Here is a 115343-nt window from a genome sequence, read left to right as displayed (position 1 = left end):
CGTTGGTGCCTGCTCCAGGCAGTTGCTGGAAGATTTCTCTCCAGCCAGCATCAACAGAATTGGGGTCAGTTAGATAATCTTCATAGAGTTGTTCTATGTAAGTCTGGTTCGCGCCTGCCAGAAAGCTCGAATCCAGCCAGTCCTTCATTACGCCGTTCTGCATTGTGATCCCTTAAGCTTTTACAGCTTTAGTTTTCGCCGTGGTTAACTAATTGCCGCGTTTAAGCGGCCTCGATAAAGGTTCTTCTGGACGTGCTTTATGCATGTTCTCACTTTGGGTTTCCCTTTATCACTCCGGGCTCCCCTTTTAAGGAACCTTTAAAAACTGACTGCAGTTTTTAAAGGTTCCTCGAGTTTGCTCGCGTCTTCATCATTTGCAGTTTGGCTTATTACTTTCACTTTTTTGCTTTTACTTTTTACTATTTAATAACCTACGGTACTTTCGTACCGCAGGTTAAATCGGTTTTATGCACTATGTTTTAGTAACATAGATTTAATATGCCCGATAGCTTTCGTTGGATTTAGTCCTTTAGGACATACATTGACACAATTCATGATGCTATGACAGCGGAAAACACTAAAAGCGTCGTTCAGATCATCTAATCGAGCATCTGTTTCAGTATCTCTACTATCAATTAGGAACCTGTATGCAGCTAAAAGACCTGCTGGACCAATAAATTTGTCCGGGTTCCACCAGAACGATGGGCAAGAAGTTGAGCAACATGCACATAAAATACACTCATATAATCCATCGAGTTTTTCACGCTGTGCCGGTGACTGTAAATTCTCACGCGCCGGTGGGTTCTTATTATCATTAATAAGATACGGACGAATTTTTTCGTATTGAGTATAGAACTGGCTCATGTCGATAATCAGGTCACGAATAACAGGCAGACCTGGTAATGGACGGATCACAATTTTCTTTCCGCTACGAGTCAACGCAGACAGCGGTGTGATACAAGCCAGACCATTTTTACCATTCATGTTAACGCCGTCAGAGCCACATACACCTTCACGGCAAGAACGACGGAATGACAATGTTGGATCTTTCTCTTTCAGTTGGATCAACGCATCCAGCAACATCATGTCACGCCCTTCAGGCACTTCGAGCGTGTAATCTTGCATACGTGGCGCGTTATCTACGTCCGGATTATAGCGATAAATCGAAAATTCAAGTTTCATAGTTCATTTCTCCGCAACTGGATTAACACCACGCATTAATAAGTACGTACTTTCGGCGGGAAGGGTTCACGCAACTTAGGTTGCATGTTCACTTCACGACGCGTCATCGTTTCAGATTGCGGTAAATACAATGAGTGACACAGCCAATTAACGTCATCACGATCTGGATAGTCGAAACGGCTATGCGCTCCGCGACTTTCAGTACGGAAGTTTGCAGCTTGTGCTGTTGCATAAGCTGTTTCCATCAAGTTATCCAGCTCTAAACATTCAATACGTTGAGTGTTGAACTCGGTCGATGTGTCATCAAGACGTGCATTTTTCAAACGCTCGCGGATGACTTTCAGCTCTTCTAAACCTTTCGCCATTGCATCACCTTCACGGAATACCGAGAAGTTATGTTGCATGCAGGTTTGCAGCGCTTTACGGATTTCAACAGGATCTTCACCCGTACGTGCATTTTCCCAGCGGTTAAAGCGAGCCATTGCAGCATCAATGTCAGATTCAGATGCTTCACGCATTGAACCTTGCTCCATCAGTGACTCTTTCAGGTGTAGACCCGCAGAACGACCAAATACCACTAAGTCGAGCAATGAGTTACCACCAAGGCGGTTAGCACCGTGTACAGATACACACGCAATTTCACCCACAGCGAACAGACCTGGAATGACTTCATCCTCGCCTTTTTCGTTATAACGAATCGCTTGACCTGTAACCTTAGTTGGGATACCGCCCATCATATAGTGACACGTTGGGATAACTGGGATTGGCTCTTTGATTGGGTCAACGTGAGCAAAGGTACGAGATAACTCAAGAATACCCGGTAGGCGTGATTCCAGAACTTCTTTACCCAAGTGGTCCAATTTCAATTTCGCGTGAGGTCCCCAAGGGCCATCACAGCCACGACCTTCACGGATTTCAATCATAATTGAACGAGCAACAACGTCACGACCAGCAAGGTCTTTCGCGTTAGGCGCATAACGCTCCATGAAACGCTCGCCGTCTTTATTCAATAGGTATCCACCTTCACCACGGCAGCCTTCTGTTACCAGAACCCCTGCACCTGCGATACCTGTTGGGTGGAATTGCCACATTTCCATATCTTGTAGTGGCACACCCGCACGGGCAGCCATACCAACACCGTCACCCGTATTGATGTGAGCGTTTGTTGTGGATTGATAGATGCGGCCTGCACCACCTGTTGCAAGGATCGTTGCTTTAGCTTTGAAGTAAACTAGCTCGCCAGTTTCCATACAAATTGCCGTACAACCAACGATATCGCCATCTTGGTTTTTAACTAAATCAAGGGCATACCACTCAGAAAAAATAGTGGTGTGGTTTTTCAGGTTTTGTTGATACAACGTATGCAACAGAGCATGACCAGTACGGTCAGCAGCAGCAGCGGTACGAGCCGCTTGCTCACCACCGAAGTTTTTAGACTGACCACCGAATGGACGCTGATAAATACGACCGTCGTCCAAACGAGAGAATGGTAAGCCCATATGTTCTAATTCAAGAATCGCTTCTGGACCCGTTTTACACATGTATTCGATGGCATCTTGGTCACCGATATAGTCAGACCCTTTTACGGTGTCATACATGTGCCACTCCCAGTTATCTGGGTGAGTGTTACCTAGTGCAACAGTGATACCACCTTGCGCTGATACCGTATGAGAACGGGTTGGAAAAACTTTTGACAACAAGGCGCAAGATAAGCCAAGTTGCGAAATTTGCAATGCAGCGCGCATACCTGCGCCACCTGCACCGATAACGATAGCGTCAAATTCTCTTATTGGCAGATTCATTTATGCACCCCACACCACAATTGTTCCGTAAATTAAGTAAGCCAGCAGCGCAACAACAATAACAAGCTGCAACACTAAACGTAGTGCCAATGGCTTAACATAGTCAGTGAGCACCTGCCATAAACCAATCCAGGCATGCACTAAAATCGAGAACAATGTGAGGATAGTAAATACTTTCGTCACAGAAGATGCGAAGAAACCACGCCATGTTTCATAAGTGATATCGTTGATGGCAATAAAGCCAACAAGATACAGTACATAGAGTACGATAACGATCGCTGAACCACGGATTAACAGCCAGTCCTGAATACCAGTGCGGCCTAAAGCTGAAGCATTACTTACCATACTAATATCCCCGCCAGAATTGCCAGAACGACAGTAATAACAAACGTGATTTTTGCAGATGAGTTACCTGCGGCTAGTGTTTCATCAACCCAGCCGAAGTCCATCAGCATATGACGAATACCACCACAAATGTGGTAAGCCAATGCTGTTAGAATTCCCCAAAGAATGAACTTAGCAAAAAAGCCGGTCATTATTTCGGATACGTATTGAAAGCCTTCTGGAGAGGAGAGAGATGTCCCTAACAACCAAAGCAGAATACCAACTGCGATGAAAGTAATGACGCCAGAGACACGGTGCAAGATCGAAGAGATTGCAGTGATCGGGAAGTGGATCGTCTGCAGATCAAGATTGACAGGTCTTTGTTTTTTCACAATTTTGCCCACACAGCTCTTTATTATTTTCCTTCCTCCGGACCTGGGGCGGAAATGGACAGCGACAGGGGTACAAAATGCAACTTAAACTAAACGTTAGTCCATCATGTTCAAGTAGAGTTGCATACTGATTACGCTGGAACTCCTACATCAGGGTAATCCGGAGACCTGCTGCCAGTATAAAGTCTTCACATTGCTATTACAATTCCCACACAAAATGTTTGGTGACATTTAGCCCGAACAGTGAGAGGGATCACGATTTAAACATTTTATATAAATGTGCTTATCTTATTTGACAATGATTCAACATTTATCTTACATATATGGCTGGTAGAATTATCTGAACGTCGCCAATATCTCAATCGGCGTGAAAGAAAACTGAAAAGTTATGAAACTAGTTTCCCTTACTAAAAATAATGATATTGTAGGGAAAACAACAAAAAGAACATAACATCTACACACTCGTAAACAACCTAAAAGACATTGTCATCGGTAGTCAGATTTCAGGATTTAATGTGATAGCTAGCTGATTTCCACAACACACCGGTAGAACAATGTGTAAAGACGCAGTATAACGCTGAGTTCTGGTTGTTGGGTGTTGATTATCAAGCGCTAAGGAGACCGTAAATGGCTGATAACAAAGCTAAGCTAACGACTGAGAGTGCAAGTACAATTGAACTAGACATTCTAACCCCAACTCTCGGTCAAGACGTTATCGATGTCCGAACTTTAGGTTCAAAAGGGTATTTCACCTACGACCCTGGATTTACCTCTACTGCTTCATGTGAATCAAAAATCACTTACATTGATGGTGATAAAGGCATTCTGCTGCACCGCGGTTTTCCAATTGACCAATTGGCAACCGAAGCCTCTTACTTAGAGGTTTGCTACATCCTGTTATACGGCGAAGCGCCAACGCAAGAACAATACAATACCTTTAAGAATACGGTAACTCGCCATACCATGATCCATGAGCAAATTACCCGTATGCTTACAGGCTTCCGCCGCGACTCACACCCTATGGCAGTATTGTGTGGTGTGACAGGTGCGCTAGCAGCCTTCTATCACGATGCGCTGGATGTTAACAACCCTCGCCACCGTGAAATCACTGCGTATCGTCTGCTGTCTAAGATGCCAACGGTTGCGGCGATGTGCTACAAGTACTCCATCGGTCAACCTTTCGTCTACCCTCGTAATGACCTGTCTTATGCAGGTAATTTCTTGTACATGATGTTCTCTACACCATGTGAAGAGTATGTGGTTAACCCAGTGCTTGAGCGCGCAATGGATCGTATTTTAATCCTACACGCCGACCACGAACAAAACGCTTCAACGTCAACCGTACGTACTGCTGGCTCTTCCGGTGCAAACCCATTTGCATGTATTGCTGCGGGTATCGCTTCGCTATGGGGACCTGCTCATGGTGGTGCTAACGAAGCTTGTCTACGTATGTTGGAAGAGATCCAAACTGTTGAACACATTCCAGCATTTATTGAGCGTGCGAAAGATAAAAATGACTCTTTCCGTCTGATGGGCTTTGGTCACCGTGTTTATAAAAACCATGACCCACGCGCGACTGTTATGCGTGAAACCTGCCATGAAGTTCTAAATGAGCTTGGCCTGAACGATAGCCTACTCGAAGTGGCGATGGAACTGGAGCGTATTGCACTAAACGACCCATACTTCATTGAGAAAAAACTGTATCCTAACGTTGACTTCTATTCAGGTATCATCCTGAAAGCAATGGGTATTCCATCATCTATGTTCACCGTGATCTTTGCTATTGCACGGACTATCGGCTGGATTGCACACTGGAACGAAATGCATGATGATGGTCTGAAAATCGCACGTCCTCGCCAGCTATATACTGGCTACGGGAAACGTGAGTTTAACTCTAACCTATCAAAAAAATAATATTCTCACTAAAACGATTCGATTCCCTACATACCAAAGCCCCGAAAATCGGGGCTTTTCTATCGCATGATTTAGCTAGTTGATTGGTATTCTTTTGGTGTAACACCACTCATTTTTTTAAAAAAACTAATAAATGCGCTATCACTCGTTAGCCCTAATTCTTGAGTGATAAAATGGTAGGGCTTCCCTTGAGCAAGAAGCTCTACAGCCTTTATAAAACGCCACTGTTGGCGCCAAACCTGATAACTCATGCCTGTTTCACGCAAAAAAATACGTGTAATCGTTTTTTCACTTGCTCCAACGGTTTGGGCCAGCGCGACTAATGGTGGAGGAAGCTGCTCCATATTGACATGTTTCAGTCTGCGATCTTGCGGTATAGCGATAAACATCGGCTCTTTACTCGCATTTTGCAATTCATCGATAAACACAGGTAATAAATTGGCTAACCGCCCTGTTTGCCACTGGCTATCAAAAGGTGCAATAGCAATACGTTCAAGAAGCTCTCTCAATAGCGGTGTTACCGTTAACACCATGACTTCACTACCAATTTGCTGAGCAAACTGTTGGCTTAGATAAACGGAGCGATAGCCAACAGACGCCCGCATTTGCGCACGATGAACAACCTGTGCGGGGATCCAAGCCACTCTGCCAGGAGGAAGTAATGATAAGCGGTTTTCCAATGAAATACGGATACAACCTTGCTGCGTAAACAGTAATTGCCCCATATCGTGAGCATGAAAGCCTGAGTCGTGTTGCCCCATCTCCGCTGCAATCCCTAATATCGGAGCTTGATACCAATGTGTCTCAAACTTATCTTGCTGATTAAGCCATGCCATAACATGTCCTATTTTTGATATTTATTGTCTTTATTATTGTAATAAGACAGTAAAAATACAACTAAACTGCTCGCCATCAGTGACAGATATAGGATTATTAATATGAAACGCCCTCTTTCATTATGGCTGGCTGTTGCCTTAATGATGTTTCCACAAATCGTTGAAACCATATACAGCCCAGCATTAACGGGGATTGCTATCGCTTTCCATGTTAATGCAGAACAAGCTTCACAGACGCTTTCACTCTATTTCTTTGCATTTGCATTCGGCGTCGTATTTTGGGGAAGAATGTGTGACACACTAGGCCGCCGTCCAACAATACTTGCAGGACTTTTATTGTATGGAGTTGCCTCGATTGGAGCCTTATTTGTAACGCATTTTTATTTATTATTGCTTATGCGCATGTTATCCGCTTTTGGTGCAGCTGTAGGCTCTATTGGCACCCAAACAGCCATGCGTGATTGTTATCAAGGCCATGAATTATCTAAAGTATTCTCTATTATGGGGATCGCTCTAGCCATTAGCCCAGCAATGGGTATGTTAGCAGGTTCATTATTAGTCAGTAGTGGCGGTTATCAAGCCGTTTTTATTGGCTTAGCGGTTTTAGCTATTGGGTTATTGTTGTGGTCTTGTTATCGACTTCCAGAAACTCGACCAGCAAATGTGATACACAGCCCATTTTTAACCACTTTATTCACCATGATTAGGGATAAAGAAATTGTCAGAAATGTGATATTGATAGCATTTTTCAACATTAATTTATTCAGTTATTACCAACTGGCGCCCTTTCATTTTGAACAATTAGGGCTATCTCAACAACAATTTGGCCTAACTGGGATCTTATTAGCGTTAGGTGTAGGAATTGGTTCGACGTTAAATCGCCATTTATTGGGTAAAAATTGGTCACCAGAAAAATTAGTTAAGCTATCAAGCTTTGTTTCACTAATAAGTGGTTGCCTAGTTTTTATCCTAATGCATTCAGTGTGGTTTATCGCGCCTGTAATAGGGGTCGTCATTGGCTATGGTATTGCAATCCCTAATATTCTAGCTCATGCACTTAGCCGCTATTCCGACAATAAAGGCACTGCGGGTGCCATTTTAGGGCTATTTTATTATATAGGGCTTGCGGTAGGTTTGATGGTGGCAGGCTGGAGCCAACATTTAGGTGGGGTTTTGGTAATAGGCAGCATTATTCTCAGCCTATCATCCCTTCGCTATCGCACACAGTAAATTCAACTCACTGTCTATGTGCAGCGCCAATATTGATTGGGCTGCACATGTTTATTTTAAATAACGCTTAAGCAGGATTATCAATATCAATGAATACCGCATCTAGCCCGTGGTTATCTACCAGCCACTGAGTAAGTGCTTTGATCCCATAACGCTCAGTCGCATGATGCCCCGCTGAGTAAAAATGGATCCCCATTTCTCTTGCAATGTGGATCGTCTGCTCAGATACTTCCCCTGTTACAAAAGCATCTACACCAAATTCCGCGGCTTGCAAAATAAAGCCTTGTCCACCCCCTGTGCACCATGCAATTTGGCGAATTTCTTGTTTCCCCGTATCACCACAATGGAGTGCTTTACGCCCAAGGTGCGTTTCCAGTCGTTCAGTTAATTCAGCAGGCGTAATCGGCTGATCAAAGTAACCAAATGGCATTAATGGCTCAATATGACCATCAATTTTAACCCCCATGATATGCGCCAACTGGGTATTATTTCCTAAGTGAGGATGTGCGTCTAAAGGCAAATGATAGCCATATAAGTTAATATCGTTTTCGAGGAGCGTTTTTAGACGCTTTCTTTTCATCCCTTTGATCACAACGGGTTCATTTTTCCAAAAGTAACCATGATGAACAATGACAGCATCCGCATTCATTTCAACGGCTTTATCAAGTAATGCTTGGCAGGCAGTGACTCCCGTTACAATCTTTTGTACATGTGAACGCCCTTCGACTTGTAAACCGTTCGGCGCATAGTCTTGGAATTCGCTGACTTTCAGCTCATTATTAATAAGTTCTTCCAACGCTAAGTTACGCATAATATTGTCCTTTTACTGCATCGGTTTTGCCTGTTCTAGCAAAAATGGTTGGTTTTGTGACAAGCTATCTAGAGTGTCTAGCTTTTGACATCCTCCCCACCCTAAAGGGTAAGATCCCTACTATATTCATAATGGTCGTGAGGATCAGCCATGAAGCCATTTTTGTATACAGGATATCGTTTTTCCTGCCTCATGGTTTTCATTTTGGAGCGCTAAGGAGGCGTGGTTGAAAAAAGCAACAAGCCCTGCAAAGTGCGCTATGTCATGCCATTACTGACTATTGAGTCTTAATTGAAATTTAAAGGCGCGCCATCGCTTCATAGTCGGCATTATACTTTGGTCCATGAAAAAGGAAAAGTGATGCGCTAATGAGCGCCTCATCGGCATAGAAAAAGAGGGAATGGTGGAGATAGGTCAGGTTAAATAATCTAGCATTTGAAATTAATATTCCCCCCACAACCTAGTGTTGCGGGGAGCAGGATCGCCAATTAGCGATGAGTATTCATGGTCATTTCTGAGCGCTCAAGCCAAACGGGTTTATCACTTGTTTTAGCCCACACTTTATAAAGGTAGCTATAAAACTTTGCGCGTTGTGGATGAAAAACCATAACCGGAAATGCAAGTATGCCAGCGGTTAACGCTGCTGTGCGGCGTAAAAGCACCTGATTCCGGGAGTATTCGTGATATGCGGACATCGATATCCTCCTGTCAGTAGCCACATTATTTGCCGATTTTAGTTTGCCCCTAACTTACACATAGTACCCATTCAAGAGTGACCAAAATCGTACAGATAGTATGAAAGATAAATTAACTGCCTTAATAATACTCTTCTATTGGTAATTTTACTACTGATCTGACCACTTAAAAGATAAAAAAATCGTCAATTTTGAGAAAAAATGTAGGTTTATTACAATAATTAACAGCAAAATGAATAAAAACAACAAAAAGACCACAATAAATTAACAACATCGATTAACAAAGCGTCGCACTGCCGCTTTTTATCGCGATTTTTATACTTTTTTTACACCCCTAACTGACTTTTTATCAGCTTCTTTACAACGTAATCCTTACCCTACTCCTATGGAAATAATAAGGAGAAACGACTGTGTCATTACTTTCCATTATTGGGGCAGTTTTCGTTGTTTTACTGCTGGTTTATCTCATTTATGCCCTGCTTAACGCGGAGGATTTCTAAGATGGCCACAAGTGCATTACTACTTATTGCCAGTTTTTTACTGGTGCTATTTGTACTCGCGAAACCACTCGGACTATTTATTGCCCGATTAATAGAAGGCGATATGCCACACTTTATCGCCAAAACTGAGACGATCATTTGGCGTTTCAGTGGGCTAAAACAGCCAGGTCGAGAAATGGCAGAGATGAATTGGTCACGTTACGCATTCGCCATTTTGCTGTTTAACGCATTGGGCTTTGCGTTACTTTTTATTCTGCTGCTATTTCAAGGCAACCTCCCTCTTAACCCACAAAAATTTCAAGGGATGAATTGGGATCTCGCTTTTAATACTGCAATTAGTTTTGTAACCAATACCAACTGGCAATCTTACAGTGGTGAAAGCAGCTTAAGTTACCTGAGCCAAATGGCTGGATTAACCGTACAAAACTTCTTATCCGCAGCAACAGGCATCGCAGTCGTGTTCGCTCTGATCCGTGCTTTTGCACGCCACAGCAGTAAGACGCTGGGTAATGCTTGGGTGGATCTCACGCGTATTACGCTCTATTTACTCTTACCGTTAGCAGTTATTTTTGCGCTCTTTTTTGTTAGCCAAGGTGTGATCCAGAATTTCTCGCCTTATGTCTTAAGCAATAATCTAGATAGTTCAGCTCAACTCATTCCAATGGGGCCTGTGGCATCTCAAGAAGCGATAAAACTCTTGGGCACAAATGGAGGCGGATTTTTCGCCGCAAACTCTTCTCATCCCTTTGAGAATCCAACGGCGTTGACTAACTTCGTACAGATGTTAGCGATCTTTTTGATCCCAACAGCCTTATGTTTTGCCTTTGGTCGCTCCGTGGGGGATAACAAACAAGGAAATGCCCTGTTATGGGTCATGGCGATTATTTTTGTCATCGCGGCTACAACGGTGATTTATGCCGAGTATGTTGGCAACCCTTTTTTAGCTGATTTTGCGGCAAATAGCCCAATCAATATGGAAGGAAAAGAGAGCCGATTTGGGATCCTTGGCTCAGCATTATACGCCGTTGTGACTACCGCAGCGTCATGCGGTGCCGTCAATGCCATGCATGACTCTTTTACTGCGTTAGGCGGTATGGTGCCAATGTGGCTAATGCAGATTGGTGAAGTGGTATTTGGTGGCGTCGGCTCCGGTCTGTATGGCATGTTGCTCTTTGTTTTACTTGCCGTATTTATTGCCGGTTTAATGATTGGCCGTACTCCCGAATATTTGGGTAAAAAAATTGAAGTGAGAGAAATGAAAATGGTGGCTATTGCTATTTTAGTTACACCGACATTAGTACTTTGCGGTACTACACTCGCTTTAATGACAGATGTGAGCCGCGCTGCCATTTTTAACCCTGGTGCTCATGGTTTTAGTGAAGTGCTATACGCTTTCTCTTCTGCTGCCAACAACAACGGAAGTGCTTTTGCAGGGCTTAGTGCAAACACACCGTTCTACAATGTTGCACTGGCAATCACCATGCTCTTAGGCCGCTTTGGTGTCATCTTCCCTGTTCTTGCTATCGCGGGTTCATTAGCAATGAAAAAACCTCAAATGGCAAGTACCGCCAGTTTACCGACGTATTGGCCTGTTTTTATTGGCTTATTAATTTTAACCATTTTACTCATCGGTGCTCTAACTTTCGTGCCCGCACTTGCGCTGGGTCCGATAGCAGAACATTTGCAAATTGGGTTAGCAGCATAATGAGGGAAATAAAATGAACAGTAAAAAAACTCAGCTTTTTGACCGTAAACTCGTTCGTCAATCGATTATTGATGCGATAAAAAAATGTACACCGCAAGCTCAATGGCGAAACCCCGTCATGTTTGTGGTCTATATCGGTAGTCTTATTACCACGCTGTTATGGCTAGCGATGCTCACCCATTATAGTACTGGGGATGCTTGGTTTAGTGGCATGATAACCTTATGGTTATGGTTTACTGTCTTATTTGCTAATTTTGCTGAAGCGCTCGCAGAAGGGCGCAGCAAAGCACAAGCGGCTAGTCTCAAAGGGGTTAAGAAACTCAGCAGTGCGGTACGTCTTGCTAACCCTAGCTTGGATGCCCCGCAAGAAACCGTCAATTCAGACCAGCTACGCAAAGGTGATATCGTTTTGATCCGTGCGGGTGAAACCATTCCTTGTGACGGTGAAGTGCTTGAAGGCGGTGCCTCCGTCGATGAAAGTGCAATTACGGGGGAATCAGCACCCGTGATCCGTGAATCTGGTGGGGATTTCTCCTCAGTGACGGGGGGCACCCGTGTATTGTCAGACTGGCTGATCGTTGAGTGTACCGTTAATCCCGGTGAAACTTTTCTTGACCGAATGATCTCCATGGTTGAGGGAGCGCAACGTCGCAAAACACCTAATGAAATCGCACTGACTATTCTATTGACCGCGCTTACCATTATTTTCTTGCTCGCCTGCGCAACCCTGTATCCCTTTACTCTCTTTGCAGCAGAATATGCAGGTGCTGGCAATGCAGTTTCTATTTTAGTGCTGATTGCGCTATTAATTTGTTTGATCCCAACCACCATTGGTGGATTACTCTCCTCTATTGGTGTTGCAGGGATGAGCCGCATGTTAGGTGCGAATGTCATCGCCACCAGCGGGCGTGCGGTTGAAGCTGCTGGGGATGTTGATGTGCTATTACTGGATAAAACAGGCACAATCACATTAGGTAATCGCCAAGCCTCTGCCTTTTTACCGTTATCAGGTGTCACTGAACAACAATTAGCTGACGCAGCTCAACTCTCATCGTTAGCCGATGAAACACCTGAAGGTCGCAGCATTGTAGTACTCGCGAAACAAAAATTTAATTTACGTGAAAGAGATATTCACGCCTTAAATGCCACTTTTGTTCCTTTTTCGGCAATGACCCGTATGAGCGGCGTCAATGTTGGTGACAGGATGATCCGCAAAGGTTCAGCCGATGCCATTCGCCGTTATGTTGAAGCTAATCATGGTAAATTCCCACTCGAAGCAGACAAGTTAGTCGAACAAGTTGCTCATCAAGGGGGAACTCCATTGGTCGTCGTAGATAACCAAACTGTTCTTGGTGTCGTCGCCTTAAAAGATATTGTAAAAGGTGGCATCAAAGAGCGTTTTGCTCAAATGCGTAGCATGGGGATCAAAACGGTAATGATCACTGGGGATAACCACCTAACGGCAGCCGCTATCGCTGCAGAAGCGGGTGTTGATGATTTCTTAGCAGAAGCGACGCCAGAAGCCAAATTAGCCTTAATTCGACAATATCAATCGGAAGGCCGTTTGGTTGCCATGACAGGCGACGGCACCAATGATGCCCCTGCCCTTGCCCAAGCCGATGTCGCCGTTGCCATGAACTCTGGTACACAGGCCGCGAAAGAAGCGGGTAACATGGTGGATTTAGATTCAAACCCAACCAAACTGATTGAAGTGGTGCACATAGGCAAACAGATGTTGATGACTCGGGGATCGCTCACCACATTTAGTATTGCAAACGACATTGCCAAATATTTTGCCATTATTCCAGCCGCCTTTGCGGTAACTTGGCCACAACTTAATGCCCTCAACGTCATGCAGCTCCATTCACCAGCTTCCGCATTATTATCGGCGGTGATCTTTAATGCCTTGATCATTGTGTTTCTGATCCCATTGGCATTAAAAGGGGTCAATTATCGCCCTATGAGTTCACAATCGTTATTACAACGCAACCTTGGTATTTACGGCCTTGGCGGTCTGATCGTTCCTTTTGTTGGCATCAAACTTATTGACATGGTCATTAGCCTCTTTGGTTTATAAGGAATCAATTATGAACACGATCCGTTCATCCATTGTGGTATTAATTTTATTGGCGATTATAACGGGTGTCGCTTATCCTCTATTGGTTACTGGACTCGCGAATGTTCTATTTCCTTGGCAAGCCCAAGGTTCGCTCATCCAGCAAGAAGAGCGTGTTATTGGATCTACTTTGATTGGTCAAAATTACCAATCTGACCGCTATTTTTTCGGCCGACCTTCAGCGACGGCTGATTATCCTTACAATGCGTTAGCCTCAAGTGGGAGTAATCTTGCAATAAGTAACCCACTTTTAAACGAAGATTTCGCACAGCGTAGTCAACAGTTGAGGATGCAAAACCCAGATGCGGGACAAGCTATCCCTGTCGATCTACTTACCGCCTCTGCCAGTGGTTTAGATCCACAAATTTCTGTTGCGGCAGCACTCTATCAAGCACCGCGTATCGCAAAGAACAGACAGATCCCACTAAAAGCAGTAGAATCATTGATAGAGGCACAAACAGAAAAGCCACTCCTTGCCTTTATGGGGGAACCCGTTGTGAACGTGTTGCAACTGAACGTGGCATTGGATGAGTTTAAGCAGCAGGCCAATCTCCCTACTTACTGAGGTTAGTTATGGACAATCAAGATCCTGTACGTCCAAATCCAGATGAATTGCTGGCAAAAGCCAATGAAAGTGGTCGTGGCAAACTCAAAATATTTTTCGGCGCCTGTGCAGGCGTCGGAAAAACTTATGCGATGCTACAAGAGGCACAGCGCCTGCGGGCGCAAGGCCTAGATGTCTTAGTGGGGGTCGTCGAAACCCATGAAAGGGAAGAAACCGCCGCGCTCCTTGATGGTTTATCTCAGTTACCGCCGCGCCGCTTAAATCATCGAGGCCGTCGTATGAGTGCTTTTGATATTGATGCTGCTATTGCAAGGCACCCTGCTATCATTTTGATGGATGAGTTGGCATTTAGTAACCCAGCAGGTAGCCGCCATCCGAAACGGTGGCAAGACGTTGAAGAGCTTCTTGATGCGGGTATTGATGTTTTAACGACTATCAATGTGCAACATATTGAAAGTTTGAATGATATTGTGGGTAGCATTACAGGGATCCACGTACGTGAAACGGTTCCCGATCACATATTCGATGCCGCCGATGAAATCGTTTTAGTCGACCTTCCCCCAGACGATCTCCGCCAGCGCCTAAAAGAAGGTAAAGTCTATATCCCCGCACAAGCCGAGCGTGCGATCGAACATTTTTTCCGTAAAGGTAATTTGATAGCCCTTAGAGAGTTGGCTTTACGCCGTACTGCCGACCGAGTCGATGACCAAATGCGAGAGTTTCGCGATGGTAAAGGGCACGTTCCTGTTTGGCATACTCGAGATGGTTTACTGTTATGTATTGGTCACCATAATGGCAACGAAAAACTGGTGCGAGCGGCGGCAAGGTTAGCGGCAAAACTAGGCTCTGTTTGGCACGCCATTTATGTCGAAACACCAAAGTTACATCGCCTTCCTGAAGGGCACCGTAGGGCTATCCTTAAAGCGCTCCGCTTGGCTCAGGACTTGGGAGCCGAGACAGCAACGTTATCCGATCCTTACGAAGAAAAAGCGGTTTTACGCTATGCGCGCGAACACAATCTAGGCAAAATATTGGTAGGTCGGCGCACGAAGCGTCGCCGCTGGCTAGACTTTGGTACTCATACAAACTTTGCTGAACGTTTAGGCGCATTAGGCCCAGATCTTGATTTAGTTATTGTTGCACTCGAGGAGAGAAATGATTGGGTCAAGGAGCCTGAACGTAAGCCTTTTTCTGAAAAATGGCGGAGTGATGTTAATGGGTTTTTAGTGGCTATCGCTATCTGTACGGTGATTACCCTGTTTTCACGTACTTTTTTGCTGGCCCTCGATAAAGCCAACCTTGTTACGCTGTATTTACTGGGTGTTGTATTAGTCGCGCTTTTTTATGGGCGTCGCCCATCCATCTTTGCTGCGCTAATCAATGTAATTAGCTTTGACCTCTTTTTTGTACAACCCCATTTTTCACTCGCCATTATGGATATGCAGTACTTGGTCACCTTTACCGTCATGCTAATTGTTGGTGTCGTGGTCGGGAATCTAACTGCGGGTATGCGATATCAAGCGAGGATCGCGCGCTACCGTGAGCAACGAACTCGTCATCTATATGAAATGACAAAAGAATTAAGCCGAGCACTCACAGAGCAAGATATTGGTAAAACTGGCTATCACTTTATCAATAACGCCTTTCAAGCAAAAACCTGTTTATTGTTACCAGATGAAAACAATCAGCTCTCCCCTTTGTTATGTGAAGGTCATAGCCCTATGCAAATTGATCAGGCTATTGCTAAATGGAGTTTCGAGAAGCGGCAACCTGCTGGTGCGGGGACAGATACCCTCCCAAGTGTACCTTATCAATTACAACCCATTACAACCGCCGATCAAACACTGGCTGTACTCGCCATTGAACCCAACAATCTCCGTCAGTTGCTGATCCCTGAACAGCAGCGCATGTTGCAAACTTTTACAGGGCTGATTGCTAGCGCTTTAGCGCGTTTGCAATTGTCAAAGCAAGCGGAAAGTGCAAAATTAGATATTGAGCGTGAGCAGTTACGAAATTCGTTATTAGCCGCATTATCTCATGATCTTAAAACCCCCTTGACGGTGTTGTTTGGCCAGGCGGAAATTTTGACCTTGAATCTGAGCGCTGAAAATTCTCCTTATACTGAGCAAGTGAATCAAATGCGCCAGCAGATACTGAGCACCTCACGTTTAGTTAACAATTTATTAGATATGGCACGGCTGCAATCCGGCAGTATTCAACCTAATTTTGAGTGGCAATCACTGCAAGAGATCACAGGCAGTGCGGTTAGAACCCTTGATTACACCTTGCATAGCCACCCTCTATCTATTGATATTCCTGCCAACTTATTGCTCTATTGCGATGGCAATTTAATCGAGCGCGTATTAATTAACTTACTGGAGAATGCGACTAAATACAGTGATAAAGATACCCCGATGGGAATTTGTGCTCAAATAGAGGATAATCAAGTACATATTGAAGTTTGGGATGCGAGCAACGCTATCCCTGATGGGCAGGAAAAAATCATTTTCGATAAATTTTCTCGCGCCCAAAAAGAGTCGGCTATTCCCGGTGTAGGCCTTGGGTTAGCAATTTGTCGAGCCATTATTCAATTGCATGATGGCAACATTTGGGCCGAAAATAATAAAAAAGGTGGAGCTAGCTTCCACTTTGTTCTACCTTTTAAACAACTTCCAGATATTGAAGAGCTAGATAATTATTGTGAATCCCCATCAAATACTGATCATTGAAGATGAAAAAGAGATCCGTCGCTTTGTCCGATTAGCTTTGGAGGGGGAAGGCTGGAAAGTTTTTGAGGCGGAAAACCGCCATCGGGGGTTAATTGAAGCGGGAACTCGCCAACCTGATCTGTTAATACTGGATCTTGGCTTACCGGATGGTGATGGCTTAGATCTGATCCGTGATCTGCGCCAATGGAGTAATATCCCGATCATCGTTCTCTCCGCTCGCGAGGAGGAGTCACAGAAAGTTGCGGCATTAGATGCCGGAGCAGATGATTACCTGACTAAACCTTTTGGTATTAGCGAATTACTTGCAAGGGTCAGAGCCGCTTTACGTCGCTTCGGTAAAGTCACTCAAGAAAACGCAATATTCCAATTTGGTGATGTCACAATTGATTTTATCAATCGTCTCGTCACCAAACAAAATGAAGAGTTACATCTCACCCCTATTGAGTTTCGCTTGCTCAGTGAACTCGTAGCAAACAGTGGCAAAGTTCTAACGCAACGCCACCTATTGTTACAAGTTTGGGGGCCTAATTATGTTGAACATAATCATTACTTACGTATTTATATGGGGCATTTACGCCAAAAACTGGAAAATGATCCCGCTCGCCCTATTCATTTATTAACGGAAACGGGGATTGGCTACCGATTTATGCCATAACCTCTTATTCTCAGATTATTTCCTCTAGCTGCTGTAAAGTGACTCGCTATAATCTTCCTTATATCAAATTAAGGAGAGCAAATTTTGCAATCAAACATGACTTATCTAGTCCGCCGTTTTTCTACTGTTTTCGTTTTATTATTAGGTCTGTTTGTGGCCACACAAGCACTGGCACTAAGCCCTGAAGAACGCACGCGCACAGAAGCACTGTTAACCGAACTAGGTAAACAGCAGAATTTAATCTTTACCCGTAATGGCTCTGAGCACAGTGCAACCGATGCGGAGTCTCATCTACGCTTAAAGTTAAGCAAAACACACAAACGCTTGAGCACCACTGAACAATTTATTGATAACGTCGCGTCCAAATCCTCTATCACAGGTGAAGAGTATCAGGTCAAAGACAGCGAAGGGAAAGTCACTTCCGCGAATCAATATTTACATCAATTACTAAAAGAAAAAGTGGATACCCAAAAGCCTTAGTCTTGGTGATATCGGCTATTCTCCCATAAAAAAAGCTTCAGTGGCTGAATATAGCCCTGAAGCTTTTTTATTATACCTAACGTGTGCATCGAGCCATAGGAAAACCCTATAGACTCGACACACACAAGGGGGCAATTATTGTTTCTCTATCTTCGCCCAAGTATCGCGCAAGCCTACCGTACGGTTAAACACCAGTTTATCCGCGCTGCTTAAACGGTTATCTGCACAGAAATAGCCTTCTCGTTCAAACTGATATGGCTTATCTGTTGCAGCTTCACGCAAGCTTGGCTCAACAAACCCGTGTCGAATAACCAATGATTCTGGGTTAATGACCGATAAGAAATCTTCTTCCGCCGCTGGGTTTGGTACGGTGAATAAACGGTCATATAAACGAATTTCAGCAGGTAGTGCGTGCGCTGCGCTAACCCAATGAATAACGCCTTTCACCTTACGACCATCGGCAGGGTCTTTATTTAGGGTTTGTGGATCATAGGTGCAGTAAATCGTTGTGATGTTCCCTTCTGCATCTTTTTCCACGCGCTCTGCTTTAATAATATAAGCATTACGTAGGCGAACTTCTTTACCTAATACTAAACGTTTGTATTGACGGTTAGCCTCTTCGCGAAAATCTGCGCGATCAATATACAACTCGTTGCTAAACGGCACTTCACGAGTTCCCATCTCAGGTTTATTTGGATGGTTAGGTGCGGTCAAGATCTCTTCGCCTTCTGGCATATTTTCAATGACTAGGCGTACAGGATCGATCACCGCCATCGCACGCGGCGCGTTTTCGTTAAGATCATCACGAATACATGATTCCAGCGACGCCATTTCCACGTTATTGTCTTGCTTAGTCACGCCAATACGCTGACAGAATTCGCGAATAGATGCAGCGGTGTAACCACGGCGACGCAAACCCGAAATTGTCGGCATACGCGGGTCATCCCAACCATCAACTAATTTATCTGTCACTAATTGGTTCAACTTACGCTTAGACATGACCGTATATTCAAGGTTTAAGCGTGAAAACTCATATTGACGTGGATGACAGTCAATCGTGATGTTATCAAGCACCCAATCATATAAACGGCGGTTGTCTTGGAATTCCAATGTACACAGTGAATGTGTAATGCCTTCTAATGCATCGGAAATACAATGCGTGAAGTCATACATTGGGTAAATACACCATTTATTACCTGACTGGTGGTGCTCTGCAAATTTAATACGATACAAAACGGGATCACGCATAACGATAAAAGGTGATGCCATATCGATTTTTGCACGTAAGCAAGCTTTACCTTCTTCAAAGCCACCCGCACGCATTTTTTCAAATAGCGCTAAGTTCTCTTCAATACTACGGTCACGATAAGGGCTATTTTTACCCGGCTCTTTTAGAGTGCCACGATATTCACGAATTTGCTCTGGGCTCAGTTCATCCACATACGCTAAGCCTTTGTTGATAAGCTCAATAGCGTATTGATATAGAATATCGAAATAATCAGAAGAGTAGTGAACCTTACCGCTCCATTGGAAACCTAGCCACTGAACGTCTTCTTGAATCGAGTTGACATATTCAACATCTTCTTTGACTGGGTTGGTGTCGTCAAAACGTAAGTTACACTGACCCTGATAATCCTGCGCTATACCAAAATTCAGGCAAATTGATTTTGCATGACCAATGTGTAAATAGCCATTCGGTTCAGGTGGGAAACGTGTATGCACCGAAGTGTGTTTCCCGCTCGCCAGATCTTCATCAATGATCTGACGGATAAAATTTGTTGGGCGAGTCTCTGCCTCATTCATTGTCATCATTCCTCAATGCCAAAAGCGCGTAATAGCAAAATATATTCTACCATAATCTGTCAAGAAACAACCGTTTGATCAACTATGTATTGATTAAACACATATTGCCTTGTATTTCGCACCTGAAACAATGATATTAAAGCAATACATTAGGTTAATAGCATAACACTTAACACAATAAGAAGGAGCAGTGGATAACTTTGAGCATGGCGCTTATCGCTCAAGTATGACATCAATAAACTGGCAAAACGAATTCCTAGCCATGATGTCACAATCAGAATTAATGCCCCCTTGATATAAACCATCCCAATAAAGCCAGCACCTAATTGAACATGTTCCGTTAACGCAAAATAAAAGTAGGTCAACGTTCCTGTTATCGCCATCGGTAATGTTAGTGGGTTCGCAAACGCAGCAGCTTGGATCATCGTCGCCCCACGACGTCGCATTAGTGGCACCGTCATCACACTCCCCCCCACACCGAGAAATGCAGCAACCGCCCCTATGACTAAACCAATAGGTATATCAGCAAAAACACCGCCGCCTGAAGGCGTTATGCCCTCAGTGTGTGTTTTCATAAACCCGGGTCTTATCAGGCAATCTAAAATCGTAATAACAAGATAGCCAATAAAGAGCCAACGGATCCATTCACTATCAACAGAGAGCGCAATAAAAGCCCCCAAAATACCGCCTAAAGAGATAGGAATAATAAACGGGCGAATAATGCTCCAATTTAAATGACCTTTCCGATAATGCGCCCTACTTGATAGTGAGGCAGAGAAAATCATCACGCAGGTTGAAGTTGCGACGGCAATTTGCATCGCAACTGCACTTGCTTCGCTCTCTGACCCCCACACCAAGGTAATGAGTGCATAGAGTAGAGGAACCGTAATAAAGCCCCCACCGAAACCAAAAAGTGCCGTCGTGATCCCAGAAATAAAACCAAAAAGACAAAGTAGTAGAGTCACCAATACATCTCCATTCAAGATAACGTTGTTATCTTATTGTGAAGAGCCGTGATTGACTTACGCATAACGGACAATGTGTTTTGAAATTTCGCCAAATTTAAGGGAATAAAAAAGGGAGGCTTACGCCTTAATGTTGATCAGTTAAGAACTAAATAATGGATTGAATGATCCTACAGTTCTGCAAAAATACGTAATCATCCGAGGATTACAGATTTTTTATGTTACTTAGCCAAGCTTTCGAGACTGTTCTGGCTTTCTCGCCAAAAGAATTTACAGCCCTTTCTGACCTCCTTTCCGCTGAACTCATTGACGAATGTCTCTTTTTCGTTCTCTTTCCATGGCTCAACTCGTTTTTCATCTCGATATTGTTTTACCGAGCAACCGACCTTACGTTGCACCAAGTGCCGTTGTTCAGGCTCGGCAACGGTTAGGGGAAGATGCCGTTCGCAAAGTATTTGAAAAAACAAGCCAGCTCTGGCTTGATAAACTGCCATTATCACACTGGAACGGATTAACCTTGATGGCTGTCGATGGCACATTATGGCGGATACCAGATCCCCGCTATGGGTATCTGATGCTGCATGGTTTGCTCAGAGGTGAAGGCCGAGTCCAGAACCGTAAACGTACATATCGCCTCTACATCGAGGAAGGCTTGCAGGTCAGGACGAAGAAGCGCAAGAAGCTAACCCAGTCAAAGCAGCCCATGGAAGTACCAACGGCTCCCAATTAACGTTGGTCTATGGCCTTTGTTTCAGACCAACTCAGCAATGGTCGGTGCTTTCGGGTACTGAATGTCGTGGATGATTATTCGCGGGAAATGGTCGGTCAATTAGTCTCTGTGGCCATCAGTGGCAGGCAGGTCGCCAGATCCTTGGACCAATTGATGGAAGAACGAAGCAAACCCAACAAGGTTACCTGCGATAATGGGACCGAATTTACCAGCAAAGCGATGTTTTTTTGGAGCAAGGAAACCGGTATAACATTGGGCTTTATCCAGCCAGAAAACCCCACGCAAAACGCCTTTGTGGAAAGCCTGAATGGTGAATTCAGAAATAAATGTCTGAACCCTCATGGGTTCAGAACTTTAGACGAAGCCAGATACGAAATCGAGCTATGGCGTGAACACTACAACCATGTTCGCCCACATAGTTCACTGAACGATATGCCGCCTGTTGCGTATGCCAAGCAAGTCACTTCACAAGCTTATTCGCGGTTGGGATATATTTATCAAGAAGGAATTGGCGTAAAGCGTAACCTCGGAATATCAGGACAATATTTTATTCAGGCAAATGTAGCGAATACGCTTAATTCATTAAAAGGAAATAAATTTGACTGTGATATTTAAAAAAATTGAGAATTCACAATAATTTGAATACTTCTAAATGTTTTTATGTGAGTCCAAAATCCTCAATGGTTTTAGATTCAGACTCACACTATTCACACTATGGCTTCGTTACATTGGTTTTCTGGTTTATATACATTTCCTTTTCTGAAAGAAAAATCAATACAATAAAATAAATGAATGAAATAACACCGATAACAATCGAAATCCAATTTAATCCAACTAGTGTATAAAAGTAATTAGATACTCTATTCAGTAAGAACATAATGAAACAGATAGCGATAGGATACCGATAGCCAATACTGCGCAATCGCTGGATTTCCAGTAATGAAAAAGTACAATAAGCGAGACCATAAATGATCAGAATAACCAAACCATAGGCAAATGAAATAGAAAACCCCAAATCCAAGTCAATACTTTTTGATAGGGCCTCATGAGTGTATCGATAATTAGCGCTTACAAATAAAGAATTAACCACCTTAATTGATAATGTCAATAAAATTGCAGTTAAAATATAATAACAAAAAAATGAAAGTGACTTTCTTTTAGTATATAAAAATGCGGTACCTATTTTTCCTTCAGTCATAACTTCCTTATAATATTGATTGAGTGTGAAATTTTAAAATTTAGGCCACCCAGTGAATATAAAATCATTACCAACATACAGTGGTGGCTCTGGAGGCGTATTTACTTCAGGTTCATCTGGCGGAAAATCCCCAGAGAGTGGTTCCATTAAACGAATATAAAAATAGTGATAATTTATTCCCTCTGCGCGCTGTATATCGTGGACAAACCAACTATAGAGCTCATTTGAAACAGGAACATATGATATCGGAAATGGCATATTATCATATCCCGCCGTGCCACAGTCGATATAGTATTGTGCCCGACGTTTAGCGGGCCAGTATATTTTATCAAAAATTTCAGGTGGAACAGGGCTAAGCTTTCGTGTTTTGACTTGCCATGCCATTTTTGCTACTTCAGATAACCACCCCCAATCTTTCTTCAATAACGCCATTTTTTCAGAAGCACCGAACGCAGCTTGTCTAGACTTAGCTGAAATATTAAAACCACCTTGATGTGAACCTGCGGATAATAATTCGGCTTTCTCTTGCTCCTCTAATTTTCGTAGCTCATTTTTATATTCATAATGCTTCTGGCCTAACCACGCAAAATAACTGTCGAGGTGAGCATTCAAGGCCGTAAATGTCAATTTTTTTAATGGAATGCCTGATTGATAATAATCTACCCATTCTGTTGCCTTTTTTCCTTCCACCTTTTGTTCATCTTGGAAATAGAGCCACGTATCAAAATCCATCTCGCGCAATGCATCGAGTTCAGGAAATGGAACTCCAGCATGAAATGCGGCTAAATGCATTTTATTTAAGGCGACTTTAGCGAGTTCTTCATTAGGTTTCTGTTCATTGGCTCTTAATCCCCCGCCGATATCCTCACTGCAACCGGGTAATAGCTCTTCCTGATGATGTTCCCCACTTCTGCCCGTTAAATAGAGACAACGCCATTTGCGTTTTTCATGGGCAGCTACCAAATGTAAAGACTTTTTAACTATTGTAGGCAGCGGTGTCATATGGTCAATATATTTACGCCCTGAAACCATAGTAATTAATGAGTCAATAGCAACTTCCGTTACCTTATTACTTTTTGCCGGAAGTGTTAGTATATTTAATCCATAATCTAATCCGTTATCCTCACTTTCAGGCGTGTCACGAGAGCAATCGAATAGTCCCACAAAAGGAATGTCAACCCAAGCACCACCGTGAACGCCCCCGTAAAAATAGAGACCCGTATCATAATCTTTTTGGCAAATTTGGTTAATTAAAACGCCAATAAAGTATCGCGCTAATGTCGCGCCCATATCAAAGCCAAACACAGAAACTGATATGCGATGAAGTGGAATGTCACCAGTATTTTTCGCTTCTTGGTAAGCCCTTTTTATGACCTCTTTTAAATCATTAATCCGCGTTTCAACACCAGTCACAAAATTATAAGCAATAAACTCGTTATCTCTTAAAAAAGGTGTTCCTCAATGCCTTTTTTGCTTATTTTGGCTGTATAATCGATAAGAGTCTCTCCCATCAATTTCATTTGACCTTTGGGAGACAATAATTCTTCAATATCTTTAACACCACCTTCCCCAAATAAAGAATCAATGCCAATATCTTTAAACGCATCAATCTCAGCATTGACAATTTCATCCAATGCCTCATCTTTAAAATCACTATAGATTTCCGATGCGATTTGACTGGCTTTTTTACCCGCTAGAGCTTGATAAGGAGTCCCTAGGCCGGAAATATAATATTTATGGAATATTTCAGTGTCAGTTTTATACGCGCTATCCTTAAAAGTCCGAAATAGTTTAGCAATATTACTCATTTTTTCTTTAGGCTGATCTTGATCTATATTTTTTCCAACACCATCAAAAAATAAAGCTATATGTAATGTTTTTGAGCAATTACCTAACTTCCCTTCTCTTTGCTGTTTCGCCCGACTGGTACCCGCTATGATAGCATCTGGGCTAGCTTGTTCCTTCTGATGATAACTTGAATTTTCGCTCATAATTTTATATTCCATATAAACATTTATATTTTATTTTTCAAAAGGTGATTTAAAAATGTAACTGCTCCATTTCAATGAAACTCTATTCTCTGGTAGAAAAAGAACGTGAAGGTTGTTTTCACCTTTTTTTCTTTCTGGTAATAATATTTCAACTTTTCTTTTTTCTGGGCGCATTCCAGCATCATATTGAGAGCCTTTTACGCTTAATGTCCATTTAACTACGGCTATATCACCTTTAATAATTCCGCAGCATGTGACAGCACCGCCACCATAAGCTGAAGCATTTCCTCCGTGAACACCATTTACACTAAATCCAGATATTGGCCTATCTATCTGACTATGAATAATTAATCGAACTTCTTCATCTTCAATAGATGTCTCTGCGCTAGCCGTTGAGTGAAATACGCTCCATATCCCAATCGCTATCACAAAGGGTAACCATAGAAACCATAATGATTTTTCATTATTTCGTTTAATCCACTGCATTAAATAACCGCCTTATTTTTGCGTTGAAATTCTTTTATTGCCTGGGCTAGAGAGTATTTCCCTTGCTGAATATTCTCGATATAGGGAGCATCTAACAATTGCATCAGCAAAGATTGGTATCCTTCCAAATACAGTAATGCATAGGTCGTTCTATCATCACTTTGGGTTAAACCTGCTTTCTCTGCTTTTTTGAGAGTTTGGATGACTTTCTGCCGCTGAATACAGGGCGGAAAATGCTGGCTCATTGGCATCTGTTGCCATTGGGCTAAAACACTTTTAACTTCTAGATCATCATCAATTTGCTGCCAAGTCGTCTCATCCAAATACACCGTTCTGTCGTGGGTTTTTGGCTGCGCTTTGGTGGTGATATCGGTCGGTTGCCAGCCTGACAATGTCTGGTGCCACCACGTCGTTGTGCCCGAAAACAGGTAGTAGTGCCAATCTTCTTTCTGACAACGGGCTAACACAGGCATCACCGCATGAATATAAAACCGGCTCACTATCGTTTCGAGATCGGGTTTTACCAAGGTGCATCCCCACGCCAATTGCATCGCCAGCGGTTTGAGCTCTAACGAGGAAAAAATGACGGTGACAACTTGCGGAAACTGCGCCATTTCAGCGGCTAACTCCGCGTTGTTTTTCACGTGATACAGCCACGGGCCCACCCATTTGGCTTCAATTAACTGAGGGTGCTGATAAAGGGAATACAGCGAACGGGGATTTTTTTGCTGAAAAGGCTCAATAGAATTATCAATAATTTTTTCAATTCCTTCCGATTCTCGTCCTCCTTGCTGAGATATATTCCATTCAGCATGCGATCGATAAGCCAAAAATTTTTCGGTGAGGGGTTATCTAACCGGCCACAGCGAATTTCTTTCCCATGCGCAGAAAATTGTATAATTAATATCAAATAAATTTTTTCATGACAATAAATATTACTTACAGCAACACCTGATTATTACTTTAATATAAATAAGTCGCAAACTAAAATAAGGTTCTAAATTTATATAAGAATTCACTTAACTATATGAAATTTATTATTAAAGAATGAGTAGTATGATTTTATTTTTTCATTATCATTAGATAAATCTCCCTCGATATATATTAAAGAGCTATTTACATTGAATTTTATTTTTAAATCATCGATGTGATTCGTTACTAAATACTCATCAGGAAGCATTGCTACAACTAAACCTGAACTAATATCTAAAACCTCACCACAAAGTGCTCCGCCGCCACAACCAAATGTATATATTCGATAATGCCCCGAGAAATTAGCGGGCAAAAAAGACTCCTTAGACCTAATAGAGTCTAAGAGTTCATTACCACTTGAAGGCTCTACTAATTTATGATTAGGTTGGGAATAAACATTTTTTACTGCAAAATTTTCATAATCAACATTAGCACTTGTTGTAAATGCTATACATAGCATGAGAAGTACACTATTTTTAGCGTTCATTGGAGGTAGCTTCAAATATCGCATCTGTAAATTGTTATGATTCCATTTTTTTCAAATTTTTGAACAAAATCAGGCTCTGCATTCCAAAAGAATGTATTTGTTTTTTTATCAAAAAATCCATACCATTTCATATACCCTGTATTTTCATTTAAAATAATGTTTGCAACTACTTTTGAGTTACTAACATTACCCCAGTCTAATTTCATTCCGCCAGCACCCAAATCAATGATATTATCATAATATACTTCTATATTATTATTAATTTTTTTAGAATGAATGGATATGATAATTTGATTGTTATTTATAACCAAAGGTGTATCGTTACCTTTCAATGTGATATGAAATGCATCATCGCTATTACATTCAACACCCCAAGTCCCATAGTTAGAATTTGCGAATGTTGATAATGAAATAAAGCATAAAAGTACAATTATTCTACTCACTAGTAATCCCCGCTAGCTATTTTTTCTATAATCCCTAGTGGAACGCTAACTATTTTTAGTGCATAATTAATTTTCCTTTCCATTATTAGATTTAGCAGTTCCTCTTTATTGTATTTTAATATAAGAACACAAAAAACATCTTGTGATTTCGGCATAAAATCATTAATATCATACTTATTCCTAATTGACATCATACTTGCGCCATCCCATGCATTAAACAAATATAAAAACATCAACAGATGCATATGTTACACAGATGGCCGGACATTCAGATCTTGTGCCATAACTGAATACAATGAATATCGATGCTATTACGGGGAAAACAGCCCTGTTCATTCGATTAGTTTCTAGGTAGTCTTTTCAGAGGATGCCAAATGTCATTGTAGAATAATGGGCTTTTTACAAAATATTTACCATTAGCCCTTTTAATGGTAAATTGTGGTGGGTTTTCGTCACACTCATCCTCATTATTTTTATTGTAAATCAATTCAATTTCATTTTTATTATGCTGGATATCATAATTTCCATCGCACCGAAAAGGGGCGTGCCAAGATATTATGGATAAATTCACAGTTTTATTATCAATAAAATTGAACGTCCAGTTAATAAATGACGTCGTACCATCTATAAGTTTTTCACCTCTGTGTTCATATGAATATGCACCGTGGACATATTGACTCTCATCGTTAATTGGTTGATAACCATTAATACCTAGCTGATCTTCTTTATATAATTGGTTATCTACTTTTGATATTTTAAAATTAAATAAAGTCACCGATATATTAGGATCCCCAGCACACGATTTATTTTTATTTTCAGTTCTGACTTTTATGTAATGAAAATCTTCATCCTCTTGATACAATTGATAGGAAACACAGGCCTCCATTTCAGGTAATTTATTTTTCATGTATTGATAGACTACAGATATAGCTTTACCGTCATTACTATAAGCATAAAAAGAATAAAATAAAAAAGTTAAAATTAAGAGGTGTATTTTCATGTAAATTTATACGAATCAGAATATAAACCGCCCATGGCAAGGTTAAATAATTGATATCTATAACCTTATATTCTTTTATTGTGAAAACTAGAGACTTGTCAAAATAAGTATAGGTTATCGCTGTACTATCAGAGCGTTGCTCTATAACACCGCAATGCCCATATTTTTGTATTACATCATTAAAATGGCTACCAATACCAGCGCCTCTAGAGGTAAACTGATTGGGTATATTAAAATTCATTTGAGTGATAGTTTCTTCATCAAGATTATACACATCACTATTCAATGTAGATAAGTAGATGAAAACCTGGTCATTATACTTATAATCTAAAGCAAACGACGTTATTCCGTTGTCATTCTGCCCAATATAGAATAGTGATGGCTCTTGACCTGTTGATGCTAATACATCACTCTTTACTGTACTGGTTGATTCATTCAATTTAAAATTTAAATTATGAACATTGACGGTAAAATCATTTTCATTGACACAAGATGATAATTCTACTTTTGACAAATTTTCATTCTTGATAAATCCATTTGTCATATTTGAATTTTTATCTAAATACACGACATAGCTAAACTCTTTACCTTTATCTAAAACGACTAGATTATCTTTAAATATAACAAAATCATTTCGACGACATTCATCACTAGGTGCGTTATAAAAATAGGCTCTACTTGGAGAAACGATTTTAGCTAGTTCTCAGTGATTAGAAGCTGTAGGAGTACTAAGTGCATAGTCACAACTTTACTGGGCGTAGGCTAAAGTGGGCCATAGGAGTGCAATACCAATAACTAAATTTTTCGCCTTGGAATTAATGATTAATTTATAGATATATAGTATGAAACTTGTTACTTGTTTTCATCAGAAGGCCCTATCCCTGTTCCTGTCGGAGTTAACCGATCAGAGATTATCCATCCCGTCAGAACATTACCTTTTTTATCCAAATAAATTATAGAGGTAAAATCATTGTAAATAACATAAGCATTAACGAGATCATCCTTGATTAAAAAAAGATCTTTTTCTTTACAGTTAACATTGGGGGAAGAATAAAATATACTCGACCATTTGATTGCACCTTTTCAGCGATTGGTTCCTGATTTGTATTGTAGGGATAATCTGAGATACTTGATGTACAACTTATTGCAGCTAGAGAATTTAATGTGAATAAAGATAGCGATAATAAAATTAGTATATTTATCCTGTACTTATCCATTAGCTCCTCCTTTGTAAATTAGAATGTCAGTAAAACTTGGCAGAAGAAGAATGACTAATAAATAGCCATAATCACATTGATTCCCATAAATACCTTAAATCATAATGGTAACTCTTCCATATCAATGCTAGTAATCACTCCATTTGATATATTAAATGTTAATTTATTATTTTTGTAACTATAACTACATGAATTACTATTTTTTTTATGACAATCACCATAGGCATTAACGATTTCATTTTCCTTCATACCAACATAAATACCACGATTTGTCATATATTTATCATTTAAAACATTAATTTCAGTAATGCGGTACCAATCGAAATCATTTTTTAATTCTTCACGATTAATATTTGATGTTTTAATATAAAGTCCATCCCAATAATGTTCAAAATATTTGTAATAGCCACCTTCGACCTCTTGGAGGTTTCCAGAGATACCAACATACTGATCCTGTTGTATATTTATTTCACACTTCCCCCAGTCTTTATAAAAATCTTGATAACCGATACCTAACTTTATTTTTTTAAATGACGTATAAAAAACAAAATCATTGAAATCTATAGCTTTATTTTTTATCTTATCATCTTAGGTAATTAAGTCTTCTTTTTTAATCCAACCAGAAAAAATAACACTATTACTATCCTCATAGTTTCCATAAACAAACTCATCATTTGTTAAGTATGATGTAAAAAGATCTCCTTTAATGATAAACAAACTATTTAGTTTAGCGTTAGCAATAGGGCTGGCATGAAAATTTGTTTTTCCTAAAGATTTTAATTCTCTAATATACTGTGAACAACTCGAATTACTGATTATATGAGCACAGTCAGCCATTGATTTAAAAGAAAAAAACAAAAAAAACAAAAAAAAACAAAAAAATAAAAAACAAATTCTTTTCATCGTGAAAGCCTTCTCATTTTAAATATACAGGAATCTCAAATGTCCAATTAGCATCTGGGAATAAATCAAACACTTTTTTCATGCTCTGTTTCTGATTTAACGCTCAGTTAATTGTGGTTGTATTGACAATAAAACGGATTTTTGTGAAAATTAAATAAATAGATAAACAATAATGCCAAATAACTATTAATATTTATTACCATGAGTCAACAAAATCTATTTTTCTTAATGCATCTGACTCAACCCAGCCTGTAACAACATCATCATTTCTTAGTTGGTAATGTATAAAACTATTATTCTCATTCATTTCCAAAACACTAACATAATCACCATTTATAATAAATATTTTTGTTTTTATAAAACTATTATTGTTTTTTTTCATCAGATATAATCTACCTGGCTTTTCTACTCGATATATTACCTCACCTTTTAAGCATTTATTTTGTGCTTTTAAATATTCATAATTAAATTTTAAATCAATTGGGTTATCAGGATCAAATGTAATATCATGCAATGTATTGTTTTTTTTATTAAAAAAAACCCAACCTATTGTTCCAGTCCCATCGGTATCAATTAAAAGTTTTGCTATGATATGATCATTATTATCTTCATCAATAATTAAATTGACACTTTTAGGTTTTAAATTCCATTGAGAAAAATCGAAGTTACTACTCCTAATCAACTCTGTAAAATAGGAATAGCACTGTTCAGGCGTTGCAGCCTTTATACTATAGCTGAATATTGTTAATATAAATATTATTATAGTTAAGAGAGTTATTTTCATTTATTTTCTTCCTGCATTTCTTTGACAAATGGATATCGCATTTTCATAATAGCATTTCTATAATTCTCTTGAGTTACAGGATCTCTAGTGTGCCACTGGGCCCAGTTCCCATTATGTCTGTTCATATAATCAACTTTATATTCCATAGCAGCCAGTACAGATGGAAAAATAATATAACCTTTTTTCCTATCTATAACTTGTGTATTCCCTCCCTTCCCACTCATACCTTGGTTTTCAAAAGACCACCAAACTCCAACTGGAGTATACTCAGGGTGTCGAGTGAACAGAGATTCATTCCAACCATATCCAGGAGGTTGGGGATTCTTACCTGAAACTTCCATTCCCCCAGCTCCGCACTTTTTATACTGCATAGACTTAAAATGTCTAGTTTCATCTCTATATAGCTGCTCAATTATTTTAGCTATCTCATATCCATATTTCTCGTATATTATCCTTAATGCATCCTTAGCGTCTTCAGACGTAAAGTTTTTATCCGTTGAAGTTAATTTTATTTTAAATGAATCCAAAAACACCAACGGATGCATATGCCACACTTCAGGACCTAATTTTTCACTAGTTACATCCTGCATCCAAACCATACCATCAAGAAACTCTTCGCTGTAAGAACGCCATAAGGGAGCCTCTTCACTCAGCATGTTTAGAAAATTTTGCCATACACTATCGTTTTTTTTGTAATACCAATCACTAGGGTGTTTGACAATAGTTTTATTCACGATATGGGAAAACATGGGGTTATGGAAAGCGCGACGGTATTCTTCTGGATTGTAGTGCTCCGTTGCACTGCCTTTGATTTTATTAATTAAACGTTGATAATTATGGGCAATAATCCCTTTTTCAGGGCGTGGTGACACTTTAGCTTCAGCCAAAATAGTATCAAATATCGCACTGATATAAGTGGCTTTGGGTTGAATGTACCCGTTTAAATAATCAAACGTTTTTGTTTCACTGGTTAAGGCCCTAAAGCCTATTTTCTCTAAATCATAACGCGACAGAAAAAGCGCAAGTCGGGTAATATTTTGGTATTCCGCTTGTTTTGTTTCATCGGCTTGAATTTCTTCAACACGCTTTATCAGTGAGCCGATTTTATCTTTATCTGTGTCACTGATATCAATCTGTTTTGGAAAATACCCTAGATGCTCGGGTAAAAAATAGTATTTTTGCTGTTGTTTGTCTGTTTCTATTTTTAATTCACTTAATTTATGCAGACTTTCCCATTTTGTTATCCGTTCTGTTTTAACAAATTCATTTTCACCTTTTTTTTCCCACAACATTAATCCAGGTAAGCATTTTAAATAGTATGGGTCATTAATACCAACGGCGTCAGGATTTTTTAAAAACTGCGGGAGATTGTCATCATGACTAATACATTCAATATGCACTTGATAGCGTGACTCAATCCCCTGCTCTTTGGGTGCTTGATAAAAGCCCATATGACCGATACTGTCCCCCGCTTTAATTGCTATCGGTGTGTTCAAACTGACGACTTTATCAAATTCCATCACATCCTGTGCGGGTGCCAAACGAAAACCCTTCCACCAAGACGGCGTAATATCATTTTCATCATGACGAGCAATGTTGTTGTTATCCACTAAAATCCAGACTTGCTGACGACTGCCTTCATTCGATTTAACGGTAACGAGTCCATACTCTCGTGATTGATTTTTTTTCGTAATGGTTAATTTGGTTTCACTTTTTTCTGGCGACCACTCTACCAGTGAGCCTTTCGCTAACGTAGTTGAACGCGGTGTTTTAGGTTGTTCTCGCCAGACAGCTGGGTAGGCATTAAGAGTATTTTGTAGCTTCCAAACTGGCGTTGTTTCTTCTTTTTGATACGCACTATGAGGCGCTAAGTGCATATACAACGTATAAAATCGCAATCGGCTACGTTCACTATCCCCTAACTGAAGCGTATGACGAACCAGTACAAACGAAGCAGATAATTGAAGTATAAAGTTTTTCCATGGGATTGTTTGATACTCTTTATTGATTCGATAAGCAATAATTTCACCGTCAGCCATACAACGTATCGATTGTTCTCCTGTATAGGCTCCCGCAAACACACTGCGTTCTTCAAACTTTTTAGCACTTAAGGCACACCAAGGGGTCGTCGCATTGGTAATATGGATACCGCTATGCCACATTCCATTACGGCCCAGTAAATAACTCCCCGTTGATTCACCATTGAGATGCGCCATAATGTCATCTAAATTTGAGAATTCTTGACCACGCTCATTTTTAGGAATGGGATACACAATTTTAATTAACTTGGCACCTGTTTTTTCTTCTTTTTTTTCGTCTGCGGGTTGATTGCCAGCGTAGCGATATAATACAAATGGAGTACTCTCATCTCGATACTCTTGGTTTGGATAAAAGCCTCTTTGTTGCACAAAATCAGAAACCCAATGTTTTCCATCAAACATAGCCATGTGTCCATGGATGCTTCTAGCATTTTTTGGGTTTTTAAGCCGCTCAATAATAACAACATCACCTTTTTGCTGACCTAAAACTGAATAACTTATGCCTTCTTTTTGTGCTTCAGCGCCGGGAACAGGGGTAAACCCATTTTCAATTAACCAAGAGCCGTAGTCTTTAGCTGAGTTTATACCTGAATTTTTTATTGATGCCCCTCCATGAATTAGTGCTTTTTTTTACATAAGATGCGCATTGGCCAAGGCTTGAGGGTTCTGCATTATTCTTGATGTACTCAACTGATTTATTTTGATCCCACATAGCAATTACTTATCCCCCTGATCATATGTATTTATTACTTTATTTATTTTCCATTCATTTTTATCCTTCTTTAGTTCAATAAGAAGGTATCTATTCTCATCTGAACCATCTCCTAAAATAGAGAAAACATAAGCTAGATTTTTATTTTCTGAAATAGGGAACACATTAATATTCTTCTGCCACGATAAAGAATCGTCCTGTGACTTTAAAAAATAGTTAACATCAGTTTCAATCCACGTTCCCTGCCAGTTACAAATAGTATTTCCATTATTCACCTTACATTCTCTGTCTTTTTTACATATTTTTTTTAATTCATCTTTAGATCTATCTGAATCATAATTACAATCAGTCGAATCCGTCAGTTTCATTTCCAACTCTGATGTCATATATTCTTTTTGTAGTTTGAATAGGCTACCACTATTACCTGCTAGATATTTAGAGTAAAACTCAAAAACTGTACTCTCTGGAGACGTACTGCTTTTTCCTTGCACGGTAGAAACAAAGAAAATAGAAATCATTATTATCAATAAGTTGCTGATATGTTTGTTCACATTAATATTCCTATCTTTAATCATGCAATGCACGATTAGACACTAACTTCTGTGTTTCAATATCCGTCACATCGAACTGCAACGTTTCGCATGCGATATCAGCCCCCGAGCCTGGCACGACATAATTCGCCGCTTTGATGATGTAATCCCCTGAAGAACCGTGTTCAACACCTTGTCCGCTCAGCTTTAGGTATGAGCCACCACCGTTAAGGGTCAGGGTTTGCGGTGTTGATATCACAATTTCGTCTTCGCTGCTGGTGATGGTGATTTGCTGCTGGGCAAACAACTCCATCATATTGTGTTGGGCACTGATTTCGACCGCACCTTGGTTTGCAATGATTTTCACTTCGTCTTTGTGTGCAAATAACCCTAAGGCTTTTTCAACAGCGACGGATAAGTTTTGCATCGCACCCATATCAAGATGCTGCCCTGCGTTAACCATCGTGTTACCTAAACTATTTAATTGAAGGTGTTCACCAGACGTTAATGCAATCCCTTGCGGCGCACTGGCAAGTAACACGGCAGATTGCAACTGCTGTAAGCGAGAATCTAAAAGGTCGATTTGCGATTGAATATCGGCTGTAAGTGCACTGGCTTTTTCCGCTGTTTGAGACAATGTTTGCATCTGTTGGTTAGCTTGCTGGATTTGCTGCACAGCTTGGGTCATGTCCAGCACTTCCCCCTGTGCTTTTGATTGTTCATCTGCACTGATAAACAACCCTTTTCCTGCACGAATAGCCCCATGCTCATCCGTCCGCAATTCAAACCCTGCGCCACGCTGTTCTCGTTGTGCGTTAACCAAGTGACCTAGATTGAGTTGAGTTTTGCCATACTCCGTCGCTAACTTGATGTGCTCTTCTTGACGCTTATCTTCCATGCGCAGCTTATTATTGGCAGGCGTACGCAACACATTTCGGGTATGGTTATCTCGTGTCACGTGATCGGGATGTTCAGAGTCATGCTGCGCATAAGCAATATATGGTCGGTCAAGGTCACCACCGTCAAATTGCACCGAAACTTCAGTTCCATCCAGCAGTGGTGCATGCCAACCGTAAGTCTCCCCGGCATAGGGCTTTGCTAAACGTAGCCATAAATAGGCGAAACCGGCCTCAGACGACTCTCTATCAAAATCCAACTTCACACGATAGCGTCCGAATTCATCGAGCCACGCATAGGTATCGCCTTTTTCACTGCTTTCCACTCGTGCGGGCAACGTACCGGCAATGATAGGTCGAGGGAGTAAAGGGGGTCTGAAACAGAAGGTTTCACGGTAGAGTTGCCCGGTAAATTGCACCTGAAGGCTAGAATCCCGAGCGCCACGATGGTGAACATGGGTGATTAACACACCGTCTTTCGCCAGCTGAGGAAAACCTCCGCTCATTTCTAAGACTTGCCCTGGACCCAGTATCGGGCAGGTCGATTGCCCAGATACCAAAGATTGGCTATTGAGTAGGCGTTCATGGCGTAGCTGGGCAAAAAAGGCCCCACTCTCTGGGGTATCAATATCACCGACATTCAAGAAAGGTTCCGCGTAGTGGTACACTTCCCCTGTAGTGACTCCTTCAAACCCTGAAATCGCTTCGGTACTGTCCTGTGGTGTTAATAGCCTGACGGTAGTTATAATCACGGGTTGCGACGCCCTTACTGACCACCTGATGCGAAATTTGCAATCCCCACACACTATCTTGACCACTGTCACTCATGCCAGACTCATGGCGATAAGGAAGTGAGACCCCAAACTGATAGTGCTCTTGTGCGTCATGGAATATCACTTTATCCAACTCTAATTGAGTGTCCATTTCCATTCGCCAATAGATACCAATTTCGGCGAGAAGCCGTTGAATAAAGGCTAAATCCGTTTCCCGCCACTGCGTAATCAGTTCTCTAACTGGATATTCACGAGAAAGCTGAAACTCAAAGTCGGCACCTTCCAAACCATGACGGCGCAGTACCTTTTCAACCACTTCTGTCACCGATTGATTTAAATACACTTCACTGCGTTTGGTGTACTGAAGTAAGGCAACACGCGGAACTAATATCAAGCTGTACCAAGTTTCATCCGCAGACGTTTTCAAGTGTTTGAATTCACAGATAACTCCATACACCGTTCGTATCGATTGATTAGGAAAACCGGGCAATAATGGCGTTTGATAGGTAAATGTTCCCGACTTCAGTAGCATCTGCTCGGGAGTAATATGCGCATTTATACACGTTAATGTCACTTCATATCGCCAAGGTTGGCTGAGGGCCTCTTCAGACTCAAAGCTGAGTACATCTAAGAAATCAGGACAGTCTTGAACCGTTAAGTGATAACGGGCATGAGAAACTGCGTTCTTCACAGTTTGTGTTAATGCATTGATGACTGAATTAGGCATATTCTATTCCCTCAGAAATGGATAAGAAGTGAAATCGATGGACGAAGCGGTTACATCACAGAAAGCAATTGATTGAGCCATGTTTGACCGCCCCAAGTGATGACGGCAATACCAATAAGCAACAACGCGCTCCAAAACCCGAAAGAGTGTATTAATTTCAGGCTGGATTTTTGCTGATGTTGGATAACTAATGGCAAAGTAGACTCCGGCGGTGAAATCTGTGCAAAGAGTTTATCCATCAATACTTTCTGCTCGGAACTTAGCGTTTCAGTTGTTGCCTCATGGGCGCTAAAACCGAGCATCAAGACGCGGTGAAAACAGGTTAATACGGTATCGTCCGGTTGAGACTGTCCCAACACTGACCGGATACGATCCCATAACGCTTCCCCTGCATCCAGCGATGAAAAATAGCGCGTTTGCAAGGGTGCAACTCGCCAAGCGTAGAATGCTTCCCCCTCTTCATCACCTTGAGCCAATAGTTCCATCGCCGTTTTATCCAATAATGCACATTGCGCGTAAATAATGTGTTCAACATCTTCGGGAGCCAACTTTGTTTGTCCCAATGCACTTTTTACGACCTCAATTTGTTGACAACACGTATCGTAAAGGGACTCTGAATCGTGGTCATACCGACCGTATTTTAGCTGGGTCACCATCAGCCAGATTTTTGCCATGAGTTTATCGATATCAATGTATTGGCTCATGAGCGTAATACCGCAAACAGTTCTAACTCTAAGAAACCAAATAAAGATGGCACATACAGCATACAGACGCCTTCTTCCAACATTTCACGCATCTCCGGCGCCTCCATATCCAGCGCAAAGTATTGGTTTTCCATGCGCACAGGCAGTGCCGCAGGCACGCGATCAACCGGGGTGAGTGGGATACCATTTAAGGCTTTGCTGTAAAGTGTGTTAACAGTATCGGGCGCACCAATTTTGCATAGCGTTGGGAATTTTTCGGCAATTTCCCACGCCGTTTTATCTGAACGGACAGACAGGTAAAAGTCCGCTTCCTCTCTGAGTCGGAGGTCATGCAATGAAGCTCGCCAAGTTTGTGGATCTGGGCGCGTCATTTCAAGTGCAATCACACGAGACGGCAAGCTGGTTTCTAACAAGGTGCTCAGCAAGTCAAACAACGGTGGAAACGTATTTTCGAGGTCGTCATGGACATAGGCAGGAATGGTCGCGAGATCATGCTCTAACGAAAAGGTTAATAAACTCCCCGCCAAACGGGTCAATTCAGCCCAAATGATTTCAGGGTGGCGCTGTGGGTAGCGTTCATAACTCATGAGGACATTAGCATGGGAGTTTAAGGCGTTTAACAACCAAAATAAGGAAACATCGGCGACGGCAAAATCAGCTAAACGTTCATTGCTCTCACGGCGCATGGACATCAGTCGTTGGCAACGGGAGCGTATTTGGCGATTCAGCAAGGCTAATCGCTCTTATAATTCTCGGCTTGCTGAAAATTGCGTCATGGAGGGGAATAAATGTTCTATCTATTGCCCAGCCACCTTGACCATCACGAGTTAGGCGTGCAATAGGACACGTTTGCCACGCATCATTATTTTCATGCTGAAAACGGACAGCAATATTAAAACGGGCAACTGCCATGGATTCATCATCCTGACCAAACACATCCGGCACATTCACCCACTCTTCCTGATAACGAAGGGAACGTTCAGAAAAGCCCCCTTTTTTCTGAACATTGATGATCCCTTGTTGAAGGAGTGGCAAGGCCAGCACCAGCACAATGCTGTCAGTTTGAGATAACGCGGTGGAATTTAACTCTCGGGGCTCTGGAGTGATATCACTGACTTGGGTATCTATTAACGCCCCATCCGGCAACCATGCCCTTAGTTGATGAACTTGTAAACGACCGGACGACAAAAATGACTCATCCAGTTCAACTTTTCACTCCCCAGTTAAAGGGAGAGAATAAACCGGAAACACCTTGGTTAGTGAAAGCCTCCCATTGCGCTTGCTGTTGAAATTGTTGCGGAGAGAGCAATGCGCCTTCATTCCATAATGGGCGGTAAATTTTCATTCGATGATCCTTTTATTTAAGCAAAAGCAATTGGCATTATGATTCATTTTCCCGAAACAATTCGGCGGCGAGGTGATATATTCACTCAAATTTGGAAAGTAAAGCATTTCTGATGTTTTGATACGCTACCGCCCTTAGCCGTCACCCAAGGCTCATAAGGTTAAAATACGCTAATACTGTCCTGACAAATCAATCCAAATTAATAAAAAATGGCACTTAAAAATAACCCGTGGCCCATCAAATGATGAATGCAATTGATGGACCGCTTGAATCTAAACGTCCATATCCTAAATATAGTGCTCAAATTATAGGAATTAAGGATTAAGTCAGCAATTATTTTCATCAATTTCTCTTATGTAGTCACAAATACGCATAATGAGCATTATTCACTAGCCGAATTAGACATAAAATGTATTGTAAGGTAACAGAATGAAATAATCTGGAGTGAAGACGGACTTAAGAAGCCATGTTGGCGCATTCAAGGCTGTGTTGTATGTTATCAATTAGAAAGGTAACATAAGGAAATTTAATGGTTGATACCTATTTTATGTGTGAAAAATGTTTCTTTCCGGTTTGTCACTGCGATGCTGACTGTCATGAGTAGTCTCATTGTCACGTGAAGAGCATAAGAATAGTTGGGATATTATTCTTATGCCAAATCAAGCCGCCAATTTGCAGTATGGTTTCGGCTATACTTTATTGTTATAGATAAATTAGTTGTTAATTATCCATAACTTAGTGATTTTATCTTGAATTAATGACCATAAGGCCACTTTGCGATGATGTTTTGCATGGAGCATTGAAAAATAGCTCAATGCTTCTGTTATCGATTCTTCTGTGTTTATTGCGATACTGTAATCAAAACTTTTCTTTAAATCCGAAATCGCATACGCATAATAGCGACTTTGCGCGGTGAGTATCGCCCCTTCAGTAAGACAACGACGAAGTATAGTGGCAGCCTTTATATAGCCCTGAGTATATAAATAAAAAAGGGAGGCTTACGCCTCCCTTTGACTCTGTCAATAACTGATTAGCAAACCACTATTTTAGCACGTTGTAGATCACGGTTTCACCCGCGGTCACATTTCCGTTAGCTAAAATTTCAACACCAGCAAAATCATCGATATTGCTGATAATAACAGGGCTGATCATCGATTTAGCGTTAGCTTCTAGGAAAGCGATATCCAACTTCAGAATTGGTGTACCGGCTTTCACTTCACTACCTTCTTCCACTAAACGCGCACAACCTTCACCTTTTAGAGCAACAGTATCGATACCCATGTGAACAATTAACTCAACACCATTTTCTGTTTCTAAACAGAACGCATGATTAGTTTCGAAAATTTTCACGACGGTTCCTGATGCTGGTGCAAGCACCTCATCACTGGTTGGTTTAATGGCAATACCATCGCCAACGATACGACTAGAAAAAGCTTCATCTGGCACATCATCAAGGGAGTACACTTCACCACTGACAGGTGCTACCAGTGAAAGAATTGTTTCACCTTTTGTTTTCACAGGCTCGGCTATCTTGGCTTTTTCAGTTTCTGTTGCTGAAGCAGAAGCTGCAATTGGGCCTTTCGCAATCACTTCTTTCATCGCCGATGCGACCAGTTCAGCACGTGTACCTACAATGACTTGCACGCTTTGTTTATTCAAACGAATAACCCCTGAGGCACCAAGGCGTTTAGCCATCGCATCATTAACAATACTGGAATCTTTCACATTCAAGCGAAGACGAGTAATACATGCGTCGATACCTGTAATATTGTCACTTCCGCCGACAGCTGCGACATATTGACGGGCTTCTTTCTGAATATCACTATCTGTGCTATCAGCTGAGCTCAAGTTTTCATCATAACCGTCAATTGTTTCATCACCTGCACTCACTTCACGACCTGGCGTTAACAGTTTGAACTTGGTGATCATAAAACGGAAAACAACATAGTAAATACAGAAGAAAACGAGACCTTGAACAATCAACATCCACCATTGTAGCGCAAGAGGGTTACGTGATTGCAGTAACATATCCACTAAACCTGCACTAAAGCCGAATCCTGAGATCCACTCCATTGTGGCAGAGATATAGATAGAAATACCGGTTAATAAGGCGTGGATCACATACAGTACAGGCGCCACAAACATGAATGAGAATTCAAGTGGCTCTGTAATACCTGTAAAGAAGGCAGCAAAAGCACCCGCAAGCATAATACCTGCAACTTTGGCTTTATTTTCAGGACGAGCGCAATGGTAGATAGCCAAAGCAGCGCCTGGTAGACCAAACATCATAATAGGGAAGAAACCAGCTTGATAACGTCCTGTGATGCCTGGCGTCGCTAAACCTTCTTCAATTGACTTCGCGCCACCGAGGAAGTTAGGAATATCGTTAATACCTGCAACGTCAAACCAGAATACAGAGTTCAAGGCATGGTGCAGACCAACTGGGATTAATAAACGGTTAAAGAAGGCATAGATACCTGCGCCCACTGAACCTAAATCTTTGATACTTTCACCGAATGAGACTAATGCATTATAAACGACTGGCCATACGTACATTAGAATGAAAGCAAGGATAATCATTAAGAAAGAAGTCAGGATTGGAACCAGACGACGTCCACTAAAGAATGATAACGCTTTAGGTAATTCCACCCCGCTATAACGGTTATACAGCTCAGCCGAGAGCACACCGACCAGAATACCCACAAACTGGTTATTAATCTTATTGAAGGCAGCAGGAACGTTTTCAAGCGGAACATTCATAATCATGGAGTAAGAAGCTGGTGAACACAGCGTTGTCACCACTAAGAACCCCACAAACCCTGTCAGCGCCGCTGCACCATCTTTATCTTTCGACATACCATAGGCAATACCAATGGCAAACAGCACAGACATATTATCAATAATAGCTGCGCCTGATTTAATAAGTAACGCTGCGATTGCACTATTGGCGCCCCACCCATCTGGGTCAATCCAATATCCAATCCCCATAAGGATTGCGGCGGCTGGCAGTACAGCCACAGGCACCATCAATGCCCTGCCGATCCGCTGTAAGTAGCTAAGAATATTCACGAACTCCCCCTTTAAAGCCCTATTATTGCCCCATTCACAGGATCTTATTGTTCATACACCATAATAATAATTTAGGTGTCTGAGTGTAGCAATTTCATAGTCTAGATGAATTTTTTCGCGATACAAAATAAATAGGTTCGATTTGTGATAAATGTCAATGATAATTTTCATTATCCACCTAAATTAGTGGCTATTATTGAAAGCTTATTTTATGATTAAAAATAACTTATCTACTGGATTTAGCTGTATAGCTAATAGAGAATCGATACTCCCTGAAATTTCCTATAGTTAGTTAATAAAAAGTCAGGGGCATAGCAACTCAAAATAGCAAAGTTACATGCTGGCGATTGAGTACAATCGCTGATTTGCAACAAATGTCATGTAACTTAAGCCATAAAGAGTATGGCGATCTTTCAGATTTCATAGAATTAACAGACTGTTACTAGAGGTAAAGTATCATGAGGCTTCTCCCACTAAAAACTGCTCACGACGTTGGGATTTGGTCTGCACAATATATTGCAGATAAAATCAACGCTTTTAACCCAACAGCCGAGCGCCCTTTTGTTTTAGGTTTGCCGACCGGTGGAACTCCGCTTGCGACATACAAAGCGCTTATCGCGTTGTATCAAGCAGGCAAAGTGAGCTTTAAACATGTTGTAACGTTCAACATGGACGAATATGTGGGTATCCCAGAAGATCATCCGCAAAGTTACCATACTTTTATGCATGAAAACTTCTTTAACCATATTGATATTCAAAAAGAAAATATCAATTTGCTAAATGGTAACGCATCGGATGTGGATGCTGAATGCCAACGCTACGAAGATAAAATTAAGTCTTATGGCAAAATTAATCTATTTATGGGTGGTGTCGGTAATGATGGTCATATTGCCTTTAATGAACCCGGCTCATCATTACGCTCTCGTACTCGTATCAAAACATTAACCCCCGAGACGCGCATCGCTAACTCACGTTTCTTTGATAATGATGTCAATCAAGTACCGAAGTTTGCCCTTACTGTAGGTGTCGCAACATTAATGGATGCGGAAGAGCTGATGGTATTGGCAACGGGTGCCAACAAAGCCAACGCCGTTCAAGCTGCGGTTGAAGGTTCAGTCAATCATTTATGGACTATCAGTTGTGTGCAAATGCACCAAAAAGCATTGATCGTCTGTGATGAACCCGCAACGCTTGAGCTAAAAGTAAAAACACTCAAATATTTTACGCAGCTAGAATCTGACATTATCGAAAAATTTAACTCATAATCATTCGATCACCCGACCTGTGGAAGCAGGTCGGTGACCCGATGTTTTATCTCTCCAGAAGTCAGGAGCCAAATACCATGTACGCATTAACCCATTGTATTATTTATACAGGTCATGAAAGATTAGATAACCATGCTGTCATCATAGATGGTGCTCTTATTAAAGATATCTGCCCATTAGATGAACTTCCCTCTGATATCGAGCAGCACGATTTACAAGGTGCTATTCTTTCTCCCGGCTTTATTGATTTACAAGTCAATGGCTGTGGTGGCGTCCAATTCAATGATAACAAAGAAAATGTGACATTGAAGCATCTGGAGATAATGCAAAAAGCCAATGAGCGTTCTGGGTGCACAAGTTTTCTACCAACCTTAATTACCTGTTCCGATGAACTGATGAAGCATGGTGTAGAAGTGATGACGGAGTACTTAAAAACACATCGTCATCAAGCGCTCGGCCTACACTTAGAAGGCCCTTATATCAACATCGTGAAAAAAGGCACGCATAATCCTGAATTCATTCGTCAGCCTTCTGCGCAAATGATTGATTATTTAGCCGCTCATGCAGATGCGATTACCAAGGTCACCTTAGCACCGGAAATCGTGGGTGAGTCTTATATTCGCCAATTGACCAATGCTGGCATTATCGTTTCTGCGGGCCATTCAAATTCAACTTACGAAGAAGCGCGCCTCGGCTTTAAAGCGGGTATCCGTTTCTCAACCCATCTCTTTAATGCCATGCCATATATTTCAGGTCGCGGACCTGGTTTAGTAGGGGCAATTTATGATACTCCAGAAGTGTACGCTGGCATTATCGCAGATGGTCTTCATGTACAATGGGCAAATATTCGTAACAGTAAACGGTTGAAAGGTGATAAATTAGTTTTAGTTACGGACGCTACCGCGCCTGCTGGTATTGATCCTCAAACTGGTGAAATGGATCATTTTATCTTTGCAGGCAAAACCATATACTACCGGAATGGATTATGTGTTGATGAGAACGGAACCCTCAGTGGATCGTCACTAACCATGATTGAAGCAGTTAAAAATACGGTAGAACATGTCGGTATCGCATTAGATGAAACATTAAGAATGGCAACACTTTACCCCGCTAGAGCGATTGGCGTCGAATCCCACTTAGGGTCTATCGCGCCGGGTAAAGTTGCGAACTTAACTGCGTTTAACCACGACTTCCAAATCCTTTCAACCTATGTCAACGGAGAGGAAGTCTACAAAAAATGAGTATATAGCTGATGAACCATAGTCACTCGCTAAAGCAAATTGGTAATATTGATCTGGTAAAACAACTCAACGGTGCCGTGGTATATAGCCTCATTGACCAACATGGTCCTATATCTCGCATCCAAATTGCAGAGCAGAGCCAACTTGCCCCCGCAAGTGTCACTAAAATTACTCGTCAGCTACTCGAGCGCGGCCTTATTAAAGAAGTCGACCAGCAAGCCTCTACAGGGGGGCGACGTGCCATATCTATCGTATCAGAGCATAAAAACTTTCATACGATAGGTGTGCGCTTAGGTCGTTATGATGCCACTATCGCCCTTTATGATTTAAGCGGCAAGCTACTTGTCGATGCCCACTATCCAATCTCAGCGCCTTCTCAGCAAGCGGTAGAGCAAAAACTGATTGAAGCGATAGAAGACTTTATTGCGCTCAATCAACGCCGTCTTAAAGAGCTTATAGCCATCTCAGTCATTTTACCCGGCCTCGTTAGCCCACACAGCGGCATTGTTCACTATATGCCACACATTAAAGTGGATAACTGGCACCTTATTGATAATTTGCAGGCTCATTTCAAAATTACCTGCTATGTTGGGCACGACATCCGTAGCCTTGCCTTAGCAGAAAGCTACTTTGGAGCCACAAAAGATTGCAAAGACTCGCTACTTGTTCGGATCCACCGCGGTGCAGGTGCCGGACTGGTCATTGATAATGAAATCTTACTAAATCACCGTGGTAACCTCGGTGAAATCGGTCATATCCAAGTGGACCCTCTAGGTGATTTGTGCCATTGCGGTAATTTTGGTTGCCTCGAAACTATCGCCTCAAATCAAGCTATTGAAAACCGTGTTCAACAGCGCTTAGAACAAGGTTTTACTAGCTCACTCACACTAGAACGTTGCTCTATACAGCATATCTGCCAAGCTGCAAATAAAAATGACCCTCTGGCGACAGAGGTGATACAGCATGTCGGCCGCCAAATCGGTAAAGCCATTGCTATCGCAATCAACCTGTTTAACCCTGAAAAGGTGGTTATTGCAGGTGATATTACGGAAGCCGAGCAAGTCCTACTGCCAGCTATCCAAAGTTGTATCGATACCCAAACACTCAAAGAGTTCCGTGAAAACTTACCGGTAGTTACCTCACAATTAGTGCATACCTCGGCAATCGGCGCCTTCGCCTTAACAAAACGCGCTATGCTCAATGGGGAATTGCTCCAAAAACTCCTTGATAACTGATCTCACAATCCCACCAGCAAAAACCAGAAACTGTTGCTCCATTTCTGGTTTTTGCTCTGGATTAGATTCTTTTTCCTTAACGCCAAAAACAGGCAAATCGTGCGTTGATAGATCTTTTGGATCACCATTTCACTGTTAGTTTGGCATCCCAACATATTAAGATGGATACAATTACTCTCATGTGACATGTCACAGTTTTTTCGATGAATGACTTGTTTTTTGCTGTCTTTATCGACAAAATGATTATTCATCAAACAAACGGACGCATTTTCACAAAAATAGTGAAAAAAGCAGTTGACTGTCTTAGCTGTAATTAGCATAATGCGCCCCGCAACGCCGATGAAGGTAATGCAAAAAAGATGGCTATGTAGCTCAGCTGGTTAGAGCACAACACTCATAATGTTGGGGTCACAGGTTCGAATCCCGTCATAGCCACCATGTTTGCGGGAGTGGCGAAATTGGTAGACGCACCAGATTTAGGTTCTGGCGCCGCGAGGTGTGCGAGTTCAAGTCTCGCCTCCCGCACCATTTCCTTCTCGGTTATTGAATTTAAGATTGGGGTATCGCCAAGCGGTAAGGCACCAGGTTTTGATCCTGGCATTCCCAGGTTCGAATCCTGGTACCCCAGCCATCTTAAATTAATGAATTTAGAAGACATCCTCGGATGGGGTATCGCCAAGCGGTAAGGCACCAGGTTTTGATCCTGGCATTCCCAGGTTCGAATCCTGGTACCCCAGCCATCTTCTCCTCTTCGTAGGTTGTCTTGAATCCCATGCAGTGAAGTTAAAAAAGCAGTTTTACTGTATGACATGGCTATGTAGCTCAGCTGGTTAGAGCACAACACTCATAATGTTGGGGTCACAGGTTCGAATCCCGTCATAGCCACCATGTTTTGCGGGAGTGGCGAAATTGGTAGACGCACCAGATTTAGGTTCTGGCGCCGCAAGGTGTGCGAGTTCAAGTCTCGCCTCCCGCACCATCCCTAACTAGGGATAAAAAATCTGATATATTGGGGTATCGCCAAGCGGTAAGGCACCAGGTTTTGATCCTGGCATTCCCAGGTTCGAATCCTGGTACCCCAGCCATCTCTCCCCCCTACTCCACTTCAAAGTAAAATTTTCACCTAATATACCTTTGGGCTATCCCTTATACTTTCTCAAAAGAGACAACTTCATTTATCACTCAAGCTCAGTTACAGGTTTGCATCATCTATTTTTCTGAGCCTTAAGTAGACCAATGTACAGCCATTTCAGATACTATTTTCGTTCCGTATACCCACTTAGTGTTCGTCAGCGGCAAAACGATGAACAGCACCTATCGTATAGATGACCTTGAGATATTTTCAGAGAAACAAAAATAATCAGACAGTGTATCCATTACAGTGTCATCCCTATAACCAAATCTTATTGCCTGATTTATTCTCCTGTTCATCTAGCTCAATAAACAGGTTTCAAACCTACCATAAACACATCGTAGTGTTTTAAGCGGCATAGTGCTTTGCTTGAGGATAGAGGCTATTTGATGCTTCAAGAAAGCCCATTAGCCCATCGACACGAGCAATAAGGAGATCGCTTACCCCGAGAATTTGCCGTTTAATCACCACAGAAAACCATAAATTTACCCCCCCACTTTCATAGAGGTAGAGCTGCTTACCTTTTAAATTTGAAACGAGAGCAGTTTAAGCAGCTTTCTTCACATCGCCGCTGTCTTCTTTCACTTTATATAGGATGGGGCGTATAAAGCGTTTCTTGTGGCTTCTGTTGCCACTGCTTTGGCGCACGCGGATAGTCGCGGCTGAGTCGCTTATTCTTAGAGCAAAAAGATGCTTAATTTTGTTTGATAGCCCTCAGCGCTTATTGGCTAGCTAAGCTAACTAGGGAGCCATTGATTCACCAGACTATTAGGTACAATAGTTTTGACTTACTCTAACGCCTTTTGCTGTATATCAAACACCAGAAAGAAATCATCTAACAGCAAAACCCTGTAGCCATTCCCTTTGGTATGTCAGCATTTTTCGCAGAAAACAAAAATATCTATATTTTATCCGCATACCTATCAGGTAATAACAAAGTAGCATTATTGACACGTTTTAATGAGAAATCATTGACTCATTACAAAATTGTTTCTCCCGTGATATCTCACGACCTTTGATTTATCTTAATAATTTTCCGTTAAGAATTAACACTGATGATATTAATACTTAGTTCGTTGGGCTAGCTCAAAACTGAGTTAGCCCAATTAACATTTCTATTAAAAATTTATTATTTTGTTATTAATGAATTATAATCCTTTATCAAGGATTCATAGTTTATAAAAATCGTATCAATATCATTCGACACATTCTTGCCTTCCTTAGCTTTTTTCTCTAACACTTTTAATTCGATAACAATTTGTTGATATTTTCTTAAATATTCTTTAACTGCATAATCTGAGCTTTTTATGTTTTCTTTATTGAGTAACACTTCATTGCCGAATAATTTTTCTAACTCGACTGACTCAGCTTCAATTTTAGCAATTTCATCAGAAAGTACTTTCAAATCAATTTTCTCTGGCTCCATTGACTCAATAGTATTAGACAGTAGATCCAATGAGTTCATAATTTGAAAACGAATAATTAAGCCTTTTTCCTTCACTAATTTAAGCTCTTCAACATGCATATCTTGATAATAATTTTCATATGCATTTTCTAATTTTTCTTTTTCATCAATAAGTTTGATGTAGGCTTTTTTAGCATCGTCGTATAACACTTGCATTTGCGCATAATCATCTAAACGATATGTTTTTTTGATAATGGCATAATCACCTAATTTTATCATTTTTTCATATAAATCAACATAACTTTTACCATAAGCAATACCTGCAGCATCTAATTCAGGGATCTCTGGGGAAAGCGTCGCCATATAATCAAATGCTTCTTTGATATTATTTAGTTCTGAATTATTGAAATGCATTGAAAAAGTAATGTCCAATGACAGTAAGCTTCCACTTATTTCTGCCCTATTTTTTAGATCCGTTTTGTTATCAATTGCTTTAAAAGCCGGAAGGTTAAGTGTCATATTTTTATCAGAACTGAATGAATCTAATACACTTTTTGTATTATTTAAAATATTAGGATTTAAACCACCTGATATCACTGATGTTTTTTTCCTTATTATATTGCCAAATTCCTCCTCAATGGCATATGTCCATAAATTACCTTTTTCAATCTTTTGGGCCAATTTAGCTTCATTGAAGTTAGTGTTTTTCTGTTTTGACTCAGATTGTTCTGCTTTATTTTTCTGAGATGGAGTGGTATTTGAGCTTTCATTAGAATCATTACACCCCGTAACTGATATTAATAAAAGGCTTAATATCGAAACTAATATTTTCTTTTTCATAATCCCTCTGCATATTATTAGTTTTTTACTTCCAAGTAATTATCATAACTCTTTTTTACGAGTAAAAAAACAATGAGCTTAACACTATCCTTCACACTCCTATTTTTTAATAACAAAGAAGATTAACATTTACGGTATTACATTTGACAATATTTCACAGTAATACATTAAAGATAAAAAAGAGCCGATCAGTATTCTCAATTTTTCAGTAACTATTTGAATGGCTTGTGCCGAAAATAAAAGAAGTGTGTGCTCGTAGTCAATTTTATTCAATATCTTAGTTTGGTGCTTTCTCACTTGTTGAGACTCGAAAGCAGCCTTATGTCACATGAGGTCTTTACTCCAACATTCCCCATATGAGCTTCACTAGGCTTGTTGTTCGACAGGTTCCGCAGATAATGTGGCGTCATTGCGTTATTTAATCAATGAAGTCAAAATACTATCCTCTTAAAATACTTTTAGGATTTTACCGAAAATGAAAGATTGTGCCATGCATCATTCCTTTTTAATGTGTTTACTGAAATGACACAAAATATCTATCACACCTGAAAAAAGTATATTATAAAAGATATTTCAAATTGCTCGAACGGTATGCCCGAGCAGCTCTACAACTTCTTAGTGATACCAATCCAGTTTCGCGCATAGGTAAACGAACAAATAGAAGAGAAAAACGAATATTACAATCTGGAAAAGTGCAATTAACTTTTATTTTACTCTCATTCTAATTAGCACTTTTCTCATTTTCATGTTTTCAATAAGAGATGTGAATTATGCCGTTAAATCGGGCTTATTACGCGATTAAGATAGCAGCCATTGCAAAACAACTGCGTCATGCTGGATTAATTAACCATACACTGAATTTGCCCATTATTTACCTACCAGGTATTTTAGGAAGTCAGTTATACGATAGGCAAAAAAAAACCTTAATTTGGGGAGACTATCGTAGCTTAATTCGACAGAATCATTATCAATATACGGACTCCGCTGCTCATATTGGTGTCCAACAACTACACAGCTTCTCAGTTATTCCTGGTTTAATCGAGAATTTAATCACCGCACCGTTAAAGCAGCTCTTAGAAAAAGCATTAGGCTATCGCGATGGTATTGACCTATTTTTCCTTGCATATGATTGGCGTGCAGATCACCGCCATTTAGCCGCTCAACTTGACGCCAAAATCCATCAAGTAAAACAACGTTATGGGGAGCAACAAAAAATATTACTGATTGCTCATTCATCATCAAACTGTGCGATCCGCTACTATCTACAACAATCGGCAACACAAAAAAATCGCGACAGCATTGCTAAATGGTATGCTTTTGGTCCTCCTTGGGTTGGAACATTTCAATCTTTAGCCTTGATTCAATCGGGGTATTACCCAGCAGGGAAACTCTTTCATGGATTTTCTGCTGATGATATTGCCAGTTGCCCTAGTGCCTACCAGCTGCTTCCTAGCTCTCCTCAAGTCATAGATAAAAAAGGTAATCTAGTCGAAGAATTTGATATTTATGATGAAGAATGCTGGAAAAGCTTCTCTCTCGGCCCTTATCGCTCGCCCACAGCCAATATCTCTGCCTCCACGGAACACCTACGTGAAGAGCTAGCAAATAACCTAATGAGTGCAAAAGCCTTTAGTCAATGTGTGTCTGTACGCCATGCCGCCGAACAGTCAGTTTCTCAAACCTGGTTTTTGAGTGATAACCATCAAACAGTCAAATGCGCCGTCTATGACCAAGGGCAACTATTTTTGAACGCAAAAGCGATACAAAAGCACTACCCTAATTTAGTTGAACAGGCGCTCACCAAAGGCGATGACCACCTTCCGATCGATGGTTTACTTAAAGGATGGGAGCACCCCATTTTATGTGAAACAGAAACACCGCCATTAGGTGAAAATTATGTGTTTATTAATCAAGCTCGTACTCACCGAGGATTAGTTGGACATATTCCTAATTTACGCACGCTCGCTTTTGATATTGCGACATTAAATCAAAAAGCGTGCTGATTAAGATGGCTTTCCGTTCGGACTTATCTCAAATATGTATTAAGTGAGCTCATATATAACTTTATCCGTAGATAAACATACATAATGATAAACAGCTAAACACTTATGATGTCGCAATTTAATGTGACACTGGCAAGATTGATTATTCGAATTTTATGTGTGTTTTTCAGGTATACACAAAGGTAAAAAAGTCTCATGGGTCAAAATAAAGAAGTACCTTTAGTTCTTGCAGGGAAGCCATTGCCCCTTTATTACCGCATAGTTTCATCAACTATTCGTCGCATATACTACCCAAATTGTTCCCTTGTCGGTCATGTGCCACTACAGCAAACTAATAAACCAACTCTCTTTTTGTGTAGTCATCGCAACAGTGCCTTTGATGGCTATTTAACCTTAAAAGTCTCTCCACTGGGGCAAGCACTCGCATCCATCCAACTGCTCAATAGCTTTATCATGCGCCTTTATTTCACGGGTATTCCCGTCGTACGCAAAAAAGATAAAGAACGTTTAGGGATCAGTGCAAGCAGCTTCGAAAACCCGGTTGATGCGGGTGTTGAGCATCTCAAAGCAGGAGGCTCACTGTTTCTCTTCCCAGAGGGAAGTAGTGAATGGGGCCACCGACCATTGCCTTATCAACGTGGTGCAGCACGGATCATTCGCACTTTACTCTCTCAACAGATTGAATTTAATATCGTGCCATTAGGGCTGTTTTATGCCATGCCCGACCGCTTTGCGAGTCATGCCGAAATCTATGTTGGCAAACCAATCCAGATTACTGCCCAAGAAAATGAAGAGTCCGATCGCGAATGGGAAAAACGCATCCATACTCAAATCTCACAATCTCTGGATGATGTTTCCGTTAATTGCCCTGATGAAGAAACCTTTAAACACGCTGAACAGTATGCTAGCCACGCTTTCATGCAAGGCGATTCCTATGCAGAGGCATTTTTACGTTACCAACACAACCCAACACCCCAATTACTTCCCGACGCTCGCCCCTCAACTCACAGTACAACTTGGCGTTGGCTTGGCTTCTTTTTAATGTTTATCTTTATTCCTATTTTACTGGCCTCTCGGTTTGCAGCGACTTATGCCGATGCACGTAACACCATCACTTTTTTTAAAATATTAGGAGGAGGATTAGCCAGTTTAGTTTGGTTACCCTTACTTGCTTGTTTTACCTTCATCTGGCCTACGGTACTTATTCCGAGTTTTATCAGTGCCTTTATTGGTTATAAAATTATTCAATACAAAGGCTCTGCTCCATGCTAAAAACACACTATCTACATTTATTTAATCGGCTATTTGCCATTCAATTATTTATTATCTGGCTTTTAGGGTGCATTGGGGTTTTTGGCTCAGATCTGACAGAGACTCTTTGGCCATCGGTACTCACTGGCGGCATCTTTTGGATCCTATTAGTCGCCTGTAGCAAACTTCCCAAATGGCAATCCCCGCGTTTCTATTGGGTAGGTTTATTACAACTTATCGCTTGCTGGTCCATCTTCCCACTGTTTAAAGCCATTCGAATTCATTTTTATTCATGGAGCGCGGATCATCTCTTATACACCATAGACTGTTATCTTTGGCTTAATAAAAGCCTTCCAGAGCATATGATCGCTCTTCAAGCCCCATGGTTCAGTGAGTTAATTGCTTTTTGTTATTTCAGCTTTTACTTTTTAGTTATTGGTAGTGCTCTATTTTTCTTTTTACAACGCCAAAAAAACACCTCTGAGCATTACTTTTTGGGCTTAATGTTGATGTATTTTTTTGGATTTATTGGCTATTTCATTTTGCCTGCTGTCGGGCCATACGGTGCTTTCCCGACATTATTTACTTACCCTGTCCACAATGGTGCAATGACCCTTTTTCTGACGGGTATGGTGGAAAAAGGGATCACTGGAATGGATGTTTTCCCAAGCTTACACACAGGGATCACCCTGTATATCGTTGGTTTTTTATTCAAAACAGGCTACCGAAAAATCGCATGGTGTCTAACCCCTTTAGCAGCAGGTCTCATTGTTGCAACGGTTTATCTTCACTACCATTACGGTATCGACGTCATTGTTGGTGCTTTGTTGGCATTACTTGTACTGCATTTCCTATTTAAGAAAAAGAAGGTGGAAAATGGAACTCATCTATAGTCTAAATGATACTCAAGCGGCAGATATTGCTATCAGTGGTGGTAAAGGGGCTAGTTTGGCAAAAACAATCCAAGCCCTCCCTGTTCCTGACGGCTTAATCCTCTCTTGCGAAGCCTACAAGCAATTCATTTCCCCTTTATTTGGACAAATTAGTTCACTCCTTGCTCAACACCCTGACAATGAACAAAATGCCAGCGAATCTATCCGACAACTCATACTCTCGGCGCCATTACCTGATAGCCTGACCACCCTGTTATCAACCCGCTTACATGATAGTCAATTAACTCATGTTCCTCTGGCTGTGCGCTCTTCAGGGACACTAGAGGATATGCCAAGAGCCGCATTTGCAGGCCAACACGATACTATTTTAGGCGTACGCGATCTCCCGTCGCTTCATGATGCGATCCGCCAATGCTATGCTTCCCTTTGGCATACCCATGTCATGCTTTATCGACAACATTTACAGTTACCCCATCAACATGCCGCGATGGCGGTTGTATTACAGCGTATGGTAGACGTACGTGAAAATGAAGCCGCCGGGGTTGCCTTCTCAATTGATCCTGTACGGGGTAATTTATCATCTGTACTGATTAACGCTGCCTTTGGATTAGGAGAAACCGTTGTTGGTGGTGAAGAGCCTATTGATGAATACCAAGTTGATCGCGATTCCTTGCAAATCGTTCACCAAGAAATCGCCGAGAAGCAGCGTGCAATTGTTATGACTGATAAGGGAACGGACATACTCCCTTTAGTGAGCCCTGCCAAAAATCAAACAACACTAACTTCTGAACAGTGCCAAGCAGTCGCCGAGCTCGCCATTCGTGCAGAGCAATATTTTCAGTTCCCTCAAGATATTGAGTGGGCATTTCATGACCAACAATTATGGTTATTACAATCACGTAATGTGACTCAAATTGCCCCAATTTGGACACGCGACGAGTCGGCAGAACGTTTCCCTAATCCAATCACACCTTTGACATGGGATATGTGTGAGGCGGGTTTCCATGCCTCTTTGAACTACAGTTTAAATTTAATGGGGCTACCTTCCTTTAATGGTAAATGGTTCACGATGAAAGATTATTATATTTATGGTAACCAAAACGCCGTTGCGCTTTACCATAACCGTCTTCCTACATCAATGATGAATGATTTACCCACTCTCTTATCTTCATTGCCTGAAATTGCCCGTAAATTTGCATGGGTACAAGAGCTACCTATTACTTGGATGCGAGACCTCGACCGATATTTGATTGGAATTGGCGCCCTTAACCAAGAGCCTCTCCAAGAGAAAAAATTGAGTGAACTGTGGGATTACATACAAAGGATCAATAAATTAGGCTCTGATTACTTTTTACCGAACATTGCGATTTCACTTACTCAACGCTCATTATACGCAGCCTTAATCGCCTTACTGAAAATGCTTTATCAAGGGGATGAACAGTTAGCTCATAAGACACTTGATAGTCTAATTGCAATGTCAGAGACCAAAACAGGGCAAGTGAATAACGAATTATGGAGCTTATCACGCCTTGTTCGCCATGATGCGAAATTATTTGCGCTATTAAAAGCTATCGATGCAGGTTCAATTATGGATACATTGAAGCAAGCGCATCCCGACTTTTTCACTGAATTTACCGCATTTTTAACTAACCATGGTCATCGTGAAATGGACTTTGATGCCTACCACCCTACATGGCTAGATGCCCCTCATATTGTTCTTACACAAATAAGCGCAATGGCGGATTTAGAAAATGATGGACAAACCAGCGATGCGTTAAGTAAAAAAATTGCTCAGTCAAAAACCGAATTTGAGATCATTTCGCAAACGCCAGAAGAGTTGCGTTATTTTATGCAAGAGTTAATTAGGTTGGCACGGGTATACACTGCATTAGATGATTTAGAGCATTACCAAACCACTCGCCTGGCTTTACCTATGCGCCGGGGCTTACATGCCCTAGGTGAGCGCTTGGTGATCCGCGGTGTCATTGATCAAGCCTCGGATATCTATTTTGCGAAAGAACAGCAGTTAGCAGACGCTATTAACGCTGAAACTACTCAAGCATTTAGCGAATTACGCCAACATATAAGCAGCAACAAAGCAGGCTATGAACAGGCTAGAAGTACAACACCACAATGGGTTTATGGCGAAATATCAGAAGAAACCGAAGACGATGGGTCATCCCTAAAAGGGTTAGCTGGCAGCGCAGGCACCGTTGAAGGTGAAGTCTTTTTAGTTCATGGGCCTGAAGATTTTGCCCAATTCCCTCAAGGCGCGATTTTGGTTGCTCGTACCACCAATCCTGCATGGACAGCACTTTTTTATCGAGCAAATGGCGTTATCACCGAAAGTGGTGGCCCGCTTTCTCACGGCGCAGTAACCGCTCGCGAATTAGGATTACCGGCGGTTATGGGTATCCGTCGTGTGATGAATACGCTTAAAAATGGTCAGCGTGTTAAAGTCGACGGTCAAAAAGGTATTGTTGAGCTGCTATAATCACGTATTCAATTCACTGGATAAGCTATGTTTATGATAACCTTATAGACGATGGCTTTATTCAGTGAATTGAACTTTTTGTTATAACTAATAACTACAAAGAATAATGAGCCAAATGGCCTAAATGGATATCTTTTCTCTTTTCCGCTTATCAGTACAGAAAAGTATCTCAAGATTAGGCTACGCCTGCTCTGGACGCTTGCTACTCCCTGTTTGACCTCTTTGTATCATCTCATCTTACTTCTCTATTTTTGACTTTCGAATAGTCATCTACACTTATCACTTAGCTTCGAAAAGTAACACTTAGTTAATTTTATTTACCTTTAGATAACTTCATTATCGAATATGTGACTTTAATCATTTTATCGTAACTAATAATAGTGATAATCTCCGCGTGAATTTTGGTTAGACTCGGTTAATGGCGTCAGGAGCACTCTGCCTTCTGCCATGACTCAAATTTCATCCAACCTATCATTCCCAAAATAAAAACGTTCTCAAATCCTAATAATTATAATTTGCAGTGATGCAATATTTTACAGAGAAGATTTATGCAAAACATTATAAAACAACCACTCTATAAGATCCTTTATGTCCAAGTTATTGTTGCCATTTTATTTGGTATCGCACTTGGTCACTTTTTCCCTGATATTGGAGAATCCTTAAAACCACTCGGTGATGCTTTCATTAAAATTGTTAAGATGATCATCGCACCTGTTATTTTCTTAACCGTTGTTACTGGTATAGCCGGTATGAGCAATATGAAGGCGGTTGGTAGCGTTGCAGGGAAAGCGATGCTTTATTTCATCACTTTCTCGACTATCGCACTGATTATCGGCCTAATTGTCGCGAATATCATTCGTCCCGGTGCGGGGCTTAACATTGACCCAGCAACACTCGATAGCAGTAAAGTGGCAGGATATGTAGAAAAAGCCCATGAATCCTCAATTGTTGGCTTTTTAATGAATATCATTCCTGATACCGTTATTAGCCCGCTCGTTAACGGTAATATTCTGCAAGTACTGTTTATTGCCGTCATTTTTGGTTTGGCTCTTGCTGCAACGGGTAAGCATGGCGAGCCTATCGTTAAATTACTGCAAAACTTCTCAGAGCCTGTCTTTAAGATGGTTGCCATGCTGATGAAACTTGCTCCTATTGGTGCATTCGGAGCTATGGCATTTACTATAGGTAAGTACGGTATTTCTTCAATCGGCAACTTAATGATGCTGATTATGACCTTCTATATCACATCATTACTGTTCGTTCTGATAGTGCTTGGTGCTGTCGCTAAATATAATGGCTTTTCGATCATTCAACTGATCAAATACATTAAAGATGAACTATGGCTAGTATTAGGTACCTCATCGTCTGAAGCCGCATTGCCTAGCTTAATGAGAAAAATGGAACATGCTGGATGTGAAAAATCCGTAGTTGGCTTGGTTATCCCAACAGGTTACTCATTTAACCTTGATGGAACCAACATCTACATGACCATGGCCGCACTGTTTATTGCTCAAGCGACAAATATTGATCTGACTATTTGGGAACAAATCTCACTGTTACTGGTTGCAATGATCAGTTCTAAAGGCGCAGCAGGTGTGACAGGCGCTGGCTTTATTACCTTGGCAGCGACTCTAATGGTGGTGCCAAGCATTCCTGTTGCAGGTATGGCTTTGATTCTAGGTATCGACCGTTTCATGTCTGAGTGTCGTGCACTAACTAACTTAGTGGGTAATGCTTGTGCTTGTATCGTCGTTGCCCGTTGGGAAAAAGAGTTAGATACTGAAAAATTAGCCAATGCGTTTGCCGCAAAAGGCGAAAGCATTGATTCAATTATTACTGAAGAAAATTTTGATGTTGTAGCTGACCAACCAAAACCGGTGGATATTAGCAAAAAATAAGCAGCGTATTTGTTAACTGCAAATAAGTTGGTTACTGCTCAAGTCATTACAGCGCATATCATCTGCGCTGTAATCATCCATACGACTTTGAGTCGGTGTGTATTTTTTCAACATTAATCATTGCCCAAGTTTTTGCGATTATTGAGGTTCTCGTCAAACTTTCTAATCGCAACTTGGGCATTAATGCAATTTCTATCCGCAACTTAGGTTATTTAGGATGAAATTTATAATCCTAATGCGTATTTTAATGCGATTTTCTTCGCTTCACCGGCACGTTGAGCAGCCATAAGACCAAGGTTTCTTAACATTTTCAAGCCGGGTAGCGTTTCACTAAATGCCATATAAAATGCATCCATCCCCGCTTGCATGACTAAGTTATCTGGCAAGCGTCGACGTTGATAGCGTTTTAATACCTCTACGGAAGACCAAGGTTCAAGGTACTCTTTTGCCTGTGTAACCACTTTCAGCAAAACATCAACATCTCGATAGCCTAGGTTAACCCCCTGTCCTGCCAGTGGGTTTATGGTATGTGCGGCGTCGCCAACCAACGCAAGCCCCTCAATCACATAACGATTCGCATGGTGGCGTGTCAACGGAAATGCGCCGGAAGCATATGCGGTGACTTTCCCTAAACGCTCAGGAAAAGCTTCCGTAATCGCCCCAGTCAGTTGCTCCATCGACATTGATTGTAATCGGCGGATTTTGGCTGGGCTGTCATACCACACCAGCGAGGCCCAATGATCATAAAGCGGTAAAAATGCCCGAGGGCCTGACGGGAAAAATTGCTGCCATGTCTTATCTTGCTGCGGCCCTGCTGTTTGGACGGTGATCAACATGCAAGACTGGCGATATTGCCAACCACGGCTGCCAATTCCTGCTAATTTACGTACTTGGGAGTTTGCGCCATCCGCACCGATGACTAATTTCGCTTGTAGCTCACGCCCATCATCCAGAGAGACTACCCACTCTTTTTGGCCTTTAGGTTGATAAAGATACAGTAATTGAGCGGGGCAAATACGTTCAAGATTGGCGTATTTTTCACACTCCTGCCACAGAGCCAGCTGCAATATTCGGTTTTCTACCATAAAACCAAGTTCAGGCAACCCTAAGTCATGGGCGTCAAAAACAACGTTGCTCCCTTCTTCTTCCCATGTTTCAAGTTGTCGATAAGGCGCACTGCGCATTGCTTCAACATGTTGCCAAGCACCTAACTGTTTAAGTAAATCGACAGAGGAACGGCTAATGGCAGAAATACGGACATCAGGAGCACTATTGGCGTCAAAAGCGGTTGGCTCTGCTTTTTCCAGTAATGCAACACGCATCCCTTCTTGAGCAAACCCAAGAGCCGCGGCGGCACCAGTCATACCCGCACCAACGACGACAACATCATAATATTCTGTTAATTTATTCATTACATTAGCTACTATTAACTATTTGATTTACGTAGTGTACCGAAAAATTGTTACGCTGACAGGGAATATCTCTTTCAGAGACTCTGGTCACTGATGCTGCAAATGAATACAATACAGGTTAATCTTGAAAAAAATAGGCGATAACCTGTCTTTGAGACCGCGTATTACATAGCCTTTGGGTACTAACTCAGGCTATTTTGGCATTTTTCATATCATAGAGTGATGTTTATGATCAAAAATGCGTGCGCCTTCCCAAAACGGGACAGGACTTTGGATTTATATCCATTATATTTCGAGCAGCTACGCATAAAGGCTCTATGCTCAAAGTATAACGGGTATACAACGCGTTTCGGAGTCCATTATACTAAGCCACTTCGAAAACACCGGATATAGACATGTCGACGAATAAAAAGTTATATATTAAAACATGGGGCTGCCAAATGAATGAGTATGACTCATCAAAAATGGCTTCATTATTAGAAAGCACCCATGGTTATCAGATCACTGAGATTCCAGAAGAAGCAGATTTACTGCTGCTGAACACGTGTTCAATCCGTGAAAAAGCACAGGAAAAAGTTTTCCATCAGCTTGGTCGCTGGAAATCGTTCAAAGATAGCAACCCTGATATCATTATTGGTGTCGGCGGCTGTGTTGCGTCTCAAGAAGGTGATTTTATCCGCCAGCGCGCACCAAGCGTCGATATTGTTTTCGGTCCACAAACGCTACACCGTCTCCCTGAAATGATTAATCAGGTTAAAGGAAGCCGTAGCCCTGTTATCGATATCAGTTTCCCTGAAATTGAGAAATTTGACCGTCTGCCAGAACCACGCGCGGAAGGCCCTACCGCTTTTGTCTCCATCATGGAAGGCTGCAATAAATATTGCACATTCTGTGTTGTTCCTTATACACGCGGTGAAGAAGTTAGCCGTCCTTGTGATGATATCCTGTTTGAAATTGCTCAATTAGCGGCGCAGGGTGTACGTGAAGTAAACCTATTGGGTCAAAACGTTAACGCTTATCGTGGCGCAACATTTGATGGTGAAATCTGTACTTTTGCTGAATTAATTCGTTTGGTTGCCGCGATTGATGGTATCGACAGAATTCGTTTCACGACTAGCCATCCAATTGAATTTACTGATGACATCATTGAAGTCTATGAAGATACGCCTGAGCTAGTTAGCTTCCTACATTTGCCAGTGCAAAGCGGTTCAGATCGTATTTTGACATTAATGAAACGCGCACACACCGCGCTTGAATACAAGGCTATCATCCGTAAATTACGTAAAGCACGTCCGGATATTCTCATTAGCTCTGACTTTATTGTTGGCTTCCCTGGTGAAACCAATGATGATTTTGAAAAAACCATGAAACTGATCGCTGATGTGAACTTCGATATGAGCTTTAGCTTTATCTACTCACCACGCCCAGGTACACCAGCCGCTGATCTACCCGATGACGTGAGCGAAGATGAGAAGAAACAGCGTCTCTATCTCCTTCAACAGCGCATAAACCAACAAGCAATGAGCTACAGCCGTGCTATGTTAGGTACGGTACAACGTATTTTAGTCGAAGGCCCTTCACGTAAAAACGTTATGGAGCTTTCAGGTCGTACAGAGAGCAACCGTGTTGTGAACTTTGAAGGTTCACCTGATATGATTGGCAAGTTTGTTGATGTAGAGATCGTTGACGTTTATGCCAATTCACTACGCGGTAAAGTGATCCGCACAGAAGACCAAATGGGCTTGCGCGTTCACGAATCACCCGCTTCTGTCATCGCACGTACTCGTAAAGAAGATGAGCTTGGTGTTGGTAGTTACCAACCCTAACGATAGGATACTCAGTGACCGATAAAAAACCGTTGCAAATCGCAACACAAGAAATCTTTCTAGAGCCCGCAGATAACCAACGCTTAATGAGCCTTTGCGGGCCATTTGATGATAATATCAAGCAACTTGAGCGTAGACTTGCGATTGAAATTAATCGTCGTGATAACCGTTTCAAGCTATCAGGCAAACCACTCAATATCCAAGCGGCCAGTAAAATCTTACGCCAATTGTATGTTGATACCGCTCCAATACGCGGTGTGATCCCCGATATTGACCCTGAGCAAATCCACCTTGCTATCTCTGAAAGCCGCGTATTAGAGCAGGCTGCCGATAGTATTCCAGATTATGGTAAAGCCGTTAATATCAAGACCAAACGTGGTGTTATCAAGCCTCGCACACCAAACCAAGCGCAATATATAGCGAATATTTTAGATCACGATATTACGTTTGGCATTGGCCCCGCGGGTACAGGTAAAACATACCTTGCCGTTGCAGCCGCCGTAGATGCTTTAGAGCGCCAAGAAGTACGGCGTATTTTGCTGACTCGCCCTGCTGTTGAAGCGGGGGAAAAACTTGGCTTTTTACCCGGTGACCTCAGTCAAAAAGTAGATCCTTATTTGCGCCCACTGTATGACGCATTATTTGAAATGCTAGGGTTCGAAAAAGTTGAAAAACTGATTGAACGTAATGTTATTGAGGTAGCACCACTGGCTTATATGCGCGGTCGCACCCTCAATGATGCTTTCATTATTTTAGATGAAAGCCAGAACACCACCATTGAGCAGATGAAAATGTTCCTGACCCGTATCGGTTTTAATTCAAAAGCCGTCATCACGGGGGATATTACTCAGGTCGACTTGCCTCGCGGTAATAAATCAGGCCTACGTCATGCCATTGAAGTGCTTTCTGATGTTGATGAACTTAGCTTTAATTTCTTCCACAGCGAAGACGTTGTTCGTCACCCTGTTGTCGCAAAAGTTGTTATTGCCTATGAAAAATGGGAAGAACAAGACAACAAACGCCGTCAACAAATTAGAGAAGAAAAAGAACAGCAAAAAGCGTTAGAAAAGCAGGAAATAATTAAATGAGTGAAGTCATTCTTGATTTACAGCTCGCTTGCGAAGAAACAACAGGGCTACCTGATGAAGCACTGTTTCAACGTTGGTTAGAAGCCGTACTCCCTAAGTTTCAACCACAAAGTGAAGTGACAATCCGCATCGTTGATGAAGAAGAAAGTCACCATTTAAACCTGACTTATCGGGGGAAAGATAAACCAACAAATGTGTTATCTTTTCCTTTTGAAGCGCCACCAGAGGTAGAATTACCTCTACTTGGCGATCTGATTATTTGTCGTCAAGTGGTTGAACAGGAAGCCATCGAACAGCAAAAAAGTGCCGAGGAGCATTGGGCGCACATGGTTGTACATGGCTGTCTGCATCTGCTTGGTTATGATCATATCGAAGACGATGAAGCAGAAGAAATGGAGAGCCTAGAAACGGAAATTTTAGCTGAATTGGGCTATGCTGATCCTTATCTTGCAGAAAAAGAATGACCCACGGTCTATTTTTATGTTAAATATTAGCTGAATAAGTCTAATCGCGTTTTTTGGGAGTAAATACCATAGTTATCTCACGCCGTTGAATATATATTTGGCAGAGTTAAAAACCTAAGCAATTGACTTATTTAGCTAAATTAACCATTATCATCAATTGAGGAATAATTAATAAAACGCCATGAGCGACGATAACTCTTCGAGTAGTGACAACCCTGGTCCTAAGAAAGGGTTCTTTGCACTATTAAACCAACTCTTCCACGCTGAACCTAAAAACCGTGGTGACTTGGTCGAGCTGATCCGTGATTCCGAGCAGAACGACCTTATCGATCCTGATACCCGTGACATGTTAGAAGGCGTCATGGATATTGCCGATCAGCGGGTACGTGACATTATGATCCCGCGCTCCCAGATTGTAACCTTAAAACGTAATCAAACTCTGGATGAGTGCCTTGATGTTATTATCGAATCCGCACACTCACGTTTCCCTGTCATCAGCGAAGATAAAGATCACATTGAAGGGCTACTAATGGCAAAAGATTTGCTGCCATTTATGCGTACAGACGCTGAGCCATTCAGTATTGATAAAGTGTTGCGCCAAGCGGTTGTTGTACCTGAAAGCAAACGGGTCGACCGGTTGTTAAAAGAGTTCCGTTCACTACGCTATCATATGGCTATTGTCATTGATGAGTTTGGCGGTGTCTCTGGTCTTGTTACCATTGAAGATATTTTAGAGCTTATTGTTGGCGAAATTGAAGATGAGTACGATGATGAAGATGATGTCGATATTCGTCAGCTAAGTCAGCACTCCTACTCAGTTAGAGCCTTAACCCAAATTGAAGACTTCAATGATGCGTTTGAGACTCACTTTAGCGACGAAGAAGTGGATACTGTCGGTGGCCTTGTTATGCAAGCCTTTGGTCATCTACCCTCTCGAGGTGAATCCATCACTATAGATGGCTATCAATTTAAAGTTGCCATGTCGGATAGCCGCCGAATTATTTTACTTCACGTAAAAATTCCAGATGGCGCGCCTGCACCAAACTTAGATGAAGAAAAGAGTTAATGAACTTAACGTTATACTATCAAAGTCAGTGGTTAAGACTACTACTGGCTTTCATTTTCGGAGCCAGTGGTACACTGGCTTTTTCGCCATTTGACCTCTGGCCTGCAGCTCTCCTTTCCATCCTATTTCTCCAACTACTGACCCTACAACGCTCCCCTAAACAAGCTTTTTCGATTGCTTTTGCATGGGGCTTTGGGCTATTTGGCTCGGGCGTTAATTGGGTGTATGTCAGCATTGCTGACTTTGGTGGAATGCCAGAGGTTGTTAATGTCCTATTGGTGATCCTGCTTGCAGCTTACCTTTCCCTCTACACTGGGTTATTTGGTTATCTACTCAGCAAATTCTTTCCCCAATCAACAATATGGCGATTAGTCTTTGCCGCTCCAGCCATTTGGCAGCTCACCGAGTTTTTACGAGGTTGGGTTCTTACAGGCTTCCCATGGCTTCAATTCGGTTACAGCCAAATTGATGGCCCAATGAAAGGCCTTGCCCCCATCTTTGGTGTAGAACTGATAACTCTAATATTATTTAGTATTAGTGGGTTACTCGTGCTTGCGTTGGTACGTCGCCGTATTACGCCGTTAGTCGCCGCTGCCGTACTACTTTTCGCCCCTTTAATCATCAAGAGCTATCAGTGGTATACCCCTCTGGAGTCAAAAACTACGGAAGTGGCGCTTGTACAAGGCAATATTCCCCAATCCATGAAGTGGGAAACAAGCTACTTACAAAAAATCAAAGATACTTATATCAAGCTTTCTAGCCCTTATATTGGCAAAGCTTCCTTAATTGTTTGGCCTGAATCCGCAGTGCCGTCAGTCGAATTAGATAACCAAGCATGGCTAAAATCACTGGACAAAATATTAGCTGAATCCCAGACCAAACTGATCACGGGTATTGTTGATGCCCGTCCTATTGACGGTGACTATCAGTTTTATAACACCATCATTGTATTAGGGGATACAACTCCCTATCTGTACCCATCAAAAAATCGCTATAACAAGCACCATTTAGTGCCTTTTGGTGAGTTTGTACCGCTAGAGGATATTTTACGCCCTATCGCACCATTATTTAATTTGCCAATGTCAGGATTTAGCCGGGGCGATTATCAACAAGCTCAGCTTGCTGTAGGCAACATGCATCTAACAGCCGCCATCTGCTATGAAATTATCCTTGGAACACAGGTTCGCGATAATTTCCAACCTAATAGCGATTACCTCTTAACCATTTCTAACGATGCGTGGTTTGGTAAGTCGATTGGGCCATGGCAACATTTCCAAATGGCGCGCATGAGAGCGCTGGAGCTTGGTCGCCCACTACTTAGAGCTACCAACAATGGCGTCACCGCAATTATTCGAGCAGATGGTACCGTCCAAGCTAAGTTGCCTCAATTTACCGCTGCTACACTATCTGCATCTATTACCCCAACAACGGGGTTAACACCTTATGCACGCTGGAGTAATTGGCCAATGTGGGGCGTTGTTATCATATTTATGCTGATAGCCATATCACGAGGCCGCAGGTCAAAAACAAGTTCAGATAAATAACAAAAATCCCAGTCTTTGCATTAATTGCACACGACTGGGATTTTATTTTACATCGCCTAAATTTTATCATTTAACCAATCAATTGCCCTTGTACATCCGCAACGCTAATAGAAGCGATGCAACCTGCATTAAAATTTAAATAATCATCTTCAATGCCATCGGAAAAAATCACGCCATTTTCTGGCATCAATGATTCAAGTTGCAGCGGTGAATTCTCCTCAATCGCACCGAAAACAAATGAAGTTCCTGTTGTCTTACTAGGAAAAGGCTCCCTAACACTAAATTGAAGTCGCCTTTCTTGCCAAGAAAATCCTTGTGACAACGGGTGATGAGCTCCCCCCATAACGGCTTGAGCACCCGCTAAAATCGATTGAAACCACCCTGTCGACCCTAAGCCTGTTGAAATAATGATCCCCGAGGAGGATTGAAATTCTTGTTCCCCATTCCATCTCATAATATAGCGTGCCGATGTGTGGGTTTTAGGGCCAATAAATAGATCATTAACCGCAAGTAATGTTTGCCCATCATTAGTTGTCGCCTGAGCAAAAGTCACCGTTCTACTTGGCATCTTTTCCTTTAACGTATTCAAAACGACTTCACGCAGTTGGCCTATTTCAAAAGGTAATAATTTGCCATCCCATCTTGCAGGATCAGGATTAATTGCGATAACAGGCTGACCATTTAAATATTTCAATGTATTTGCCACTAAGCCGTCTTGTCCTATCACAATCACAATATCACGAGCCGTAAATTGGTAGCTAGGCAGTAAAGAACGTTCTAACAATTGAAATCGCCCCATTGATTTCAGAACCGCCTCTGCTTGTACTAATTGTTTTTGATAGTGATCGTGCTCTTCAAGATAATCGTTTACCTCAACATGATTATGCTCTAAATAAAATTTGGCTTGCGGCCAAGTATTAAAACGTTCAATCAGTGCCTGTAACCGCGTTTTACGCATAATTAAAACAAAACGGACATCCTCTCCTCTTTTCATGCTTTAGCTCCTTTTTTAAATATTTGGCTAAAGAGATCGGGGGATATATTCAACTCACCAATTTTCCCTGCATTTAGCGCTAATGATTCAAACGCCATAGCCATTAACTGCTCCGGTGCCATTTTTGCCAATGCCATCGCTTTTAAATTCTCGACAGGCAGTTCTCGATAAGCACGCATTTTCACCTCAATAGCGTAAGCATCCGCATCCGATTGAATTCGTTGGTTTTCAACGCTTAATGCCACAAGCTCATTACGTTTAGCTTCGGCATTGACTTGAGCGGCTAACTTTTCCTGCTCAATTTCAGCCTGTTCACGCAATAAATGACGTTCATTTTCTAAACGTGCTTCTTCAATTTGTTGCTGCTTATTTTGAACGGATAAATCGGTTTCCAGCTCGGCTTCCTTAAGCATACGCTCTTGTTCGACAGAAAACTTACGTCTCGCATAAATCGCATCATCGGCCTCTTTTAGAATCGATTCTCTCGCTTCTGCTTCAAGAGCTTTCAATGTTTCAGGTGATGGTGTAATGGCTGCAATCGAAACATCAAGAATATCGATGCCTAATGCTTGTAGCGCCGAATGTATCGATAACTGATTGGCGACCTCTGTGATCAATGTTTGACTTATCAACAATGCATCACGCATCGCAGTGCGTTGGATTTTTGCCTGAATTAAAGTCTGTGCACTACGCACAACCCTATCGCTTAATTTTAATGGGTCCTCAGACGCATACGAGCTGCCATCTTGAGTCAGGTTATAATTCAATACCTCTGCTGTTTTTTCCGGTTGGCTAATTCGAAATGAGATTTGCCCTTGAATACGCAAGCTTTGAAAGTCCGCCGTTTGTAAATTAAAAATAAACGGCGCTTCAAGCGCATTTAATGGTAGTGCCGCAATAGATGTTGTTGCTGAGTTATACCAAAAACTTAATCCCTTCCCTTGCTTAATCACTTTTCCGTTGACGGATTTAATAATGAAAGTCGAAGAGTCTGCTTTGAAATAATTAATATTAAACATAGTTAACCTCATTAGTGTCCTTGTGACAATAATTAATTATTGTCTTATAGACACCAAGGTGTCAAGCATTAAGTGTCTTAATGACACAAATATTTTTTTAACGTATCATCGCCCTATTAACCATAAAATAGCTTAGTGGGTTGTCATCTCATGAATGAACAAGAATATTTATCTAAATACGATAGGAATGCATATCTTTCGCCACTAGTGACGGTAGATGCGGTGCTATTTACTTACCATGAAGAGACGTTAAAGGTTCTCCTTGTTGAGCGTGCAAATCATCCAGATAAAGGGATGTGGGGGCTACCTGGCGGGTTTATCGATGAAGAGCAAGATAGCACTCTTGAGCAAGCTATCTTGAGAAAGCTAAAAGAAAAAACGGGCGTCATTCCCCCCTACATTGAACAGCTTTGTACTGTCGGTAACCATTTTCGTGATAAACGAGGTTGGTCTGTCACCGTTTGTTATACAGCCCTTATCGCCTATCAGGCATGTCAGCACTACATTGATAGTGTCGGATCAGCAAAATGGGTCGCTATCAGCGACATTGAAAACATGTCATTAGCCTTTGACCACTCGATGCTTTATCAGCAAGCACGAGAGCGATTAAAACAAAAATCACTCTATTCTATTGTTCCCGGCTTTGCCTTACCTGAAGTCTTTACTTTGACAGAGCTGCAACATGTGCATGAAGTATTAATCGGCAAAACATTGCAAAAAAAATCTTTTCGCCGTCGCTTAGAGCAGGCTGATTTACTGATTGATACCGGGGAAAAACGGCAAGAAACAGGCCGTCCAGCTAATTTATATCGTCTGAAACCTGAGTCAGCTGATTACCGTTTTATTCGTAATTTAGAATTTTAACCCTGATGGGTAAAACAAAGGCCCCCTTGAAACATATCTTCAAGAGGGCCTGAAATAGCCTAGCGAGAAATTAACTAAAAAGAAGCCATCCACATACGTGTTTTTATTCCCCAATAGCTTGTATAACCACTGGTAAAACTGACCATTTTACCGTTATCGATGATCATAAAGGTCGGTGTGGCACTAATGCCAACCTGATTCGCAAGCGAGCCTTGTGTATCATTGATTACTGGGAAATTTAGCTCTTTTTTCTCCATCCCTGATAACAGACGTTCACTATTGCCAGAACGTATTGCCACAGAAACAACGGGAACACTGGCCTTAGCTAAGTCGGCTACCGTTGGAGAGGTTATTTTGCAAACCCCACACCATGTCGCCCAAAAATAGACTAAAACAGGTTGTTCTTTACTCAACTCTGCTAATGATACGGTTTCACCCGTCGCAAGTAATTGCGGCTCAAGCAAAATAGGTGCTAGGCTTTCAGGTTTACGCCAAAAATCCATTACGGTAAAGACGACGAACAAGATCACCACCAACCCAATAATTTCTTTTGACCACTTTTTCAGTCTAGCCATATTTACCTTATTTCACTTTTGCTAATTGCTCTTTAACAATCATTTCTAATTGTTGAGCATCTACAGCCCCTGGGATCATTTCTTCACCAATGAGTGTTGCAGGTGTACCATTAACCCCTAATTTTTCAGCTAACATCATGTTAGTGCGAATAGTTTCTTCGCTCTTATCGTTAGCGACTAATTTTTCATTACCTGTCGCTTTCAACGCCTGTTTGATGTTTTCCTCAGTTAACATCCCTTGCTTTTGCATAAATTTTTGATGCAGTGCTTGGAATGCTTTTGGATCTTTTTCCCACAATGTCAGAACCAGTTGAGAAGACTCCAGCGATGTTTTGCCTTTAAATGGCAGAGGTTTTATCACCACAGCAACATCAGGGTATTTCTTCACAATCTCTTCAAGCTGTGGATCAAAACGCTTACAGAATGGGCAGTTATAATCGGTGAAGTTAACCAACACCAGTTTTGCATCTTTGGCACCCAGTCGTGGGCTTGCTGGATCATTAAACAGCTTATCGTGCTCGGCTTTAATCGTTGCCTTCATTTGAGCTTGCTGTTTTTCACCTTGCTTAGCCTGTAATGCAACAATCGCTTCTTCTAAAATTTCAGGGTTTTCAACCAAGGTATCACGTACCAACTTACGCACTTGTGCTTCTTGGTCAGACGTTAATGGAGCCGCATGAGCAGTTGCACCTAGCATTAGCGACGAGAACAGAACAGCTACAATTGTTTTTTTCATTTTTCGGCTCCTTTGGCCTCATTCATAATTGATAATAAAACTTCACGATCAAGTATCGTTGACAGTATTTCACCCTCAGCCAACCTAGGGCCATAAATTTGATTAAATGGCACAGCCACCTGCCCACGTTTTTGTAAAAATGCGGTAATTTCTGGTGATGGCTTAGTCCAGTCACCTCTTAATGCGACCACATCTGGTTCATTCAAGAGTTGCTGAACATCATCTCTTAGCAATACATTATATTTATTTGCTTTACAGGTTACACACCAATCTGCCGTAACATCAATAAACACTCGCTTATTTTCTGACAGAGCCTGTGTAATCGCTTCCTCACTCAGAGGTTGCCAATCCACATTATCCTGAACAAGGGTTCGACTTCCTGTCGTTTGCTCCATCGTTGCCCAAACAAAGCCACCTGTTAATAATGCAAACAGGACAAACGAAATTGCCGCAGTGCGTAAACTGAATTTTTTGCCAATGAAAACCACCAGCAAAAGCAAAAAGACGATCACAATAGCTAAGGCAGCCATTTCACCAAAATGAGGGATCAGTAAGCTAATTAACCATAGACATGACAATAGCATCATCACACCTAAAACCACTCTCAGTTTACTCATCCAAGCCCCAGGTTTTGGTAACAGCCGAGAAATAGCAGGGAAAGCGGCGATTAATAGCCACGGTAAACTCATTCCGATACCCAGTGCCGTAAAGACTAACCAGAGTTCTCCTATCGGAGCCGCTAGTGCAAACGCCACTGCTGTGCCCAAAAATGGTGCAGAACAAGGGGTTGCCAATAAGGTTGCAAACACACCTTGCCAGAAATGCCCACTGTTACCTTGGCCACCCGCAGTCGCTAAACGAGTGCTCGCTTTACTTCCTAGATGGATCTCAAACAAACCAAATAGGTTAGCCGTAAATAATGCCGTCACTAATACCATAAACCCAATAAACCATGGGTTTTGGAACTGGATCCCCCATCCAACAGCTTGTTGCCCAACGCGCAACAGGGTCATTAATAACGCTAATAGCCAGAAAGAGACTAAGATCCCTGAAGAAGAAAGCAAAAATTGCCGACGGATGGTTTTCTGCTCCCCTTGCGGTACCATCAAGACCGAGCCTAACTTCATCGCGAGAACCGGCAAAACACAAGGCATAAGGTTTAAAATCAAACCACCTAGTAACGCAAAGGCCAAAATCTGCCAAAGAGGTATCGCACCACCAGCATTATCCTGCTGGATAGCGCCAGTAAAAGGTGTGATTTGCGCTGTTACCTGTTGTGAAAGCGCGCCATCCGTCACCACAAAAGAGAACGGTTTTCCTGTCAGGTCTGGCGCTTTATCTCCCCAATCATCACTCACCGCAACGGTCGCCGTTAGCTTGTCACCCGATAAACGAATAATTGGCACACCTAGCGTGGTTCCTTCTGGTGTATCAGTAAAAATCCCTGCTTTTTGGCTCCACGGCTCGCCAGCCACTTTTTGTAATTCAAGAACGAGTTTGTCACCATCAAACCCGACATTATGGTTTTGCACTAGCCCCGCTGTAGGAGGAATACGCCCCATCGCTTGATTAAATGCCCACTCAAAATTCTCAGGCTTAGGTTCAGTCAAATCGAGCTCGAAAGGATAATCCGTTAAAATACAGACATTGCTACAGGTGGAAAGTGTTAAAACTCCCGAAAGTTTATCTAGTTTTTCATCGGCATTAACGACGATAGGAAAAACAACGTCTCCCATATAACCTTGAGTTGAAATACCTGCAACATCAAAACGACCAGGGGCTGGCCACTGCCAATCCATATCTGTTACTGGTGATTTCCAATTGATTTCCGGCGCAATACCGCCTTCTCCTGGAGAACGCCAATAGGTTTTCCAACCATCTTGTAGTTGTACATCCAACAATAAAGCAACCTTCCCATCTTTTTGGGAAGCACTTAACAATCTTACTTGAGCATGGTCATTATGTTTATCTGTTAGCCAGCCAGTATCAGCTGCCTGTAGCATTCCCGAAAATAAGGCAGATAAAATAATTAACGCATTAATTAAAAAACGCATAATTCCTCCAGAATAAAATACACCAACAAGCTGAACGTGATGGTGTTCTAATCTCGAAGATTGCAATATTGTAAATGGAGCCTAACTCTTGGTGGGGGATGTTTATCCTCACGCTTAGCTCTGCGTGAAAATAAATGAGAGTAAAAAATACCTAACGCAGTGATAGAAAGGAAAACAAAAAAGAGAGGTTCAATAGCAGCAGGACTTAATGTCAGTAGTGATTTAGCACTCAATTCACAAGAAGACAATTGCGCGCTTTTTTCACTCGAAACAGCCGTTTTAAACACCATAGACTGACCATTGGATTGCATTTGCACGACAGGGTCTTGAGGCGAAAAATGGGCGAAAAGACGCTCTCCAACGGCTCTTTGATTAATACAAAGTAAAACCATCAGACAGGCGAGTACTACTAATCCTTTGCCTAATTTGAGTTGCCTGTTCATGCGTGTCTCTATTTCTTCGTCCTGAAATCACACTGTTAAATAATGATAAGTTAATTCAATATTTAAATTTAACCAATTTAATCAAGGTTACATCTTACACAGCAAACGACTCGGTACAAGTAGCATGAGCTAACTTTACAAACCCAATCCTATTTACACCCCTAAAGATAAAAATTGGCATACAAGATGCATTATACCCACTAGCAACAGGAAAATGAGATTATTTTTCACACTAGTGGTGCATAAATACCCTTTTTAGGAAAGTTTTCCCAGTAATAGTGCAACAAATTAGGAACTGCCCAAATAATATGCGAGATAGCTCCCGATTTTGAAACAATTCATTTTCATTGTTTAACATTTTTCTTTAATTTTTAACAATATTAAAACATACAGCAGGTGATCGTGGTATTGATAGCATCCACGAAACATCAGCAAGCACAACAAACGAGATAAATCTCCGATCTTAGAAAGGAGCTGTAAATATGCGTATGAGCAAGATTGTATTATCGATGATGGTGCTAGGAGCAACTTGTGCCGTTCAAGCAGAAGAACTAACAGGTACTCTAAAAAAAATTAACGACAATGGTGTGATTGTTGTTGGCCACCGTGAGTCATCCGTTCCATTTTCTTACTATGACAACAACCAAAAAGTGGTCGGCTACTCTCAAGACTACTCCAATGAAATCGTTGATGCGGTTAAAAAGAAACTCAACAAACCTAATCTCGAAGTTAAGCTTATCCCTATTACATCACAAAACCGTATACCGCTATTACAAAATGGTACCTATGATTTTGAGTGTGGTTCAACGACCAATAACTTAGAAAGACAAAAACAAGCTGCGTTTTCAAATACGATTTTCGTAGTAGGTACTCGTCTACTTACTAAAAATGACTCTGGAGTCAAAGACTTCGCCGACCTCGCGGGTAAAAACGTCGTTGTTACCTCTGGAACAACGTCTGAAATTTTGCTCAATAAACTTAACGACGAAAAAAATATGAAAATGCGCATTATCAGTGCAAAAGATCATGGTGACTCATTCCGTACCCTTGAATCTGGCCGCGCTGTCGCCTTTATGATGGATGATGCGTTGTTAGCAGGTGAACGTGCAAAAGCGAAAAAACCAGATATTTGGGAGATTGTAGGCAAACCGCAAACAGAAGAAGCTTATGGCTGTATGCTACGCAAAGATGATCCTCAGTTTAAGGCGTTAGTCGATGAAACTATCGCGAAGGCACAAACTTCTGGTACGGCTGAGAAATCATTTGACCGTTGGTTTAACCAACCTATCCCACCAAAAAATCTTAACTTGAAATTCACGTTATCAGATGAAATGAAAGAGTTGTTCAAATCACCTAATGACAAAGCACTTAACTAAATAAAAAGACAAACAGGGTGTTACTGAAGTGGGATTTGCAAGGCGGTCGTTCCCCGCCTTGCACTTTCTCACCAGTAGTAGGGTCAATCTAAATTGCCCACAGGAAGTAGAATTATGTCAATCAATTGGAATTGGGGGATTTTCCTACAGGAAGCCCCATTTGGGAATACCACCTATTTAGGTTGGTTATTATCTGGCTTAGAAGTCACTGTCGCACTTTCTATCTGTGCTTGGATCATTGCTTTTCTGGTCGGCTCGTTCTTTGGTATTTTACGTACCGTGCCTAATCGCTTTTTAGCGATGATAGGAACCGTTTATGTCGAGCTATTTCGTAATGTCCCTTTAATTGTTCAATTTTTTACTTGGTATTTAGTGATCCCAGAGCTGTTACCCCGTTCTATCGGCGACTGGTTCAAAATGGACTTAGATCCTAACTATCAATTTTTTATCTCTTCAACACTGTGCCTTGGTTTATTTACCGCCGCCCGTATGACTGAACAGGTAAGAGCGGCAATACAATCATTACCAAGAGGGCAAAAAAACGCTGGTCTCGCTATGGGGCTGACCTTGCCACAAACTTATCGCTATGTGCTTTTACCCAATGCGTATCGTGTCATTTTGCCACCAATGACATCCGAGATGCTTAACTTAGTGAAAAACTCGGCGATAGCTTCCACTATCGGCCTCGTTGATATGGCAGCCCAAGCAGGTAAGTTGCTTGATTATTCTGCCCATGCTTGGGAATCATTCACTGCGATCACGCTTGCCTATGTCGGCATCAATTTGATCATTATGCTGTTAATGAATTTGTTAGAACGTAAAGTTCGCTTACCCGGCACATTAGGAGGGCGATAATATGTTCTATGAATTTGATTGGAGCTCCATCGCCCCAAGTTGGCCATTTCTTCTTGATGGGTTAGTCGTCACCGCTAAAATTACCATTACGGCTATTGTCGTGGGGATATTGTGGGGAACGGTTCTCGCCGTGATGCGTCTATCTACTTTTAAACCTATCAGTTGGTTCGCTGCACTGTACGTAAATACGTTCCGCTCTATCCCATTAGTCATGGTATTGTTGTGGTTCTATCTGATTGTGCCTAACTTAGTCCAAAATGTTCTAGGCATATCACCAAAAAGTGATATCCGTTTAATTTCAGCAATGGTAGCCTTCTCGCTTTTTGAAGCCGCCTACTACTCTGAGATTATTCGAGCAGGTATTCAGAGTATTTCACGAGGCCAAGCATCTGCCGCACTTGCACTGGGCATGACGCATATGCAAACAATGAGGTTAGTCATCTTGCCTCAAGCCTTTAAAGCGATGATCCCTCTGTTATTAACACAAGGCATTGTGCTATTTCAGGATTCATCATTAGTTTATGTACTGAGTTTGACGGATTTCTTCCGTACGGCAACCAATATTGGTGAGCGTGATGGTACACAAGTAGAAATGATATTGTTTGCAGGTTTCGTGTACTTTATTATCAGTTTCGGCGCTTCAATGCTGGTGAATTATCTTAAGAAAAGGACTGTTACATGATTACCCTGAAAAATATCTCTAAATGGTATGGCCAGTTTCAGGTACTCACAGACTGTACAACTGAAGTCAAAAAAGGCGAAGTCGTGGTTGTCTGTGGACCATCAGGCTCTGGTAAATCCACATTAATAAAAACAGTGAATGGCCTTGAGCCAGTTCAACAGGGTGAAATTTTTGTAAATGGTATCCAAGTCAATGATAAAAAAACTGATTTGGCAAAACTTCGCTCTAAAGTTGGCATGGTATTCCAACACTTTGAGCTATTCCCGCATCTTTCTATTATAGAAAATTTAACACTGGCCCAAGTAAAGGTGCTAAATAGAAATAAAAAAGAGGCTGAAGCAAAAGGGTTGAAATTACTCGAACGCGTTGGGCTAGCAAGCCATGCAAATAAGTTTCCTTCCCAGCTTTCGGGTGGGCAGCAGCAGCGTGTGGCAATTGCTCGAGCCTTGTGTATGGATCCCGTTGCAATGTTATTTGACGAGCCAACATCAGCACTTGACCCTGAAATGATCAATGAAGTGCTTGATGTTATGGTCGAATTAGCAAACGAGGGTATGACTATGATGGTCGTTACCCACGAAATGGGTTTCGCTAAGAAAGTCGCTAACCGTGTGATTTTTATGGATGAAGGAAAGATTGTTGAAGACAGTAAAAAAGAAGACTTTTTTGCTAATCCGCAATCTGATAGAGCTAAAGATTTCCTCGCGAAAATACTGCATTAATTATTGCAAGCCATAGGGAGAGACTACCTCTCTATGGCTTCCCCCCTGCACGACACTCTTATACCTTTCTATTTTGTTTTATCTAAATATTTGTTGCCCGACAATACATACAGATATAGATTAAAAACCTAATTAATATCAATCTAATAATCTAAGCCTCATGATGAAAAATGATCAACAAATAACAATTATCCCTTTACAAGACGATACTATTCTGGATGTTTCTGCCTGTAATTTTAATGTGATGATAACCGATGAGTTACTCCATCCCTATGACGATATAAACAGGAAAAAAGCGATTAAGCCCTACCTAAAGGATTATCATTTCTCTCCAGAGCAGTGGTTGAATGAACAAGAAAGTTTAGGTGTTTTATATGTTGCGAAATTGGGGGATAAAACGGTTGGCTATGCCTGTGCAAGTCTTTGCTGGAATGGAATGGCTCAACTTGATGAATTGGCCATCGATGAGCCATATAGAGGTAAAGGTATCGCCAAACAATTACTAGAAAAAATTGAAGCTTGGGCAACCGACAATGGTTTACATCACATCAGATTAGAATCTCAATCTACGAATACCACAGCCGCTAAGTTCTATCACAAACACGGTTTTCGCATTCATGGTTATGATAAAGCGCTCTATTTATGCACGGAAAATGCCCATGAAGTCGCATTATTTTGGTATAAAACATTATAAACATTAGCGTTCAATGTTTACTTTTATAAATAAGTTGACCAACAACACCTCCCTCTCTTTCGGAAGATGTCTTCCATCCATCACATTGACCGATGCAAAATCAAAGGGAGAGACACCTTCAATGCAAGCAACCTTTACTCCATACTCTTGTGGGGTTGAGCGTCTTTGATGAAAAGTATAAATTCCGCAGATTGAATAAAAAGAGGGCGGCTTGCTTTGTGTTAAAACGATATTCCGTTAGTTTATCTTTTCCTTCTAAAATAGTGTCTCTGACAAGGGCGCAAAGATTACGATTGCCCCACGCATTCGGCAAAAAGGGCAGTGACATCTTCTTGCTGTGTTATATCTATCAGTCAACGCAACCTTAAATTTCACTGTACCACAATGGCTCTGAACTTGTTTTTCAATCACAACGCCCTCCCTAATAGCATAGGCAAAAATGAAATCAGTGGATTAAGGTACTCAAACAACTCAAATAGGTTTTGTTAATTGATATAATTTATTGATGCTTTTTTATGTTTCTAGGGGATCTTTGCACTTTAGTGCTAATAAAATAGAGTGAATAAATACCCCTCCCTATGTATTGCCCAATATTTGCTGGCTTTTTGAGTTTTTTTGCGTGAAACACTACCAATCTTACTGTTTTTTAGTTAAGTTTGATGCTCATCGGAATAAAATATTCTGACACCGCCCCCCAAAAACAATATCCAGCTTTCCCCGTCGGTTCAGCTAATCAACTATTGTTGTTTTAGGGTAGGATCCGCTATGCTATGCGGATCTAACTTATAGAAAGACATTAACGCTACTGAGTAGCATTTATTCACCATAGGATTATCGGTGCCATGCAAGAACAATATCGTCCAGAAGATATAGAGCCAAAAGTACAGCGTCACTGGGATGAAAAAGCCACATTTAAAGTGACAGAAGACAACAGCAAAGAGAAATACTACTGCCTGTCCATGCTACCTTACCCTTCTGGTCGACTACACATGGGCCATGTGCGCAACTACACTATGGGTGATGTGATCTCCCGTTATCAACGCCTATTAGGTAAAAACGTTTTACAACCAATCGGTTGGGATGCGTTTGGCTTACCTGCTGAAGGCGCGGCTGTCAAAAATAAAACAGCACCTGCACCATGGACCTATGCCAATATCGATTACATGAAAGGCCAGTTAAAAATGCTGGGCTTTGGCTACGATTGGGATCGCGAAGTTACCACTTGTACGCCTGAATACTATCGTTGGGAACAATGGTTCTTTACTAAGCTCTATGAAAAAGGCTTAGTCTACAAAAAAACCTCTGCTGTAAACTGGTGTCCACATGATTTAACCGTACTCGCCAATGAACAGGTTATCGATGGCTGCTGCTGGCGCTGTGATACGCCCGTCGAGCGTAAAGAAATTCCTCAATGGTTTATTAAAATCACCGATTATGCTGAAGAGTTGCTAAACGATCTTGATAAGCTTGATGATTGGCCTGAGCAAGTCAAAACCATGCAACGTAACTGGATTGGGCGCTCTGAGGGTGTCGAAATCACCTTTAACGTTGCCGATCGTGATGACAAATTAACCGTATATACCACTCGCCCTGATACTTTCATGGGTGCAACTTATGTGGCGGTTGCTGCGGGTCACCCATTAGCACTCGAAGCCGCAGAAAAAAATGCCGAATTAGCCAACTTTATCGATGAATGCCGTAATACCAAAACAGCCGAAGCTGATATGGCGACCATGGATAAAAAAGGGATGCCAACTGGCCTTTATGTTATTCATCCACTCACCCAAGAAAAATTACCTATCTGGGTAGCCAACTTTGTGTTGATGGAATATGGCACCGGTGCGGTGATGGCTGTACCTGCTCACGACCAACGTGACTGGGAGTTTGCCCATAAATATAACCTGCCACTAAAAGTGGTTATTGCCGACGCTGAAGGCAATGAGCCTGATATTTCTCAAGAAGCGATGACTGAAAAATTTGCACTGATCAACTCAGGCGAATTTAGCGGCTTAGATAATACCGCTGGCTTCAATGCTATCGCAGACAAATTAGTCGCTATCGGCGTGGGTCAACGTAAAGTGAACTACCGTTTACGTGACTGGGGTGTTTCTCGCCAACGCTACTGGGGCGCACCAATTCCAATGGCAACATTAGAAGATGGCACAGTTGTTCCTGTTCCTGAAGATCAACTGCCAGTGATTTTGCCAGAAGATGTCGAAATGGACGGTATCACCAGCCCAATTAAAGCGGATCCAGAATGGGCGAAAACCACCATCAATGGTCAGCCAGCTTTACGTGAAACCGATACCTTTGACACCTTTATGGAGTCATCTTGGTACTATGCTCGTTACACTTGCCCACAATTTGATGAAGGCATGTTGGATCCGGCTGCTGCGAATTACTGGTTACCAGTGGACCAATACATTGGTGGTATTGAACACGCCATCATGCACTTAATGTATTTCCGTTTCTTCCACAAATTGATGCGTGATGCAGGCCTAGTCAACTCAGATGAACCAGCAAAACGCCTATTATGTCAAGGTATGGTACTGGCAGATGCCTTCTACTATACCGGCAGTGATGGTCAGCGTGTTTGGGTTTCGCCAAGTGATGTCACTGTAGAGCGCGACGACAAAAACCGTATTATCAAAGCCGTTGATACCGAAGGACATGAGCTGGTTTATACTGGCATGAGCAAAATGTCTAAGTCGAAAAACAATGGTATTGACCCACAATTGATGGTTGAAAAATACGGTGCCGATACCGTGCGCCTATTTATGATGTTTGCGGCACCACCAGAGCTAACCCTTGAATGGCAAGAGTCTAGCGTCGAAGGGGCAAACCGTTTTGTCCGTCGTGTATGGCGTATCGTTCATGAGCACTCACAAAAAGGGGCAACTCAGCCGCTTGATGTCAGCACATTAACGACAGAGCAGAAAGACTTACGTCGCGACTTACATAAAACCATTGCTAAAGTGACCGATGATTTTGACCGTCGCTATGCGTTTAACACTGCGATTGCCGCTATCATGGAGTTCATGAACAAATTAGTTCGTGCACCACAAGAGACCGAACAAGATCGTGCATTGATGCAAGAGTCACTTGAAGCGATCACCTTGATGCTGTCACCTATTATTCCACATGCATGTTTCGAAATGTGGAAAGCATTAGGTCACACCGATGATGTCGATTTTGCAAGCTGGCCTGTCGCTGACGAAAAAGCCATGGTTGATGACACTAAATTAGTCGTTATCCAAGTTAATGGTAAAGTGCGTGGTCGTATCACTGTACCTGCTGATGCAGTGCAAGACTTTGTGTTAGATATGGCAACAAAAGAGTATAGCGTCTCGAAATACCTCGAAGGCGTTACTATTCGTAAAGTAATTTATGTACCAGGTAAATTACTAAACTTGGTTGTTGGCTGATAAGGAGGCCAGGTGCGCTATCTGATAACTTTATTACTGAGCCTGTCGGTGCTAGTCACCGCAGGTTGCGGTTTTCGCCTTCAAGGAACGACACAGATCCCTGAGGAACTGAAGACGTTACAGTTAAGTTCTAATGCACCTTATAGCTCTCTAACCAGAGCCGTTAGGGAGCAACTCAGACTCAATAATGTGACGCTTGTTGAAAATGGCAGCGCTGATATCCCAATTTTAAAAATTACGGGATCGTCAGAAAAAACAGAAACCGTATCGATTTACCAAGATGGTAAAGCGGCAGAGAAACAATTGACCTTTGTGCTCAATGCTCAAGTCATGATGCCAAATGGTTCGGTTTACCCGTTACAAAGCCAAGTTGAGCGTACTTTCTTTGATAACCCATTAGAAGCTCTTGCAAAAGATGCTGAAAATGAATTGGTTAAACAAGAGATGCGGGAACAAGCAGCGCGGATATTAGTCCGTAAACTGTTAATTGTTCATACTGCCGAACTTGAGAAAGCTAACGCTAAAGCTGTTGTTCCTGTTGTTGAACCATAATGATCCGTATCTATCCTGAACAGTTGACCTCTCAGTTACAAGAGTCTCTGAGAGGCCGCTATTTAATCTGGGGCAATGAGCCCCTATTAATTCAAGAAAGCCAAGATGCCATCCGAAAAACGGCTCAAACTCAAGGGTTTGAAGAGCATTTCACCTTTTCACTTGAACAGCACACTGATTGGGACGAAATATTCAGCCTCTGCCAAGCCCTGAGCCTATTTACAAGCCGTCAATCACTGACGTTGATCCTGCCAGAAAATGGCCCTAGTGCTGCCATGGCGGAAAAGCTGATTCAATTATCTCAACTTCTTCACCCAGATATCCTGCTATTGCTTCGCGGGCAAAAACTCACCAAAGCACAAGAAAACAGTGCTTGGTTTAAAGCTATCAGCCATGAAGCTGTCTATATCAGTTGTCTAACGCCTGAATATCAGCGCCTACCTCAATGGGTTGCAAAACGGGCGCACAATATGCAGCTCTCTTTAGAAACAGAGGCCAACCAACTCCTTTGCTACTGTTATGAAGGGAATTTACTCGCGTTGGCACAAGCACTTGAGCGATTATCGCTACTCTACCCCGATGGTAAATTAACCTTGCCACGTGTCGAAACTGCCGTGAATGATGCTGCACATTTTACGCCGTATCATTGGGTTGATGCCTTATTAGCCGGCAAATCACGGCGCGCTTGGCATATTCTCGAACAGCTTCAACGTGAAGATACTGAAACAGTCATCCTCTTACGGGCTATCCAACGTGAATTAATGCTACTACTGACATTAAAACGCCAATCGGTTACCACGCCATTAAAAACCTTGTTTGATCAGCATAAGATTTGGCAAAGCCGCCGACCATTATTGAGCGCAGCATTACAACGTCTAAGCTTACATCAATTACAATCCGCACTTTTGTTGCTAACACAAGCAGAGCTACATGCCAAACAAGACTTTAGCCACTCGGTGTGGCCTGACCTACAATCCTTGTCTATGTTAGTATGTACCAAAGCCTTACCAGAGAGTTTTATCCATGACCTTTAAGACCAAAGGCCTTCAAGCGTTATTTGGTGGGACATTTGACCCGATACATTATGGCCATCTACGCCCAGTAGAAGCATTAGCCAAGCAAGTTGGCTTACAAAAAGTGATTTTGTTGCCAAATCATGTGCCGCCGCACCGACCTCAACCAGAAGCTAGCCCAGCTCAACGATTAGACATGGTACGTCTAGCGATACAAGATAACCCGCTGTTTACCATCGATACCAGAGAGCTTGAGCGTAATAGCCCATCCTACACGATAGAAACCTTAACCTCATTACGTACTGAGATGGGGCCAGAGCAGCCGTTAGCATTCATTATTGGTCAAGATTCGTTATTGTCGATCCATACATGGAATGGTTGGGAACAGCTGTTGGATAAATGCCATTTATTAGTTTGCTCACGCCCCGGTTATGCGACCAATTTCAGTGAGCCGCAAATGCAAGCATGGTTAAAAAAACACAGAACAGAGGATACCAATAAGCTGAGCCAAGCACCGAACGGTTATATTTTCCTTGGTGATACGCCACTCATTGATATTTCAGCCACCGAAATCCGTCATAGCTTAAGTGCCGGCCATCTAAATGATGATTTGATCCCCGCTTCTGTCATGGCTTATATCAAACAGCAGCACCTCTATCAAAATTGAAGTAATGCTCTGATTTTTTCACATCCCGGATATGGTGATAAGTAAAGTTGCTCACTGATATAACTATCAGGGTATTGAGTGAGCAACTGCAATATCATCGATAACGGATTATTAATAGAAAGATAACCCGCTTGATAATCATTGATTAGCCACCCCAAACGGACTTTTTCATCTCTTGTCGCTTTATATTTAAAATAGCCTTGTATATGTTGAAGCGCATTGACTTGTAACTTGCGAGCTGGTGTTGTGGCTAAAATATCCAGTAGTTGATGACGATATTGGGTGTAAACCTCAGTGAGTTCGCTATTTTTTTGAATACCCGCCACAAATTTACCTGTTGCTTTATATCCCTTCGGGGAATAAGCCATCAATAAATATTTATGACGACTGTGAAAACAAATAATTTGGTGGTGCGTTAAATTCTTAGCTAATTGCGTTAATCGATATCCGGTATACAGTTGAATAAGAAACCGATCGAGATGCTCTGGACATGACCATTCCTGCGTGGTTAACAGTGGTGTTTTTTCAGGAAGTTGTTCAAGGAGTTGCTGACGAGCTCCCTCATCACAAATTACCCCTTGATATGCAAACTTTATCTCTGTCAGGGCCGTAATGGGAATCAACTTAATATGTGACTCCGTTAATGAGGTGATATCCTCGGCAGGAAATTCAACATCCCCAAACAGAACAACATTAAACATTATTGATTCCACGCATGGCTCCTTTGCTTTGCGAGATAAAACTCACGATGGCTGATTATTGATTTATCACTTTGTAAAGTTTGTACAAATTTCTTGCCCTGAACGCCAGTTATTCATATAAATCACACACCTTAAGGAATATAAAATAATTTAGCCGATTTTTCTGAAAATCTAGGGTAAAATGTCCCTGCCTTAACAGGTATATTACAAACAGTGTTTAACGTTATACCCGTCATACTTCGAGTTGTCTCCTAATTAGTGGCGCCAATAACTTCTAAGGGATAGCTACTGGCATTATGTATTGGCTGAGTATAATTAGAATAAAAGGTGAACCTTTTGCAAGGAACTGAACTCCAACAATTTATTATCAATCAGCTTGACGATGCAAAAGCTGAAGATATCATCTCGATCGATGTTCATGGTAAATCAAGCATTACTGATCAAATGATCATCTGCACTGGGACATCAAGTCGTCACTTAATGTCTGTTGCAGACCGGTTAATTGAAGCTTGCCGTAAAAATGGCTTGCACCCACTCGGTGTTGAAGGCCAAGGGGTTTCTGACTGGATTGTGGTTGATCTTGGTGAAGCTATTGTTCATATCATGCAAGACGAAAGCCGTCGTATGTATGAACTTGAGAAACTCTGGAGCTGAGTTTGAAATTACAACTCATTGCTGTAGGTACAAAAATGCCGGACTGGGTTCAGACCGGCTTTATGGATTATCTCCATCGTTTCCCTAAAGATATGCCTTTCGAACTGATTGAGATCCCAGCAGGGAAACGCGGGAAAAACGCAGATATTAAACGCATTCTCGAGAAAGAAGGTGAACTGATGCTGGCAGCCGTCGGCAAAGGTAATCGGATTGTCACATTGGATATACCCGGTGAGAAGTGGGATACCCCAAAACTTGCTAACCAACTTGAAAATTGGAAACAAGATGGTCGCAATGTTAGCCTGCTCATCGGTGGCCCTGAAGGACTTGCACCTGCTTGTAAAGAAGCCGCCATGCAAAGTTGGTCATTATCTCCACTGACACTGCCCCACCCTCTTGTTAGAGTACTTGTTGCAGAAAGTCTTTATCGTGCGTGGAGTATTACGACTAACCACCCTTATCATCGGGAATAGTCAGTTTTTAATATGTTCAATATGGCAGTGGGATGAAAAATCAACGCACCCCTTTTCGCGACCATACAGCAGAATCAATGTTATTTATTCGCCGAGCATTAATTGCATTCGGCGTCATTGTGCTATTAACTGCTGTTCTTGTTACTAATCTCTATCATATACAAGTTGTTCGCCACGAGGATTATCAAACAAGATCGAATGATAACCGGATAAAACTCGTTCCCATTGCCCCTAGCCGCGGGATTATTTATGACCGCAATGGCAGACAATTAGCCTTAAATAGCACCTTTTACCAATTAGAAATTGTGCCTGAAAAAGTGGCCGATCTCCAAGACACGCTGGATAAACTGCGTGATGTCATCGGTCTAACCGATGAGGATATTGCTAACTTTGAAAAAGAGCGTAAACGCTCCCGCCGTTTTACCTCTATCCCCCTAAAAACACAGCTAAACGAAGTACAAGTAGCGCGCTTTGCCGTTAACCAATACCGTTTCCCTGGGCTTGAAGTAAAAAGCTACCAACGTCGCTCCTATCCTTATGGCTCAGCATTAACCCATGTTATTGGTTATGTTGCTAAGATCAACGATAAAGACGTAGAGCGCCTTGATAAAGAAGGAAAACTGCCTAACTATGCCGCCAGCCATGATATCGGTAAATTAGGCATCGAGCGCTACTATGAAGATGTGTTGCATGGGAAAACAGGCTATGAAGAGGTTGAAGTGAATAGCCGCGGGCGTGTTATCCGCCAGCTACATGAGCAACCGCCGCAAGCAGGCCGAGATATCTACTTAACTATCGATCTTGAACTGCAAATTTATATTGAAAAACTGCTGACAACGAGTCGTGCCGCGGTGGTTGTCACTGACCCGCGCAATGGTGAAATATTGGCATTGGTCTCTAACCCAAGCTATGACCCGAACTTATTTGTTAACGGTATATCAAACAAAGACTATCAAGCACTCTTAAACAACCCTGATAGGCCGTTAATTAACCGAACAACTCAAGGCCTTTATCCTCCCGCTTCAACCGTAAAACCTTTTATTTCGGTTGCGGCGTTAAGCGAAAAGGTGATCACCCCTTCAACGACTATCTTTGACCCAGGTTGGTGGCAGCTTCCAGGCTCTGAAAAACGCTATCGTGACTGGAAGCGTTGGGGGCATGGCAAATTAAATGTGGTGAAGTCAATCATTGAGTCTGCGGATACGTTCTTCTATCAAGTCGCCTATGATATGGGGATTGATAGAATATCCGATTGGATGAAGAAATTTGGCTTTGGCGATTATACTGGTATCGACCTTGCCGAAGAGCGAGCAGGTATTATGCCGACTCGAGAGTGGAAGCAAAAACGCTATAAAAAACCTTGGTATCAAGGGGATACTATACCTGTCGGCATTGGACAAGGCTACTGGACCGCAACGCCAATTCAAATGTCAAAAGCCTTGATGACACTCATCAATGACGGTCAAGTGAAAACCCCTCATTTATTGTATGGCACCAAGCTCGGCAATGCGATGGTGCCTTACGAAGATAAAGAGACGGCTCAGATTGGTGATATCCATTCAGGTTATTGGGAGCTCGCGAAGCAAGGAATGTACGGTGTCGCCAATGCACCAAACGGTACAGGAAGACGTAGTTTTATCGGCACGCCATATAAGGCAGCAGCGAAATCAGGAACTGCTCAGGTGTTTAGTTACGAAACCTATAACGCCAGCAAGTTAGCCGAGCATTTACGCGATCATAAACTAATGATTGCCTATGCCCCCTACGATAAACCAACCGTTGCGGTCGCCATTATTTTAGAAAATGGTGGCGCTGGCCCTTCTGTTGGCGATATCGTTAGGCAAATATTTGACCATGTTTTATTAGGTGATAATAAAATAGAGGTTAATAGCGTACCAACAGGCACTGAGGAAGACCGTTAACACTATGACAGACGATAAGAAAAAATTATCACTCTCAGCGCGCCTGCACATCGATGTGCCTATGCTGTTAATTATTTTAGCGTTACTTGCTTACAGTGCGTTTATTATGTGGAGTGCTAGCGGGCAAGACCCTGAAATGATGGAAAGAAAATTGGGGCAAATCGCTTCAGGATTTATCGTCATGATCATCATGGCACAAATTCCTCCGCGCCTATATGAAAACCTTGCCCCTCATTTATATATCTTTTGCGTTATTTTGCTAATTTTTGTCGATGTTTTCGGGCAAATCAGTAAAGGGGCACAACGGTGGCTCGATCTGGGGATTATCCGCTTCCAGCCTTCCGAAATTGCTAAAATAGCGGTTCCTTTGATGGTGGCACGCTTTATGAACCGAGACCTCTGTCCGCCATCACTAAAAAATACCATGATAGCGCTCGTGCTTATTTTTACGCCTACCTTGTTAGTTGCCGCCCAACCCGACCTTGGTACCTCTATCTTAGTTGCCGCATCGGGGATATTTGTGCTCTTTTTAGCAGGAATGAGCTGGCGTTTAATCACTATCGCCGCAACCGCCCTTGCCGCTTTTATTCCGCTATTGTGGTTTTTCTTGATGCATGATTACCAACGAACCCGCGTCATGATGCTACTCGACCCTGAAACCGACCCATTAGGCGCTGGCTATCATATTATCCAATCAAAAATCGCGATTGGTTCTGGGGGGCTGATGGGTAAAGGCTGGCTACATGGAACACAATCACAGCTTGAGTTTCTACCTGAGCGCCATACTGACTTTATTTTTGCCGTATTAGCGGAGGAGCTTGGCTTAATTGGTGTATTGGTCTTACTCGGCTTATATCTGTTACTGATCATGCGTGGGCTTTATATCGCAGCAAACGCACAAAACACCTTTGGTCGCGTCATGGCTGGTGGCTTAATGTTGATCCTCTTTGTTTATGTATTCGTTAATATTGGCATGGTTAGTGGTATCTTACCTGTGGTTGGAGTACCTCTACCGCTCGTCAGTTATGGGGGATCGGCACTGATTGTTTTAATGGCCGGATTCGGTATTATCATGTCTATTCATACACACAGAAAATTTCTTTCCAAGAGTTTATAAAAGAGGCTTAGTATGCGTTTTCAATGGATTATGCTTGGCATTACGACTGCATTGCTTAGTGGTTGTGTCACAGAAGAGAACATTAAGCAGCCTAGTAATGTACCGGCTGTACCTGCTCAAGACGTGCTTGGCGCAGAGCCTCATTATGAGCCTTTTCACCCAACAGCCAACAGTGACTATCAGCGTAACGGCCAGCAATACCAAATTGTTCGCGACGCATCGCAATTTTCACAAGTAGGTTATGCCTCTATCTTTGGTTCAGAGTCAGCAGGGAATATGACAGCAATTGGTGAGCGAGTTAACCCTATTGAATTAACAGCAGCCCACCCGACTTTACCTATTCCAAGCTATGTGCGTATCACTAACATGATGAATGGCCGAATGATGGTTGTTCGTGTGAATGATAGAGGCCCTTATACACAAGGCAAAAGCATCGCTGTTTCTCGCGCCGTTGCTGATCGCCTCAATTTAATGCCAACCACACGCATCAAAATTGATGCTATCCAAGTCGCTCAAGATGGCTCTCTATCAGGACCAGGTACGATTGGCTCAAACTTTGTTAAACAAAGTTATGCCCTGCCAGGGCGCCCTCAGCTAGGCTCCGGCCCAATGGGAACGCCTGTAATGGAAAATTTACCAACCCCTGAAAATGTGCTCCCCGTGAAACAGCCAACAGCCCCAATGGAGCCCGTTGTGCCTGAAAGCAGCTTAAAAACCCCTGAGCCAGAAGCCCCTCAAGCGACGCCAAGTACTCCTGCCGTTCCTGAAAGAGGTTATTTAGTTCAAGTTGGTGCTATCGGAAATCAAAGCAACGCCAAAACTATGTTGGAAAAATTGAAAAGTCAGTTTGGTGTTCCCGGCCGCTTACAGCCCTACAACAATATTTATCGTGTTCAATTAGGGCCATTTGCAGATAGGCAACAGGCTGTGGATCTACAAGGCCGAATTCAGGCTGAACTAAATCAAACGTCGATGGTTGTCGCTCCATAAGGTAGGTATTCATCACTATTCAAATTATCAGTACCAACAATAATGACGCCTCTTAACCTAAACATATCAAGGGGCTTTTTTATTTGCTCGATAACCGACTAGTAACTTGAAGTGTGATCTGTATAAAATATTGTAAAAACATTGGCGCAAGCATTAATCAATCCTTGTACTTTTGCTAAACTGCGCCTCCTTGTGTTAACCGAATTCCGGATGTAACAATACAAACATGAAAAATTTTGCCCCATCACGCACCCTTCGTCATACCTTGCTAGGTGCATCGCTACTTTTCACTATGACACAGGCAAATGCTAACGAGCCATTCCCAAATAGCCCTGTTCCAGCAGTACCTGAAATTGATGCAGAAGCCTATATCTTGATTGATTACAACTCAGGTAAAGTGCTTGCTGAAAAGAATGCGGATCAACGCCGTGACCCTGCGAGTTTGACTAAAATGATGACCAGCTATGTTATTGGTCAAGCGATCAAGTCAGGCAAAATCGGTGCAGAGGATATTGTCACTGTCAACGAAGATGCATGGGCAACAGGTAACCCAATATTTAAGGGTTCCTCATTAATGTTCCTGAAACCCGGCGACCGCGTGAGTGTTTCTCAATTAACTCGTGGAATTAACTTACAATCAGGTAACGATGCTTGTGTTGCCATGGCGGACTATGTCGCGGGTGACCAAGCGAATTTCATCCAATTGATGAATGGCTACGTCAGCAAACTGGGCTTACAAAATACCCATTTTCAAACCGTTCATGGTTTAGATGCTGAAGGCCAATATAGCTCAGCACGTGACATGGCATTACTCGGACAGGCTCTGATACGTGATGTTCCCGATGAATATGCTATCTACAAAGAAAAAGAGTTCACTTTTAACAATATTCGCCAAACTAACCGTAATGGTTTGTTATGGGATAAAAGTCTCTCAGTTGATGGCATTAAAACAGGCCACACTAATGCTGCGGGGTATAATTTAGTTGCCTCCGCAACAGAGGGCCAAATGCGCCTTATTTCCGTCGTAATGGGCGGTAAAAGTATGAAAGGCCGTGATGCAGAAAGTAAAAAACTGCTCACGTATGGCTTCCGCTTTTATGAAACCGTCAAGCCGCTACAAGCGGGGGTTGAGTTTGCCTCCGAGCCTGTTTGGTTTGGTGATGAAAATAACGTTAAACTTGGGGTAACAGAAGATCTGTTCTTAACTATCCCTCGTGGACGTTTAAAAGATCTTAAAGCAAGCTATGATATCTCAACATCCGAGCTAGAAGCACCACTGAAAAAAGGGCAAGCAGTTGGAACTATTAATTTCCAACTTGATGGTAAAACCATCGAACAACGCCCTCTGGTCGTGCTGAAAGATGTGGAAGAAGGTGGCTTTTTCAGTCGTTTAATTGACTATATTAAGTTACTGTTCCATCGCTGGTTTGGCTAACCCTTGAATCAGATATATATCATCCCCATATAGTGTATATCTGAAAGTTTGAAGGGGGGAATCCCCCTTCAAACACTATTATTGTTATTAGGAGCGCCCATGAAAACGAAATTAAACGAACTACTTGAGTTCCCCTGCTCATTCACTTACAAAGTGATGGGATTAGCGGAGCCGGAGCTGGTTGATCAGGTCGTTGAAGTGGTTCAGCGCCATGCTCCGGGCGACTATTCTCCAGAAGTGAAGCCGAGTAGCAAAGGCAATTACCACTCCGTTTCGATTACCATTAATGCAACGCATATTGAGCAAATCGAAAAATTATATGAAGAGCTTGGTGCATTAGAGCGCGTTAGAATGGTTCTGTAATTCACTTTGTGTCTTATCAAAAATCGGGTGGCTTAAACCCACTCGGTTTTTTCCTAACATCTTTTATATTACTCCCCCTATATAAAAACTTTCACCGTTTCTGGGTCCAAATACCTGCCTTTTTTCCCGCTAGATAGCGTTACAGGTTACTTTGCATAACACAAATAGATTGCGTCAACCCTCAATATAACATTTTCATAACATGACAAAACTGGCGATAACCCGCTACCAGCGTTATACTACTGGCACATTTCTAATGTGGATGTTAAAACATTGTCAGCACGAACCATTATTGTACGTCAATTAGGGCTTGCCCCTTATCAACGCGTTTCTGATGCGATGCACCAGTTCACTGAAAACCGCGACAAAGAGACCGCCGATGAGCTATGGCTTGTCGAACATCCTCGCGTCTTTACCCAAGGCCAAGCAGGTAAGGCTGAACATCTGCTCGCTCCCGGAGAGATCCCCGTGATCCAAAGTGATAGGGGCGGCCAAGTCACTTATCATGGCCCTGGTCAGCAAGTGATGTATGTCATGCTTGATCTCAAACGTAACAAGTTAGGCGTTCGCGATTTAGTCACGGCTCTTGAAACGACGGTTGTGAAGACACTTGCACATTACCAAATTGAAGCTTATCCACGCCCTGATGCCCCCGGCGTGTATATCAATGGTGATAAAGTTTGTTCGCTAGGTCTACGCATTCGAAAAGGTTGCTCTTTCCATGGATTAGCGCTCAATATCAATATGGATCTAGAACCTTTCAACCGCATCAACCCTTGTGGTTATTCGCAATTAAAGATGACACAGATGTGTCATTTCATTCCCAACCTGACATTACCAGATGTTCAACCCGTGCTAATTGAACAGTTCTGTGACACACTGGGATTTCATATTGTTCAATAATGATGCTATAATTTTTTAACATTTTTAAAAAAAATTTTAATGGATAAGTCACGGCTCCCATACTTTTATTCCTAGTATCAACTTATCCAATAACTCAAAAAGATAACTGGAACCGGTATAATTATGAGTAAACCAATTCAGATAGAACGCGGAATTAAATATCGTGACGCCGATAAAATGGCGCTGATCCCTGTTAAAAACGTTGTTACAGAACGTGAAGAGATTCTACGTAAGCCTGATTGGATGAAAATTAGGTTACCGGCTGACTCGACCCGTATTCAGGGGATCAAAGCCGCTATGCGCAAAAATGGCCTGCACTCTGTTTGTGAAGAGGCCTCTTGCCCTAACCTATCTGAATGTTTTAATCACGGTACAGCCACTTTTATGATCCTCGGTGCTATCTGTACACGCCGTTGCCCATTCTGTGATGTTGCCCATGGCCGCCCAAATGCACCCGATGCTAACGAGCCAGTTAAACTTGCTCAAACCATTAAAGATATGGGGCTTCGCTATGTCGTGATCACCTCGGTGGATCGTGACGATTTACGAGACGGCGGAGCACAGCACTTTGCAGATTGTATTAGCGCTATTCGTGAAAAAAGCCCCTCGATTAAAATCGAAACATTAGTGCCAGATTTTAGAGGCAGAATGGATCGTGCTTTAGAGATCTTGACCGAAACACCACCGGATGTATTTAACCATAACCTTGAGAATGTGCCGCGTCTTTATCGTCAAGTACGTCCCGGCGCAAATTATGATTGGTCATTAAAGCTACTTGAAAGGTTCAAAGAAGCGCATCCAGACATCCCAACCAAATCAGGTTTGATGGTTGGCTTAGGTGAAACTAACGAAGAAATTATTGAAGTAATGCGCGATTTGCGCCGTCATGGCGTTACCATGCTAACGCTTGGTCAGTACCTCCAACCAAGCCGCCATCACCTTCCGGTTAAGCGCTATGTTAGCCCTGCTGAATTTGATGAAATGAAAGAAGAGGCTATGGCGATGGGCTTTACCCACGCGGCTTGTGGTCCGTTCGTACGCTCATCTTACCATGCAGACCTACAAGCCAAAGGCGAAGAAGTTAAATAGTCACGACGTTTATCACCCTGTCTATCAAGCCTCGAAAATTCGAGGCTTTTTTGTTTGTGCCCCAAAATCTAAGAGGCAAATAAAACTCGCCCCAGATGAACTGGGGCGAGTTTAGAGGCTGTTCGTTTCTATTTGTTTAAATTACAGAGAGACAACGTTTACAGCAGATGGGCCTTTAGCACCTTCAGTGATTTCAAATTCAACTTTCTGACCTTCTGCTAGGGTTTTGAAACCTTCGCTCGCAATAGCAGAAAAGTGAACAAACACATCTTTGCTGCCATCTTCTGGAGTGATAAAACCGAAACCTTTAGACTCGTTGAACCACTTAACGTTACCTTTAACTTTAGACATCAAATTATTACCTTTAAATAAAAATAGACACACCATCAGTGTCAGGTTCAGTACAACAGATATACAAGTAACTTGTCTACAACCTAGATCACGAAAATTGACAAAATATATAAAAAAATATTATTTATTGGGATAAATTTCTCATTTAACATGAATTATTCTTTATAATAGTAATTAATCCCAATAATAATATTAAACTCACTGAACTAATTAGCATATTCCTTTTCATGCGCTAATAACCAATCCTTGATATCTAACCCTCCGGTATAGCCGACCAGCTTGCCGTCATGACCTAATACGCGATGGCAAGGAACAATCAACGAAATCGGATTACGTGAGTTTGCCATCCCCACCGCGCGGCAATAATTCACAGAACCGAGTTTTAAAGCCAGATCCTTATAGCTCCAACGCTCACCAAAAGGAATACTACAAAGGTGCCCCCATACTTTCTTTTGAAATTCAGTGCCTTGTGGATTTAACTTTACCGTGAATTCTTTACGTTGATGGTTAAAATATTCTGTCAGTTGTTTAACACACAACTCAGAATGCGTATTTTTCTGTTCTGGATAACTCTTTTGCTCAACAAAATAGATACTGGTTACCCCCTCGTCATCCGCCGTGATTTGTACCCACGGTTTAGGAAATTTTTCCGGTGCAGCCAAATATTGACAATACATAATATCCCCTTAAGAGAGTGCGATTATCTGATCGTATATACAGTTATAAACTGTATTATTTCTACTTGGCAATAATATTTTTTCTCAGACTTGATAACAGAACTATTCAAATCCTCAAAATTTAATTTTCCAATATAAATAACTACCTAGCCATTAATTAGAATAATTATCATTCAATATTTCCATACCACTATATATTGTGTGGTTGAAAAAAATTAGATCTATATATAGTCTTTAAATACCAATCATCACACTACTGATAGTATTCAGTACACCTAAAGGTACTTAATATGGCCATTATTACGATTTACAGTAAACCCGACTGCGTTCAATGTCATGCCACTTACCAAGCCCTAGAACGTAAAAGCATTCCATATCAGGTCATCGACCTCACTCAAGATGATGAAGCTCTACAGTTTGTTCGCAAATTGGGTTACCAGCAAGTTCCTGTTGTCGTTGCTGATCAAGAACATTGGTCCGGCTTTCGCCCTGATATGATCAGCCGCCTTTCAGCTTAGGAGCGGATTATGCAAACGGAATCACTCATCTATTTTTCGAGCCGTTCTGGCAACTGTCACCGTTTTGTTGAAAAGGTTGGGCTGCCAGCAACGCGTTTGCCTATCGGTGAACAACAAAGCAGCATCATTGCCACCACGCCATTTGTCCTGCTCCTTCCGACCTATGGGGGAGGTGGCAGCCGAGGTGCAGTTCCGAAAGAAGTGATCCGTTTTTTGAATATTGAATCAAATCGACGATTAATTCGTGGGGTTATTGCCGCTGGTAACACTAATTTTGGCGAAGCTTATGCGATTGCGGGCGATATCATCGCCACAAAGTGCCAAGTTCCCTACTTATATCGATTTGAATTATTAGGCACGGAGCGCGATGTGCAACGTGTCCGTGATGGACTAAATGCCTTTTGGCAACAAAGACATAATTAGAGCTAATTCAATGGAAAACACCAAAAACAAGACCACTGTTGATTATCATGCACTTAATGCCATGTTGAATTTGTACAACAGTGCGGGCGAGATCCAGTTTGAGAAAGATAAAGAAGCGGCTCACCACTATTTTCGCCAACATGTAAATCAAAATACTGTCTTTTTTCATGACTTAAAAGAGAAGCTCGATTTCTTAGTTAATGAAAATTATTATGAACCACAAGTCATTGAGCAATATGATTTTGCCTTTATCAAGAAGCTTTTTAAGCAAGCCTATGCACATAAATTCCGTTTTCAAACTTTTTTAGGTGCATTCAAATACTACACCAGCTACACCTTAAAAACCTTTGATGGCAAACGTTACCTTGAACGCTATGAAGATCGTGTTTGCATGGTTGCGCTAACACTCGCTCAAGGTAATCAAGCACTTGCTAGCTATTTAGTCGACGAAATTATCAGTGGACGCTTTCAACCGGCCACCCCTACTTTCCTTAACTGTGGGAAAAAACAACGCGGAGAGCTGGTTTCCTGCTTCTTACTGCGTATTGAAGACAACATGGAATCAATTGGTCGTTCCGTCAATTCAGCGCTACAGCTATCAAAACGTGGTGGTGGTGTTGCTTTTCTGATGACCAACCTGCGGGAACAAGGCGCGCCGATCAAGCTGATCGAAAACCAATCCTCTGGCGTCGTTCCGGTCATGAAAATGTTAGAGGATGCCTTTTCCTACGCAAATCAATTAGGGGCGCGACAAGGTGCAGGCGCTGTCTATCTGCATGCTCACCACCCTGACATCATGCGTTTTCTGGATACTAAGCGGGAAAATGCCGATGAAAAAATTCGCATTAAAACATTATCACTTGGTGTAGTGATCCCTGATATTACTTTCCAATTGGCGAAAGAAAATAAAGAGATGTATCTGTTTTCACCTTATGATATTGAACGTGAATATGGCGTTCCCATGTCAGAAATCAGCGTGACAGAAAAATATCATGAGATGGTCAATAATAAGGCCATAAAAAAATACAAAATCAACGCACGCGAATTCTTCCAAACCCTCGCCGAAATCCAATTTGAGTCTGGTTATCCTTATATTTTATTTGAAGATACGGCGAATCGTGCGAACCCAATAGCGGGACGCATTAATATGAGTAACTTGTGCTCAGAAATTCTGCAAGTTAATCGCCCTAGCTTCTATGAAGACGATTTAAGTTACCGCGAAGTCGGGAAAGATATCAGTTGTAACTTAGGCTCCATGAATATAGCCAAAATGATGGATGCTCCCGATTTTGCCCAATCCGTTGCCATTGCGATCAGAGCGCTAACGGCGGTCTCCGATATGAGCCATATTCGCTCAGTGCCTTCTATCGAACAAGGTAACCATCAATCCCACGCCATTGGGCTTGGGCAAATGAACTTACATGGCTATCTTGCAAGAGAGCGTATCCACTATGGTTCAGAAGAAGCGCTTGATTTCACTAATATCTATTTTTATACCATCACTTATCATGCTTTAAAAACTTCAAATCAATTGGCAATTGAACGCAAAGCCACTTTTAAAGGTTTCGAGCATTCTGAGTATGCCAATGGTCGTTATTTTGATAAATATATCAACCAAAGCTGGCTACCAAAAACACAAACCGTTCAGGAATTATTCCGACGTTCGGGCATCGAAATTCCAACTCAGGCGGATTGGCTATCATTGAAACAATCAGTGATGGAGCACGGTATTTATAACCAAAACTTACAGGCAATTCCGCCTACTGGTTCAATATCTTATATCAATAACTCAACATCGAGTATTCACCCGATAGTTGCCCGGATAGAGATCCGTAAAGAGGGGAAAATAGGTCGCGTCTACTACCCTGCCCCATTTATGAATAATGATAACCTTGAATATTATCAAGATGCTTATCAAATTGGCCCTGAAAAAATCATCGATACCTATGCCGTTGCCACACAACATGTCGACCAAGGGCTATCTCTAACCTTGTTCTTCAAAGACGATGCAACAACTCGCGATATCAACCGCGCTCAGATCTACGCGTGGCGTAAAGGTATAAAAACCTTGTATTACATTAGGCTTCGCCAAACCGCCCTAGAAGGCACAGAAATTGACGGTTGTGTTTCATGTACGCTTTAAAAGGAAAATCAGTATGACAACGCACATTTCATCTGCACCAGTTAAAGCGATCAACTGGAATCGAATCGAAGATGATAAAGATTTGGAGGTCTGGAACCGCTTAACCACCAACTTTTGGTTACCAGAGAAAATACCTCTATCAAACGATATCTCTTCATGGAATACATTAACGGCTGCCGAGCAACAGTTAACTATCCGAGTCTTTACTGGGTTAACGCTGCTCGACACAATTCAAAATACCGTTGGCGCACCGAGCCTCATGTCCGATGCCCTTACACCACATGAAGAAGCGGTATTATCAAATATCAGTTTTATGGAAGCAGTACACGCTCGCTCTTATAGTTCTATATTTTCAACGCTTTGCTCAACTAGCGATGTTGATGATGCTTATCGTTGGAGTGAAGAAAATTCTGCGCTACAAAATAAGGCAAAAATCATTATGTCTTATTACTGTGATTCACATCCATTAAAGAAAAAAGTCGCAAGTGTTTTTTTAGAATCATTTTTATTTTATTCGGGATTCTATTTACCTATGTATTGGTCCAGTCGAGGCAAGTTAACCAATACTGCCGATCTCATTCGTTTAATTATTCGTGATGAGGCAATTCACGGCTATTATATTGGTTATAAATTTCAGAAATCCTTATTAAAATATGATGAAAAAACACAGAAGGAAATTAAAGATTTTACTTTCAGTTTACTTTTTGATTTATATGAAAATGAAGTGAATTATACACAAGAATTATATGACACTGTTGGTTGGACAGAGGATGTTAAAAAGTTCCTTCATTATAATGCCAATAAGGCATTAATGAATTTAGGTTATGAAGCCCTATTTCCCGATGTGGTTACTGATGTTAGCCCAGCAATATTATCGGCACTTTCACCGGATGCAAATGAGAATCATGACTTCTTTTCGGGTTCAGGATCTTCATATGTCATTGGCAAAGCAGTAAGCACCGAAGATGATGATTGGGATTTTTAATCAATCAATTTAGTTAACCGATTGTTTTAAACATCCTAAATAAGCATATCCCGCTGAATAATAATAACTTTATTTTGCGGGATATCTTTTAGTATAAAAAACCATCATGATAACTCGAAATTTACATGTTTTACTGTTAAATAATTCATTTTTAATATGCATATCAGGCAATAATTTTTAAGAATAAGTATTTTCGATTAAAAATTAATTAATATAACTAATCAATAAGGCCTTATATTGAAATTATTTTCAATTTTATTTGCTAATTGACCTAACCGTTATAATCTCTATTCTTTTTAATTTGTTATGGTTAGTTTTCAAATGCACAATAGTAAAATAAATGTATATACAACAAAACGTTAACCTATTTATTTTGAAAATAAATCACCTTAATGTTGAATCCCATAAAAACAACACTTTCCTAATTTGTATTCTATTTTTACTCGCTATTTTTTTGATTAATACTCCTTAACCAAGGGTTGTCAGCTCAATTTATTATGCTAGGTTATATTACTTGTTTATTTTTCTAATAATTTTAAGTGGAGCCGTTGAATTCAAATCATAATTATTAAATTCACCTTAAGCGAAATAGGAATATCTACCCTAAATATTTTCAACCAATAGTCTAAAGCTGATAATCGAGTTTTGGCCAATTGATAAAAAGACCAGTTTCATTCGATAAGTGCTTTGAACAATTTATTAATTGAAAAATGGGTAATTACTGTATGCCAATAAAATTAGAAGTTAAAAATTTATATAAAATTTTTGGGGAACACCCTGATCAAGCCTTCAAACTTTTAGAATCAGGAATGAGCAAAGATGATATCTTTGAAAAAACAGGCCAAACGGTTGGTGTTCAAGATGCAAATTTAGCCATTAATGAGGGTGAAATCTTTGTTGTGATGGGGCTTTCGGGATCTGGGAAATCAACATTGGTACGGCTTCTCAATCGCCTAATTGAACCCACCAGCGGACAAGTGCTGATTGATGGTGAAGATATCTCGAATATTTCAGAAAAAGCGCTACGTCAGGTCAGACGCACAAAAATCAGTATGGTGTTCCAATCCTTTGCGCTCATGCCACATATGAATGTTCTCGATAACACCGCTTTTGGTATGGAACTCTCGGGGATCTCAAAAGAGCAACGTCATCAAAAAGCAATGGATGCCCTTCGACAAGTTAACCTTGAAAAATGGGCTTACTCTTATCCTGATGAATTATCCGGCGGTATGAGGCAGCGTATTGGTCTTGCACGAGCCTTGGCAAATGATCCCGATATCTTGTTAATGGATGAAGCCTTTTCTGCGTTAGATCCCTTGATCCGAACCGAAATGCAAGATGAGTTGCTCTCTCTTCAAGGTGATAAACAACGCACCATTGTGTTTATCTCCCACGACCTTGATGAAGCCATGCGCATAGGAGACCGAATTGCCATCATGCAAGGTGGTGTCGTTGTGCAAATAGGCACTCCCGATGAGATACTCAATAATCCCGCGAATGATTACGTCAAAACCTTCTTCCGTGGTGTTGATATTAGTCAGGTCTTTAGTGCCAAAGATATTGCGCGACGAAGAGCCGATGCCTTATTGCATATTGCGCCTGGTTTTGGCCCACGTTCCGCATTGAAAGTGCTTAATGATGATGACCGATACTATGGTTATCTCATCTCTCGAGGACACACATTTGCAGGTGTCGTATCTGTTGAATCACTCGAAAAAGCGCTACAAAACAACCAAGGCATTGAATCAGCGGTGATTTCTAGCATAGAACCAATTCAGGGAGAAACCCCACTCAATGAGGTCATCTCAACCGTTGCACAAGCTCCCTGCGCCGTTCCCGTTATTAATGAAAAAAATCGCTATCTTGGTGTGATATCGAAGGGAATGCTACTACAGGCGCTGGATAAGGAGACTTCTAATGAGCAATAACACGAATGAGCGTAAAGCTGACTATCAGGATCCGTGGGCAGAAACCCAAGCAGATGAGACATCGCAACAAAATAATGCGACGGATACCACTTCAGGCAGCGACCCTTGGTCAACAAGTTCCGAAAGCCAAACATCAACAGAGAGTGATCCGTGGGGAAGTACAGCAGATACTTCAACACCGTCAGATACAGGCGGAAGCGATTGGCTGGATGCGGCTCCCACTGAGGGAATAAATACAGAACATTTTGATATTATGGATCCTTTTCAACATACTCTGATCCCACTTGACTCTTGGGTCACTCAGGCTATTGATTGGATCGTGTTGCATTTCCGTCCTGTTTTTCAGGGGATCCGTATTCCTATTGATTTTATCCTTAGCGGCTTTGAGCAGCTTTTAACCTCACTACCGTCACCGATTGCGATTATTTTATTTGCGTTGATAGCATGGCAACTGGCAGGCCGTGTCATGGGCATTGCAACATTTGTGTCGATGATTGTGATTGGTGCTATCGGGGCTTGGTCAGAAGCGATGGTAACACTCTCCCTGGTGCTAACCTCGTTACTCTTTTGCTTAATTATTGGCTTACCACTCGGCATATGGCTAGCCCGTAGTGATAAAGCCGCCAGCATTGTTAGGCCGATCCTTGATGCGATGCAAACAACACCAGCATTCGTGTATTTAGTACCGATTGTTATGCTTTTTGGTATTGGTAATGTGCCCGGTGTTGTCGTCACCATCATCTTTGCGCTACCACCTATTATCCGTTTGACTATTTTAGGTATCAAACAAGTTCCCGCAGACTTGATTGAAGCAGCAGAATCCTTCGGCGCCAGCCCTCGTCAGCTACTCTTTAAAGTCCAACTGCCTTTGGCGATGCCAACCATTATGGCTGGTGTTAACCAAACCTTGATGTTAGCACTTTCCATGGTCGTTATCGCCTCCATGATTGCCGTCGGTGGCTTAGGTCAAATGGTATTACGTGGTATCGGTCGTCTCGATATGGGACTCGCGTCCGTTGGTGGTGTGGGCATTGTTATCCTCGCGATTGTGCTTGACCGATTAACGCAGTCACTTGGCAAAAATTCGCGTAGTAAAGCCTCAACTCGCTGGTATCAACAAGGCCCCATCGGCCTTATCACGCGCCCATTTAGCCGAAAATCACATTAAGTTTTTGCTCTTCTATTCACGATAGAGCCGACAATCGGCTCTTCGCTTGCCAAGGCAAGCCAAAACGACAAACAGAGGTATCAATAATGAAAAAACCAATGATATTGGCAACTGCCCTGACAGCCTTACTTGCCGTTCCATTTGCTCATGCAGAAGATCTTCCCGGTAAAGGGGTAAAAATCACCCCGGTACAAAGTACCATCAGCGAAGAAACGTTCCAAACGCTGTTAGTGGCAAAAGCCCTTGAGAAACTCGGTTATGAAGTCGAGCCGATTAAAGAGGTCGACTACAATGTGGCTTATGCTTCCATTGCCAATGGGGATGCAACCTATTTGGCGGTAAGCTGGGTGCCATTACATGATGCACAATATAACGCGGCAGGGGGGGATAAGGTCTTTTACCGCCAAGGTGATTATGTCGTGAATGCGGCACAAGGTTATCTCATCGATAAGAAAACCGCCGAAAAATACAAAATCACCAATATTGATCAGTTAAAAGATCCAAAAATAGCCAAATTATTCGATACCGATGGTAATGGTAAAGCAGACCTAACGGGTTGTAACCCAGGCTGGGGCTGTGAAGCGGCGATTAACAACCATCTAAAAGCTTATGGTTTAGAAAAAACCGTTGAGCACAATCAAGGCAACTACGCCGCTATGATGGCAGACACCATCACTCGTTACAAAGAAGGTAAACCTATCCTGTACTACACATGGACGCCTTACTGGATCAGTGATGTGCTCAAACCAGGTCGTGATGTGGTTTGGTTAGAAGTACCGTTCTCATCAATGCCAAATGGTGACAAAACCGACACCGCATTACCGAACGGTAAAAATTACGGCTTCCCACCAAACACAATGCATATCGTCGCCAATAAAAAATGGGCCGAAAAGAACCCTGCGGCAGCTAAGTTATTCGAGATCATGAAACTCCCTATTGCAGATATCAACGCACAAAACTTGAGAATGCATAATGGAGAAGCTTCGCAATCGGATATTCGCCGTCACACCGATGCGTGGATCAAAGCCCACCAATCCACTTTTGATGGTTGGGTAGAGCAAGCACGCAAAGCTGCTGAAAAATAATATCTGCCAGTGATGAGTCTTCTAAGCCGCCTTTTTAGGTGGCTTTTTTGCACGCTTCCCAACTTATAGAATTATTTTATTAATAGATAAAATGTTCCCATTCATAACTCAAAATTGTTTTATAGTAGAGGCCTTATGAATGATGAGTAGATATTGAATGAATAAGGCACCACAAGCAGAACTCACTCCGGGTTTAGTCATATTAATGGCCATCGCAACAGGCCTCGTCGTTGCTAGTAACTACTACGCGCAACCCCTTCTAGACACTATCGCCACTCAATTTAACCTGACCACAAATATGGCGGGATTTATTGTGACTGTCGCCCAATTAGGCTATGCAGTAGGTCTACTTTTTTTAGTTCCCCTAGGTGATATCTTTGAGCGTAAAGGCCTGATATTAACAATGACATCCTTGTCAGCTATCGGCTTACTTATCACCGCGCTCTCAAATAATATCTGGCAAATTCTTGTTGGAACGGCACTCACAGGGCTATTTTCAGTTGTTGCTCAAGTGCTCATCCCAATGGCAGCCTCGCTGGCAAAACCTCATCAAAGGGGAAAATCTGTCGGTATCATCATGAGTGGATTGCTATTAGGGATCTTACTTGCTAGAACAATTTCCGGCGCCGTCGCTATGGTAGGAGGATGGCGAACCATTTATTGGGTCGCTTTTGCCCTACTTATTATCTTAATTATTGTGCTTGCGATTAAACTGCCTCGTTATCATCAAAAAGCAAACCTAAATTACTTCCAGTTGCTGTTTTCAATAGGTCGACTCTTTTTTGGAACCCCTGTGTTGGCCGTTCGTGCGCTATTGGGCGCCCTATCCTTCGCCAATTTCGCATTACTTTGGACTGCCATGGCTTTTCTACTTGCCAGCCCACCTTTTAGTTTTTCAGAAGGAACTATCGGCCTTTTTGGCTTAGTTGGTGCTGCCGGAGCATTCATGGCTTCCCAAGCCGGTCATCTCGTCGATAAAGGTAAAGGAAAACGAGTGACAACCATCGGCTTAATTTTATTGCTTCTGTCATGGATCCCAATTGGATTTGCAAAGGATTCACTGATTGCTTTTATTATTGGCGTCTTAATACTTGACCTGGCTATTCAAGCTGTCCATGTCACTAACCAAAGTACTCTATACCGTATTTTACCTGATGCGCGTAATCGTATTACCGCAGGCTATATGACGAGCTATTTTATTGGTGGTGCACTTGGCTCTTTATTATCTGGCTATGCTTACGAAAAAGCAGGTTGGGAAGGCGTTGCTATCGCTGGCGGCATATTATGTGTGATCAGTTTGATTATTTGGGCAATAGGTATTCGCTTTGACCCCACCATATACCCATCCGATGAATAAAATATACTCGCAAGGAGTGTCTTTTTTTAGGCACTCTTTATAAACCCTGCCATAAATCTATCAGAAAATATAATACATCGGTAAAAATACTTAATTTATACTTAATATCTCATTCTCCGCTTCCTCTCTTTATAATCACAAATTTTTGCCAATGATTTTATTTTGCAATAATTACATAGGCAAAAATCATCAAATGACACAGTTAAACAAAAAATATACCTTTCTATAAAGTTATAATGTAATTTATATAAATTACTATTTCTTGTAGTTATTGTAATCAATATGTTAGTTGTCACCTAACAATACTAAGTAACAGAGGAAAGGTTTACAAATGTCATGAAATCATGACAGTAAGGAGAGTGCATCAGTATAATTACGTGATTTTATTTTGTTTTACTCGGTTATTATCATGATGAAAAATAAAGCAAAATGATGATTTTATTATACGTAAATAATTTAAAAGGCAGAAGAGTATAATTAAGCTATACTAAATTTAGCAAATTACATTCATAAAATTTATGAATTATGTATCATTATCAAAATAAATTTGATGGTATCAATTAACTACAATTGCTAATTTTAGCTTTTGATATACCATTTAGATGGTTGATGACAGTTGTAATCTTACCAACTGAAACTAATAAGGTATCTAAATAATGGAAAGTTCATTTACTCCGACTGAAGAGTTACTTAATGCTCGCGTCGCACAGCAAAGTTCACACAGCAATCCCATTCCCTATCAGGAGATCCTCCTAACACGCCTTTGTATGCATGTTCATGGCAAGCTCCTTGAGTCTCGTAATAATATGCTCAAAGCTCAAGGGATTAATGAAACACTGTTTATGGCGTTAATGATCCTAGATACAAAAGATTCCCGCAGTATTCAACCTTCTGAGCTAAGCGCTGCTTTGGGATCCTCACGCACTAATGCAACCCGTATTGCCGATGAACTGGAAAAAAATGGTTGGATTGAACGTAAAGAAAGTCACAATGACCGTCGTTGTTTGCATCTTCACCTAACTGAAAAAGGCTCTGAATTTTTAGCAGGGTTATTGCCTCCTCAGCATGCAGCCTTAAAAGATATCTGGTCAGTATTAGATGCTGAAGAACAACAACAACTGAATAAGTTGATGCGTAAGTTGCTAATAAAGCTAGATACTGTTAAAGATTATAGTAAATAATTAACCATTGTATTTTTGTGGGTAATGTATTTGAGGCATTTATAAGCAAAAAGGCGAAAAAAGACTTTTCTGTCTGAAAGATTTCGTTATCCTTTCTAACTTGTGCTTACGATATCCCATCAAGCAAATATTTCAATTGTTGTCTTAGTTTCCAGTGGTTAATGTTAACTGCTGGGAACATTCGTGATCTAAAATGCCGATGAGCGGAGAAACACCCAATGAGTGCCCATGAGGAAATGCAACCAACCCAAAATCCACAACCAAATAAAAAAAGAAAACGCAGAAATGCTTTAATGTTTCTCACATTCCTTTTTATTGCTATTGGCGTTGGCTGGGCAATATACTGGTTCCTTGTTTTACGCCATTATGAAACGACTGATAACGCTTACGTTGCGGGTAACCAAGTTCAAATTCAATCTCAAATTTCTGGCAGTGTTATGACGGTGAATGTCGATAACACCGATTTCGTCAAAAGCGGTACAGTATTAGTAGAGCTTGACCCTCGAGATGCTCAACTTGCATTAGAAAAAGCCAAAACCACTTTAGCAAACAGCGTTCGTCAAACCCACCAGCAGATAGTGAATAGCCGCCAATATCAAGCGAATATTGATATGAAGCGCTCTGAGCTAATTAGTCTACAAAACGATTTAAAACGCCGTGAAGTCCTTGGCAGCAGTAACCTAATCGGGAAAGAAGAACTGCAACACGCTCGCGAAGCCGTTGTCAGCGCTAAAGCAGCGCTCGAAGTGGCTATTGAGCAACTCAATGCAAACAAAGCGATCATTCTAGATACTCCACTCGAAAAACAGCCGGCTGTCGAAGCTGCCGCAACAGAAGTTAGGAACACATGGTTAGCATTGCAGAGAACTAAAATTGTCAGCCCTGTGGATGGTTATGTCTCACGCCGTAGCGTACAAGTCGGCTCACAAATTACGACTTCAACACCGTTGATGGCTATCGTTCCTTCTGAAGGTATGTGGATTGATGCCAATTTCAAAGAAACCCAACTTGCCGATATGCGCATTGGACAGCCCGTTAAAGTAACGACTGATTTTTATGGTAAAAATATTGTCTTCAATGGCACCGTAGCAGGGTTAGATATGGGAACAGGTAGCGCATTTTCATTACTGCCTGCTCAAAACGCTACAGGGAATTGGATCAAAGTAGTTCAACGCTTACCCGTCCGTATCGTATTAGACCCGGCCCAATTGGAGCAATATCCATTACGTATTGGCTTATCGACAGAAGTGACGGTAGACACGCTTAATAAAGATGGCAAAGTGCTATCAAAAGGTATGCGTGAAGCGCCTGCATATCACACCTCTGCACTTGCCATAGATATGTCTCCTGCAGACAAAATAGTTACTGAGATTATTAACAATAACTCAGGCAACAAATAATCCGAGGTGTAATTGTGACAAATACACCGTTAACAGGATCAAAACTCGCGTGGATGACCATTGCTCTGTCATTGGCCACATTTATGCAAGTACTTGATTCAACAATTGCTAACGTTGCCATTCCAACGATTGCAGGTAATCTTGGCGCCTCTAACTCGCAGGGAACGTGGGTAATTACCTCTTTTGGTGTGGCAAATGCGATTTCAATTCCTATTACTGGATGGTTAGCCCGCAGGATTGGTGAAGTTAGGCTATTTTTATGGTCGACAGGCCTATTTGCACTAACTTCATGGTTATGTGGTATCTCTGGCAGCCTTGAAATGCTGATTTTATTCCGTGTGTTACAAGGGCTGGTTGCAGGGCCATTAATTCCCCTATCCCAAAGTTTATTGCTCAATAACTACCCCCCTGCCAAACGGAATATGGCCTTGGCGCTTTGGTCAATGACCATCGTTATCGCGCCAATTTGTGGGCCAATATTGGGTGGCTACATCAGTGATAATTATCATTGGGGTTGGATATTCTTTATCAACGTTCCATTTAGTATCGCAATTATCTTTGCCATTATGCAGACACTAAAAGGGCGTGAAACCAAAATTTCTATTCAACCCATTGATACTATCGGGCTAGTACTGCTAGTTATCGGTATTGGTGCCCTGCAAATCATGCTAGACCAAGGGAAAGAGCTAGATTGGTTTAATTCCACTGAAATTATTGTGCTGACCGTCATTGCTGTTGTTGCGATATCGTTCTTAATTGTTTGGGAACTCACTGACGATCACCCTGTCATTGATCTTTCGTTATTTAAGGAGCGCAACTTCACCATCGGTTGTTTATCGCTTAGTCTTGCATATATGCTCTACTTCGGAACAATCGTACTACTTCCCCAACTCCTACAGGAAGTTTATGGTTATACAGCAACCTGGGCGGGTCTTGCTTCCGCCCCAGTAGGCTTATTGCCCTTGTTGATCACACCAATTATTGGACGTTTCGGTAATCGCATTGATATGCGTTATATCGTAACCTTTAGCTTTATTGTTTATGCTGTTTGTTACTATTGGCGTGCTTATACATTTGAGCCGGATATGGGATTTGCCGCCGCAGCATGGCCACAATTTGTGCAGGGGCTAGCGATTGCCTGTTTCTTTATGCCATTGACGACCATTACTTTATCAGGGCTTCCTCCTGAAAAAATGGCCTCAGCATCAAGTTTATCTAACTTCACACGGACATTAGCGGGTGCGATTGGTACATCCATTACAACCACAATGTGGACACAACGCGAAGCGATGCACCATGAGAATCTGACGGAGTTTATTAACCCGTACAATCCAAATTCTCAACATATGTACAGTGAATTAGCCCAAATTGGTATGAATGAGCAGCAAAGTGCCGCCTATTTAGCGAAAACAATTACCGACCAAGGGCTGATCTTATCTGCAAATGAAATTTTCTGGTTATCTGCAGGGATCTTTATTTTGCTCATGGTCATTGTTTGGTTCGCCAAACCACCTTTTGGCGCAGGCTCTAAAGGTGGCGGAGCACACTAAACTCTAATTAATAAGGTCTCATAGATTCAATATGAGACCTTATTTTATTCACCAACATGACAGTATTTATACACTATAACGAGGAAAAAAATGTTGAAATCATGGATTGAAAATAGCGAGTTACTTGCCCTAATTAACTCAATCAGCGAAGGAGAAGCAGAGCAATATCGCCGTAAACTTATTACCTATGTTAATCGCTATCAAGAAGAACATTCCTTTGATATTCTTGAAGATGTTTTCACTTATATGCAGCTAAAACTTGAAGAAGATGATCTCGATTTTACTACTTTACCCCAACAAATTAGCGACGCCATTCAGGTAGGCTACTATGAATATTGTCTAAGTTTAAATGAGATTTCAGCTGCTTATAAAATTATCAGCAAGCCCACGCCTCTCATGCGTTTAGATATCAAATCTTTTATCAATCATATATTGGAAGCATTTTCCTGCAATTACCCTAAAGAAGAGTTTTTAGACCATGAACTAAATTATCTCACTGAATTATTAAGCGAGTTCTAAATTCACAATTTCATGCTCTATACCTTGCGTATCAATCACAGAAAGTGCAAAGGCATCAAAACCGTCACATTTGACTTGCTCCCATGGCATACTCAGCCCATTCAATAGCATAACATTTCCCATCGCATCAAACTCATAGCTCTCTTTTTCATCTTCATAATCAATATTATAAAAAAAGGAGAGCTTCAAAATCGCTGGGGGAAAGTCATATTTTATTGGTGATAACTGCTCAAGAGGCTCATCATAAGGTTGATCACAAAACATCGCATCATACCCATGAATTGTGCCATCAAACAGCAAGAATGTTTGACCTGATACAGAGTGTTTAGCAATTATTATTAGGGGATGACTATCAGTTTCCATGATATAAGGGTGTGTTTCCCCATCGACAGAAATCACCTCACCCGTGAACCAAATTTCAAACGTATCCTCTGTCGATTGTGAGCCAAAATAAACCTCGGTCAATTCTCCGTTACCCTGTATTGAGGGGAAATCATGGGTTAAGTACGACGGAATTTTCATTCCTATCTCTCCATCAAATAATGTTGTACGCACATTGCTTAGAGCCTAATAATAAAAAAACTGCATATTAATTGGCGATAATTTCACCTTTCATATGCAGTTTTATTTATTAATTAAAATAACTAGTTAGCTTTATTCTGTTGCCACCATTGTGCCAACATAATCCCCGTCGCAACGGAAACATTGAGGCTCTCAACTTTACCTGTACCACCAATATACAGGCTCATATCCCCCTCGTTCCATACGCTGTCGCTCAAGCCATCACGCTCTTGGCCTAAGACTAACACCATTTTTGCTGGCAACTTAGCCTTCGCAATATCTTGGCTACCTTTATGGCTTGATGTCGTTACAATCGTATAACCAGCTTGGCGGAATTGGCTTAACGTGTTACTCAGACCATCAGCATCAATCGCTTTGATATGTTCAGCGCCACCTTCAGCCGTTCGAATCGCAGCACCAGACTCCACAACGCCCGCATCTTGTAAAATCACACCTTGCACGCCAAAGTGCGCACAACTACGCATGATGCCACCTAAGTTATGTGGATTACCGACATCTTCTAACGCCAAAACACAATCTTTTGCGGGTGCTTGTTGCAGATAAGTTTCCACACTCATACCACCGCGTTTTTTAATCAGAAAACAGACGCCGCCGTGGTGCTCTGTTCCAGATGCTTTCGTTAATTCTTCATCATCAACCACATGGTATGCTTTACGGTTAGCAGCCATCCACTTTAGCGCATCACGAAAACGAGGTGTGACTGATTGTAGGAACCATGCACGAACAATCGCTTCTGGGCGATTTTTAAACATCGCCTGACACGCATTTTCACCATAAATACGCGTTTCTTCTAAACGCTGTTTACGCAATTGCTCAGGGTCAATCTGGCTTTTACCGGCAATCCCACCATGATCATGGATTAACTCATCACTATTTGGCTTCGATACGGTGCGCCAAGCGGAGTGCTCACGAGGTGGTTGGCTTTTTCTATCATCAAAACGACCTGAACGCTCATTGCGACGTCCGCCGCCACCTCTTCTATCATTCGTGCGCTTATTATCTTGTTGACGCTTGCCTTTGCTATGACCATCATCTTGGCCTTCGCTACGGACATACATCACTTTTACTTTACCATTCTTACCATTAAAATCATTCGAGTCGTTCATTGCTATCCCCTACAAAGCTATGGCGCGAAGGTTACATGATGTTGCCGAGCTACGCCACTGATTCACGCTATTATTGCATCTAAAAGATGCCGAATATACTTCTATCGTCATTTAACGGATTTACGTACAATACGCGCTTTGTTTTATCAAAACCGTACAATATCAAAAGCTGCACCCAACATGACTAAAAATGCCGTTTATACATTACGCCAAGAACGCCTGACCGCCTCAACGAAACCCTTTAAAGCACGAGGGTGTCGCGTTAAACGCTGTCATTATTGCCTACTTCCCGTTCCACAATGCCTGTGCCAAGAAATTGTCCCAGTCCACGCTAAGAGCCAATTCTGTTTAATCATGTATGAGGGAGAGGTCTTTAAACCAAGTAATACAGGAAAACTGATCGCAGATATTTTACCGAATACGCTGGCTTTCCAGTGGTCAAGAACCGATCCAGACCCACAACTCCTTGCTGCGATTCAAGACCCAACACGGCAGCCTTATATTATTTTCCCTGAAAGTTATGCTCAAAGTGGAAGAACGGTAGTCAACCAGCCAACCGTTTCAGATAAACCTGCATTATTTATTTTATTAGACGGTACATGGCCAGAAGCACGCAAAATGTTCCGTAAAAGCCCTTATCTTGACCAGATCCCTGTATTATCAATCAATACAAAAGCACGAACAGATTATTTATTGCGTACCCCTTCAAAAGAGGATCAACACTGCACAGCAGAAGTTGCAGCAACACTCCTTGAGCTAGCAGGAGATACTTCCGCTTCTAAACAGCTCTTCAACCATTTTAACCTATTTAGAGACAAATACTTGGAAGGCAAGCCGCATCATCCACTCGCACAAATGCGCCAAGCAGAAAAGCAGCTAACTCAAAGTGAGTAGAAAAAATAAGCGATTGTTTATCTACAAAGATGAACGTCATGCAACTTTAGGATAGTTAGCAGTTTAAAACGTGAACATCATTAGATAATTCCATTAAATAAACAGGATAAACTAGCACTAATTATCAGATACGGCATAGTATTACTTGGCTTCTCAATATTCTTTGAACGGTGTTTTCGCTCACTAAAGCAAAAGGTTATCTGCCATGGGTTTACTGAGTCAGTTAGAATCGTTATTTAGACCAAAATCGATCGCTGTGATTGGTGCTTCTGAAAATCCGAATCGTGCAGGTTCGGTAATGATGAAAAACTTATTAACTAATGGTTTTAAGGGGCCTATTCTCCCTGTCAACCCTAACCGAAGCTCTATTCTTGGCGTGCTAGCTTACCCATCCATCGATAAATTGCCTTTAAAACCAGATCTTGCGGTCATCTGTACTCACCATTCGAAAAACCCTGAATGTTTAAAACAGCTCGGTGAATATGGCTGTAATGTGGTTATTATTTTATCATCTCCTTCAATTCAATTCGCTGAACTCAAGAAAATCGCCCAGCAATATCAAATAAGGCTACTCGGTCCAAATAGCCTCGGTATACTGGCTCCATGGCAAGGGCTTAATGCGAGTTTTTCACCGATCCCAATCCTAAAAGGGAAATTAGCCTTTATCTCTCAATCCGCTGCCGTTTCTAATACCGTACTGGATTGGGCGCGTCACCGAGATATTGGCTTTTCTTACTTTATCGCCTTGGGTGATAGCATTGATATCGATATTGATGATTTACTGGATTATCTGGCTCGCGACAGTAAAACGAGTGCTATTTTGCTCTATCTTGAAAATATTAGCGATGCACGTCGTTTTCTTTCCGCCTCACGTAGCGCATCACGGAATAAGCCAATTCTAGTAATAAAAAGCGGTCGTACCCGAAAAGCTCAACAACTACTCGGTGAAAAACCAAGTCTTGATGCGGCATACGATGCTGCCATCCAGCGTGCAGGGCTGCTTCGAGTACAAGATACTCATGAAATGTTTTCTGCGGTTGAAACCCTAAGCTATATGACGCCTCTACGAGGGGAGCGCCTATCTATCATTAGTAATGGCGCCGCCCCTGCGGCGATGGCTTTAGATGAGCTACTGCAACGAAACGGTAAGCTCGCTACCTTAAGTCAAGAAACAGAAAATGAACTTAGTTCACTCCTTCCCCTTGACCTCTCAACCCAAAATCCTATCGACCTAGGTGATGATGCCACCGTTGATCGCTATATTAACGTATTGAACAAAATGCTCGATAGCCATGACCATGATGCACTGTTATTGATCTATACACCTAGTGCCATAACAGAAAGCAAGACAATGGCAGAAAAAGTCATCAAAACCATTAAGCAGCATCCAAGAGGTAAGTGGTTAACCATACTAACTAACTGGTGTGGCGAATACTCATCACAAACCTCACGTCGGCTCTTTAGTGAAGCAGGGATACCAACATATCGTACACCTGAAGGCGCGATAACCGCATACATGCATATGGTCGAGTACCGACGCAACCAAAAACAGTTAAAAGAAACGCCAGCGCTCCCAATTGGTATCACAGCCAACACTCAGCAAGCACATGAATATATTCAACAGGCTCTACAAAATAACAACTTACACTTAGACACACATGAAGTTCAGCCTATTTTACAGGCTTATGGTTTAAACAGCCTACCAACTTGGATAGCTCATTCTAGTGATGAGGCAATTGAAATTGCAGAGAAAATTGGCTACCCCGTCGCATTAAAGTTACGTTCACCAGATATTGTGCATAAATCAGAAGTACAAGGGGTAATGCTCTACTTACGTAATGCTAAAGAAGTGGGAGATGCTGCTAAAGCCATTATGGAGCGTGTATCCACCAATTTCCCCAATGCACGTATCGAAGGTTTACTGGTGCAAAGTATGGCGAACCGTGCTGGCGCCCAAGAGTTGCGTATTGCCGTTGAACTTGATCCCGTCTTCGGCCCATTAATTATGCTAGGGGAAGGCGGTATTGAATGGCAACAAGAGAGCCAAGCTGCGGTCGCTTTACCACCATTGAATTTGGCCCTAGCGCGATACCTAGTTATTCAAGCCATTAAAGGCTATAAAATCAAAGCGCGCAGTGCACTGGCACCACTCAATATCCCAGGGCTGGCGAGTTTGCTGGTGAGGGTTTCAAACCTAATTATTGATTGCCCAAATATTGCACGACTAGATATTCATCCGTTACTCGCCTCTGGAGATGAATTCACTTTACTTGATGTCTCAATGACATTAATTCCAGAGCAAGAGAACCAAAAATCAAGGTTAGCGATCCGCCCTTATCCAAGCGAACTAGAAGAAACTATCTCACTCAAAGATGATCTCACTTGTTTGCTAAGACCAATATTGCCGGAAGATGAACCACTATTAAAATCATTTATTGAGCAAGTGACTAAAGAGGATCTTTATTATCGTTATTTTAGTGAAATCAGTGAGTTTACGCATGATGATCTCGCCAATATGACGCAAATTGATTATGACCGCGAAATGGCATTCGTGGCTGTTAGGGATCCTGATTCAAACCCTGAAATTATAGGGGTGACTCGCGCAATGGCAGATCCTGATAACCAAGAGGCAGAATTTGCGGTTCTCGTCAGATCGGATATGAAAGGGCTAACTCTTGGCTATCAATTAATGACTAAATTACTGAGCTATACCCGTTCACATGGTATAAAAAAATTGACAGCAATCACGATGCCCGAAAACCGTAATATGATCAGCCTAGCGAAAAAGTTAGGTTTCGAGATTGACGTTCAATTTGAAGATGGGGTTGTAAACTTAACATTACATTTATAACCCGATAGCCTAAATAAACCTGTACAACAATTAAACAGGTTTTTAATTTATTCTAAATGGTTTGGCTAAGTATGCTATCATCGACAGATCATTCGCTTACCAATACCTGAGAGTATATTTATACAAGCGATTTGCTATTAGACTAATTAAGAGAAAATTTACACTGTGATGTTGTCAAAATTAAAACAAGCAAAACATCAACAATATTTAGCGAGTTTACCTAAACTGGCTCAGTCTATTGCTGATGTTAAAACGCTATATAAGACAGAAGATTTTCGTGATGCTCTACTTGAACAAATATCTATTGCTCAACATTGCATCTACATCACTGCGTTATATTTAGAGCAAGATGATGCAGGTAAAGATATTCTTCATGCACTGTATGCCGCTAAGCAAGCGAATCCATCATTAGAGATTAAAATACTTGTTGATTGGCACCGTGCGCAACGAGGAAGAATTGGTGCAGCCGCTAATTCAACGAATGCAGACTGGTACTATGATGTTTCGCAACAATACCCGGACATTGATATCCCTATTTATGGTATTCCTGTGAATACACGGGAAGCCTTAGGTGTCTTGCATCTAAAAGGTTTTATCTTTGATGATACTTTATTGTACAGTGGCGCTAGTATTAATGATGTCTATCTACAGCGCCATGAAAGATATCGCTACGACCGGTATCAGCTGATCAAAAATAAGGCATTAACGACATCAATGAAGACTTATATTGATGATGCCTTACTAAAATCGGATGCGATTCAGCTATTGAATAAGGCAAACAGACCCAAAACCGCCGAATTCAAAAATATCATCAAACAATTCCGTCTTTCACTTAGAGGAAGCTCATATCAATTTAAGGGTAATGCAACTAATGGTGAATTAGCCGTCACGCCTCTAGTTGGTTTAGGCAAAAAAAATGACCTAAACCGAACAATTACCCATCTAATGAGTTCAACACAAAATAAACTCACAATCTGTACCCCTTATTTCAATCTTCCAGCCGTATTAGTTAGGATTATTAGCCGACTATTACGTGAAGGTAAGCAGGTGGAAATTATTATTGGTGATAAAACTGCTAATGATTTCTATATTCCCCCTGAAGAGCCATTTAAAATTATTGGGGCTTTGCCGTACCTCTATGAGATTAATCTACGGCGGTTTGTTAGCCGCTTACAAAAATTTGTTGATAGTAAGCAATTAACAATTCGTCTGTGGAAAGATGGTGATAATACTTATCACTTAAAAGGGATGTGGGTTGATAGCCAATGGCAACTTATTACAGGCAATAATCTTAACCCACGAGCGTGGGGATTGGATCTTGAAAATGCGGTTTTAATTCACGACCCAAATCAAGAGATGCAAGAGCAGCGTCAGCATGAACTTGACTGTATTCGCACTCATACAAAAATTGTGAGTCATTATCGTGAATTAGATAGTATCCAAACCTATCCAATCAAAGTGAAAAAACTCATTCGCCGCTTAAGACGAATTAGAGTAGACCGCTTAATCAGTCGTATTTTGTAATTTATCCGTATCTTGTATCTATAAAAAGCGCCACGACAGTGGTGCTTTTTATATTAGACCCGTTGATAAACAAATGAATCTGCTAAAAACATTATTATCTTATTTACTTGTTGGCTTAATTTTTACGATAACAGGCTGTTCAGGGGCTCACTGGGCAAATGATAATTGGCAAGGTAAGGATAAGGCACAGCATTTTGCTTTTTCAGCCGCAATGGCGATGGCCGGCAATGCTTATGCTGATAGGCAAAATTGGCAACATCGAGATGCTGCGCAATTTGGCGTTTTATTTTCCATTACCCTAGGAGCGGCAAAAGAGCTGTATGACAGTCGACCTAATGGTACGGGATGGAGCTGGCATGACTTTGCTTATGATGTCGCTGGAGCCGTTGCTGGGTATAGTTTATATCAAAGTTTAAAATAAGAACCAGTAATGATTTAGCAAATTTATTTGCTCCCTACTTTTTATTCGCATATAGCGCGTATTCTTCACGAGTCATACCGCCGAATTGCCGATTAAAATCATCAAATGTTATATCTTCAGATATACCAAAATGAGCAAAAGCCAGTTTTTCCAACGGTGTTTTACGACTTTCTACTGTTTTTATTTCTGAAAAACTGACACCAAAATTAACACCATGTCTCAACAATTCCATATCTTGAATACCACTAGGTAGCATTGATGCGTGTTCATTTGGATGGCTTTTTATTCCAACTCCCCAACATAATCGAGTAAAAGAGTCATTAGATAGTGATCTTCCCGCTTGAATGGGAAAATCAATATCATCGGCAGTTAAAAGTTTATTTCCAATAATCTCGTATACACCTCTCATAACATGGTCATCCATCATGAAAAATGAATCCGATAAGCTGTGCTGTATAATTTCTTCAATAGGCATATTTTTTTCTTGGCTTTTGAACTGATACGTTCGAACAATTAAGGGAACCGTCATGAGATCATTCCAAATATGCTCTTGCTTCAGCACGCCTGCTTTTTTTATCTTAGTGATCTGACCTATAATCAGAGCAAATCCATAATATTCTAGGTCTATTTCATAACAAAAAATATCGCCATTCTTATATTTAACATTTTTTCGTGGGGCATTTTTCATACGTTCCACTTTAGAGAAATAACGTTCATCTCTTGAAGACACAAATGTGGCTAACCATTGGCGAAACGCATCAACAGTTCCAATTTGCTGAGGAAATGGAATAGGTAAACGAAGGCTATTTTGGCTATTCGTCACATTTAACGTCGCACCAATTCCTGAAGTGCTTAAAGTTAAACTAAAACGACAACCCGTACTTTTCATTCCATTAATCGATGTATAATTTAATTTTTTCTCTTTGCCTTTTGCTGTTCTAGTCAAAACAAACTCTCTATTTCTCGTTTTAATCAAATTATCTTCTTCAATATATAGGGTATTGATAAAACCCTCACCACTATGCTCATAGTTATAGATAATTTTACAGATAGCATCACCATCAAAATAAACAACCATCCCTTTTTTGATTTCAACTCTATCCCATTTAGCGGATATCAATTCCAAGCCAAAAAGCTCTCTTTCATCATTGGTGAGGATGATATTTTCCATGTATTGACTACCCATAACCTATACCTCTATAAATCTGAATATTTGAACTGTAAAAATACCTAAAATGTAGGTAATCAACATCATCCATTCCCTCTATCAATACCAGAAAGTTTTTTTATTTTTGCTAGTTATTTACCTATAAGTAGATAAAATTGATATCGAGTACTCTGTATGATAAAGCGATCTAAACCATTATGTTATTTAGATACAGATTGCCATCCATAAAAAATAAATACCAGTCATTCCATATAAAATGGTATCAAACATTAAAATAATGTCTAATGGTGAGTCATTCCTTTATCTCTACTCAATATATTTGCTACCAATATGCAGTTCGCTGGCACAGGATTGGCGAGAAAGAGCCATCAATGGGGTTAGTGGTGACAGTGGAGGTAAAAGGATTACAGTATGACTGTGCTCCAAA

General features: G+C 41.5%; 98 protein-coding genes, 7 tRNA genes and 5 pseudogenes (1 of these 110 running past the window's edge). 66 read left to right on the top strand and 44 right to left on the bottom strand.

Translation table 11 applies throughout. The features are described from left to right. The 5 genes from sucA to sdhC all read right to left on the bottom strand — a co-directional run. A protein-coding gene (gene sucA / locus PSF11_RS00540; protein ID WP_004917756.1) for a 2-oxoglutarate dehydrogenase E1 component crosses the window boundary here: on the bottom strand, positions 1–163 show its beginning. It extends 2645 nt beyond the left edge of the window; only the first 163 of its 2808 coding nucleotides appear in the window; it begins with the start codon at positions 161–163; its stop codon lies beyond the left edge, outside the window. 302 nt (positions 164–465) lie between these two features. Continuing rightward, positions 466–1182 (bottom strand): succinate dehydrogenase iron-sulfur subunit, encoded by a 717-nt coding sequence (locus tag PSF11_RS00535; RefSeq protein WP_004917754.1) that lies wholly within the window; start codon positions 1180–1182, stop codon positions 466–468. Between the two features lie 35 nt (positions 1183–1217). Beyond that, a complete protein-coding gene (gene sdhA, locus PSF11_RS00530; protein WP_004917753.1) occupies positions 1218–2984 on the bottom strand; it encodes a succinate dehydrogenase flavoprotein subunit in 1767 nt (588 codons plus the stop codon). Further along, positions 2985–3329, bottom strand: a complete 345-nt coding sequence (gene sdhD, locus PSF11_RS00525; RefSeq protein WP_004917752.1) for a succinate dehydrogenase membrane anchor subunit — start codon at positions 3327–3329, stop codon at positions 2985–2987. It lies immediately after the preceding gene. Further along, complete coding sequence (gene sdhC / locus PSF11_RS00520) at positions 3323–3712, bottom strand: succinate dehydrogenase cytochrome b556 subunit (RefSeq protein ID WP_004917750.1); 390 nt, start codon at positions 3710–3712, stop codon at positions 3323–3325. The genes sdhD and sdhC overlap by 7 nt, the downstream gene beginning before the upstream one ends. Positions 3713–4327: 615 nt before the next feature. Between sdhC and PSF11_RS00515 the strand changes: the two genes are divergently transcribed. Next, complete coding sequence (locus tag PSF11_RS00515; RefSeq protein WP_004917748.1) at positions 4328–5614, top strand: citrate synthase; 1287 nt, start codon at positions 4328–4330, stop codon at positions 5612–5614. Between the two features lie 71 nt (positions 5615–5685). Here the strand turns inward: PSF11_RS00515 and PSF11_RS00510 are convergent, their stop codons facing one another. Next, a complete protein-coding gene (locus PSF11_RS00510; RefSeq protein ID WP_004917746.1) occupies positions 5686–6450 on the bottom strand; it encodes an AraC family transcriptional regulator in 765 nt (254 codons plus the stop codon). A 102-nt stretch (positions 6451–6552) separates the two neighbouring features. Between PSF11_RS00510 and PSF11_RS00505 the strand changes: the two genes are divergently transcribed. After that, positions 6553–7680, top strand: a complete 1128-nt coding sequence (locus tag PSF11_RS00505; RefSeq protein WP_014657759.1) for a multidrug effflux MFS transporter — start codon at positions 6553–6555, stop codon at positions 7678–7680. A 67-nt stretch (positions 7681–7747) separates the two neighbouring features. Here the strand turns inward: PSF11_RS00505 and PSF11_RS00500 are convergent, their stop codons facing one another. After that, complete coding sequence (locus PSF11_RS00500; RefSeq protein WP_004917742.1) at positions 7748–8491, bottom strand: type 2 GTP cyclohydrolase I; 744 nt, start codon at positions 8489–8491, stop codon at positions 7748–7750. Positions 8492–8979: 488 nt separating this feature from the next. Further along, a complete protein-coding gene (locus PSF11_RS00495; protein ID WP_014657758.1) occupies positions 8980–9186 on the bottom strand; it encodes a YbfA family protein in 207 nt (68 codons plus the stop codon). Between the two features lie 410 nt (positions 9187–9596). Between PSF11_RS00495 and kdpF the strand changes: the two genes are divergently transcribed. The 7 genes from kdpF (at position 9597) to PSF11_RS00465 (ending at position 17936) form a co-directional block, all read left to right on the top strand. Further along, entirely contained in the window at positions 9597–9686 is a 90-nt protein-coding gene (gene kdpF / locus PSF11_RS21210) for a K(+)-transporting ATPase subunit F (protein ID WP_071243399.1), read from the top strand. Position 9687: 1 nt separating this feature from the next. Further along, positions 9688–11391, top strand: coding sequence for a potassium-transporting ATPase subunit KdpA (kdpA, locus tag PSF11_RS00490; protein ID WP_072502918.1), 1704 nt, complete (start codon positions 9688–9690; stop codon positions 11389–11391). Between the two features lie 13 nt (positions 11392–11404). After that, positions 11405–13468, top strand: coding sequence for a potassium-transporting ATPase subunit KdpB (kdpB, locus tag PSF11_RS00485; RefSeq protein WP_004917733.1), 2064 nt, complete (start codon positions 11405–11407; stop codon positions 13466–13468). 10 nt (positions 13469–13478) lie between these two features. Further along, the gene (gene kdpC / locus PSF11_RS00480; protein ID WP_272682723.1) at positions 13479–14072 is read left to right on the top strand and encodes a potassium-transporting ATPase subunit KdpC; all 594 of its coding nucleotides are present in this window, start codon (positions 13479–13481) and stop codon (positions 14070–14072) included. An 8-nt stretch (positions 14073–14080) separates the two neighbouring features. Next, positions 14081–16801 carry a two-component system sensor histidine kinase KdpD gene (gene kdpD / locus PSF11_RS00475; RefSeq protein WP_036943513.1) on the top strand — a complete coding sequence of 907 codons (2721 nt, stop codon included), beginning with the start codon at positions 14081–14083 and terminating at the stop codon, positions 16799–16801. Continuing rightward, a complete protein-coding gene (gene kdpE, locus PSF11_RS00470) occupies positions 16773–17456 on the top strand; it encodes a two-component system response regulator KdpE (protein ID WP_272682722.1) in 684 nt (227 codons plus the stop codon). Before kdpD ends, kdpE begins: the two co-directional genes overlap by 29 nt. 84 nt (positions 17457–17540) lie before the next feature. Then, positions 17541–17936: a DUF5329 family protein gene (locus PSF11_RS00465; RefSeq protein WP_225829592.1), complete on the top strand. Its 396-nt coding sequence runs from the start codon at positions 17541–17543 to the stop codon at positions 17934–17936. 135 nt (positions 17937–18071) lie between these two features. Here the strand turns inward: PSF11_RS00465 and glnS are convergent, their stop codons facing one another. After that, complete coding sequence (glnS, locus tag PSF11_RS00460) at positions 18072–19739, bottom strand: glutamine--tRNA ligase (RefSeq protein ID WP_014657755.1); 1668 nt, start codon at positions 19737–19739, stop codon at positions 18072–18074. 149 nt (positions 19740–19888) lie between these two features. Beyond that, complete coding sequence (locus tag PSF11_RS00455; RefSeq protein WP_072502915.1) at positions 19889–20704, bottom strand: sulfite exporter TauE/SafE family protein; 816 nt, start codon at positions 20702–20704, stop codon at positions 19889–19891. 218 nt (positions 20705–20922) lie between these two features. Here PSF11_RS00455 and PSF11_RS00450 point away from each other — a divergent pair. Continuing rightward, positions 20923–21138: pseudogene (locus PSF11_RS00450) on the top strand (transposase domain-containing protein); the annotation flags it as partial. A 122-nt stretch (positions 21139–21260) separates the two neighbouring features. After that, a pseudogene (locus tag PSF11_RS00445) lies at positions 21261–21896 on the top strand (IS3 family transposase); the annotation flags it as partial. A gap of 250 nt (positions 21897–22146) precedes the next feature. Here PSF11_RS00445 and PSF11_RS00440 read toward each other — a convergent pair. The 18 genes and pseudogenes from PSF11_RS00440 to nagE all read right to left on the bottom strand — a co-directional run bounded on the left by PSF11_RS00440 (position 22147) and on the right by nagE (position 41710). Beyond that, positions 22147–22632, bottom strand: a complete 486-nt coding sequence (locus PSF11_RS00440) for a hypothetical protein (RefSeq protein ID WP_004917717.1) — start codon at positions 22630–22632, stop codon at positions 22147–22149. A gap of 33 nt (positions 22633–22665) precedes the next feature. Then, positions 22666–24045, bottom strand: a complete 1380-nt coding sequence (locus tag PSF11_RS00435; RefSeq protein ID WP_081368648.1) for a DUF2235 domain-containing protein — start codon at positions 24043–24045, stop codon at positions 22666–22668. A 29-nt stretch (positions 24046–24074) separates the two neighbouring features. After that, a complete protein-coding gene (locus tag PSF11_RS00430) occupies positions 24075–24623 on the bottom strand; it encodes a phospholipase effector Tle1 domain-containing protein (protein ID WP_072502914.1) in 549 nt (182 codons plus the stop codon). 30 nt (positions 24624–24653) lie between these two features. Beyond that, on the bottom strand, positions 24654–25109 hold the full coding sequence (locus tag PSF11_RS00425) for a DUF3304 domain-containing protein (protein ID WP_061064311.1): 456 nt from the start codon (positions 25107–25109) through the stop codon (positions 24654–24656). Then, complete coding sequence (locus PSF11_RS00420) at positions 25109–25939, bottom strand: DUF4123 domain-containing protein (RefSeq protein ID WP_225829593.1); 831 nt, start codon at positions 25937–25939, stop codon at positions 25109–25111. The genes PSF11_RS00425 and PSF11_RS00420 overlap by 1 nt, the downstream gene beginning before the upstream one ends. Before the next feature lie 185 nt (positions 25940–26124). Next, positions 26125–26568 carry a hypothetical protein gene (locus PSF11_RS00415; RefSeq protein ID WP_145928235.1) on the bottom strand — a complete coding sequence of 148 codons (444 nt, stop codon included), beginning with the start codon at positions 26566–26568 and terminating at the stop codon, positions 26125–26127. A gap of 11 nt (positions 26569–26579) precedes the next feature. Beyond that, positions 26580–27011, bottom strand: a complete 432-nt coding sequence (locus PSF11_RS00410; protein ID WP_072502912.1) for a hypothetical protein — start codon at positions 27009–27011, stop codon at positions 26580–26582. A gap of 340 nt (positions 27012–27351) precedes the next feature. Next, positions 27352–27918 (bottom strand): hypothetical protein, encoded by a 567-nt coding sequence (locus tag PSF11_RS00405; RefSeq protein WP_072502910.1) that lies wholly within the window; start codon positions 27916–27918, stop codon positions 27352–27354. Between the two features lie 37 nt (positions 27919–27955). Continuing rightward, positions 27956–28579 carry a hypothetical protein gene (locus PSF11_RS00400; RefSeq protein ID WP_072502909.1) on the bottom strand — a complete coding sequence of 208 codons (624 nt, stop codon included), beginning with the start codon at positions 28577–28579 and terminating at the stop codon, positions 27956–27958. Positions 28580–29327: 748 nt separating this feature from the next. Continuing rightward, positions 29328–29504, bottom strand: a complete 177-nt coding sequence (locus tag PSF11_RS00395; RefSeq protein WP_158514055.1) for a hypothetical protein — start codon at positions 29502–29504, stop codon at positions 29328–29330. 312 nt (positions 29505–29816) lie between these two features. Continuing rightward, positions 29817–30131 carry a hypothetical protein gene (locus PSF11_RS00390; RefSeq protein ID WP_272682721.1) on the bottom strand — a complete coding sequence of 105 codons (315 nt, stop codon included), beginning with the start codon at positions 30129–30131 and terminating at the stop codon, positions 29817–29819. Between the two features lie 196 nt (positions 30132–30327). After that, entirely contained in the window at positions 30328–30915 is a 588-nt protein-coding gene (locus tag PSF11_RS00385; RefSeq protein ID WP_072502907.1) for a hypothetical protein, read from the bottom strand. Beyond that, a complete protein-coding gene (locus tag PSF11_RS00380) occupies positions 30912–33356 on the bottom strand; it encodes a hypothetical protein (RefSeq protein ID WP_225829594.1) in 2445 nt (814 codons plus the stop codon). The genes PSF11_RS00385 and PSF11_RS00380 overlap by 4 nt, the downstream gene beginning before the upstream one ends. Positions 33357–33671: 315 nt before the next feature. After that, positions 33672–34217: a DUF3828 domain-containing protein gene (locus PSF11_RS00375; protein WP_158514054.1), complete on the bottom strand. Its 546-nt coding sequence runs from the start codon at positions 34215–34217 to the stop codon at positions 33672–33674. 16 nt (positions 34218–34233) lie between these two features. Then, a pseudogene (locus tag PSF11_RS00370) lies at positions 34234–36592 on the bottom strand (type VI secretion system Vgr family protein). Positions 36593–36642: 50 nt separating this feature from the next. After that, a complete protein-coding gene (tssL, locus tag PSF11_RS00365; RefSeq protein WP_072502905.1) occupies positions 36643–37296 on the bottom strand; it encodes a type VI secretion system protein TssL, short form in 654 nt (217 codons plus the stop codon). Continuing rightward, a pseudogene (gene tssK / locus PSF11_RS00360) lies at positions 37293–38641 on the bottom strand (type VI secretion system baseplate subunit TssK). Before tssK ends, tssL begins: the two are co-directional and overlap by 4 nt. Positions 38642–39682: 1041 nt before the next feature. After that, positions 39683–41710 carry an N-acetylglucosamine-specific PTS transporter subunit IIBC gene (gene nagE, locus PSF11_RS00355; protein ID WP_014657737.1) on the bottom strand — a complete coding sequence of 676 codons (2028 nt, stop codon included), beginning with the start codon at positions 41708–41710 and terminating at the stop codon, positions 39683–39685. 458 nt (positions 41711–42168) lie between these two features. Between nagE and nagB the strand changes: the two genes are divergently transcribed. The 10 genes from nagB (at position 42169) to PSF11_RS00305 (ending at position 46536) form a co-directional block, all read left to right on the top strand. Beyond that, positions 42169–42975, top strand: a complete 807-nt coding sequence (gene nagB, locus PSF11_RS00350) for a glucosamine-6-phosphate deaminase (RefSeq protein ID WP_004917685.1) — start codon at positions 42169–42171, stop codon at positions 42973–42975. Positions 42976–43052: 77 nt separating this feature from the next. Continuing rightward, positions 43053–44216 carry an N-acetylglucosamine-6-phosphate deacetylase gene (gene nagA / locus PSF11_RS00345; protein WP_036943497.1) on the top strand — a complete coding sequence of 388 codons (1164 nt, stop codon included), beginning with the start codon at positions 43053–43055 and terminating at the stop codon, positions 44214–44216. Positions 44217–44227: 11 nt separating this feature from the next. Then, positions 44228–45451, top strand: coding sequence for a DNA-binding transcriptional regulator NagC (gene nagC, locus PSF11_RS00340; protein WP_004917681.1), 1224 nt, complete (start codon positions 44228–44230; stop codon positions 45449–45451). A gap of 361 nt (positions 45452–45812) precedes the next feature. After that, positions 45813–45889 (top strand) — tRNA-Met (locus PSF11_RS00335). 5 nt (positions 45890–45894) lie between these two features. Then, a tRNA-Leu gene (locus PSF11_RS00330) sits at positions 45895–45979 on the top strand. A 28-nt stretch (positions 45980–46007) separates the two neighbouring features. Next, positions 46008–46082 (top strand) — tRNA-Gln (locus tag PSF11_RS00325). A 34-nt stretch (positions 46083–46116) separates the two neighbouring features. Continuing rightward, positions 46117–46191 (top strand) — tRNA-Gln (locus PSF11_RS00320). 71 nt (positions 46192–46262) lie between these two features. Continuing rightward, a tRNA-Met gene (locus tag PSF11_RS00315) sits at positions 46263–46339 on the top strand. A gap of 6 nt (positions 46340–46345) precedes the next feature. Then, positions 46346–46430: transfer RNA gene (locus PSF11_RS00310), tRNA-Leu, on the top strand. A gap of 31 nt (positions 46431–46461) precedes the next feature. Further along, positions 46462–46536, top strand: a tRNA-Gln gene (locus PSF11_RS00305). Positions 46537–47712: 1176 nt separating this feature from the next. On the opposite strand, the gene PSF11_RS00300 is transcribed toward PSF11_RS00305, so the two are convergent. Next, a complete protein-coding gene (locus PSF11_RS00300; protein ID WP_004917671.1) occupies positions 47713–48828 on the bottom strand; it encodes a DUF3829 domain-containing protein in 1116 nt (371 codons plus the stop codon). 770 nt (positions 48829–49598) lie between these two features. Here PSF11_RS00300 and PSF11_RS00295 point away from each other — a divergent pair. The 5 genes from PSF11_RS00295 (at position 49599) to PSF11_RS00275 (ending at position 57367) form a co-directional block, all read left to right on the top strand. Continuing rightward, complete coding sequence (locus tag PSF11_RS00295) at positions 49599–50831, top strand: lipase/acyltransferase domain-containing protein (protein ID WP_072502904.1); 1233 nt, start codon at positions 49599–49601, stop codon at positions 50829–50831. A 195-nt stretch (positions 50832–51026) separates the two neighbouring features. Next, a complete protein-coding gene (locus PSF11_RS00290; RefSeq protein ID WP_004917668.1) occupies positions 51027–52103 on the top strand; it encodes a lysophospholipid acyltransferase family protein in 1077 nt (358 codons plus the stop codon). Beyond that, positions 52097–52975: a phosphatase PAP2 family protein gene (locus PSF11_RS00285; RefSeq protein ID WP_072502903.1), complete on the top strand. Its 879-nt coding sequence runs from the start codon at positions 52097–52099 to the stop codon at positions 52973–52975. Before PSF11_RS00290 ends, PSF11_RS00285 begins: the two co-directional genes overlap by 7 nt. Then, positions 52959–55469 carry a PEP/pyruvate-binding domain-containing protein gene (locus PSF11_RS00280; protein WP_072502902.1) on the top strand — a complete coding sequence of 837 codons (2511 nt, stop codon included), beginning with the start codon at positions 52959–52961 and terminating at the stop codon, positions 55467–55469. The genes PSF11_RS00285 and PSF11_RS00280 overlap by 17 nt, the downstream gene beginning before the upstream one ends. A gap of 548 nt (positions 55470–56017) precedes the next feature. Then, on the top strand, positions 56018–57367 hold the full coding sequence (locus PSF11_RS00275; RefSeq protein WP_004917663.1) for a dicarboxylate/amino acid:cation symporter: 1350 nt from the start codon (positions 56018–56020) through the stop codon (positions 57365–57367). 12 nt (positions 57368–57379) lie between these two features. Here the strand turns inward: PSF11_RS00275 and PSF11_RS21205 are convergent, their stop codons facing one another. Together PSF11_RS21205 and ubiF are read right to left on the bottom strand one after the other, a co-directional pair. After that, complete coding sequence (locus PSF11_RS21205; RefSeq protein WP_071599641.1) at positions 57380–57481, bottom strand: DUF3289 family protein; 102 nt, start codon at positions 57479–57481, stop codon at positions 57380–57382. A 110-nt stretch (positions 57482–57591) separates the two neighbouring features. Continuing rightward, the gene (ubiF, locus tag PSF11_RS00270) at positions 57592–58779 is read right to left on the bottom strand and encodes a 3-demethoxyubiquinol 3-hydroxylase (RefSeq protein WP_053110333.1); all 1188 of its coding nucleotides are present in this window, start codon (positions 58777–58779) and stop codon (positions 57592–57594) included. A 395-nt stretch (positions 58780–59174) separates the two neighbouring features. Between ubiF and miaB the strand changes: the two genes are divergently transcribed. The 5 genes from miaB to lnt all read left to right on the top strand — a co-directional run bounded on the left by miaB (position 59175) and on the right by lnt (position 64767). Beyond that, positions 59175–60605, top strand: a complete 1431-nt coding sequence (gene miaB / locus PSF11_RS00265) for a tRNA (N6-isopentenyl adenosine(37)-C2)-methylthiotransferase MiaB (protein ID WP_004917657.1) — start codon at positions 59175–59177, stop codon at positions 60603–60605. 86 nt (positions 60606–60691) lie between these two features. Next, a complete protein-coding gene (locus tag PSF11_RS00260) occupies positions 60692–61693 on the top strand; it encodes a PhoH family protein (RefSeq protein WP_223854883.1) in 1002 nt (333 codons plus the stop codon). Then, the gene (gene ybeY / locus PSF11_RS00255) at positions 61690–62157 is read left to right on the top strand and encodes an rRNA maturation RNase YbeY (RefSeq protein WP_004917654.1); all 468 of its coding nucleotides are present in this window, start codon (positions 61690–61692) and stop codon (positions 62155–62157) included. Before PSF11_RS00260 ends, ybeY begins: the two co-directional genes overlap by 4 nt. A gap of 181 nt (positions 62158–62338) precedes the next feature. Beyond that, a complete protein-coding gene (gene corC, locus PSF11_RS00250; RefSeq protein ID WP_014657724.1) occupies positions 62339–63223 on the top strand; it encodes a CNNM family magnesium/cobalt transport protein CorC in 885 nt (294 codons plus the stop codon). Continuing rightward, positions 63223–64767, top strand: coding sequence for an apolipoprotein N-acyltransferase (gene lnt, locus PSF11_RS00245; RefSeq protein WP_004917650.1), 1545 nt, complete (start codon positions 63223–63225; stop codon positions 64765–64767). Before corC ends, lnt begins: the two co-directional genes overlap by 1 nt. Before the next feature lie 70 nt (positions 64768–64837). Here the strand turns inward: lnt and PSF11_RS00240 are convergent, their stop codons facing one another. Both PSF11_RS00240 and PSF11_RS00235 read right to left on the bottom strand, forming a co-directional pair. After that, positions 64838–65761, bottom strand: coding sequence for a sugar kinase (locus tag PSF11_RS00240; protein WP_014657722.1), 924 nt, complete (start codon positions 65759–65761; stop codon positions 64838–64840). Continuing rightward, positions 65758–66780, bottom strand: coding sequence for an SPFH domain-containing protein (locus PSF11_RS00235; RefSeq protein ID WP_004917647.1), 1023 nt, complete (start codon positions 66778–66780; stop codon positions 65758–65760). The genes PSF11_RS00240 and PSF11_RS00235 overlap by 4 nt, the downstream gene beginning before the upstream one ends. A gap of 150 nt (positions 66781–66930) precedes the next feature. On the opposite strand from PSF11_RS00235, the gene PSF11_RS00230 reads away from it, so the two are divergent. Next, positions 66931–67644 carry an NUDIX hydrolase gene (locus tag PSF11_RS00230; protein WP_004917646.1) on the top strand — a complete coding sequence of 238 codons (714 nt, stop codon included), beginning with the start codon at positions 66931–66933 and terminating at the stop codon, positions 67642–67644. A 74-nt stretch (positions 67645–67718) separates the two neighbouring features. Here PSF11_RS00230 and PSF11_RS00225 read toward each other — a convergent pair whose 3' ends face one another. The 4 genes from PSF11_RS00225 to PSF11_RS00210 are packed head-to-tail and all read right to left on the bottom strand — an operon-like array spanning position 67719 to position 71452. Next, complete coding sequence (locus PSF11_RS00225) at positions 67719–68219, bottom strand: protein disulfide oxidoreductase (RefSeq protein ID WP_072502901.1); 501 nt, start codon at positions 68217–68219, stop codon at positions 67719–67721. A 7-nt stretch (positions 68220–68226) separates the two neighbouring features. Then, entirely contained in the window at positions 68227–68955 is a 729-nt protein-coding gene (locus PSF11_RS00220) for a DsbA family protein (protein WP_004917644.1), read from the bottom strand. Beyond that, on the bottom strand, positions 68952–71009 hold the full coding sequence (locus PSF11_RS00215; protein WP_072502900.1) for a protein-disulfide reductase DsbD family protein: 2058 nt from the start codon (positions 71007–71009) through the stop codon (positions 68952–68954). Before PSF11_RS00215 ends, PSF11_RS00220 begins: the two co-directional genes overlap by 4 nt. Positions 71010–71056: 47 nt before the next feature. Further along, positions 71057–71452, bottom strand: a complete 396-nt coding sequence (locus PSF11_RS00210) for a hypothetical protein (protein WP_040132901.1) — start codon at positions 71450–71452, stop codon at positions 71057–71059. Between the two features lie 482 nt (positions 71453–71934). Here PSF11_RS00210 and PSF11_RS00205 point away from each other — a divergent pair, with 482 nt between their 5' ends. The 5 genes from PSF11_RS00205 to PSF11_RS00185 all read left to right on the top strand — a co-directional run bounded on the left by PSF11_RS00205 (position 71935) and on the right by PSF11_RS00185 (position 75781). Beyond that, entirely contained in the window at positions 71935–72828 is an 894-nt protein-coding gene (locus PSF11_RS00205) for an amino acid ABC transporter substrate-binding protein (protein ID WP_014657717.1), read from the top strand. 114 nt (positions 72829–72942) lie between these two features. Beyond that, entirely contained in the window at positions 72943–73683 is a 741-nt protein-coding gene (locus PSF11_RS00200) for an amino acid ABC transporter permease (RefSeq protein ID WP_004917640.1), read from the top strand. A gap of 1 nt (position 73684) precedes the next feature. Further along, on the top strand, positions 73685–74365 hold the full coding sequence (gltK, locus tag PSF11_RS00195) for a glutamate/aspartate ABC transporter permease GltK (protein ID WP_004917639.1): 681 nt from the start codon (positions 73685–73687) through the stop codon (positions 74363–74365). After that, complete coding sequence (locus tag PSF11_RS00190) at positions 74362–75087, top strand: amino acid ABC transporter ATP-binding protein (RefSeq protein WP_004917638.1); 726 nt, start codon at positions 74362–74364, stop codon at positions 75085–75087. Before gltK ends, PSF11_RS00190 begins: the two co-directional genes overlap by 4 nt. Before the next feature lie 160 nt (positions 75088–75247). Then, on the top strand, positions 75248–75781 hold the full coding sequence (locus tag PSF11_RS00185; RefSeq protein WP_072502899.1) for a GNAT family N-acetyltransferase: 534 nt from the start codon (positions 75248–75250) through the stop codon (positions 75779–75781). Between the two features lie 10 nt (positions 75782–75791). On the opposite strand, the pseudogene PSF11_RS00180 reads toward PSF11_RS00185, so the two are convergent. Further along, positions 75792–76192: pseudogene (locus tag PSF11_RS00180) on the bottom strand (GFA family protein). Positions 76193–76623: 431 nt separating this feature from the next. On the opposite strand from PSF11_RS00180, the gene leuS reads away from it, so the two are divergent. From leuS to nadD, 4 genes are read left to right on the top strand one after another with little or no spacing between them, the layout of a single operon-like run. Further along, positions 76624–79206 (top strand): leucine--tRNA ligase, encoded by a 2583-nt coding sequence (leuS, locus tag PSF11_RS00175; RefSeq protein WP_004917635.1) that lies wholly within the window; start codon positions 76624–76626, stop codon positions 79204–79206. A gap of 12 nt (positions 79207–79218) precedes the next feature. Further along, a complete protein-coding gene (gene lptE / locus PSF11_RS00170) occupies positions 79219–79758 on the top strand; it encodes an LPS assembly lipoprotein LptE (protein ID WP_014657715.1) in 540 nt (179 codons plus the stop codon). After that, a complete protein-coding gene (gene holA / locus PSF11_RS00165) occupies positions 79758–80792 on the top strand; it encodes a DNA polymerase III subunit delta (protein ID WP_061064332.1) in 1035 nt (344 codons plus the stop codon). Before lptE ends, holA begins: the two co-directional genes overlap by 1 nt. Beyond that, a complete protein-coding gene (gene nadD / locus PSF11_RS00160; RefSeq protein WP_004917630.1) occupies positions 80782–81438 on the top strand; it encodes a nicotinate-nucleotide adenylyltransferase in 657 nt (218 codons plus the stop codon). Before holA ends, nadD begins: the two co-directional genes overlap by 11 nt. On the opposite strand, the gene PSF11_RS00155 is transcribed toward nadD, so the two are convergent. Continuing rightward, the gene (locus PSF11_RS00155; protein ID WP_225829595.1) at positions 81429–82151 is read right to left on the bottom strand and encodes a YbgA family protein; all 723 of its coding nucleotides are present in this window, start codon (positions 82149–82151) and stop codon (positions 81429–81431) included. The genes nadD and PSF11_RS00155 overlap by 10 nt on opposite strands. Before the next feature lie 315 nt (positions 82152–82466). Here PSF11_RS00155 and rsfS point away from each other — a divergent pair, with 315 nt between their 5' ends. The 9 genes from rsfS (at position 82467) to lipA (ending at position 91085) form a co-directional block, all read left to right on the top strand. Beyond that, positions 82467–82793, top strand: coding sequence for a ribosome silencing factor (gene rsfS, locus PSF11_RS00150; protein WP_004917626.1), 327 nt, complete (start codon positions 82467–82469; stop codon positions 82791–82793). A gap of 2 nt (positions 82794–82795) precedes the next feature. Then, positions 82796–83266 (top strand): 23S rRNA (pseudouridine(1915)-N(3))-methyltransferase RlmH, encoded by a 471-nt coding sequence (gene rlmH / locus PSF11_RS00145; protein WP_004917624.1) that lies wholly within the window; start codon positions 82796–82798, stop codon positions 83264–83266. 32 nt (positions 83267–83298) lie between these two features. Next, a complete protein-coding gene (gene mrdA / locus PSF11_RS00140) occupies positions 83299–85188 on the top strand; it encodes a peptidoglycan DD-transpeptidase MrdA (protein WP_004917620.1) in 1890 nt (629 codons plus the stop codon). 4 nt (positions 85189–85192) lie between these two features. Beyond that, complete coding sequence (mrdB, locus tag PSF11_RS00135; RefSeq protein ID WP_004917618.1) at positions 85193–86305, top strand: peptidoglycan glycosyltransferase MrdB; 1113 nt, start codon at positions 85193–85195, stop codon at positions 86303–86305. Between the two features lie 12 nt (positions 86306–86317). After that, positions 86318–87295 (top strand): endolytic peptidoglycan transglycosylase RlpA, encoded by a 978-nt coding sequence (gene rlpA / locus PSF11_RS00130; protein ID WP_004917617.1) that lies wholly within the window; start codon positions 86318–86320, stop codon positions 87293–87295. A 226-nt stretch (positions 87296–87521) separates the two neighbouring features. Beyond that, on the top strand, positions 87522–88730 hold the full coding sequence (dacA, locus tag PSF11_RS00125; RefSeq protein WP_004917615.1) for a D-alanyl-D-alanine carboxypeptidase DacA: 1209 nt from the start codon (positions 87522–87524) through the stop codon (positions 88728–88730). A gap of 99 nt (positions 88731–88829) precedes the next feature. Next, on the top strand, positions 88830–89093 hold the full coding sequence (gene ybeD / locus PSF11_RS00120) for a DUF493 family protein YbeD (protein ID WP_004917614.1): 264 nt from the start codon (positions 88830–88832) through the stop codon (positions 89091–89093). Between the two features lie 258 nt (positions 89094–89351). Next, complete coding sequence (gene lipB / locus PSF11_RS00115) at positions 89352–89996, top strand: lipoyl(octanoyl) transferase LipB (RefSeq protein WP_014657709.1); 645 nt, start codon at positions 89352–89354, stop codon at positions 89994–89996. A 123-nt stretch (positions 89997–90119) separates the two neighbouring features. Next, positions 90120–91085 carry a lipoyl synthase gene (gene lipA / locus PSF11_RS00110; RefSeq protein WP_004917612.1) on the top strand — a complete coding sequence of 322 codons (966 nt, stop codon included), beginning with the start codon at positions 90120–90122 and terminating at the stop codon, positions 91083–91085. Positions 91086–91226: 141 nt separating this feature from the next. Here lipA and cspE read toward each other — a convergent pair whose 3' ends face one another. Next, positions 91227–91436 (bottom strand): transcription antiterminator/RNA stability regulator CspE, encoded by a 210-nt coding sequence (gene cspE, locus PSF11_RS00105; RefSeq protein ID WP_014657708.1) that lies wholly within the window; start codon positions 91434–91436, stop codon positions 91227–91229. Between the two features lie 206 nt (positions 91437–91642). Continuing rightward, on the bottom strand, positions 91643–92113 hold the full coding sequence (locus tag PSF11_RS00100; protein ID WP_004917609.1) for a methylated-DNA--[protein]-cysteine S-methyltransferase: 471 nt from the start codon (positions 92111–92113) through the stop codon (positions 91643–91645). Positions 92114–92403: 290 nt separating this feature from the next. Between PSF11_RS00100 and nrdH the strand changes: the two genes are divergently transcribed. The 12 genes from nrdH (at position 92404) to PSF11_RS00040 (ending at position 106370) form a co-directional block, all read left to right on the top strand. Then, a complete protein-coding gene (gene nrdH, locus PSF11_RS00095) occupies positions 92404–92631 on the top strand; it encodes a glutaredoxin-like protein NrdH (RefSeq protein WP_014657707.1) in 228 nt (75 codons plus the stop codon). A gap of 9 nt (positions 92632–92640) precedes the next feature. Beyond that, positions 92641–93054, top strand: a complete 414-nt coding sequence (nrdI, locus tag PSF11_RS00090; RefSeq protein ID WP_004917606.1) for a class Ib ribonucleoside-diphosphate reductase assembly flavoprotein NrdI — start codon at positions 92641–92643, stop codon at positions 93052–93054. A 10-nt stretch (positions 93055–93064) separates the two neighbouring features. Further along, positions 93065–95197 carry a class 1b ribonucleoside-diphosphate reductase subunit alpha gene (gene nrdE, locus PSF11_RS00085; RefSeq protein WP_071599640.1) on the top strand — a complete coding sequence of 711 codons (2133 nt, stop codon included), beginning with the start codon at positions 93065–93067 and terminating at the stop codon, positions 95195–95197. 13 nt (positions 95198–95210) lie between these two features. Next, a complete protein-coding gene (nrdF, locus tag PSF11_RS00080; RefSeq protein ID WP_004917602.1) occupies positions 95211–96182 on the top strand; it encodes a class 1b ribonucleoside-diphosphate reductase subunit beta in 972 nt (323 codons plus the stop codon). A gap of 725 nt (positions 96183–96907) precedes the next feature. Next, positions 96908–98110 carry a glycine betaine/L-proline ABC transporter ATP-binding protein ProV gene (gene proV / locus PSF11_RS00075; protein WP_004917599.1) on the top strand — a complete coding sequence of 401 codons (1203 nt, stop codon included), beginning with the start codon at positions 96908–96910 and terminating at the stop codon, positions 98108–98110. Continuing rightward, a complete protein-coding gene (gene proW, locus PSF11_RS00070; RefSeq protein ID WP_014657705.1) occupies positions 98100–99278 on the top strand; it encodes a glycine betaine/L-proline ABC transporter permease ProW in 1179 nt (392 codons plus the stop codon). Before proV ends, proW begins: the two co-directional genes overlap by 11 nt. Before the next feature lie 86 nt (positions 99279–99364). Next, positions 99365–100363, top strand: coding sequence for a glycine betaine/L-proline ABC transporter substrate-binding protein ProX (proX, locus tag PSF11_RS00065; protein ID WP_053110342.1), 999 nt, complete (start codon positions 99365–99367; stop codon positions 100361–100363). Between the two features lie 157 nt (positions 100364–100520). After that, complete coding sequence (locus PSF11_RS00060; RefSeq protein ID WP_004917593.1) at positions 100521–101720, top strand: MFS transporter; 1200 nt, start codon at positions 100521–100523, stop codon at positions 101718–101720. A gap of 656 nt (positions 101721–102376) precedes the next feature. Next, on the top strand, positions 102377–102901 hold the full coding sequence (mprA, locus tag PSF11_RS00055; protein ID WP_004917591.1) for a transcriptional repressor MprA: 525 nt from the start codon (positions 102377–102379) through the stop codon (positions 102899–102901). A gap of 218 nt (positions 102902–103119) precedes the next feature. Next, entirely contained in the window at positions 103120–104301 is a 1182-nt protein-coding gene (emrA, locus tag PSF11_RS00050) for a multidrug efflux MFS transporter periplasmic adaptor subunit EmrA (RefSeq protein ID WP_004917588.1), read from the top strand. 14 nt (positions 104302–104315) lie between these two features. Next, positions 104316–105851 (top strand): multidrug efflux MFS transporter permease subunit EmrB, encoded by a 1536-nt coding sequence (gene emrB / locus PSF11_RS00045; protein ID WP_036943452.1) that lies wholly within the window; start codon positions 104316–104318, stop codon positions 105849–105851. A gap of 90 nt (positions 105852–105941) precedes the next feature. After that, entirely contained in the window at positions 105942–106370 is a 429-nt protein-coding gene (locus PSF11_RS00040) for a hypothetical protein (RefSeq protein ID WP_072502897.1), read from the top strand. Here the strand turns inward: PSF11_RS00040 and PSF11_RS00035 are convergent. After that, entirely contained in the window at positions 106356–106892 is a 537-nt protein-coding gene (locus PSF11_RS00035; RefSeq protein WP_053110344.1) for a hypothetical protein, read from the bottom strand. The two genes, PSF11_RS00040 and PSF11_RS00035, sit on opposite strands and share 15 nt — an antisense overlap. Positions 106893–107014: 122 nt before the next feature. Beyond that, positions 107015–108058: a tRNA/rRNA methyltransferase gene (locus tag PSF11_RS00030; protein ID WP_072502896.1), complete on the bottom strand. Its 1044-nt coding sequence runs from the start codon at positions 108056–108058 to the stop codon at positions 107015–107017. Between the two features lie 180 nt (positions 108059–108238). On the opposite strand from PSF11_RS00030, the gene PSF11_RS00025 reads away from it, so the two are divergent. From PSF11_RS00025 to PSF11_RS00010, 4 genes are all read left to right on the top strand, one after another. Beyond that, positions 108239–108952: a tRNA-uridine aminocarboxypropyltransferase gene (locus PSF11_RS00025; RefSeq protein ID WP_014657699.1), complete on the top strand. Its 714-nt coding sequence runs from the start codon at positions 108239–108241 to the stop codon at positions 108950–108952. Positions 108953–109157: 205 nt separating this feature from the next. Then, on the top strand, positions 109158–111803 hold the full coding sequence (locus PSF11_RS00020; RefSeq protein WP_014657698.1) for a bifunctional acetate--CoA ligase family protein/GNAT family N-acetyltransferase: 2646 nt from the start codon (positions 109158–109160) through the stop codon (positions 111801–111803). A 168-nt stretch (positions 111804–111971) separates the two neighbouring features. Beyond that, entirely contained in the window at positions 111972–113327 is a 1356-nt protein-coding gene (gene pssA, locus PSF11_RS00015; protein WP_004917572.1) for a CDP-diacylglycerol--serine O-phosphatidyltransferase, read from the top strand. Positions 113328–113400: 73 nt separating this feature from the next. Continuing rightward, the gene (locus tag PSF11_RS00010; RefSeq protein ID WP_060560644.1) at positions 113401–113748 is read left to right on the top strand and encodes a YfiM family lipoprotein; all 348 of its coding nucleotides are present in this window, start codon (positions 113401–113403) and stop codon (positions 113746–113748) included. Positions 113749–113782: 34 nt separating this feature from the next. On the opposite strand, the gene PSF11_RS00005 is transcribed toward PSF11_RS00010, so the two are convergent. Further along, the gene (locus PSF11_RS00005) at positions 113783–114919 is read right to left on the bottom strand and encodes an immunity 26/phosphotriesterase HocA family protein (protein WP_231133727.1); all 1137 of its coding nucleotides are present in this window, start codon (positions 114917–114919) and stop codon (positions 113783–113785) included. Between the last annotated feature and the right edge of the window lie 424 nt (positions 114920–115343).

It is taken from the genome of Providencia sp. PROV119 (genome assembly GCF_028482435.1).
GTDB classification, from domain to species: Bacteria; Pseudomonadota; Gammaproteobacteria; order Enterobacterales; family Enterobacteriaceae; genus Providencia; species Providencia stuartii.
This window is presented reverse-complemented; position numbering and strand designations above follow the sequence as displayed.

Excerpts from the sequence above, each read along its gene's own strand:
- PSF11_RS00535 (WP_004917754.1), bottom strand. The coding sequence starts at position 1,182 with ATGAAACTTGAATTTTCGATTTATCGCTATAATCCGGACGTAGATAAC.
- sdhA (WP_004917753.1), bottom strand. The coding sequence starts at position 2,984 with ATGAATCTGCCAATAAGAGAATTTGACGCTATCGTTATCGGTGCAGGT.
- sdhD (WP_004917752.1), bottom strand. The coding sequence starts at position 3,329 with ATGGTAAGTAATGCTTCAGCTTTAGGCCGCACTGGTATTCAGGACTGG.
- PSF11_RS00515 (WP_004917748.1), top strand. The coding sequence starts at position 4,328 with ATGGCTGATAACAAAGCTAAGCTAACGACTGAGAGTGCAAGTACAATT.
- PSF11_RS00510 (WP_004917746.1), bottom strand. The coding sequence starts at position 6,450 with ATGGCATGGCTTAATCAGCAAGATAAGTTTGAGACACATTGGTATCAA.
- PSF11_RS00505 (WP_014657759.1), top strand. The coding sequence starts at position 6,553 with ATGAAACGCCCTCTTTCATTATGGCTGGCTGTTGCCTTAATGATGTTT.
- PSF11_RS00500 (WP_004917742.1), bottom strand. The coding sequence starts at position 8,491 with ATGCGTAACTTAGCGTTGGAAGAACTTATTAATAATGAGCTGAAAGTC.
- PSF11_RS00495 (WP_014657758.1), bottom strand. The coding sequence starts at position 9,186 with ATGTCCGCATATCACGAATACTCCCGGAATCAGGTGCTTTTACGCCGC.
- kdpA (WP_072502918.1), top strand. The coding sequence starts at position 9,688 with ATGGCCACAAGTGCATTACTACTTATTGCCAGTTTTTTACTGGTGCTA.
- kdpB (WP_004917733.1), top strand. The coding sequence starts at position 11,405 with ATGAACAGTAAAAAAACTCAGCTTTTTGACCGTAAACTCGTTCGTCAA.
- kdpC (WP_272682723.1), top strand. The coding sequence starts at position 13,479 with ATGAACACGATCCGTTCATCCATTGTGGTATTAATTTTATTGGCGATT.
- kdpD (WP_036943513.1), top strand. The coding sequence starts at position 14,081 with ATGGACAATCAAGATCCTGTACGTCCAAATCCAGATGAATTGCTGGCA.
- glnS (WP_014657755.1), bottom strand. The coding sequence starts at position 19,739 with ATGAATGAGGCAGAGACTCGCCCAACAAATTTTATCCGTCAGATCATT.
- PSF11_RS00440 (WP_004917717.1), bottom strand. The coding sequence starts at position 22,632 with ATGACTGAAGGAAAAATAGGTACCGCATTTTTATATACTAAAAGAAAG.
- PSF11_RS00430 (WP_072502914.1), bottom strand. The coding sequence starts at position 24,623 with ATGAGCGAAAATTCAAGTTATCATCAGAAGGAACAAGCTAGCCCAGAT.
- PSF11_RS00425 (WP_061064311.1), bottom strand. The coding sequence starts at position 25,109 with ATGCAGTGGATTAAACGAAATAATGAAAAATCATTATGGTTTCTATGG.
- PSF11_RS00415 (WP_145928235.1), bottom strand. The coding sequence starts at position 26,568 with ATGAACGCTAAAAATAGTGTACTTCTCATGCTATGTATAGCATTTACA.
- PSF11_RS00405 (WP_072502910.1), bottom strand. The coding sequence starts at position 27,918 with ATGAAAAATAAATTACCTGAAATGGAGGCCTGTGTTTCCTATCAATTG.
- PSF11_RS00395 (WP_158514055.1), bottom strand. The coding sequence starts at position 29,504 with ATGACAAATCGTGGTATTTATGTTGGTATGAAGGAAAATGAAATCGTT.
- PSF11_RS00390 (WP_272682721.1), bottom strand. The coding sequence starts at position 30,131 with ATGAAAAGAATTTGTTTTTTATTTTTTTGTTTTTTTTTGTTTTTTTTG.
- PSF11_RS00385 (WP_072502907.1), bottom strand. The coding sequence starts at position 30,915 with ATGAAAATAACTCTCTTAACTATAATAATATTTATATTAACAATATTC.
- PSF11_RS00380 (WP_225829594.1), bottom strand. The coding sequence starts at position 33,356 with ATGTTTGATGGAAAACATTGGGTTTCTGATTTTGTGCAACAAAGAGGC.
- tssL (WP_072502905.1), bottom strand. The coding sequence starts at position 37,296 with ATGAGCCAATACATTGATATCGATAAACTCATGGCAAAAATCTGGCTG.
- nagB (WP_004917685.1), top strand. The coding sequence starts at position 42,169 with ATGAGGCTTCTCCCACTAAAAACTGCTCACGACGTTGGGATTTGGTCT.
- nagA (WP_036943497.1), top strand. The coding sequence starts at position 43,053 with ATGTACGCATTAACCCATTGTATTATTTATACAGGTCATGAAAGATTA.
- nagC (WP_004917681.1), top strand. The coding sequence starts at position 44,228 with ATGAACCATAGTCACTCGCTAAAGCAAATTGGTAATATTGATCTGGTA.
- PSF11_RS00300 (WP_004917671.1), bottom strand. The coding sequence starts at position 48,828 with ATGAAAAAGAAAATATTAGTTTCGATATTAAGCCTTTTATTAATATCA.
- PSF11_RS00295 (WP_072502904.1), top strand. The coding sequence starts at position 49,599 with ATGCCGTTAAATCGGGCTTATTACGCGATTAAGATAGCAGCCATTGCA.
- PSF11_RS00290 (WP_004917668.1), top strand. The coding sequence starts at position 51,027 with ATGGGTCAAAATAAAGAAGTACCTTTAGTTCTTGCAGGGAAGCCATTG.
- PSF11_RS00285 (WP_072502903.1), top strand. The coding sequence starts at position 52,097 with ATGCTAAAAACACACTATCTACATTTATTTAATCGGCTATTTGCCATT.
- PSF11_RS00280 (WP_072502902.1), top strand. The coding sequence starts at position 52,959 with ATGGAACTCATCTATAGTCTAAATGATACTCAAGCGGCAGATATTGCT.
- PSF11_RS00275 (WP_004917663.1), top strand. The coding sequence starts at position 56,018 with ATGCAAAACATTATAAAACAACCACTCTATAAGATCCTTTATGTCCAA.
- PSF11_RS21205 (WP_071599641.1), bottom strand. The coding sequence starts at position 57,481 with ATGTTGAAAAAATACACACCGACTCAAAGTCGTATGGATGATTACAGC.
- ubiF (WP_053110333.1), bottom strand. The coding sequence starts at position 58,779 with ATGAATAAATTAACAGAATATTATGATGTTGTCGTCGTTGGTGCGGGT.
- miaB (WP_004917657.1), top strand. The coding sequence starts at position 59,175 with ATGTCGACGAATAAAAAGTTATATATTAAAACATGGGGCTGCCAAATG.
- PSF11_RS00260 (WP_223854883.1), top strand. The coding sequence starts at position 60,692 with ATGAGCCTTTGCGGGCCATTTGATGATAATATCAAGCAACTTGAGCGT.
- ybeY (WP_004917654.1), top strand. The coding sequence starts at position 61,690 with ATGAGTGAAGTCATTCTTGATTTACAGCTCGCTTGCGAAGAAACAACA.
- corC (WP_014657724.1), top strand. The coding sequence starts at position 62,339 with ATGAGCGACGATAACTCTTCGAGTAGTGACAACCCTGGTCCTAAGAAA.
- lnt (WP_004917650.1), top strand. The coding sequence starts at position 63,223 with ATGAACTTAACGTTATACTATCAAAGTCAGTGGTTAAGACTACTACTG.
- PSF11_RS00240 (WP_014657722.1), bottom strand. The coding sequence starts at position 65,761 with ATGAAAAGAGGAGAGGATGTCCGTTTTGTTTTAATTATGCGTAAAACG.
- PSF11_RS00235 (WP_004917647.1), bottom strand. The coding sequence starts at position 66,780 with ATGTTTAATATTAATTATTTCAAAGCAGACTCTTCGACTTTCATTATT.
- PSF11_RS00230 (WP_004917646.1), top strand. The coding sequence starts at position 66,931 with ATGAATGAACAAGAATATTTATCTAAATACGATAGGAATGCATATCTT.
- PSF11_RS00225 (WP_072502901.1), bottom strand. The coding sequence starts at position 68,219 with ATGGCTAGACTGAAAAAGTGGTCAAAAGAAATTATTGGGTTGGTGGTG.
- PSF11_RS00220 (WP_004917644.1), bottom strand. The coding sequence starts at position 68,955 with ATGAAAAAAACAATTGTAGCTGTTCTGTTCTCGTCGCTAATGCTAGGT.
- PSF11_RS00215 (WP_072502900.1), bottom strand. The coding sequence starts at position 71,009 with ATGCGTTTTTTAATTAATGCGTTAATTATTTTATCTGCCTTATTTTCG.
- PSF11_RS00210 (WP_040132901.1), bottom strand. The coding sequence starts at position 71,452 with ATGAACAGGCAACTCAAATTAGGCAAAGGATTAGTAGTACTCGCCTGT.
- PSF11_RS00205 (WP_014657717.1), top strand. The coding sequence starts at position 71,935 with ATGCGTATGAGCAAGATTGTATTATCGATGATGGTGCTAGGAGCAACT.
- PSF11_RS00200 (WP_004917640.1), top strand. The coding sequence starts at position 72,943 with ATGTCAATCAATTGGAATTGGGGGATTTTCCTACAGGAAGCCCCATTT.
- gltK (WP_004917639.1), top strand. The coding sequence starts at position 73,685 with ATGTTCTATGAATTTGATTGGAGCTCCATCGCCCCAAGTTGGCCATTT.
- PSF11_RS00190 (WP_004917638.1), top strand. The coding sequence starts at position 74,362 with ATGATTACCCTGAAAAATATCTCTAAATGGTATGGCCAGTTTCAGGTA.
- PSF11_RS00185 (WP_072502899.1), top strand. The coding sequence starts at position 75,248 with ATGATGAAAAATGATCAACAAATAACAATTATCCCTTTACAAGACGAT.
- leuS (WP_004917635.1), top strand. The coding sequence starts at position 76,624 with ATGCAAGAACAATATCGTCCAGAAGATATAGAGCCAAAAGTACAGCGT.
- holA (WP_061064332.1), top strand. The coding sequence starts at position 79,758 with ATGATCCGTATCTATCCTGAACAGTTGACCTCTCAGTTACAAGAGTCT.
- nadD (WP_004917630.1), top strand. The coding sequence starts at position 80,782 with ATGACCTTTAAGACCAAAGGCCTTCAAGCGTTATTTGGTGGGACATTT.
- mrdA (WP_004917620.1), top strand. The coding sequence starts at position 83,299 with ATGAAAAATCAACGCACCCCTTTTCGCGACCATACAGCAGAATCAATG.
- mrdB (WP_004917618.1), top strand. The coding sequence starts at position 85,193 with ATGACAGACGATAAGAAAAAATTATCACTCTCAGCGCGCCTGCACATC.
- rlpA (WP_004917617.1), top strand. The coding sequence starts at position 86,318 with ATGCGTTTTCAATGGATTATGCTTGGCATTACGACTGCATTGCTTAGT.
- dacA (WP_004917615.1), top strand. The coding sequence starts at position 87,522 with ATGAAAAATTTTGCCCCATCACGCACCCTTCGTCATACCTTGCTAGGT.
- ybeD (WP_004917614.1), top strand. The coding sequence starts at position 88,830 with ATGAAAACGAAATTAAACGAACTACTTGAGTTCCCCTGCTCATTCACT.
- lipA (WP_004917612.1), top strand. The coding sequence starts at position 90,120 with ATGAGTAAACCAATTCAGATAGAACGCGGAATTAAATATCGTGACGCC.
- cspE (WP_014657708.1), bottom strand. The coding sequence starts at position 91,436 with ATGTCTAAAGTTAAAGGTAACGTTAAGTGGTTCAACGAGTCTAAAGGT.
- PSF11_RS00100 (WP_004917609.1), bottom strand. The coding sequence starts at position 92,113 with ATGTATTGTCAATATTTGGCTGCACCGGAAAAATTTCCTAAACCGTGG.
- nrdH (WP_014657707.1), top strand. The coding sequence starts at position 92,404 with ATGGCCATTATTACGATTTACAGTAAACCCGACTGCGTTCAATGTCAT.
- nrdI (WP_004917606.1), top strand. The coding sequence starts at position 92,641 with ATGCAAACGGAATCACTCATCTATTTTTCGAGCCGTTCTGGCAACTGT.
- nrdE (WP_071599640.1), top strand. The coding sequence starts at position 93,065 with ATGGAAAACACCAAAAACAAGACCACTGTTGATTATCATGCACTTAAT.
- nrdF (WP_004917602.1), top strand. The coding sequence starts at position 95,211 with ATGACAACGCACATTTCATCTGCACCAGTTAAAGCGATCAACTGGAAT.
- proV (WP_004917599.1), top strand. The coding sequence starts at position 96,908 with ATGCCAATAAAATTAGAAGTTAAAAATTTATATAAAATTTTTGGGGAA.
- proW (WP_014657705.1), top strand. The coding sequence starts at position 98,100 with ATGAGCAATAACACGAATGAGCGTAAAGCTGACTATCAGGATCCGTGG.
- proX (WP_053110342.1), top strand. The coding sequence starts at position 99,365 with ATGAAAAAACCAATGATATTGGCAACTGCCCTGACAGCCTTACTTGCC.
- PSF11_RS00060 (WP_004917593.1), top strand. The coding sequence starts at position 100,521 with ATGAATAAGGCACCACAAGCAGAACTCACTCCGGGTTTAGTCATATTA.
- mprA (WP_004917591.1), top strand. The coding sequence starts at position 102,377 with ATGGAAAGTTCATTTACTCCGACTGAAGAGTTACTTAATGCTCGCGTC.
- emrA (WP_004917588.1), top strand. The coding sequence starts at position 103,120 with ATGAGTGCCCATGAGGAAATGCAACCAACCCAAAATCCACAACCAAAT.
- PSF11_RS00040 (WP_072502897.1), top strand. The coding sequence starts at position 105,942 with ATGTTGAAATCATGGATTGAAAATAGCGAGTTACTTGCCCTAATTAAC.
- PSF11_RS00035 (WP_053110344.1), bottom strand. The coding sequence starts at position 106,892 with ATGAAAATTCCGTCGTACTTAACCCATGATTTCCCCTCAATACAGGGT.
- PSF11_RS00030 (WP_072502896.1), bottom strand. The coding sequence starts at position 108,058 with ATGAACGACTCGAATGATTTTAATGGTAAGAATGGTAAAGTAAAAGTG.
- PSF11_RS00025 (WP_014657699.1), top strand. The coding sequence starts at position 108,239 with ATGACTAAAAATGCCGTTTATACATTACGCCAAGAACGCCTGACCGCC.
- PSF11_RS00020 (WP_014657698.1), top strand. The coding sequence starts at position 109,158 with ATGGGTTTACTGAGTCAGTTAGAATCGTTATTTAGACCAAAATCGATC.
- pssA (WP_004917572.1), top strand. The coding sequence starts at position 111,972 with ATGTTGTCAAAATTAAAACAAGCAAAACATCAACAATATTTAGCGAGT.
- PSF11_RS00010 (WP_060560644.1), top strand. The coding sequence starts at position 113,401 with ATGAATCTGCTAAAAACATTATTATCTTATTTACTTGTTGGCTTAATT.
- PSF11_RS00005 (WP_231133727.1), bottom strand. The coding sequence starts at position 114,919 with ATGGAAAATATCATCCTCACCAATGATGAAAGAGAGCTTTTTGGCTTG.